The organism is Comamonas composti DSM 21721, from assembly GCF_000429845.1.
In the GTDB taxonomy this organism is placed as follows: Bacteria; Pseudomonadota; Gammaproteobacteria; order Burkholderiales; family Burkholderiaceae_C; genus Comamonas; species Comamonas composti.
In genome coordinates, this window is the sequence record NZ_AUCQ01000003.1 from 288,049 (window position 1) to 369,804 (window position 81,756).

Annotated in this window: 82 protein-coding genes and 1 tRNA gene (1 of these 83 only partly in view); 49 read left to right on the top strand and 34 right to left on the bottom strand. The window is 65.0% G+C overall.

Going from position 1 to position 81,756, the window contains the following annotated elements:
* The 9 genes from G486_RS0104625 to G486_RS0104665 all read left to right on the top strand — a co-directional run.
* Positions 1-338, top strand: partial view of a ferredoxin--NADP reductase gene (locus G486_RS0104625; RefSeq protein WP_027014478.1) — the end only. The gene continues 436 nt to the left of window position 1, outside the view; 338 of the gene's 774 nt are visible here — the last part of the coding sequence; its start codon lies off the left edge, out of view; it ends in the stop codon at positions 336-338.
* Positions 339-376: 38 nt separating this feature from the next.
* Entirely contained in the window at positions 377-1,168 is a 792-nt protein-coding gene (locus G486_RS0104630) for an IclR family transcriptional regulator (protein WP_027014479.1), read from the top strand.
* Positions 1,169-1,411: 243 nt separating this feature from the next.
* Complete coding sequence (locus tag G486_RS0104635; RefSeq protein WP_027014480.1) at positions 1,412-2,134, top strand: TorF family putative porin; 723 nt, start codon at positions 1,412-1,414, stop codon at positions 2,132-2,134.
* 28 nt (positions 2,135-2,162) lie between these two features.
* Positions 2,163-2,501 carry a P-II family nitrogen regulator gene (locus G486_RS0104640; protein WP_027014481.1) on the top strand — a complete coding sequence of 113 codons (339 nt, stop codon included), beginning with the start codon at positions 2,163-2,165 and terminating at the stop codon, positions 2,499-2,501.
* A 26-nt stretch (positions 2,502-2,527) separates the two neighbouring features.
* Complete coding sequence (locus G486_RS21555) at positions 2,528-3,910, top strand: ammonium transporter (RefSeq protein WP_084455039.1); 1,383 nt, start codon at positions 2,528-2,530, stop codon at positions 3,908-3,910.
* Between the two features lie 267 nt (positions 3,911-4,177).
* Positions 4,178-5,296, top strand: a complete 1,119-nt coding sequence (glcE, locus tag G486_RS0104650; RefSeq protein WP_027014482.1) for a glycolate oxidase subunit GlcE — start codon at positions 4,178-4,180, stop codon at positions 5,294-5,296.
* 9 nt (positions 5,297-5,305) lie between these two features.
* Positions 5,306-6,073 (top strand): YoaK family protein, encoded by a 768-nt coding sequence (locus G486_RS0104655; protein ID WP_027014483.1) that lies wholly within the window; start codon positions 5,306-5,308, stop codon positions 6,071-6,073.
* Positions 6,074-6,190: 117 nt separating this feature from the next.
* Entirely contained in the window at positions 6,191-7,438 is a 1,248-nt protein-coding gene (glcF, locus tag G486_RS0104660) for a glycolate oxidase subunit GlcF (RefSeq protein WP_027014484.1), read from the top strand.
* A 109-nt stretch (positions 7,439-7,547) separates the two neighbouring features.
* A complete protein-coding gene (locus G486_RS0104665; protein WP_051303131.1) occupies positions 7,548-8,312 on the top strand; it encodes a ProQ/FinO family protein in 765 nt (254 codons plus the stop codon).
* A 369-nt stretch (positions 8,313-8,681) separates the two neighbouring features.
* On the opposite strand, the gene G486_RS0104670 is transcribed toward G486_RS0104665, so the two are convergent.
* The 7 genes from G486_RS0104670 to lplT all read right to left on the bottom strand — a co-directional run bounded on the left by G486_RS0104670 (position 8,682) and on the right by lplT (position 15,669).
* Positions 8,682-10,232, bottom strand: a complete 1,551-nt coding sequence (locus G486_RS0104670; RefSeq protein WP_027014486.1) for an AAA family ATPase — start codon at positions 10,230-10,232, stop codon at positions 8,682-8,684.
* A 1-nt stretch (position 10,233) separates the two neighbouring features.
* Positions 10,234-10,824 (bottom strand): hypothetical protein, encoded by a 591-nt coding sequence (locus tag G486_RS0104675; protein ID WP_027014487.1) that lies wholly within the window; start codon positions 10,822-10,824, stop codon positions 10,234-10,236.
* Positions 10,825-11,016, bottom strand: a complete 192-nt coding sequence (locus G486_RS23920; protein WP_156919880.1) for a hypothetical protein — start codon at positions 11,014-11,016, stop codon at positions 10,825-10,827.
* A gap of 11 nt (positions 11,017-11,027) precedes the next feature.
* Positions 11,028-12,743: a hypothetical protein gene (locus G486_RS0104685; protein ID WP_027014488.1), complete on the bottom strand. Its 1,716-nt coding sequence runs from the start codon at positions 12,741-12,743 to the stop codon at positions 11,028-11,030.
* A 12-nt stretch (positions 12,744-12,755) separates the two neighbouring features.
* The gene (locus G486_RS0104690; RefSeq protein WP_027014489.1) at positions 12,756-13,232 is read right to left on the bottom strand and encodes a hypothetical protein; all 477 of its coding nucleotides are present in this window, start codon (positions 13,230-13,232) and stop codon (positions 12,756-12,758) included.
* 96 nt (positions 13,233-13,328) lie between these two features.
* Positions 13,329-14,243 (bottom strand): DMT family transporter, encoded by a 915-nt coding sequence (locus tag G486_RS0104695; RefSeq protein WP_027014490.1) that lies wholly within the window; start codon positions 14,241-14,243, stop codon positions 13,329-13,331.
* Between the two features lie 133 nt (positions 14,244-14,376).
* Positions 14,377-15,669 carry a lysophospholipid transporter LplT gene (gene lplT / locus G486_RS0104700; RefSeq protein WP_027014491.1) on the bottom strand — a complete coding sequence of 431 codons (1,293 nt, stop codon included), beginning with the start codon at positions 15,667-15,669 and terminating at the stop codon, positions 14,377-14,379.
* A 132-nt stretch (positions 15,670-15,801) separates the two neighbouring features.
* Between lplT and alr the strand changes: the two genes are divergently transcribed.
* Positions 15,802-16,908, top strand: a complete 1,107-nt coding sequence (alr, locus tag G486_RS0104705) for an alanine racemase (protein ID WP_027014492.1) — start codon at positions 15,802-15,804, stop codon at positions 16,906-16,908.
* A gap of 228 nt (positions 16,909-17,136) precedes the next feature.
* Here alr and G486_RS0104710 read toward each other — a convergent pair whose 3' ends face one another.
* A complete protein-coding gene (locus tag G486_RS0104710) occupies positions 17,137-17,571 on the bottom strand; it encodes a MarR family winged helix-turn-helix transcriptional regulator (RefSeq protein WP_027014493.1) in 435 nt (144 codons plus the stop codon).
* Positions 17,572-17,693: 122 nt separating this feature from the next.
* On the opposite strand from G486_RS0104710, the gene G486_RS0104715 reads away from it, so the two are divergent.
* Entirely contained in the window at positions 17,694-18,509 is an 816-nt protein-coding gene (locus tag G486_RS0104715; RefSeq protein WP_027014494.1) for a siderophore-interacting protein, read from the top strand.
* A gap of 102 nt (positions 18,510-18,611) precedes the next feature.
* Here G486_RS0104715 and G486_RS0104720 read toward each other — a convergent pair.
* Positions 18,612-18,688 (bottom strand) — tRNA-Met (locus tag G486_RS0104720).
* Between the two features lie 148 nt (positions 18,689-18,836).
* On the opposite strand from G486_RS0104720, the gene radA reads away from it, so the two are divergent.
* The 4 genes from radA to G486_RS0104740 all read left to right on the top strand — a co-directional run bounded on the left by radA (position 18,837) and on the right by G486_RS0104740 (position 22,451).
* Positions 18,837-20,222, top strand: a complete 1,386-nt coding sequence (gene radA, locus G486_RS0104725; RefSeq protein ID WP_027014495.1) for a DNA repair protein RadA — start codon at positions 18,837-18,839, stop codon at positions 20,220-20,222.
* 345 nt (positions 20,223-20,567) lie between these two features.
* On the top strand, positions 20,568-21,008 hold the full coding sequence (locus G486_RS0104730; protein WP_027014496.1) for a hypothetical protein: 441 nt from the start codon (positions 20,568-20,570) through the stop codon (positions 21,006-21,008).
* Positions 21,009-21,170: 162 nt separating this feature from the next.
* Positions 21,171-22,109, top strand: a complete 939-nt coding sequence (locus G486_RS0104735; RefSeq protein ID WP_027014497.1) for a branched-chain amino acid transaminase — start codon at positions 21,171-21,173, stop codon at positions 22,107-22,109.
* Positions 22,110-22,241: 132 nt separating this feature from the next.
* Entirely contained in the window at positions 22,242-22,451 is a 210-nt protein-coding gene (locus G486_RS0104740) for a zinc-finger domain-containing protein (protein ID WP_027014498.1), read from the top strand.
* A 73-nt stretch (positions 22,452-22,524) separates the two neighbouring features.
* On the opposite strand, the gene G486_RS0104745 is transcribed toward G486_RS0104740, so the two are convergent.
* Positions 22,525-23,484 (bottom strand): glycosyltransferase family 32 protein, encoded by a 960-nt coding sequence (locus G486_RS0104745; RefSeq protein ID WP_027014499.1) that lies wholly within the window; start codon positions 23,482-23,484, stop codon positions 22,525-22,527.
* Between the two features lie 119 nt (positions 23,485-23,603).
* On the opposite strand from G486_RS0104745, the gene G486_RS0104750 reads away from it, so the two are divergent.
* On the top strand, positions 23,604-24,701 hold the full coding sequence (locus tag G486_RS0104750; protein ID WP_027014500.1) for a glycosyltransferase: 1,098 nt from the start codon (positions 23,604-23,606) through the stop codon (positions 24,699-24,701).
* A gap of 18 nt (positions 24,702-24,719) precedes the next feature.
* Here G486_RS0104750 and G486_RS0104755 read toward each other — a convergent pair whose 3' ends face one another.
* Positions 24,720-25,481: a glycosyltransferase family 25 protein gene (locus tag G486_RS0104755; RefSeq protein WP_027014501.1), complete on the bottom strand. Its 762-nt coding sequence runs from the start codon at positions 25,479-25,481 to the stop codon at positions 24,720-24,722.
* Between the two features lie 36 nt (positions 25,482-25,517).
* Here G486_RS0104755 and G486_RS21560 point away from each other — a divergent pair, with 36 nt between their 5' ends.
* Positions 25,518-26,795 carry an O-antigen ligase family protein gene (locus tag G486_RS21560; RefSeq protein ID WP_245587241.1) on the top strand — a complete coding sequence of 426 codons (1,278 nt, stop codon included), beginning with the start codon at positions 25,518-25,520 and terminating at the stop codon, positions 26,793-26,795.
* Between the two features lie 18 nt (positions 26,796-26,813).
* On the opposite strand, the gene G486_RS0104765 is transcribed toward G486_RS21560, so the two are convergent.
* The 3 genes from G486_RS0104765 to G486_RS0104775 form a co-directional block, all read right to left on the bottom strand.
* On the bottom strand, positions 26,814-28,043 hold the full coding sequence (locus G486_RS0104765; protein ID WP_027014502.1) for an ATP-binding protein: 1,230 nt from the start codon (positions 28,041-28,043) through the stop codon (positions 26,814-26,816).
* Positions 28,044-28,052: 9 nt separating this feature from the next.
* On the bottom strand, positions 28,053-28,802 hold the full coding sequence (locus tag G486_RS0104770) for a response regulator (protein ID WP_027014503.1): 750 nt from the start codon (positions 28,800-28,802) through the stop codon (positions 28,053-28,055).
* A 137-nt stretch (positions 28,803-28,939) separates the two neighbouring features.
* On the bottom strand, positions 28,940-30,295 hold the full coding sequence (locus G486_RS0104775) for an AmpG family muropeptide MFS transporter (protein WP_051303132.1): 1,356 nt from the start codon (positions 30,293-30,295) through the stop codon (positions 28,940-28,942).
* Between the two features lie 87 nt (positions 30,296-30,382).
* On the opposite strand from G486_RS0104775, the gene G486_RS0104780 reads away from it, so the two are divergent.
* From G486_RS0104780 to G486_RS0104790, 3 genes are all read left to right on the top strand, one after another.
* The gene (locus G486_RS0104780; protein ID WP_027014505.1) at positions 30,383-31,090 is read left to right on the top strand and encodes a helix-turn-helix domain-containing protein; all 708 of its coding nucleotides are present in this window, start codon (positions 30,383-30,385) and stop codon (positions 31,088-31,090) included.
* A gap of 53 nt (positions 31,091-31,143) precedes the next feature.
* A complete protein-coding gene (locus G486_RS0104785; RefSeq protein ID WP_027014506.1) occupies positions 31,144-32,079 on the top strand; it encodes a DMT family transporter in 936 nt (311 codons plus the stop codon).
* A 75-nt stretch (positions 32,080-32,154) separates the two neighbouring features.
* Positions 32,155-33,012 (top strand): M48 family metallopeptidase, encoded by an 858-nt coding sequence (locus G486_RS0104790; protein WP_051303134.1) that lies wholly within the window; start codon positions 32,155-32,157, stop codon positions 33,010-33,012.
* 129 nt (positions 33,013-33,141) lie between these two features.
* On the opposite strand, the gene G486_RS0104795 is transcribed toward G486_RS0104790, so the two are convergent.
* Positions 33,142-33,780, bottom strand: coding sequence for an MBL fold metallo-hydrolase (locus G486_RS0104795; protein WP_027014508.1), 639 nt, complete (start codon positions 33,778-33,780; stop codon positions 33,142-33,144).
* A gap of 512 nt (positions 33,781-34,292) precedes the next feature.
* Here G486_RS0104795 and G486_RS0104800 point away from each other — a divergent pair.
* The 3 genes from G486_RS0104800 (at position 34,293) to G486_RS0104810 (ending at position 38,163) form a co-directional block, all read left to right on the top strand.
* Positions 34,293-35,900 (top strand): Re/Si-specific NAD(P)(+) transhydrogenase subunit alpha, encoded by a 1,608-nt coding sequence (locus G486_RS0104800; RefSeq protein WP_027014509.1) that lies wholly within the window; start codon positions 34,293-34,295, stop codon positions 35,898-35,900.
* A 36-nt stretch (positions 35,901-35,936) separates the two neighbouring features.
* The gene (gene pntB, locus G486_RS0104805; RefSeq protein ID WP_027014510.1) at positions 35,937-37,355 is read left to right on the top strand and encodes a Re/Si-specific NAD(P)(+) transhydrogenase subunit beta; all 1,419 of its coding nucleotides are present in this window, start codon (positions 35,937-35,939) and stop codon (positions 37,353-37,355) included.
* Between the two features lie 262 nt (positions 37,356-37,617).
* Positions 37,618-38,163 carry a hypothetical protein gene (locus G486_RS0104810; protein WP_027014511.1) on the top strand — a complete coding sequence of 182 codons (546 nt, stop codon included), beginning with the start codon at positions 37,618-37,620 and terminating at the stop codon, positions 38,161-38,163.
* Between the two features lie 118 nt (positions 38,164-38,281).
* On the opposite strand, the gene G486_RS0104815 is transcribed toward G486_RS0104810, so the two are convergent.
* Positions 38,282-39,085, bottom strand: coding sequence for an exodeoxyribonuclease III (locus G486_RS0104815; RefSeq protein WP_027014512.1), 804 nt, complete (start codon positions 39,083-39,085; stop codon positions 38,282-38,284).
* Between the two features lie 10 nt (positions 39,086-39,095).
* On the opposite strand from G486_RS0104815, the gene pyrE reads away from it, so the two are divergent.
* A complete protein-coding gene (gene pyrE / locus G486_RS0104820) occupies positions 39,096-39,791 on the top strand; it encodes an orotate phosphoribosyltransferase (RefSeq protein WP_027014513.1) in 696 nt (231 codons plus the stop codon).
* The gene (locus tag G486_RS0104825) at positions 39,784-40,461 is read left to right on the top strand and encodes a hypothetical protein (RefSeq protein ID WP_051303136.1); all 678 of its coding nucleotides are present in this window, start codon (positions 39,784-39,786) and stop codon (positions 40,459-40,461) included. Before pyrE ends, G486_RS0104825 begins: the two co-directional genes overlap by 8 nt.
* A 7-nt stretch (positions 40,462-40,468) precedes the next feature.
* On the opposite strand, the gene G486_RS0104830 is transcribed toward G486_RS0104825, so the two are convergent.
* The 3 genes from G486_RS0104830 to G486_RS0104840 form a co-directional block, all read right to left on the bottom strand.
* Positions 40,469-40,822, bottom strand: coding sequence for a hypothetical protein (locus G486_RS0104830; protein WP_027014515.1), 354 nt, complete (start codon positions 40,820-40,822; stop codon positions 40,469-40,471).
* 82 nt (positions 40,823-40,904) lie between these two features.
* Complete coding sequence (locus tag G486_RS0104835; protein WP_027014516.1) at positions 40,905-41,132, bottom strand: hypothetical protein; 228 nt, start codon at positions 41,130-41,132, stop codon at positions 40,905-40,907.
* Between the two features lie 99 nt (positions 41,133-41,231).
* Positions 41,232-42,191 carry a hypothetical protein gene (locus G486_RS0104840; protein WP_027014517.1) on the bottom strand — a complete coding sequence of 320 codons (960 nt, stop codon included), beginning with the start codon at positions 42,189-42,191 and terminating at the stop codon, positions 41,232-41,234.
* Between the two features lie 231 nt (positions 42,192-42,422).
* Between G486_RS0104840 and serA the strand changes: the two genes are divergently transcribed.
* Both serA and G486_RS23925 read left to right on the top strand, forming a co-directional pair.
* The gene (gene serA / locus G486_RS0104845; protein ID WP_027014518.1) at positions 42,423-43,652 is read left to right on the top strand and encodes a phosphoglycerate dehydrogenase; all 1,230 of its coding nucleotides are present in this window, start codon (positions 42,423-42,425) and stop codon (positions 43,650-43,652) included.
* A gap of 99 nt (positions 43,653-43,751) precedes the next feature.
* Positions 43,752-43,904: a hypothetical protein gene (locus tag G486_RS23925; RefSeq protein ID WP_156919882.1), complete on the top strand. Its 153-nt coding sequence runs from the start codon at positions 43,752-43,754 to the stop codon at positions 43,902-43,904.
* A gap of 302 nt (positions 43,905-44,206) precedes the next feature.
* On the opposite strand, the gene G486_RS0104855 is transcribed toward G486_RS23925, so the two are convergent.
* Entirely contained in the window at positions 44,207-45,460 is a 1,254-nt protein-coding gene (locus G486_RS0104855) for a serine hydrolase domain-containing protein (protein WP_034386614.1), read from the bottom strand.
* A gap of 426 nt (positions 45,461-45,886) precedes the next feature.
* On the opposite strand from G486_RS0104855, the gene G486_RS0104860 reads away from it, so the two are divergent.
* On the top strand, positions 45,887-46,312 hold the full coding sequence (locus tag G486_RS0104860) for a hypothetical protein (RefSeq protein WP_156919884.1): 426 nt from the start codon (positions 45,887-45,889) through the stop codon (positions 46,310-46,312).
* 110 nt (positions 46,313-46,422) lie between these two features.
* Here G486_RS0104860 and pdxY read toward each other — a convergent pair whose 3' ends face one another.
* From pdxY to gatC, 5 genes are all read right to left on the bottom strand, one after another.
* Positions 46,423-47,286, bottom strand: coding sequence for a pyridoxal kinase PdxY (pdxY, locus tag G486_RS0104865; RefSeq protein ID WP_027014521.1), 864 nt, complete (start codon positions 47,284-47,286; stop codon positions 46,423-46,425).
* A gap of 289 nt (positions 47,287-47,575) precedes the next feature.
* Entirely contained in the window at positions 47,576-48,178 is a 603-nt protein-coding gene (locus G486_RS23930; RefSeq protein WP_156919886.1) for a RipA family octameric membrane protein, read from the bottom strand.
* Between the two features lie 76 nt (positions 48,179-48,254).
* Positions 48,255-49,700 carry an Asp-tRNA(Asn)/Glu-tRNA(Gln) amidotransferase subunit GatB gene (gene gatB / locus G486_RS0104875; RefSeq protein WP_027014522.1) on the bottom strand — a complete coding sequence of 482 codons (1,446 nt, stop codon included), beginning with the start codon at positions 49,698-49,700 and terminating at the stop codon, positions 48,255-48,257.
* 102 nt (positions 49,701-49,802) lie between these two features.
* Positions 49,803-51,299 (bottom strand): Asp-tRNA(Asn)/Glu-tRNA(Gln) amidotransferase subunit GatA, encoded by a 1,497-nt coding sequence (gatA, locus tag G486_RS0104880; protein ID WP_027014523.1) that lies wholly within the window; start codon positions 51,297-51,299, stop codon positions 49,803-49,805.
* An 81-nt stretch (positions 51,300-51,380) separates the two neighbouring features.
* Complete coding sequence (gene gatC / locus G486_RS0104885; protein ID WP_027014524.1) at positions 51,381-51,680, bottom strand: Asp-tRNA(Asn)/Glu-tRNA(Gln) amidotransferase subunit GatC; 300 nt, start codon at positions 51,678-51,680, stop codon at positions 51,381-51,383.
* A 220-nt stretch (positions 51,681-51,900) separates the two neighbouring features.
* Between gatC and G486_RS0104890 the strand changes: the two genes are divergently transcribed.
* From G486_RS0104890 to mrdA, 4 genes are all read left to right on the top strand, one after another.
* Positions 51,901-52,944, top strand: a complete 1,044-nt coding sequence (locus G486_RS0104890) for a rod shape-determining protein (protein WP_027014525.1) — start codon at positions 51,901-51,903, stop codon at positions 52,942-52,944.
* Between the two features lie 126 nt (positions 52,945-53,070).
* On the top strand, positions 53,071-54,042 hold the full coding sequence (mreC, locus tag G486_RS21565) for a rod shape-determining protein MreC (RefSeq protein ID WP_051303138.1): 972 nt from the start codon (positions 53,071-53,073) through the stop codon (positions 54,040-54,042).
* A complete protein-coding gene (mreD, locus tag G486_RS0104900) occupies positions 54,039-54,557 on the top strand; it encodes a rod shape-determining protein MreD (protein ID WP_027014526.1) in 519 nt (172 codons plus the stop codon). Before mreC ends, mreD begins: the two co-directional genes overlap by 4 nt.
* A 16-nt stretch (positions 54,558-54,573) precedes the next feature.
* A complete protein-coding gene (gene mrdA, locus G486_RS21570; protein ID WP_084455040.1) occupies positions 54,574-56,652 on the top strand; it encodes a penicillin-binding protein 2 in 2,079 nt (692 codons plus the stop codon).
* Positions 56,653-56,766: 114 nt separating this feature from the next.
* On the opposite strand, the gene G486_RS0104910 is transcribed toward mrdA, so the two are convergent.
* From G486_RS0104910 to G486_RS0104930, 5 genes are all read right to left on the bottom strand, one after another.
* Positions 56,767-57,555, bottom strand: coding sequence for an amino acid ABC transporter ATP-binding protein (locus tag G486_RS0104910; protein ID WP_051303140.1), 789 nt, complete (start codon positions 57,553-57,555; stop codon positions 56,767-56,769).
* Positions 57,552-58,334, bottom strand: a complete 783-nt coding sequence (locus G486_RS0104915; protein ID WP_027014528.1) for an amino acid ABC transporter permease — start codon at positions 58,332-58,334, stop codon at positions 57,552-57,554. Before G486_RS0104915 ends, G486_RS0104910 begins: the two co-directional genes overlap by 4 nt.
* Positions 58,335-58,440: 106 nt before the next feature.
* The gene (locus G486_RS0104920) at positions 58,441-59,211 is read right to left on the bottom strand and encodes an ABC transporter substrate-binding protein (protein ID WP_027014529.1); all 771 of its coding nucleotides are present in this window, start codon (positions 59,209-59,211) and stop codon (positions 58,441-58,443) included.
* A 115-nt stretch (positions 59,212-59,326) separates the two neighbouring features.
* A complete protein-coding gene (locus G486_RS0104925) occupies positions 59,327-60,085 on the bottom strand; it encodes a sulfite exporter TauE/SafE family protein (protein ID WP_027014530.1) in 759 nt (252 codons plus the stop codon).
* Between the two features lie 334 nt (positions 60,086-60,419).
* On the bottom strand, positions 60,420-62,114 hold the full coding sequence (locus G486_RS0104930) for a GMC family oxidoreductase (protein ID WP_027014531.1): 1,695 nt from the start codon (positions 62,112-62,114) through the stop codon (positions 60,420-60,422).
* 408 nt (positions 62,115-62,522) lie between these two features.
* On the opposite strand from G486_RS0104930, the gene G486_RS0104935 reads away from it, so the two are divergent.
* The 7 genes from G486_RS0104935 (at position 62,523) to G486_RS0104965 (ending at position 68,172) form a co-directional block, all read left to right on the top strand.
* Positions 62,523-63,653, top strand: coding sequence for an MlaE family ABC transporter permease (locus G486_RS0104935; protein WP_027014532.1), 1,131 nt, complete (start codon positions 62,523-62,525; stop codon positions 63,651-63,653).
* A 127-nt stretch (positions 63,654-63,780) separates the two neighbouring features.
* Entirely contained in the window at positions 63,781-64,620 is an 840-nt protein-coding gene (locus tag G486_RS0104940) for an ABC transporter ATP-binding protein (protein ID WP_027014533.1), read from the top strand.
* A complete protein-coding gene (locus tag G486_RS0104945; protein WP_027014534.1) occupies positions 64,620-65,582 on the top strand; it encodes an MlaD family protein in 963 nt (320 codons plus the stop codon). The genes G486_RS0104940 and G486_RS0104945 overlap by 1 nt, the downstream gene beginning before the upstream one ends.
* Positions 65,583-65,595: 13 nt before the next feature.
* Entirely contained in the window at positions 65,596-66,255 is a 660-nt protein-coding gene (locus G486_RS0104950; RefSeq protein WP_027014535.1) for an ABC-type transport auxiliary lipoprotein family protein, read from the top strand.
* 316 nt (positions 66,256-66,571) lie between these two features.
* On the top strand, positions 66,572-66,790 hold the full coding sequence (locus G486_RS0104955; RefSeq protein ID WP_027014536.1) for a CsbD family protein: 219 nt from the start codon (positions 66,572-66,574) through the stop codon (positions 66,788-66,790).
* Between the two features lie 135 nt (positions 66,791-66,925).
* The gene (locus G486_RS0104960) at positions 66,926-67,513 is read left to right on the top strand and encodes a hypothetical protein (protein WP_027014537.1); all 588 of its coding nucleotides are present in this window, start codon (positions 66,926-66,928) and stop codon (positions 67,511-67,513) included.
* A gap of 155 nt (positions 67,514-67,668) precedes the next feature.
* A complete protein-coding gene (locus tag G486_RS0104965; RefSeq protein ID WP_027014538.1) occupies positions 67,669-68,172 on the top strand; it encodes a hemerythrin domain-containing protein in 504 nt (167 codons plus the stop codon).
* Between the two features lie 417 nt (positions 68,173-68,589).
* Here G486_RS0104965 and G486_RS0104970 read toward each other — a convergent pair whose 3' ends face one another.
* A complete protein-coding gene (locus G486_RS0104970) occupies positions 68,590-69,237 on the bottom strand; it encodes a MarC family protein (protein WP_027014539.1) in 648 nt (215 codons plus the stop codon).
* Between the two features lie 122 nt (positions 69,238-69,359).
* Between G486_RS0104970 and G486_RS0104975 the strand changes: the two genes are divergently transcribed.
* Positions 69,360-70,049, top strand: coding sequence for a dienelactone hydrolase family protein (locus tag G486_RS0104975; RefSeq protein WP_027014540.1), 690 nt, complete (start codon positions 69,360-69,362; stop codon positions 70,047-70,049).
* Between the two features lie 45 nt (positions 70,050-70,094).
* Here the strand turns inward: G486_RS0104975 and G486_RS0104980 are convergent, their stop codons facing one another.
* From G486_RS0104980 to loiP, 3 genes are all read right to left on the bottom strand, one after another.
* Complete coding sequence (locus tag G486_RS0104980) at positions 70,095-71,282, bottom strand: magnesium transporter CorA family protein (protein ID WP_027014541.1); 1,188 nt, start codon at positions 71,280-71,282, stop codon at positions 70,095-70,097.
* 100 nt (positions 71,283-71,382) lie between these two features.
* A complete protein-coding gene (gene hemB, locus G486_RS0104985; RefSeq protein ID WP_027014542.1) occupies positions 71,383-72,393 on the bottom strand; it encodes a porphobilinogen synthase in 1,011 nt (336 codons plus the stop codon).
* 120 nt (positions 72,394-72,513) lie between these two features.
* The gene (gene loiP / locus G486_RS0104990; RefSeq protein WP_027014543.1) at positions 72,514-73,281 is read right to left on the bottom strand and encodes a metalloprotease LoiP; all 768 of its coding nucleotides are present in this window, start codon (positions 73,279-73,281) and stop codon (positions 72,514-72,516) included.
* A 282-nt stretch (positions 73,282-73,563) separates the two neighbouring features.
* Between loiP and G486_RS0104995 the strand changes: the two genes are divergently transcribed.
* The 9 genes from G486_RS0104995 to G486_RS0105035 all read left to right on the top strand — a co-directional run.
* Positions 73,564-73,992, top strand: a complete 429-nt coding sequence (locus G486_RS0104995) for a CopD family protein (protein WP_027014544.1) — start codon at positions 73,564-73,566, stop codon at positions 73,990-73,992.
* A gap of 57 nt (positions 73,993-74,049) precedes the next feature.
* Entirely contained in the window at positions 74,050-75,159 is a 1,110-nt protein-coding gene (locus tag G486_RS0105000) for a VanZ family protein (RefSeq protein WP_034386619.1), read from the top strand.
* Between the two features lie 301 nt (positions 75,160-75,460).
* Positions 75,461-75,835, top strand: coding sequence for a (2Fe-2S) ferredoxin domain-containing protein (locus G486_RS0105005; protein WP_027014546.1), 375 nt, complete (start codon positions 75,461-75,463; stop codon positions 75,833-75,835).
* 102 nt (positions 75,836-75,937) lie between these two features.
* A complete protein-coding gene (locus tag G486_RS0105010; RefSeq protein WP_027014547.1) occupies positions 75,938-76,567 on the top strand; it encodes an alpha/beta hydrolase in 630 nt (209 codons plus the stop codon).
* 81 nt (positions 76,568-76,648) lie between these two features.
* Entirely contained in the window at positions 76,649-77,818 is a 1,170-nt protein-coding gene (locus G486_RS0105015; RefSeq protein ID WP_027014548.1) for a D-alanyl-D-alanine carboxypeptidase family protein, read from the top strand.
* A gap of 147 nt (positions 77,819-77,965) precedes the next feature.
* Positions 77,966-78,343 (top strand): 30S ribosomal protein S12, encoded by a 378-nt coding sequence (gene rpsL, locus G486_RS0105020; protein ID WP_012202325.1) that lies wholly within the window; start codon positions 77,966-77,968, stop codon positions 78,341-78,343.
* 168 nt (positions 78,344-78,511) lie between these two features.
* Entirely contained in the window at positions 78,512-78,985 is a 474-nt protein-coding gene (rpsG, locus tag G486_RS0105025) for a 30S ribosomal protein S7 (RefSeq protein WP_027014549.1), read from the top strand.
* Between the two features lie 150 nt (positions 78,986-79,135).
* The gene (fusA, locus tag G486_RS0105030; protein ID WP_027014550.1) at positions 79,136-81,244 is read left to right on the top strand and encodes an elongation factor G; all 2,109 of its coding nucleotides are present in this window, start codon (positions 79,136-79,138) and stop codon (positions 81,242-81,244) included.
* Positions 81,245-81,414: 170 nt separating this feature from the next.
* The coding region (locus tag G486_RS0105035; RefSeq protein WP_027014551.1) for a GTP-binding protein at positions 81,415-81,756 on the top strand (342 nt) is incomplete at its 3' end.

Consider the following 81,756-nt stretch of genomic DNA (forward strand, 5'->3'; position numbering starts at 1 on the left):
AGGTCTCCGAGCTGGCCTACCAGGAGCTGTTCGAAAAAGAACTGCCGGAGCACGAGTTCCTGGGCGAAATCGTCAAGGACAAGCTGATCTACTATCCCACGGTCACGCGCGAGCCCTTCCGCAACCAGGGTCGCATCTCCAACCAGATCAATGCCGGCACCTTCCCGCAGAACATCGGCCTGCCCGAGCTCAACCCCGAGACCGACCGCATCATGCTGTGCGGCAGCCCGGCCATGCTCGGCGAGCTCAAGGAGCTGCTCGAAGCGCGTGGCTTCAAGGAAGGCAACACCACGACGCCAGGCGACTTCGTCGTCGAGCGCGCCTTCGTGGAAAAGTAAGCCAGGCACAGCCCGCACCACAACCTGCTCAGCCGCGCATGCCGCCGCCCAGCACACCTCCAGACGACAGAAGCTTTGTCATCTCTCTTTCAAGAGGTCTGGAAGTGCTGGGCTGCTTCCGTTCGGGTGACAAATTGTTGGGCAACCAGGAAATCGCCCAGCGCTGCGGCCTGCCCAAGTCCACGGTGTCGCGCATCACGCATACGCTGACGGCGCTCGGGTATTTGATCCATGTGCCGGAGCAGTCCAAATACCGGCTGGGCACGGCCACGTTGACTCTGGGCAGCTCCATGCTCTCGCGCCTGGACGTACGCCGCATCGCCAGGCCCTGGATGCGCAAGCTGGCCACCAGCGTCGGCGCCGAGGTGGCGCTTGCGACGCGCGACCGCCAGCACATGGTGTATCTGGAGCACTGCCCCAGCCCCAGCTACACCCAGAACAAGCTCGACATGGGCTCGCGCCTGCCGCTGGCGACCTCGGCCATAGGCCGCGCCTGGCTGGCTGCGAGTCCCGCTGCCGAGCGCCAGCAGGCGCTGGACTACCTGCGCATCCATGCGCCCGACCAATGGCAGTCCGTGCAGGCCCAACTGCCGCTGTGGCCGTCTCCCGGCAATCTGCCCAAGCCCTGGCTGACCACGTCCATGGGCGAATGGATTGCTGCCACGAATGCCATTGCCCTGGCCTTTTCTCCGCGCCGGGGCCTGCCGCTCATGGCCATCAGCCTGGGCGGTCCCGAGCGCTACGTCAACGTGGAGACGCTGCGCCACCAGGGCATTCCGGCGCTGCAGCGCATGGTGCATTTTCTGCAGCAGGAGATCGACCGGGCGTGACCCGTGTCGCGTTGCGGGTCAGCGCGCATCGTTGCTGGACTTTTGTGCACCGAGAGCCGGATGCGTCATGGCGGTGCATGCTTTTCTCCCGCAGGCATGGGTGGGGTGCACGCCAATGGTGCATCTCGCGCAGATCAGGGGTGTTTTGAGGTCAGGGCAGCGCGTCGCACGGCCCTGATCTGGGCTGGCACGATCCCTGCTCTACCCGGTTGCGATTCCAACCTAGTCCAACCGGAGAACTTCATGCGCCTTGCGAGCTTTCAAACCATTGCTCTGGCAGGTCTGGCCTGCCTGCCGCTGTGGGCCCAGGCCCAGTTCACTGCCAATGTGGCCCTGACCTCGAACTACAAGTTCCGCGGGCAGGACCAGGATGCCAGCCGCGCAAGGGCCTTCAAGCCCGCTTTGCAGGGCGGTTTCGACTACAGCTTCGGCGACAGCGGCTGGTATCTGGGCAACTGGAATTCCAGCGTCGACTGGCTGGCTGGCAACTCGCTGGAAAGCGATCTCTATGGCGGCTACAAGTTCAAGGCCGGAGAGCTGAGCTTCGATGTGGGCCTGCTGCAATATCTGTATCCGGGCAACTCGGATGGCAATACCACCGAGCTGTATGGCGCGGCGAGCTACGGGCCGTTCACGGCCAAGTACTCGCATACGGTCTCCAAGGACTACTTCGGCCTGGCTGCGAGCAGCTCTGGCTCGGGGCGCAATACCGGCTACCTGCAACTGCTCTACAGCGAGGAGATCGCGCCCAAGACCACGCTCAAGGCTTCGGTCGGCTATACGCGCTTTGCGGGCGACATCCACGGCTCGGGCGTGCCCAACTACATGGATTACAGCCTGGGCGGGGCCTACGACTTCGGCAACGGGCTGTCCCTGGGCGCGGCCGTGGCCGGAGCAACCCAGAGGTCGTATTTCGGCGCAGGCAACAAGCCGCGCCTGATCCTGACCCTGGCCAAGGCGCTGTGAGCGCGCAATCTCCAAGGAGTCAAACATCATGAAACTGATGGTAGCCATCATCAAACCCTTCAAGCTCGACGAGGTACGCGAAGCCTTGTCCGAGATCGGCGTGCAGGGGATTACGGTCACCGAGGTCAAGGGCTTTGGGCGGCAAAAAGGCCATACCGAGCTCTATCGCGGCGCCGAATATGTGGTCGACTTCCTGCCCAAGGTGCGGCTGGAGGCGGCGGTTCCCGATGCCATGGTCGAGCATGTGATCGAGGCCGTGGAGCTGGCGGCACGCACGGGCAAGATCGGCGACGGCAAGATCTTCGTGCTGCCGCTGGAACAGGCGGTGCGCATACGTACCGGCGAGACCGGCGACAGCGCCCTCTAACGCTCACTCAACTCCCAAGGATTGCCATGAGAAAAAGTCTTTCAGGGCTTGCGCAAACAAGGGCGCGGGCACTTCCACTCCATGCGATCAGCGACTCGCCCCGGCCGGTCCTGCGCAAGTCGGGCCTGTTTGCCTCGGGCCTGGGCCTGCTGGCTGGCGCCGCACCGGCCCTGGCGGCCGAGAGCGTGCCCACACTCAATGCCGGCGATACCGCCTGGATGCTGACCTCGACCATGCTGGTGATCCTGATGATCATCCCGGGGCTGGCGCTGTTCTACGGTGGCCTGGTGCGCGCCAAGAACATGCTGTCCGTGCTGTGCCAGGTGTTCGTGCTGTTCGCGCTCATCACCTTGCTGTGGGCCATTTATGGCTACTCGCTGGCCTTCGGCGGTGAGGGAAGCTTCTTCGCCGGCTGGGACAAGCTGTTTCTCCAGGGCATGTCAGCGGGTTCGTTGTCGACAGCCCTGCCGACGATTCCCGAATACGTGTTCGTGGCCTTCCAGGCGACCTTTGCAGCCATTACCGTGACCCTGATCGTGGGCGCGTTTGCCGAGCGCATCAAGTTCGCCGCCGTGCTGCTGTTTGCCGTACTCTGGTTCACCTTCAGCTACATCCCCATGGCCCACATGGTCTGGGGCGGCGGCCTGCTGGCCAAGGATGGTGCACTGGACTTTGCAGGCGGCACCGTGGTGCACATCAACGCCGGTGTGGCAGGCCTGGTCGGTGCCTACATGCTGGGCAAGCGCATAGGCTTTGGCAAGGAGGCCCTGCCTCCGCACAGCCTCACGCTGACCATGGTCGGAGCCTCGCTGCTGTGGGTGGGCTGGTTCGGCTTCAATGCGGGCTCGGCCGGCGCGGCCAACGGCACGGCAGGTCTGGCCTTCATCAACACCATTGTTGCGACCAGCGCCGCGGCTCTGGCCTGGCTGGGCGCCGAGGTGCTGCACAAGGGCAAGGCCTCCATGCTGGGCGCAGCTTCGGGCGCCGTCGGCGGTCTGGTGGTGATCACGCCGGCCGCAGGCTTTGTGGGGCCCATGGGCGCCATCGTCATGGGCCTGATTGCCGGTCCCATCTGCCTGTGGGGCGTCTCCGGCCTCAAAAAGCTGCTGGGTGCGGATGATGTCTGCGATGTGTTCGGCGTGCATGGCGTGGGCGGGATCCTGGGGGCTGTGCTCACCGGTGTGTTCTGCGCCTCCAGCCTGGGCGGCGTACAGCCCGAGGGCTACCAGATGGCGCATCAGGTCTGGGTGCAGACCAAGAGCGTGCTGCTGACCATTGCATGGTCGGCCGTGGTGGCCGCCGTGGCCTACAAGCTGTGCGATCTGCTGGTCGGCCTGCGCGTGAGCGAGGAATCCGAGCGCCAGGGTCTGGACATCACTTCCCATGGGGAGGCCGCGTACTACCGTTGATCCAAGGGAGCTGCTGCTGACGCAGCGCATGGTGGGGAGCCCCGGCACCAGGTGCCGGGGCTTTTTTTATGCGCGCAACGCCCAGCGCCAAGAAATCGCCCGATTTCGCTCCAACCCTTGGAGACAGTGTCTTTGCGCGCGGTCTACAGCGTTGCGAATTCCCTCCCGCAAAGACACTGGCGCACCGTGAGGAGATCGTGAACACGCTCTGAGAAAAATCACGGCCATTGCAGCAGCTGGCTGTGGCGCAGAGGCTACGATTGGCCCATGGACATCACCCACAGCGCACTTCGACAAACCGTGGAACGCGTGCATACGGCCGTGGCCGAGCGCAGGCCTTTGCGTCTGCGCGGCGGCGGCACCAAGGACTTCTACCGGGCGGGCCCGGACGGCGAACTGCTGGATACGCGCGCGCTCGCAGGCCTGATCAGCTACGAGCCCAGCGAGCTGGTCGTGACCGCACGCGCCGGCATGGACCTGGCCGAGCTCCAGGTCTTGCTGGCCGGCCAGCGGCAGTGCCTGGCCTTCGAGCCCCCGCACTATGGGCCTGGCGCCACCGTGGGCGGCATGGTGGCCGCGGGCCTGTCGGGGCCGGCCCGCGCAAGCGCCGGGGCGGTGCGCGATTTCGTGCTCGGGCTGGAGCTGCTCAACGGCCAGGGCGAGCTGCTGCGCTATGGCGGCCAGGTCATGAAGAACGTGGCCGGCTATGACGTCTCCCGTCTCATGGTGGGTGCCTGGGGCACGCTGGGCCTGATCACCGAGGTCAGCCTCAAGGTCCTGCCCCTGGCGCCGGCCGAGGCCACGCTGCGTTTTGACTGCGATCAGCAGCAGGCACTGGACTGGCTCAACGCCTGGGGCGGCCAGCCCCTGCCCTTGAATGCGAGCCGCTGGCAGCACGAAGCGGGCCGCGGCGGGCACCTGTACCTGCGCTTGCGCGGTGCCCAGGCGGCCGTGTACGCTGCCTGCGAGCGCCTGGGCGGCGAGCGGCTCGAAGGCGTGGAGGCCGATTGGCTGGCCTGCCGCGACCAGCTCCTGCCCTGGTTTGCGCGGCGCGCGCCAGGCCATGCGCTGTGGCGCCTGTCCCTGCCCCAGACCGCGCCTGCGCTGCTTCTGCCCGAGGGCTGCGAGGGGCCGCTGATCGAATGGCATGGCGGCCTGCGCTGGGTCCAGGCACCGCCGCAGCTGGGCGGGCAACTGCGCCAGATGGCGCAGGATCTCGGTGGAAATGCTATCTGTTTCAGAGCTGCTAGCGAAGGTGCAGCAAGCGATACAGGCGGTTTTGATGCATATTCCGGCTCTGCACTGGCACTCTTGCATGCAAGACTCAAGAAGGCCTTCGACCCTCATGGGATCTTCAATCCCGGCCGCATGAGCCAGACCTGGTAGGCCAAGCCCATGAATCAACTGCACCTGTTGACCGACAGGCATAGAACCAAGGCCAGCAACCGCGCCCTGGGCCTGCTGCTGGCCTTCAATGCCGGGGCCGTGAACGCCGGGGGCTTTTTGCTCGTGGGCTCATATACCTCGCACATGACGGGCTTTGTCTCGCTGCTGGCCGACAACCTGGTGCTCGGCAATACGGCCCTGGTGCTCAGCGCCATCGGTGCCCTGCTGGCCTTCATGAGCGGCGCGGCCGTGACGGCGATGCTGGTCAACTGGGCGCGGCACCGCCAACTGCGCAGCAGCTATGCCCTGCCCTTGCTGGTCGAGGCCTTGCTGATGCTGGTGTTCGGCATGCTGGGCGCGGCCATGCTGACCTGGCCCACGCCGTTTGCCGTGCCCCTGGCCGTGCTGCTGCTGTCCTTCATCATGGGCTTGCAGAACGCGACCGTGACCAAGATGTCCTCTTCCCAGATACGCACCACCCACATGACGGGCGTGATCACCGACCTGGGCATGGAGCTGGGTCGCGCGCTCTACTGGAACCGTACGGGCGATCCGCCCGAGCACCGGGTGCGCGCCAACCTGGAACGCCTGCGGCTTTTTGCGGGCCTGCTGCTGATGTTTCTGCTCGGCGGGATTGGCGGCGCTGCGGGCTTCAAGCATCTGGGCTTTGTCTTCGTTTTGCCGCTGGCCGTGATTCTGTGCGTGCTGTCGCTGCCGCCGCTGTGGGCCGACCGGGCAAGGCTGCCCGAGAAGATCAGGCGCCATCTGCCGTCATGAAGCACTGCGTGAGCCGCTGCGCGCCAGCCTGGCGAGCAAGGCCGGTCGTGCGTGCTGTCCCTGAGCAGGGCGGCGCCGGTTTCATGCAAGATGAGGCGTCTCGCCAAGGATGATCAGATGCAGACCCAGCTTGCCCACGAATACCGCTCCCGGCCCGAAGGGCTGGAGGCCGAAGCCATTTTGCGCAAATGCGTGCATTGCGGGTTTTGCACGGCCACCTGTCCCACCTACCAGTTGCTGGGCGACGAGCGCGATGGCCCGCGCGGGCGCATCTACCTGATCAAGCAGGTGCTAGAGGGCGGGACGCCCACGCACTCGACCCAGCAGCATCTGGACCGCTGCCTGACCTGCCGCAACTGCGAGACCACCTGCCCCAGCGGCGTGGAATACGGCCATCTGGTGGACATAGGCCGCAAGATCGTCGAGGAGAAGGTACCCCGCCCCCTGGGGCAGCGACTGCAGCGCTGGGCGCTCAGGACCGGCATGAACTCCGGTCTGTTCGCGCCGGCCCTGAAGCTGGGCCAGGCCGTGCACGGCCTGCTGCCCCGGGCCCTGGCCGACAAGGTGCCTGCGCCGCAGGAGGCCGGCGCCTGGCCCGCGCGCGAGCACGGGCGCAAGGTCTTGCTGCTGGCCGGTTGCGTGCAGCCGGCCATGATGCCGCGCATCAACCACGCCACGGCGCGCGTGCTTGATGCCGCAGGCATCCAGACCCTGGTTGCACCTGGGGCAGGCTGCTGCGGCGCGATCCGGTTCCACCTCAACGACCAGGAGGGCGGCAAGGCCCAGATGCGCGCCAACATCGATGCCTGGTGGCCGCAGGTGGAGCAGGCGCAGGTCGAGGCCATCGTGATGAACGCCTCGGGCTGTGGCGTCACCGTGAAGGAATATGCCCATGTGCTCGTCAACGATCCGGCCTATGCGCACAAGGCCGCGCGCATCAGTGCGATGACGCGCGACCTGAGCGAGCTGCTGCCGGACATGCTGCCCGCGCTGGCGCCGAAGCTGCGCGGCCAGGCGGACCTGGGCCTGCTGGCCTACCACCTGCCCTGCACGCTGCAGCATGGGCAAAAGCTGCGTGGTGGGGTGGAGACGCAGATGGCAGCGCTGGGCTTCAAGCTGCGCACGGCCGCTGGCGAAGCCCATCTGTGCTGCGGTTCGGCCGGCACCTATTCGGTACTCCAGCCCGAGCTCTCGACCCGGTTGCGCGAGCGCAAGCTCAAGGCCCTGACCCAGGACCTGGGCGGCGAGCAGCCTGCGGCCATCGTCTCGGCAAACATGGGCTGCATGTTGCATCTGCAGGCCGGCACCGGGCTGCCCGTGCGCCACTGGATCGAGCTGCTCGACGAGGCCCTGTCCCAGGCCTGATGTGCGCCGCAGGGAGAAACCGAATGCCTGTCAAGGCCTTGTCGGCTTGCAGATGGCGGCAATGCTGGCATGATGCAGGGTTTTATTTTTCAAGCCCATGTGCTTAGCCATGACCGATTCCCTGTCTGAACCGCAAGAACAGAACGACGCCGTGTCCCCGCAAGGAGCCGACGGCGCCACGGGCCAGGGCCGCAAGCGCTCGCGCCGTGGAGGCCGGGGCCGCCGCGAAGCTGGCGAGGCGGGCGCAGTCCAGGCTGCGGCCCAGGCGCCCCGTGCCCAGCGCACCCAGCATCCGTTGCTGGCCCAGCTGGCCCAGTGGCATCCCCAGTTGTTTGGTGAGCAGCTTCTGCCGCTCAAGCGCGGCATCTTCGAAGATCTGCTCGCAGCCCATCCCGAGCAGATCGAGCGCGAGCAGCTCAAACTGGCCCTGGCGCAGCACACGCGCTCCAGCCGCTACCTCAGCGTGGTCGCCAGCGGCCAGCAGCGCCATGACCTCGAGGCCCAGCCCGTGGAGGACATGGCGCCAGAGCATGTGCACCATGCGCTGATCGAGGTCTTCAGGCGCCGCCAGCTGCGCTCCGCCGAGGACCTGGCGCCCAAGCTCACGAACCGCATCATTGCGGCCTATGAGGCTTCGGGCCTGGCACGCGAGGACTATGCGCAGCGCGTGCAGGTGCGCGACGAGGCCACGAATGCCCTGGTCGCCAAGGCCCTGGCCGAGGCCGACATCCGTGCCGCGCGCGACGAGGCGCTGCTGCGCTCCTTCGAGGCCAGCGGCCAGAGCGAGGCCGGCTTTGCCGAGATGTATGGCATGGGCCTGCAGCAGGTCAGCCAGCAACTGGCCCGCGCGAGAAAGCGGAAAAACACCCTCTGAGAACGTGTTTACGATCTCTACGCTGCCGCGTTGGAGCGCAATCGGGATGAGTTCAAAGCGATGGGGCGCAGCTTGCACCGGGGTGCAAGCAAGCTTTAGCGCTAGAAAATAGCCCGATTTCGCTCCAACCCTTCGGGCCAGTGGCTTTGCGGGCGGTCTGCAGCGTTGCGAATCCTCGCAATAGCACGGCTATTGCTGCGGTGTCGCGCCTTGCATCCCATCCAGCACAGACACTGGCGCGGCACCGAGGAGATCGTAAACACGTTCTGAGGCGCTGCGCGCCTTTCCCCGCTCTTTTCGGGAGGGGGACGACGCCCTCGCCGCAAGGGCGCATGGGTCGAGCGGATAACTGCCGCCTTGCGCCCAGGCCTAGCTCAACAGCTGCCGGCGCGCGCGCAACTGCGGTGAGGCGGCGCCAATGGGCTGGCCCGAGGCCGGCACGGCGCGCTCGCGGCCCCAGGCGCGAATGCTCTCGATCTGCTCGGGCGCGGTCTTGGACAGCGGCACCACGTTGCTGAAGCTGCGCTTGAACAGTTCGGGCGTGGCGGCAGCGTCGCCGCGCAGAAAGGCTTCCTTGACGACTTCGCGCACTGCGGATTCGAGGTCCGAGCCCGCAAAGCCGTCGGACAACTGCACCAGCTCCTGCATCAGGTCGGGCGCCAGCGCCTGCTTGAGGCCGCGCTGCACATAGATCTCTATGATTTCCTGGCGCTCGGCGGGCGTGGGCAGGTCCACGAAGAACAGCTCGTCAAAGCGCCCGCGGCGCAGCAGCTCGGGCGGCAGCTGGGACACATTGTTGGCCGTGGCCACCACGAAGACGCGCGCCCGCGCCTCCTGCAGCCAGTAGAGGAACTGGCCGACCAGGCGCGTGGCCGCGCCGCCGTCACCATTGCCGCCTGCACCGGCCAGGCCTTTTTCGATCTCGTCTATCCACAGCACGCAGGGCGAGACATGGTCGGCCGTGCTCAGCGCCTCCTTGAGCCTGGCCTCGCTCTGGCCCAGGTACTGGCCGTGAATGGTGGACAAATCCAGCCGGTACAGCGGCAGGCTCCAGTTGGCTGCAATCGCCTTGGCCGACAGCGACTTGCCACAGCCGGGCACGCCGACCAGCAGCACACCGCGCGGCGGGCGTATGCCGCGCTCGCGCAGATCGGCCGTGAGCAGGGGGCGCTCCTTGTCCAGCCAGGCCTTGAGGCCGCCCAGGCCGCCCACGTTGAGCTCGGTGCCGCGCACGCTCACGCGCTCTATGCCCGAGATGTCGGCAAAGATCCTGTCCTTGGCATGCATGACCTCGACCATGTCGGCCTTGGTGATGCGGCCGTTGGCGAGCAGGGTGGCGATGATGTTGTCGGCCTCGATGCGCGAGATGCCGGCCAGCGTGGCGGCCGCGCGGCGCTCGTCCTCGGCGTCCCATTCGATGGGAATGTGCTCGCGGTAGGCGTCCAGGCTCTCGCGGATGATGGCCAGCATCTCGTCCTCGGTGGGGGCCGACAGAACCAGGGACATGCCCGCGCGCTGCAGCTGGCCCCAGACGGGCTTGGTGGTGATGACCACGACCGAGCCGCTGTGCTCGGCGGCCAGCATGACCACGTCGAGCAGGTGGCGCGCCGAGGCCGTGTCGTCCTCGATGTCCGAAACCTCGGTCAGCACCACGGACAGGTTCTGGCGCTGGGCGAACTGCTGGCTCGCAAAGTCCACGGCGCCCGTGACCGAGCGGTCATCGTTGAGCGAGCGGCCCGTGGACAGCTCGCGCGTTCCCTGGGACAGCGTGTGCACCAGCAGCGGTGCCTGCAGGCTGGTGCCGACCTCGCGCAGCAGGTCGAGCACGCGGCTGCGTTCGGCGCTGCGGATCGAGATGAAGGGAATGCGCGCCTTGAGGTAGCGCGCGAGAGTGGCCTTGAATTCGGTGGTGTCGCTCATGTCAGAAAAGAATATTGCGTCGCCGCCCCGGCGCACCGATGGGTGCTGCCGCTGCGGGCGCTGAAGCGGCTGCGGGCGCGGCCGCAAGCGGCTGGTCCTGGTAGCGCGTCAAGGGGTTGTTGCGCAGCACCGAGGCCAGGCGCCCGCTGCGATCGGCGCGGGCACTGTCCAGCAGGGAGTTTTGCGAGCGCTCGGCAAAGCGCTGGACTTCATCCAGCAACTGCTCTTTCACGGGTGCCGGCAGCATGGGCAACTGGCACAGGCGCTGCAGGAAAAAGAGCTGTGCGCGCGCCTGCAGTATGGCTTTGACGACGTTCTGCTCGGACGATCCGGTGCGCAGATCCCGCGTCAGGCGGTCGGCGCACAGGCCTAGCCTGCGTTGCAGCTCCTCGCTGAGCCGCTGGGCGAACAGCGGCGCCACGCCGGCCGTCCAGACCAACTGGCCGCTGCCCATGCGCGCAAGGCATTCCTCATCGTGCAGGCCCTGGGCCAGCAGGTCCAGGCATTCGCTCCACTGCGCATAGGTTGCGGGCGCAGCCGGCTGGGCATCTGCGCATGCGTAGTGAGCGCTGCGGCGAAACAGCCCCAGCATTCAGCGCACGCGCCGCACAAAGGGCGAGGCCGGCAGCAGGTCCCATGGGGGCAGTGCGCCGGCCAGCATGTCGCGCCTGTCCTGGGGACCGGTCTGGGCTGCGGGTGCTGCAACCGGGGCCAAGGCTGCTGGCGGGTTGCTGGCGGGTGTTGGAGTGGAGGCGGAGGCGCCGGAAAGGATTTCGCGAACCATGGAACTTCTCCTCAAGCGGCGGCGGTGATCACGCGGCGCACGTTGTCATGGGCCGAGAGCAGGTGCTGCTCGGGGCTGATGGCCTGCAGCAAGGCGGTGAGCTGTCCGGCAAACGCATCGCGCTGGGCCGCATCGCGCCGCAGCTCCACGAGCTCGGCCAGGCTGGCGCGCAGCACCTGGGCCGACTGCTCCTGCAGGCGCGCGAAGTCGGCACGAATCTTGGCGCGTATCTTGTCGAGCTGGCGATAGCTGACAAAGGCCCAGGCCAGTGCGGCCAGGCCCATGGCGAGCAGCACCATATTGCCCAAGCCCATGAAGACCATGACCACGCCCAGCACGATGGCCGCCCAGTGCTTGAGGCCGAGCTTGACCTCGGCCAGCGCGGCCTCCTCGCGTTGTCTGAGGTGGCCTGCCAGCGCCGTCAGCAGCTCGCTTTCGTTGCTGCCGTCGCTGGTCTCGCCGCTCCAGTCTTCGAGGTTGATGGTGATCTTCTGGGGCACGTTCTGGCGCGCCTTGGCCGTGACGTCGGCATGTGCGTCCAGCACCCAGTCGCGCGAGTGCGCAATCGCAAAGCGTTGGGTAGCGCGCGTCACATGCGAGGTTTCGGGGTGCATGGCCGCATTCGTGAGCAACTGCGTGAAGTCCACCTGCTCGTCCAGGGACTTGCTCTGCAGCTCATAGCGCTGCTGGGCCGTGCGCTTGTCGCCGTCCTCTTCGATGATGAGGCGGCACAGCTCCTCCTGGCGGCGCAGCGGCAGCTCCTCGTCGTCGAAGCGCGTGACCAGTTTGGCGAGCAAATCGTCCACGGCGATGAGTACGCTGCTCGCGGGCTTGATCTGGCCTTCGAAGATGGCCTGGAAATGCTGGAGCACGGCTTCGTGCATAGCCAGGCCGTTGAGCGCGCTGTCGAGCGCGGCCCAGTCGGGGCTGAGCTTGGCCAGGTGGCTGTAGCGCTGGGCGTGGTTGAGCTTGGGCGTCTTGGAAAGCAGGGCCCGGCTCCACTGGGAGCGCTGGGCTTCGGCAAAGCCGGCCTGCTCGGACAGCTCGTCGATCCAGGCGGCGATGCGCTTGGAGCACATCTGCGTGGCATCGGCATTGAACACGCCGTTGGCCAGCGCATCGATCATGACCACGGTCTGGCGGTCGAGCTGGTAGGGATTCTGCAGGCCGAAGTAGCGGTCCAGCCAGGTGCGGTGGGCCTCGGTGCGGCTGGCGCGGCGCGCTATCAGTGCAAAGAACAGCGAAGTCTTTTCGTCATCGCGACGGATGGCCTCGGCCAGCGCGCGCTGGGCCAGGTCGCGGTTGTCGTCCAGCCAGGCACCCAGGGCCACCAGGGCCGGTGCCAGCCAGTAGCGCGGCGTGGAGAGCATCAGTTCCTCGGTGACGCCGCGCAGCGTCTCGCGGCGCACCAGCTGGATGTCCGAGGCCTGCAAAATGCCCGTGGCCTGGCGCCGCACCACGGCGTTCTGGCCGAAGCGGTTGTCTATCTCCTGGCGGATCTTGACCTGGCGCGTCTCGGCCAGCGACAGCTCCTTGGCCTTGAGGTCGGCCTCGACGAAGTCGGCAAAGGCCTGCTCCAGCCGCGACAGCTCGGAGCGGGTCTGCGACAGATCGCGGCTCACGGTATCCACCTGGCCCGAAACCGTGCCTATGTCGCCCTGCAGGCTGCGCAGCGAGCCCAGGATCAGGGAAAGATCGGCGACCTGGATGATGCGTTCAGTGCTCATGGTGAGAAGTCTTTAAAGATCGATGAGCGCCGTCTGGCCGGATTCGCCGACGGCAATGAGTCGGGTGCTGTAGACCTCGATGAAGGCATAGCCCGGATGCAGGGCCAGGCCGCGTGCGCGCTCCAGCAGCGCGGGCAGGCCTTGATGAGTCTTGTAGTGCTGGATGATGCTGCCGCTGCAGTCCAGCGTATGCACCTCGTAGGGCGCACCCAGGTAGCAGCGCGAGACGATGCCCAGGGGCAGGGACTCGATGTCGACTTCGGGCAGTTCGTTCCTGATGGCCTCCACCAGCGCCTGGGTGGTGACAGGGCTGTGCACGTGGCCGCCCGCGTCCAGCTGCGTCATGGCCTGGACATAGGCGCTGGAGCGCTTTTGCCTCAGCCTGGCCTGCAGGGCAGGGCCGCTCAAGGCGGTGGACACGGTGCTGCGCGAGAGTGCAGGAGCCAGCGTCTCGGTGGTGGGCTTGAGCCCCAGAATGGAACGGGCCATGGGCAGGCAGGGCCGCGTGCTGGCTGGTGGATCGCGCAGGCGCGTGAAACCAGCCAGAGCCGACGGCGCAAGAATGTGAAACTTCGCAAGTCTACGTCAGCTGGATGCGGGCTTGCCGATTTTTCGGCGCCGCGGCCGGGCATGGGACAGGGCCGACAGCAGGGCGGCCAGCATGATGCAGGCACCGCCGAGCAAGGTCCGCCCGGACAGGGATTCATTGGCGATCAGCACCGAGGAGAGGCTGGCGAAAACCACCTCGGAGAGCATGACCACGGCCGTGACGCCCGCAGGCAGGCGCGTGGCGCCGAACTGCAGGGCCCAGTTGCCGATCATGAGCAGCAGCGACAGCCCCAGCGCAATCGCGGCCCAGCGGAAGTCGAACGCGGGCAGGCCGGGGACCAGGCCCAGCGAGCCCGCACTCAGCGCGCTGATGGCGCCCATGAGCGTGCAGCCGCCGAACATGGCCAGCATGCGCGCCTGGGCGGGCACGGCCTGGAGCCGGCGCAGCAGCACATTCGTGAGCGCGAACATGAAGCCGCCCAGCAGGGCCAGCGCGTCGGCCAGACTCAGGCCGGCCAGCAGCCTGCCCGGGCCCGCGTTCTGCGGCAGCAGCACCAGGGCCACGCCCGCAAAGGCCAGCAGCAGGCGCAGCAGGGCTGCGGGCGCGGGCTTTTCGCCCAGCATCTTCCAGGCCAGCAGCACCGACCAGGCGGGCATCAGATAGAACAGCAGGATGACGCGCACCACATCGCCCACGGTCATGGCCCAGTTGAAGGCCACATTGTTCAGCCCCGAGCTTGCGGCCAGCAGCACCAGGGCCGGATATTGCAGCGCCTGGCGCAGGCTTGTGGGGCGCAGCGTGACCAGGCTCAGGGCAACCAGGCCGTACATGAGGGCCGTGGCCCACAGCGGATGCAGGCCGGCCTGGTTCATGGCGCGGAAAGGCCACCATGAAAGCCCCCAGATGAAGGCGTTGAACAGCAGGGCGAGAACGGGTAGCGGGCTGTGCATGGCAAGAGCCTGCCGGACTGCGGGCAGGCGGGATGTCGGGTGGTTCATGGTGCAGGCCGGCGTGCTCCAGCGCCTGGCCTGCGGTCAAGGGCTGGCGCCCGTCAGCGGGAAGCGGGGGGGGCTGCGCAGGGCCTCAGTTCCCGCGCGCAATCGACAGCAGGCGCGCAACTTCCTGCGGGTGGTGGCGGCAATTGTGGCGGTGCCACAGGCCGATGCAGACCATGATCGCGGCCACGCTGAGCCCGAACACCGTGATCGCGCCAAAGGCCGAGAGCCCGAACTTGGTGGACAGTGCGTACAGCGCGCCCAGGGCCAGGATGCAGGCCTGCTCGTTGAAGTTCTGCACGGCGATGGAGCGGCCCGCGCCCATGAGGTTGTGGCCGCGGTGCTGCAGCAGCGCATTCATGGGCACGACCATGAAGCCGCCGATGCCGCCGAGCACGATGAGCAGGGGAATCGCGAGCCGCACATCGCTGACGGCGTTCATGCAGATCAGCAGCAGGCCCATGGCCACGCCCAGGGGAATCACGCGCGTGGCATTGTCCAGGCGCATGCGCATGGAGGCGAGGATGGCGCCGGCAGCCGTGCCTATGGCCACCACGCCCACCAGGGACGAGGCCTGGGAGGTGTCGTAGGACAGGGCGGCCGCGCCCCAGGCCAGGACGATGTAGCGCAGATTGCCCGAGGCGCCCCAGAACAAGGTGGTGGTGGACAGCGAGATCTGGCCCAGCTTGTCGGCCCACAGCCGCTGGCTGCAGACCCAGAAGTCGGGCAGCAGGCTCAGGATGTTGGAGGCCAGGCTGCGGCCCGGGTCCTGGCGCAGAGGGCGCATGGCCACGCCGGTCAGCGGGATGTGCAGGTTGAACCAGGCGGCCAGCGCATAGATCAGCACCAGGATCGTGATCGCGACCTCGGCCGCCGAATGCACGCCTATGTAGCTCCAGGGCAGGCTGTCCAGCACCCAGGAGGACACATCGGGGCGCAGCAGCAGGCCGCCCACGACCACGCCCAGGATGATGGAGGTGATCGTCAGCCCCTCCACCCAGCCATTGGCCTTGACCAGCTGGGAGGCGGGCAGCAGCTCGGTGAGGATGCCGTACTTGGCCGGCGAGTAGGCCGCAGCGCCCAGGCCGGCCACGGCGTAGGCCAGCAGCGGGTGGCCGCCCAGCAGCATCATCAGGCAGCCCACGATCTTGATGGCATTGCTGATGAGCATGACGCGCCCCTTGGGCAAGGCATCGGCGAACGCGCCCACGAAGGGCGCAAGAATCACGTAGAACAGCGCGAACATGGGCACCAGGGCGGCGCGCTGCCATTCGGGGCCCCCCTGGGTGCGCAGGAGTTCGACAGCGGTCACGAACAAGGCGTTGTCTGCCAGCGAGCTGAAAAACTGCGCCGACATGATGGTGTAGAAACCGCGCTTCATGGATGGAGGGATGGCAGAACCGGTTGAGCTGGCGTCGGAAAAGTAGACCCCAAGGCAAGTGACTGGCGGTTATATCACGCAGGGTTTGGCCGGGAGTGCCAGAATCCCAGGCTTCTGATCGAGACAACTACTATGCCGCGTCCCATTCTCGCCACCATTCATGCTTCGGCGCTGCGTCATAACCTGGAGCGGGTGCGTCAGTGCGTGCCCGACGCCAAGCTGTGGGCCGTCGTCAAGGCCAATGCCTACGGACATGGGGTCGAGCATGTGTTCGAGTCCCTGCGCGCGGCCGACGGCTTTGCGCTGCTCGACCTCGACGAAGCCCGGCGCCTGCGCGAGCTCGGCTGGCGCGGCCCCATTTTGCTGCTCGAAGGCGTGTTCGAGCCGCGCGACCTGGAGATCTGCTCCCGGCTCTCGCTCTGGCATTCGGTGCACTGCGATGAGCAGATCGACTGGCTGGCCGCGCACAAGACCCAGGTCGGGCATCGGGTTTTTCTCAAGATGAACTCGGGCATGAACCGCCTGGGCTTTACGCCCGGGCGCTTTCGCGCGGCCTGGGCCAGGCTCAATGCCCTGCCCCAGGTCGAGGAAATCTCGTTCATGACCCATTTCAGCGACGCCGATGCGCATGAGAGCGTGCCCAGCATGGATTTGCAGCTGGCGCAGTTCCACGAGGCCACGCGCGATCTGCCCGGCGAGCGCAGCGTGGGCAACAGCGCCGCTCTCTTGCGCCGTGGCGGCGAGGCCGGTGTGCGCTGCGACTGGATGCGGCCCGGCATCGTGCTCTATGGCAGCTCGCCCGACTTTCCCCGGCACTCGTCCGCGCAATGGGATCTGGAGCCCACGATGACGCTGAGCTCGCGCATCATCGGCGTGCAGGAGCTGGCCCCGGGCCAGACCGTGGGCTATGGCTCGCTGTTCCGCGCCGAGACTCCCATGCGCCTGGGCACCGTGGCCTGCGGCTATGCGGACGGCTATCCGCGCCACTGCGGCACGGACACGCCGGTGCTGGTCGACGGCCAGCGCACGCGCACCCTGGGCCGGGTCAGCATGGACATGCTGGCCGTGGACCTCACGCCCGTGCCCGGCGCAGGCCTGGGCAGCGAGGTCACGCTCTGGGGCCGGGCCGGCAATGGCGCAGTCCTGCCCATAGACGAGGTGGCCCAGGCTGGCGGCACGCTGGGCTATGAGCTCATGTGCGCGGTGGCGCCCAGGGTGAAGAAGGTGGTTGCCCTCTGAGAGCGTGAACACGCTCTGAGTCGCTTTGCGCCTTCCCCCGGGAAGGGCGACAGCCTGGCTGCGGGGGCGGCTCTGGCCGGGAATTTGGAGGATGCAATCGCCCTGACGGTTTCAGGCGCTGATCATCAAAAGGCTAGCTGCTAGCGCATGTCCTGTATGGATTTCAATATAAAAAATAGCTGAAATGGCCTGGTGATAGGCGCTACCAGCTCTCTTATCCGTAGTGGATCAGGAAAGCAGGCTGCTTCTGGCCTGCTCCAGCAACTGCATCAGCTGCTGCAGATCGGAAGGCTTCCAGTCCTTGAGCAGGTGTGCGGAGAGCTCCTGACGCGAGCGGTGCAGGCCGTCGGCCAGGGCCTGGCCCTGGGCGCTGAGCCGCAGGCAGCGCACGCGCCTGTCCCTGGGGTCGGGCTCGCGCTGCAGCCAGCCCTGGGTTTCGAGCTCGGCCAGCATGCGCGCAAGCTGGGCCTTGTCCATGTGGCTGTGGTCCACCAGCTCTTTTTGCGTGAGGCCTGGACGGTGGCCCACGGTCATCAGCACCCGAACCTCATTGGGCGTGAGCTCGGTCTCCATGGTCTCCATGTCTTTGCGTATGCGATCACGAAGCAGATGCAGCAATTCGTGCATAACTTCAAAGATGTCGACGGGCTGAGGGGAATTCATGGTGTCAATGGTGTGGGTATCAGTTGACAAAGTCAATTAATTGGGAAGAATGGCTTTTAGTGGACTTTGTCAACTTTATCACGACAGCCTTCCCTGCCCCTCTATTCACATACGCCATGACTATGAATTCACCTTCTCTTGCATCTCGCACCAGGCCCGCCTCGGTGGTGGAGCGTGTGCGCCATCCCTTTCGGGCCCGCCATGTGAAGCTGCTCGAGCGCGAGCAATCCAGCCCGGGCTTTGTGCGGCTCACGCTGGGCGGCCCCGAGCTCGAAGGCTTTGTGAGCGCGGGCTTTGACGATCACGTCAAGCTCATCCTGCCGCAGACCGGGCGCGAGCAGCCCGCGCTGCCGGTGCTGGTCAACGGCCGCCCGACCTTTGTCGAGGAAGAGCCGCGCCCCACCCTGCGTGACTACACGCCCCTGCATTACGACGCCGGCAAGCAGACCCTGACCGTGGACTTTGCCCTGCATGACGCAGGCCCGGCGACCGAATGGGCTTTGCTTGCGCCTCTGGGCCAGTGGGTCGGCCTGGCCGGCCCGCGCGGCAGCCTGGTGATCGACTCCGGCCTGCGCTGGCACTGGCTGTTCGGCGACGAGACCGCCATGCCCGCCATCGAGCGCCGCCTGGCCGAGCTGCCGGCCGGCAGCCACGCGCTGGTGCGCGTGCAATTGCGCAATCCTGCCGATCAGCGCGCCTGGAGCAGTGCGGCGCAGCTGGACTGCGCCTGGGTGGACTCGCTGACCGAAGCCGTGCAGACACTGGAGTTGCCCAGCGGCGAAGGCTATGTCTGGGCTGCGGGCGAGCACAGCAGCATGGCCGAGCTGCGCCGCCTGCTGCTGGCCAAGGGCGCATCGCCCAAGCACATGCGCGTGGCCAGCTACTGGAAACTGGGCACGGCCGACCACCACGAGGAGCTAGGCGAAACGCCGGCCTGAATCTGCCGGCGTATGGCATGAACGCTGCCCCAAGGGGCAGCTCCTCAAGACTTCAAGAGCGCCGCACGCAAAAAAGCCCACGATTGTGGGCTTTTTCATTTTTGGTTGCGCGAGAAGGATTTGAACCTCCGACCTTTGGGTTATGAGCCCAACGAGCTACCAGACTGCTCCATCGCGCGGTAATTTTTTGTGTGCACAGCCCCGTGAAATTCAAGACCGCCGTGCAGCGAAGAATTGAAGTATAGCCGATTTGCAAGGGTCCTGCAAATGCGTGCGGGGCACGGCCCGGGATTGGGCAGCCCGCGCGCTCGGTATAGTGCCAACCCCATGGCCAAAGACAAAACCCAGTTCACCTGCAATGCCTGCGGCGGCACCAGCCCGCGCTGGCTGGGCAAATGCCCGGCCTGCGGCGCCTGGAACACGCTGGTGGAGACCGTGTCCGAATCGGCTTCGGGCGGCAAGAACCGGCTCAGCCAGCGCGAGGGCTATGCGGGCCTGGCGAATGCCCAGCCGGTGACGCCGCTGGCGGCCATCGAGGCCCAGGACGTGGCGCGCACGCCCAGCGGCATCGAGGAGCTGGACCGCGTGCTCGGCGGCGGCGTGGTCGAGGGCGGCGTGGTGCTGATCGGGGGCGACCCCGGCATAGGCAAGTCCACCCTGCTGCTGCAGGCCATGGATGCCCTGCACCGTCTGGGCCTGCCCACGCTGTATGTGACGGGCGAGGAAAGCGGCGCCCAGGTGGCCTTGCGCTCGCGCCGCCTGGGGCTGGAGGCCAGCCAGGTGAATGTACTGGCCGAGATCCAGCTGGAGAAAATCCTGGCCACCATGGAGGCCACGCAGCCGGCCGTGGTGGTCATCGACTCGATACAGACGGTGTATTCGGACCAGCTCTCGTCGGCGCCGGGCTCGGTGGCCCAGGTGCGCGAGTGCGCGGCCCACCTGACGCGCGCGGCCAAGACCACGGGCATCACCGTCATCCTCGTCGGCCATGTGACCAAGGAGGGCGCGCTCGCCGGCCCGCGCGTGCTCGAACACATGGTGGACACGGTGCTGTACTTCGAGGGCGATACGCACAGCAACTTCCGCCTGGTGCGTGCCATCAAGAACCGCTTTGGCGCGGTCAACGAGATCGGCGTGTTCGCGATGACGGAAAAAGGCCTCAAGGGCGTGTCCAACCCCAGCGCCATTTTCCTGAGCCAGCACAGCGAGCCCGTGCCCGGCTCCTGCGTGCTGGTCACGCTGGAGGGCACGCGCCCGCTGCTCGTGGAGATTCAGGCCCTGGTCGACCAGGGCGGGCCGGCTGCGCGCCGCCTGTCCGTGGGCCTGGACCGCGACCGCCTGGCCATGCTGCTGGCCGTGCTCAACCGCCATGCGGGCGTGGCCTGCGCCGATCAGGACGTGTTCGTCAACGCCGTGGGCGGCGTGCGCATCAGCGAACCTGCGGCCGATCTGGCGGTGATGCTGTCTATCACCTCCAGCCTGCGCGGCAAGGCCTTGCCCAAGGGCTTCATCGCCTTTGGCGAAGTCGGCCTGGCCGGCGAAGTGCGGCCCGCGCCGCGCGGCCAGGAGCGCCTCAAGGAAGCCGCCAAGCTGGGTTTCACCATGGCCGTGGTGCCCAAGGCGAACGCGCCCAAGAAGCCGATTGCCGGCCTCACCATCCACGCGGTGGAGCGGGTGGACGAGGCCATGAACATCGTGAGAGCGATAGGCTGATCCCCCGCGCGGCTAGGCCGCGAGGCGGCTCTTGCCCTCCATCCCCGGTGTCGGGCCGCCGGGATGGCCTCTTGGGTTCGGAATGCTTTTTTCAGGAGAAAGCGTGGCCTGCATTCCTGGTCTTGAGGGGGCCAGCTCCATGGGGGTGGCGTGTTGATCTTCAATAAAGTGAGCTGGTAGCGCTTGGTATATAAAGATTTCAGACTGAAAACTATCTGAAATCTATTGCTGTAGAGCGCTAGCAGCTTCTAAATTAATAGTCCTTCAGACTTTGTCCAGCAGGGTGCAGGGCCATACGCGTTCGCCGCAGCGGGCGGGGTGCGTGTGCATATGACAATCGTGCCCATGAATTTGCGCAATATCCTGATTCCTCTTGGTCTGTTGGTGCTGTTGATCGGGGCTTACCAGTCCTATGGCTGGCTCGGGGTGGTGGCCGTGGGCGGCGGCATCGTGATGTGGCTGCTGCTGCACTTCACGCGCCTGATGACGGTGATGAGGCGCGCCTCCCAGCGCCCGATTGGCTATGTGGGCAGCGCCGTCATGCTCAACGTCAAGCTCAAGCCTCGCCAGCCGCTGGTGCATGTGGTCGCCATGACACGCTCCCTGGGCGAGCGCCTGTCCGGGGACGATGAGCAGCCCGAGATCTACCGCTGGACCGATGGCACGCAATCCCATGTGACCTGCGAGTTCGTGGGCGGTCGGCTCATGAAGTGGGCGCTGCAGCGTCCGCAGCAGCCCGAATCCGGGGCCGAGATCGAGGCCGGTGCACCGTCTGCAGCGCCCTGAAAAAAAGCGTTTGCGGGCCAATCCCCGCGTATCTCTGCCACGGCCGGGCCTTGGCTGCGGCCGGCGCTTGTCAGGCCTTGATTGCAGTCGGTGGGCGGAGCAACGCAGCCCCGGCGCAGGACACTAGAATAAAAGGCTGTTGATTCACCCAAGGACGCATGTATGAGCCCCGCAACCCCCTCCATGGCCGACCGCGACGGCAAGATCTGGATGGATGGTCAGCTCGTGGACTGGCGCGATGCCAAGATCCATGTGCTCAGCCATACGCTGCATTACGGCTGCGGGGCATTCGAGGGCGTCAGGGCCTACAAGACCGAGCAGGGCACGGCCATCTTCCGGCTCGAGGACCATACCAAGCGCCTGTTCAACAGCGCCAAGATCTTGCGCATGCAGATTCCGTTCACCCAGGAGCAGGCCAACCAGGCCCAGATCGACGTGGTGCGTGCCAACCAGCTCGAATCCTGCTATCTGCGCCCGCTGACCTGGATTGGCGACAGGAAGCTGGGCGTCTCGCCCAAGGGCAACACCATTCACCTGATGGTCGCAGCCTGGGCCTGGGGCGCCTACCTGGGCGAGGATGGCATGGAGCGCGGCATACGCGTCAAGGTCTCGAGCTTCACGCGCCACCATGTGAACATCACCATGAGCCAGGCCAAGGCCGTGAGCAACTACACCAACTCCATCCTGGCCAATACCGAGGCGCTGGATGACGGCTACGACGAAGCCATCTTGCTGGACGCGGCAGGCTTCGTCTCCGAAGGCTCGGGCGAGAACATCTTCGTGGTCAAGGACGGCGAGGTCTGCACGCCCGACCTCTCGGCCGGCGCCTTGAACGGCATCACGCGCAACACCGTCATGCACATCTGCGCGGACCTGGGCCTGAACGTGGTGCAAAGGCGCATCACGCGCGACGAGCTGTATATCGCCGATGAAGTGTTCTTCACGGGCACGGCCGCCGAAGTCACGCCCATACGCGAAGTCGACCGCATCCAGATCGGCGAGGGCCGGCGCGGCCCGATCACCGAGAAAATTCAGAAGGCCTTCTTCGATATCGTCAACGGCCGCAACCCGAAGTACGCGCACTGGCTGACCAAGGTTTGAAAATCACCCCCTGAGCGTGAGCGGCTGCGCCGCCACCGCCTTCAAGAGGCGGCGGCGTCCCCGCTGCGCGGCGGGCATGGCCCCATGCTGGCGGCTCTGCCCGCACCCACCCCTTACGAAAGAGACCACGAAATGACCACGAATGCCATCGTTGAACTGGCCGCCAAGGATCTGAACCAGCAAGGCGGTGTTTTCTGTCCCAGCCCCAAGGCCGACATGAAGCTCTGGAACAACCATCCCCGGGTCTACCTGGACGTGGGCCACACGGGCGAGGCCAAGTGCCCCTACTGCGGCACGCAATACCGGCTCAAGGCCGGCGAGGTGTTTGCGGGCGGGCATTGAGCGCTGCCTGGCCTGAGAACGTGTTCACGTTCTCAGGACTGCTGCAAGCAAGGCCCTCAGCGGGCCTTGTTCCTTATGGGTTGAGCGCGCGGTGCCAGATGCTTCCGGGCACGGCGCCGCCGTGGCGGGCCAGCATCTCGCTGAAGTGGCGGCGCTCGCCGCCGCGCAGCTTGACCACGGGAGCCAAGGCGGCGGGCGCCTGGCTCAGGCAGAGCCGGGGATAGAGCAAATACCATTTCCAGCGCAGGCCGTGGTGGTAGTAATAAGCCGTGTCCTCGGCCTTGAACAAGACCATGCAGGAGAACTCCTGGCGCTGCAGCACCCGCTGGGCCGCAATGTGGATCAGCAGATAGCACGGGTCCTTGATGCCTTGCTGAAGCGCAGCCCACCCGGGCTGCTGCTGCAGGCGCCGCAAATAGACCTCGGCGCCTTCCTCGATCAGCGCCTGATGGAACTCCTCTTGCCAGGCCGCCATGAAGCGCGAGCCGGGCGGAGCGCCAAAGGCCCAGCTCTCGACCACGGGAAAAGCCGGCAGCCGGGTGAATTTTTCCAGATAAAAGCCCACAAACTCCCTGGTGGCTGCGTCAGACGCCTGCATCCAGTCCATGGAGCTGGTGAGCAGGCTGCTCGCATCGAGCCAGAAGCCGCCATGGCGGGCCACGAGGTACAGACGCAGCCAGTCCGACTGCTTGGTCGGGTGCAGCCCGGCAAACTGCCCGGGGAGCTCGCCGGCCTGCACATAGTCGGCAAGATTGCCGGGGTGGACCAGCCGCACTTCATAATCCGGGCATTGCAGGCGCCAGCTCTGAAGACATTCGCAGACAAACACATCGGGATGGGGCTGGCTCCAGTACGTCCACAATATCTTGGGTATGGTCGCAGGCAGCGGTTGGCCGCTGCGATTGACGGCGCCCGCATGCGAGCCCTTGAGCACACAGGGTGCGGGGATTTGATAGCCGGCAGAGCTTTTGAGGTTGGGGAGCTGAACCAACTGCAAGGCGCCTTTGAAGAGGCAGGCAGGAATCCTGGTCATGGCGGGCTGATGAAGCGGGAGCTCGGTTGAATACACAAATTTCTATGCAAGCGGATTGTGCTTCAGAACCTGTGACAGGCTTTGTGACAGCGGCTGCCCAGCCCGGCATGCGACGGCCCATGCGGGTGCTGCATTTCGTGACCGGAGGTTTTTCGGGGGCGACCCAGGTTGCCGTGGATCTGTGCCTGGCCGCCAGGGACACGCCGGACATGCAGACCCTGCTGGTCCTGCGGCGCAAACGCAATACCTCCGAAGCCCGGGTCCAGGCCTTGCGCGACCAGGGCCTGCAGGTGCGTGTGGTCTCCAACTGGCTGCATGTGCTGACCGTGCGCGAGCTGCGCAAGATCATGCGTGAATGGAAGCCCGACGTGGTCTTTGCCCACGGCTTTAGCGACCACATCTGGGGCCGGCAGGCCGCCGTGGCCGAAGGTGTGGCGCAGATCTTTCATGTAGAGCACAACTCGCGCGAGCGCTATACGCGGCGCAGGCTCCAGCAGGCGCTGGCGCTGGCGCCTTTCACCCAGGCCAGCATAGGTGTGTCCGAAGGCGTGCGCACCAGCCTGGTGGAGCGCGGCTTTCCTCCGGAGCGCTGTGTGGCGATCTGCAACGGCATCGATCTGGAGCGCTTTGCACCAGGCCTGCTGCCCGGGCACTGGGCCGAGCGTGAACCGGCGATTCTCATGGCCTCGCGCTTTGCCCGGCAAAAAGACCAGGCCACGCTGATCCAGGCCCTGGGCCTGCTGCACGGGCAAGGGCTGAAACCACGCCTGTATCTGGCTGGTGGCGGACGCAAGCGTCAGCTGGCCCAGGCGCACAAGCTGGTGCAGCAACTGGGCCTGCAGGAGCAGGTGCGCTTTCTCGGCAATGTGTCGGATCTGCCGCAAAGGCTGGTGCAGACGCAGATCTTCGTGCTTGCCACTCATTGGGAGGGCATGCCTCTGGCCCTGGTGGAGGCCATGGCGGCAGGCTGTGCCTGCGTCGGCTCCGAGGTGCTGGGCGTGCGCGAGCTCATCGAGCACGGCAGCAATGGCCTGCTCGTGCCCGAGTCGGATGCGCGGGCCCTCGCAGAGGCTCTGAAGCGGCTGCTGCAGGACCCGGCCCTGTGCCAGCGTCTGGGCGAGGCGGCGAGGCACCAGGCGTTTGACTCCTATGGGCGCCAGCATATGTGGCAGGCCTACCGGCAACTGCTGCTGGGCACCTCAGGCCGCCAGGCCTAGACCTCTGCGGGGCTTGCCTTACAGGATATGGCTGGCCTTTGGTGTCTTGGCGCGATGCAGGGCATTGCCCCAGCCCAGCTCCAGCTTCATCCTGAGCTTGCGCAGCCGTTGGGGCAGAGCGGGGGGCGGCTCTTTTTCCATCCATATGCTGCTCACTTCACTGGTATCGTCCAGCGCGATCACCGAGGGCTGGATGCCGAAGACCTGCAGGTCGTTCTCGAACCAGAAGCGCAGGTCCACATCAATGGGGCGGCCAAAAGGCAGACGCGAAGCCAGCAGCTTGTGTGCGCCTGCACGGCTGACAACATAGCCGGTCGCAAAACTGGGAATACGGCTGTAACTTATTAATTCAAGAGATGAATCTGACAAATATTTACGACTAGCGATTTTCTCTTTGGGGCGTCCAAACAGTTTGATCATGTCCCAGCGATCTGCGGGCAGGGCTGCAATGGATTGCAGCGCCTGGGGCAGTGTGGGCAGCAGGCGCACATCGTCCTCAAAGACCGCCAGGGCCGGCGCATCCCCGTCCAGCAACTGGCGCCAGGCCGTGATGTGGCTGCAATAGCAGCCTTTCTCTCCGTTGCCCATGGGCTTGAAATACTGCCGGGAGTTGAGTTGGGAGCTGAAATAATAGGCCTTGGCTTCTTCGTCAAGATCATTCCACCAAACGGCAGGCAGGCGGGAAGCTGCCAATCCCAGATTCGAGAATTGAGCCTGCATGCGCTGCTTGCGCTCTGCATCCTTGGCAAGATTGATATAGACAATGGGAATACTGGGCATGCTGGAGCTTGGCAGGTGTTCTATCAGGAACTCTTTGTGATTTCTTATCAAAATTTTTTGAATACGGGCTTTGGGCTCGCGGTATTTTCGTTTTTTGCCTTGAGCCTGGCCGTGCCCTCGGGGTATTCATATGGCAGCTCGGCCATGGCCTTGCTGGCGCTCGCAAGTCTGCTGCACAAGCCCAGGCAGCAAGCCGGCATGCGGGAGACAGGAATTTTGCTGGCAAGCCTTGCTGCTATCGGTCTGATATGGGCCATGGGCTATGGTAGCTCCACGTCTGCTGGCCTGGACTATGGGGCCAAATATGCGCTGGCTGGCCTGAGCCTCTGGGTGCTGAGCCGTAGCGGCCTGTGTCCCAGGGCCGTGGTGTGGGGCCTGGCCGCAGGCTCGGTCGGCGCGCTGGGCGTTGCGGCCTACCAGTATCTGGTGCTGCACCTGACCAAGGCCAGCGGATTCACGAATGCCATCCAGTACGGCGGCATTGCCATGTACATGGGCATTGCCTGCTGGGCCCTGGCGGTGCTGGGGCGCTGGCGCGGGTGGCAGATCGGCCTGCTTGCGCTGTGTGGAGGGGCGGGGGTTCTGGCCTCGCTGCTGTCCGAGTCGCGCGGCTCCTGGGTGACCGTGCCCCTGCTGCTGGCCGCGATCTGGATCATGGCCTGGCGCAATGGCCACAGGCGCAGCGCCTTTGTCGCGGTTGTGGTGATACTTGCGGGCTGCGTGGCCCTGGCCTTGCCCGCCTACCAGAAGCTCGAGAAGCGCGCGGCCCTCGCGGTGCAGGAGGCGCGCAACTACCAGCTGAATCCTGCGCAATATGCGCAGACCTCGATAGGCCAGCGCCTGGAGCAGTGGCGGCTGGCGCTGCGCCTGATTGAGGAAAAGCCGCTCGCCGGCTGGGGGCTGCAAGGGTATGTGCGAGCCAAGCAGGAGTTGGTGGATCAGGGCCTGGCCCATCCTTCGGTCATGGATTACGGCCATGCCCACAATGAGATTCTCGATATGTGGGCCAAGCGCGGGCTGGCCGGCCTGCTGGTGCTGTTGTTCTTCTATGCCGCGCCGCTGTATGTGTTCTGGCCGAATGCGCGGCGGCTCGCAGCCGTGGCGGCCGAGCTAAGACCCAGGGCCTTGGCGCTGAGGGCTGCAGCCGCACTGCTGCCGCTGGCGTATTTCGGCTTTGGCTGGACCCAGGTCTTTTTTGCCCACAACAGCGGTCACCTGTTCTATACCTTCTCGCTGGCCGCCTTCTGGGGCGCGATCTGCTTTCTGGAAAGACCGCCAAAAGACTGCCGCCTGGGTGCGGCCCTGGCCGGCTGAGGCCTGGCGCGCAGAGGCTTATCGGGGGGCCACGGGCAGGCTCAGCACAAAGCAGGCTCCGTCCTCGCCGTCGGCGCGCGCCGCGCAGTGCACGCTGCCGCCATGGCGCTGAGCGATGGAGCGCACCAGGGACAGGCCCAGGCCTACGCCGCCAGAGCGTTCGCTGGCCCCGGGCAGGCGGTAGAACTTCTCGAAAATGCGCTCGCGCTGTTCTTCGGGAACACCGGGGCCATGGTCCTCGATGAGGACTAGAGCCAGGTTGGCCTGGGTGCGCAGGGTCAGCGTGACGTCCCCATGGCTGTAGCGGCGTGCATTTTCCAGCAGGTTGCGCACGGCACGGCGCAGCAGCTTGGCGATGCCGGGCACTTCTAGCGATCCGTCGGTCTGCACATCAAGCTCGGCATCCACACGCGCACACTCCTCGGCGGCAAGACCGATCAGGTCCACGCATTCCATGGTGCCGACATCGGCCTCGTGGGATTCGAGCCGGCTGGCCAGCAGGATCTCGTCCACCAGCTGGTCGAGCTCTTCGATATTGCGCTGTATCTCGGCGCCAGCGCGCGCGCTGGCCGGATCGCTGCCCATGAATTCCAGGCCCATGCGGATGCGTGTGAGCGGCGAGCGCAGCTCATGCGAGGCATTCGCGAGCAGGGTCTTGTGCGAGGTGACCAGAGTTTCCACGCGCGCAGCGGCTGCATTGAACTGGCGCGCGAGGTCGGCCACCTCGTCCTGGCCTTGCTCGGCCACGCGCACCGACAGGTCGCCCTCGCCGAAGCGCTGCACGCCACGCTGCAGGGTCTCCAGGCGCTGCAGCAGGCGGCGGATCACGGGGAATACGCCCAGGGTGACGGCAATGCTGACCAGGGCCAGCAGCCAGAGAAAGTCGAACGAAGGGCGCAGCCAGAACGGTCCATGGCGGCCGCCACCGCCACTCGGTGGTCCGGAGCTGCGCTTGCGTGGCGACATCTGCAGGCTCAGGACCTCGCCCTCCACAGTGTCCACCCTGAACTCCAGGCCTTCATCGGGATTGCCGGGCAGGCGGGTGACCAGGCCCTTGATCATGGGCTGCCCCTGGGCATCGGTGATCACGAACTCGCGCGGGGGCGGGCTGTTGACGGTTTGCGCATTGCGCTCTGCGGCCACGCGCCACGCATAGCCTATGACCAGGGTGAACAAGGCCAGGCCGCAGGCCACGGCCAGCCAGATGCGCAGATAAAGGCGGCGCGAGAACGGGCTGAATATGGACACCGCTGGCACTCAATCCTGCTGTTTGGCGAAGACATAGCCCACGCCGCGCACCGTGAGGATGCGCTTGGGTGTCTTGGGGTCGGACTCGATGGCTGCGCGTATGCGGCCCATGTGCACGTCAATGGAGCGGTCGAAGGCTTCCAGCTCGCGCCCGCGCACGGCCTCCATGATCTGGTCGCGCGTGAGTACGCGGCCTGCGCGTTCGGCCAGGGTGACCAGCAGGTCGAACTGGTAGGAGGTCAGCTCGCGCAACTGGCCGGCCACGGTGATGGTGCGCGCGTCGCGGTCTATCTCCAGGCTGCCGAAGCGCATGCAGGCCGAGCTGGCCGGCTCGGAGTCGCCGCTGCCGCGCCGGCGCAGGATGGCGCGGATGCGCGCCAGCAGCTCGCGCGGCTCGAAGGGCTTGGGCAGGTAGTCGTCGGCACCGATCTCCAGGCCGATGATGCGGTCCATGGGGTCGCCCTTGGCCGTGAGCATGAGCACGGGTACCTGGCCTGCGGGGCCGGGCAGGGAGCGTATGCGCCTGCAGACTTCGAGCCCGTCCATGTCGGGCAGCATCAGATCGAGAATCACCAGCTCCGGCGGATCGCTGGCGGGCAGGCCGTCACCTGGCAACAGCTGCTCCAGCCCGCTGCGCGCATCGCCCGCATGGCTGACCTGCAGGCCGTTGTTGGCGAGGTATTCGCTGACCATTTGCGCAAGACGGGCATCGTCTTCGATCATCAGCAACTGATGCATTTGGGGTGGCTGTGTGCTCATGCTGTGGCTTGGTATCTTGCTTTTGCTCATGCTGCTATGCCTCGGTCATGCAGGCTTGTCGCTTGCGTAAAGTTGGGTAAACCGCCAGATTGCGAAAACCGGGTGCTATCGAACATGTAGCTTTGACGGCCTGTGCATCAAGCACCGCGTGCTTTGACGCGTGCTGCGAACACGATGAGCACCAGCACGGGCAGGCCCAGCAGGGCCGTGGTGTGGAAAAAGGCCTCGTAGCCGAAGCGGTCGACAAAGACCCCGGAAAAGCCCGCAATCCACTTGGGTGCGAGCATCATCATGGAGCTGAACAGCGCATATTGCGTGGCCGAGTAGCGCACATTGGTGAGGCTGGACAGGTAGGCGATGAAGGCCGCCGAGGCGATGCCGCCGGCCAGGTTGTCGGCGCTGATGACCCAGATCAGCCCCGTGAAATCATGGCCGCGCGTGGCCAGCCAGGCGAACAATATGTTCGTCGACGCGGACAGCACCGCGCCCAGCATGAGCACGCGCATCACGCCCCAGCGTATCGCCATGGAGCCGCCCACAAAGCCGCCGACCAGGGTCATGATCAGGCCGAAGATCTTGCTCACGGCGGCGACCTCGTCCTTGGTATAGCCCATGTCCACGTAAAAGCTGTTGGCCATCACGCCCATGACGACATCGCTGATGCGGTACACGCCGATCAGGGCCAGCAGCAACAGCGCATGCCAGCGGTAGCGGCCTATGAAGTCGGCGAACGGGTCGACCAGCGTGCTCTCCAGCCATTCGCGCAGATTGCGTGCCTTGGCCATGGACGGGGGCGTGGGCTCGGGTGACAGCAGCACGGTGAGTGCGCCCACCAGCATGCTCGCTGCCATGGCGGCATAGGCCACGGACCAGGCGTCGGCCGCATAGCCCTGGGCCTGACCCTGGACGCGGGCCGCAATCCACAGCGCGCCCGCGCCGGCCCAGATCATGGCCAGGCGGTAGCCGGTCTGGTAGGTGGCGGCCAGCGCGGCCTGGCGGTCGGCATCGGCGGATTCGATGCGGTAGGCGTCCAGCGCAATATCCTGGGTGGCCGAGCCAAAGGCCACGGCCAGCGCGCACCAGACCAGGGGCTGCAGCGCCTGGCGCGGATCGAAGAAGGCCATGCCCAGCAGGCCGGCAGCGATCAGCGCCTGGGAAAACAGCAGCCAGCTGCGCCGGCGGCCCAGCCTGCGTGTGAGCCAGGGCAGGGGCAGGCGGTCCACCAGCGGCGACCAGGCCCACTTGAAGGCATAGACCAGGCCCACCCAGCTCAGATAGCCGATGGTGGCACGGTTGACCCCGGCTTCGCGCAGCCAGAACGACAGCGTGCCCAGCACCAGCAGCAGCGGCAGGCCCGCCGAGAAGCCCAGGGCCAGCATGCGCAGGCTCGTGGGTTCGGCGTAGACGCGCAGGCTGTCCATCCAGCTGCGAGGCGCGGGAGCGGGGTGTGGGTCTGGGTGCAATTCGGAGTCCGGGGAGTAGGGCTTGGTCATGGTCTGGTGCAGGAGGCTCCGGGCAATTATCTGTGCCGCAGCGATTCACCCGGGCAAGCGCTACCATGGCGGGCACAAAACACAGCCATGGCCTACAACGACTCCATCCATGCCCGCCTGTCCCAGGCCGGGCCCCAGTGCTCGGTGCGCAGCTACAGCGGCGAGCACCAATCGCATGCGCACGGCCATGTGCAAATCCTGTTTGCGCTGCAGGGCCGCATGGAGCTGGAGGTCGGCGGGCGCAGTGCCTTTGTGGATGCGGCCAGCGGCATGCTGATTCCTCCGGGCCTGGAGCATGGCTATCTTGCGGACCGGCGCGCGCAGGTATTCGTCATCGATGCGCCTGCCGGGCCGGGCCTGGACAGGTGGCGCCGCTTTGCGGTACCGCCGGTTTTGCGCAGTGCCGCGGCCCAGATGCCCGTGGCCGAGCAGATCGCGCTGGTGCTGGAGGCGCCGGCGCTTCTTGCGCGCCGCAGCCTCGATCTTGCGGCCCTGCAGGCCTGCGTTGAGGCTGCGCTGCACGAGGACTGGAGCACGGCGCGCCTGGCGCGGCTATGCCATATGAGCAGCCAGCGCTTTCATGCACGCTTCGTGGAACTCGCAGGCCGCCCGCCCCAGGCCTGGCTGCGCGCGCTGCGGCTGGATGCGGCCCAGCATGCGCTGGCGCGGGGCCTGACGCTGGAGGCCACGGCGCTGCGCACCGGCTATGGCTCGGCCAGTGCCCTGGCCTACGCGCTGCGGCGCGACAAGGGCCTGGGCGCAAGACAGTTGCGCCGGCCAAGGCGCTGCGCCTGACTTCGAGAGCTGCTCTACAAATGCGGCGCCCAGGCCGGCGCACCATGGCGGGCATGACGGGTCTGTTCACCTCCTCCTCTTCTGCGGGCGGCATTGCCCTGGTCGCCGTGGCCGGCGTGCTCTGGGGTACATCGGGCACGGCCCAGAGCCTGGGCGCGGGCACGCTCTCGCCCTTCTGGGTCGGAGCGGCCCAGCTGGGCGTGGCCAGCCTGTTCCTGGCGCTGTTGCTGCTGCTCTCGCATGCGCGGGCCTCGGCCAGCGGCGTGGCCAGGCCCTTGCTGCCCAGCCCGGCCAGCGCCGGCCTGCGGCCCCTGTGGTTTGTGCTGGCCAGCCTGGGCATTGGCGGCTACAGCGTTTTTTTCTATGAGGGCCTGCGGCTCGCGGGCGTGGCCGTGGGCACGGCCGTGGCCATTGGCAGCGGCCCGATCTGGGCCGGCCTGCTGCAGGCCCTGGTGCTGCGCTCACCCCTGTCCGCGCTGTGGTGGGGCGGTACGCTGATCAGCGTGGCCGGCGGCGCCATGATGGTCGCGGGCAATGGCGGGCCCGGGCAGACACCGTCCTGGACGGGGCTGGGCCTGTGCCTGCTGGCCGGCCTGTCTTATGCAGGTTATGCGTTGATCAACAAGCGCCTGGTTGCGCAGCTGTCGCCGCGCGTGGTGAATTGCTATGTGTTCACGGGCGCGGCCCTGTTCGCCCTGCCCGTGGCCTGGTGGTATGCGGGCGCGCCGCAGTGGAGCGCGTCCGCCATCCTGGTCGTGGTCTATCTGGGACTGGTGGTTTCGGGCCTGGCCCACATGCTGTTCTCCATGGGCCTGCGCAGCATCTCCGGCCCGACGGGCGTGGCGCTGAGCCTGATCGAGCCTGCCGCCGCCTTTGTGCTGGCCGTGGTGGTCGTGGGCGAGGCGCAGGCCCTGCCGTCCTGGCTGGGCCTGGCGGCCTTGCTCGTGGGCTTGCTGGTGGTGGTGCGGGCCGAGACCAGGGCCTTGTGAGCGGCCGGGCGCCAGCCCGAATTTCGGCCCGCAGCCTACAGCCGGGCCCGAGAGCGGCGCGCTACCATGCGGGCCATGAATTCGCCGACCCCTGCCTCTTTTTTCCATCACCCGGGCTGTGCCTGCCACGGCACGCGCCGCGGCTTTCTGTTCGCGGGCACGGCGGCTGCGCTGGGCCTGGCAGGCGCTCCCGTGGCGGCCCAGGTCAATGTGGGCAGCTCTTCCAGGCTGCGCAAGCTGGTGCCGGCCGAGGCGCTGGAGAGCGCGGCCGTGGAGCAATACCGCGAGATGCTGGACAAGGCCCGCGCCCAGGGCGCTCTGGCCCCGGACGGCCATGCCCAGCTGCAGCGCCTGAGGGCGATTGCGCAACGACTCATTCCCCATACCTACCAGTGGAACTCCAGGGCGGCCCAATGGCGCTGGGAGGTCAATCTCATTGGCAGCAAGGAGATCAACGCGTTTTGCATGCCCGGCGGCAAGATTGCGTTCTATACGGCCATCATCGACCAGCTCAGGCTCACGGACGACGAGATCGCGATGATCATGGGTCATGAAATGGCGCATGCGCTGCGCGAGCATTCGCGCGAGCAGCTGGCCAAGGGCCAGGCCACGGGCATAGGCCTGAGCCTGGGTGCGCAGCTGCTGGGCCTCGGCGATCTGGGGAATATGGCGGCCAGGGTCGGCACGCAGCTGCTCACGCTCAAGTTCAGCCGCAGCGATGAAAGCGATGCCGACCTCGTCGGCCTGGAGCTGGCCGCGCGCGCGGGCTACAACCCCCAGGCCTCGGTCTCGCTATGGCGCAAGATGGGCGAGGCCACGGGCTCGGGCGGGCTGGAGTTCTTGTCCACCCACCCTTCGGGCCCGGAGCGCATACGCGAGCTGGAGCGCAATGTGCCCCGCGTGCAGGCGCTGTATGAGGCCGCGCGGCGCTGATGTATTCAAAAACATAGCTGGTAGCACTTGCCATATAACGATTTCAGATCGATTCATCGTTGAAATCGTTACACAGCAAGTGCTACCAGCTCACTTTATGAGAGTCTTCGGCGGGAGGCTGGAGAGGGCTCAGGTTCCGCCCACATAGGGGTTGCTCTGGCGCTCGCGGCCGAAGCTGCTCTCGGGGCCGTGGCCGGGGATGAAGACCGTGTCGTCGCCCATGGGCCACAGCCGCTGGACAATGCTGTCCACGAGCTGCTGGTGATTGCCCTGGGGGAAGTCGGTGCGGCCTATGCTGCCCGCGAACAGCACATCGCCCACGAAGCAGCGCTGGATCTGGGGCGCATGGAACACCACATGGCCGGGCGTATGGCCGGGGCAGTGGCGCACGGCCAGCGTCTCCCGGCCGATCTGTACGCTGTCACCGTCCTGCAGCCAGCGCGTGGGCGTGAACGGCTGGGAGGGTGGAAAGCCGAACATGGCGCCCTGCTGGGGCAGGAGATCGATCCAGAACTGGTCGCCCGTATGCGGGCCGATGATGGGCAGGCCCTGCTGCTCGGCGAGCTCGGCCGTGCCGCCCGCATGGTCGATGTGTGCATGGGTGAGCCAGATGGCCTTGAGCGCGAGGCCCAGGCGCTCGACCTCCCAGCCGATCTGCTCCAGATCGCCGCCCGGGTCGATGACGGCGGCCTCCATGGTCTGATCGCACCAGACCAGAGAGCAGTTTTGTTGAAAAGCGGTGACGGGGACGGTGTGATAGCAAAGCATGGGGCGGTGTCATTGTTAACGGCAGGGCCGGGGACTGCACCGAGCATGCCATAGCCGGGCGCGGCTGTTCTGTGCAGGCCTGCCGGGCTGTCGCGGGCTTGTCCCTGTGGCCGTGCGGGGTGTGCCATGATAAAAAGCACGACTTGTTACCGTCAAACCCGCATGGACGCGCGGTTTGCACTTCGAGTGGCATTGCACCGGGCCCTGGCCCGCAGGAGAGACTTCGTATGTGGATCCGTGTTTCTGCCGGGCTGGAAAAGGGAACTGCGGCCGCGGCATGGCCGCGATCGCCAGTCTTGGCGAAGCGGTTGCGGCAATGCGCCGTGCTGCCCCACTTTTAGCTTTCGAGCGCCTGCCTGCACGCTTGCCCCCAATGGCGGCTGCCCGCCCCTTCAATTCCCCCATATTCTCGCGTGTGCCCGTCCGGGCGCGCGCATGCCGCGTGGACCGCATCCGGATGAGCGGCCCCGTGCGCCACGGAGTCGATGATTCAAAACTCAAGGAGATATCCGATGTCAGCCAACCCCAGCGAGCCGGTACAGCGCATAGGCGTGCCGCGCGAAATCTTTCCCGGCGAAAAGCGCGTGGCCACCGTGCCCGATGCCGTGGAAAAGCTCATCAAGCTCGGCTTTGTGGTCGCCGTGGAGTCGGGCGCCGGCGAGGCCGCCAACTTCAGCGATGACGCCTATCGCGCGGCCGGCGCCGAGATCATCGAGGGCGCGGCCGCGCTGTGGGCTGCGGCCGACATCGTGCTCAAGGTGCGCCCGCCCAGCAGCGACGAGGTGGCGCTGCTGCGCGAAGGTGGCACGCTGATCGGCTTTGTCTGGCCTGCGCAAAACCCTGAGCTCATGCAGCAGCTCGCGGACAGAAAGGCCACGGTGCTGGCCATAGACTGCCTGCCGCGCACGCTCTCGCGCGCGCAGAAGATGGATGCGCTGACCTCCATGGCCGGCGTCTCCGGCTATCGCGCGGTGATCGAGGCCGCCAACGCCTTCGGCCGCTATTTCAACGGCCAGATCACGGCTGCGGGCAAGGTGCCGCCGGCCAAGGTGTTCATTGCGGGCGCGGGCGTGGCGGGCCTGGCGGCGATCGGCACGGCGGCCAATCTGGGCGCCATCGTGCGCGCCAACGACACGCGCGCCGAGGTCGCCGATCAGGTCAAGTCTCTGGGCGGCGAGTTCGTCAAGGTCGACTATGAGGAAGAGGGCTCGGGCGGCGGCGGCTATGCCAAGGTCATGAGCGAAGGCTTTCAGGCCGCGCAGCGCCAGATGTATGCGCAGCAGGCCAGGGAGGCCGACATCATCATCACCACGGCGCTGATCCCCGGCAAGCCCGCACCCAAGCTGATCACGGCCGAGATGGTGCAGAGCATGAAGCCCGGCAGCGTGATCGTGGACATGGCGGCCGAGCAGGGCGGCAACTGCGAGCTGACCGTGCCCGGCGAGGCCGTGGTGCGCCATGGCGTGACCATCGTCGGCTACACCGACCTGGCCTCGCGCCTGTCCAAGCAGTCGTCCACGCTGTATGCGACCAATCTGCTGCGCCTGACCGAGGAGCTGTGCAAGGCCAAGAACGGCCAGGCCCTGGTGAACATGGAGGACGACGCGATCCGCGGCCTGACCGTGGTCAAGAACGGCGAGATCACCTGGCCCGCGCCGCCGCTCAAGGCCGCGCCCGTGCCGGCGCCCAAGCCCGCAGCCGCGCCCGTGGAGCAGAAAAAGAGCGGCCACGGCCATGGCAGCGGTGCGCCCATGTCGGGCAAGTCCCTGGCCGTGATCTTTGCGGTGGCTGCCGTGCTGTTCTGGTTCATCGGCGCCTATGCGCCTGCGGCCTTCCTCGGCCACTTCACGGTCTTCGTGCTGGCCTGCTTCATCGGCTACATGGTGGTCTGGAACGTCACGCCGGCGCTGCACACGCCGCTGATGAGCGTGACGAATGCGATCTCCAGCATCATCGCCATCGGCGCGCTGGTGCAGATCGCGCCGCCCAATGCGGGCATCAACGGCCGCCCCGACAGCCTGATCCTGTGGCTGGCCTTCGCCGCCCTGGTGCTCACGGCCGTCAACATGTTCGGCGGCTTTGCGGTCACGCGCCGCATGCTGGCCATGTTCCGCAAATAAGACTCCCACAGAACTAGAACAGGAAGACACAGCATCATGTCCCAAAGTCTCGCAACGGTCGCCTATCTGGGCGCGGCCATCCTTTTCGTCCTCAGTCTGGGAGGACTGTCCAACCCCGAAACCTCGCGCCGGGGCAATCTGTTCGGCATGCTGGGCATGGCCCTGGCCGTGCTGGCCACGGTGTTCGGCCCCAGCGTCAGCGCCTCCGGCATGGCCTGGATCGTCATGGCCCTGGTCATCGGCGGGGGCATTGGCCTGTACGCGGCCAAGGTCGTGAAGATGACGCAGATGCCCGAGCTGGTCGCGCTCATGCACAGCCTGGTCGGCCTGGCCGCCTGCCTGGTGGGCTTTGCCAGTTATGTGGATACCTCGCTGCAGCTCGCGGGCGCGGAAAAAGCCATCCACGAGGTCGAGATCTACGTGGGCATTCTGATCGGCGCCGTGACCTTCTCGGGCTCGCTCATCGCCTTCGGCAAGCTCAACGGCAAGATCGGCGGCAAGCCGCTGCTGCTGCCCGCGCGCCACTGGCTGAACCTCGTGGCGCTGCTGGTCGTGGTCTGGTTCGGCAAGCAGTTTCTCGATGCACCGGATGTGCAGTCCGGCATGCTGCCGCTGATCGTGATGACCGTGATCGCGCTGCTGTTCGGCGTGCACATGGTCATGGCCATCGGCGGCGCCGACATGCCCGTGGTCGTGTCCATGCTCAACAGCTACTCGGGCTGGGCTGCGGCCGCCACGGGCTTCATGCTCAGCAACGACCTGCTGATCGTGACCGGCGCGCTGGTCGGCTCCTCAGGCGCCATCCTCTCCTACATCATGTGCCAGGCCATGAACCGCAACTTCATCAGCGTGATCGCGGGCGGCTTCGGCTCGGGCGCGCCCGCCAAGAAGCCTGCGGGTGACGGCGCGGCCGCCGAGCCCCAGGGCGAGGCCGTGCCCGTGAGCGCGGCCGAGACCGCCGAGATGCTGCGCGATGCCAAGAGCGTGATCATCGTGCCCGGCTACGGCATGGCCGTGGCCCAGGCCCAGCACACGGTGTACGAGATCACCAAGACGCTGCGCGAAAAGGGCGTGGACGTGCGCTTTGCGATCCACCCCGTGGCCGGCCGCATGCCCGGCCACATGAACGTGCTGCTGGCCGAGGCCAAGGTGCCCTACGACATCGTGATGGAGATGGACGAGATCAACGAGGACTTCCCCGACACCGATGTGGCCATGGTCATAGGCGCCAACGACATCGTGAACCCCAGCGCGCTCGAAGACCCGGCCAGCCCGATCGCGGGCATGCCCGTGCTCGAAGTCTGGAAGGCCAGGACCTCGATCGTCATGAAGCGCTCCATGGCCTCGGGCTATGCGGGCGTGGACAACCCGCTGTTCTACAAGGACAACAACCGCATGCTGTTCGGCGATGCCAAGAAGATGCTCGACGAGGTGCTGATGGTGCTCAAGGCCTGAGCGAACGCCTGCTCCTGAAATAAAAGCGGCCAGCGCTGGTGTCTCAACGGATTTGGATGAATACCATCTGAATCCGGGATGCGCCGGGCGCTGGCCGCTCTTTTTTCATGAGCGCGGCGGGACGGATGCGGCTGCGGCCCGAATGGATTGTTGACGGATATGCCGGGATTGCCCCCCTACAATCGCGCTGGCCTGAAACCGGGCCGCAAGTGCCTGCACGGCGCCTGCCATCAGCCATCCCTTGATAACAAGCGAAAACCATATGGGCATCCTCCTAGAGATACTGGGCCTGATCATCACCTTCACCATGCTCATGGAGGCGCTGCAGCGCCTGGGCATCAACGTGGGCTGGCTCAACCCCCTGAGCTTTTTCCGCCGCCGCGCCTGGAAAAAGAAAATCAGCACGCCGCCGCTCTACACGCTGGAGCATCCGGTGGACGTGGTCGCCGTGCTGGCCCTGGCCACGGTGCAGACGGCGGGCGTGGTCACGGTGCAGCAAAAGACCGGCGTGCAGGCCCTGCTGAGCCAGCACCTGTCGCTGAGCGAGACCGAGGCCGGCAACCTGCTCGTGGCCAGCGCCCACATGCTGCGCAACCGCGCGCTCGACGTGGGCGAGCTGCCCGCCGTGCTCGGGCCCAGCGCGGCCCGCTTCACCGACTACCACCAGCAGACGCTCAGAACCATCATGCGTGCGGCCGCTACCCTGGAGCCGCCCATGAACCGCGCCCAGAAGGAGCTGATCGATGGCGTGGCCGCATTCTTCGAGAAGAAAAAGGCCGCCGACAGCCCCTGGTCCTCGGCTACCTGAACCGGCGTTGCACGCCAGGGCGCTCGCTACTTGATAGCTGGTAGCGCTGGCCTGTTCTGTTTTTTGCTATGAAACAGGCTTGAAATCAGCCAGCAGAGCGTGCTGGATGCTTCTTTTTTCAGAGCGTGAAGTCGTAGCCTATGGTGATGGGCGCGTGGTCGGAAAACTTCTCGCCCTTGTAGATGGACTCGCTGCGCGCCAGGGCCGCCATGGCCGGCGTGGCCAGGTGGTAGTCCAGACGCCAGCCCACGTTGTTCGCATAGGCCTGGCCGCGGTTGCTCCACCAGGTGTAGCAAGCGTCCGTCGCATCGGGCTGGAGCTGACGGTAGACGTCAACAATGCCGCCGCCGGGCTCGGTTTTGTGCAACAACTTTGTCATCCAGGCGCGTTCCTCGGGCGTGAAGCCGCTGTTCTTCTGGTTGCTGCGCCAGTTCTTGAGGTCGATGTTCTGGTGGGCGATGTTGATGTCGCCGCACAGGATGAACTCGCGTTCGGCCTTCATGGCCATCAGATGGGCATGCATTTCGGCGAGAAAGCGGAACTTGGCCTCCTGGCGCAGATCGCCCGAGCTGCCGCTGGGGAAATAGGCGCTGATGATGGACAGCTTGCGCGCCGGCGTGTCAAAGCGCGCCTCCACATAGCGGCCCTCGGCGTCGAACTCGTGCGAGCCAAAGCCTATGACCACGTCGCTGGGCTCGGCGCGGCTGTAGATGCCCACACCCGAATAGCCCTTTTTCTGCGCGTAGTGGAAATGGCCGCGCAGGCCGGCCAGCTCTTCGAAGCGCCCGGCCATATCGGCGGCCTGGGCTTTGATTTCCTGCACGCAAATACAATCCGGCGCAGTGGCCGCTATCCAGGTCTGTACGCCCTTGGTCGTGGCCGAGCGTATGCCGTTGAGGTTGAGGCTGGTTAATTTGAACAAGGATGAATCCATGGTGGTAAGTGAGAAGTCCAACGGCGATGCAGGCCGTCTGGCACAGGAGTTTGTGCAGTTTGCCGTCGACGCAGGCGTGCTGCGCTTTGGCGAGTTCAAGACCAAGGCTGGCCGTCTGAGCCCGTACTTCTTCAATGCAGGCCTGTTCGACGACGGCGCCAAGATGGGGCGGTTGGCCGAATTCTATGCAAAAGCCATTGTCGCCAGCGGCATGGAGTTCGACATGGTCTTCGGCCCGGCCTACAAAGGCATTCCCCTGGCCGCCACCGTGGCCGTGGAACTGGCCCGCCTGGGCAGGAACGTGCCCTTTGCCTACAACCGCAAGGAAGCCAAGGACCATGGCGAAGGCGGCTCGCTGGTGGGCGCGCCGCTCAAGGGCCGGGTGCTCATCGTGGACGACGTGATGAGCGCGGGCACGGCTGCACGCGAGTCGATTGCCATCATCCAGGCCGCAGGCGCCACGCCGCATGCCGTGGCGATTGCCCTGGACCGCCAGGAGATGGCCACCGAAAACGGCCAGGACGTGGCCTACAGCGCCGTGCAGTATGTGCGCAGCCGCCTGGGCATGCAGGTCTGCACGATTGCCAAACTGGCAGACTTATTGCTATACCTTGCCGAGCAAGGAGGGGATGGCGGACGCGAGCACCATGAGCGCGTACTGGCCTATCGCCAGCGTTATGGAGTCAATGACTAAACATCTTCTGCCGATCAGGCCTGCGCTGCTGGCGCTATGCGCCATGGCCTGGGTCGGTGCGGCCGCCGCCCAGAGCGGGGCGTCGGGCGGAATCTACTCCTGCATCGATGCCAAGGGCCGGCGCATCACCGCAGACCGGCCGATTGCCGAGTGCCTGGATCGCGACCAGCGCGTGCTGGGCAGCACCGGCGTGGAGCTGCGCCGCGTAGGGCCCACGCTGACCGAGAGCGAGCGTGCCGAGCTGGAGAACCAGCGCCGCCAGCAACAGGCCGAGCAAAGGCGCATGCGCGAAGAGCGCGCGCGCGAAAAGGCGCTGCTGGCGCGCTATCCCAACCAGGAAGCCCATGGCGCTGCCCTGGCCGCAGCCCTGGAGCAGGCCGGACAGGCCACGGAGGTGGCCCAGCAGCGCCTGCAGGAGCTGGCCAAGCGCCGCGCCGCGCTGGACACGGAGATGGAGTTCTACGCGGGCGACCCGGCCAAGGCTCCGGCCGTCCTGCGCCGCCAGGTCGAGGACAACCGCTCCAGCCAGGAGGAGCAGCAGCGCTTCATCCAGCAGCAGGAGCACGAAAAGCTGCGCATACGCAAGCGCTTCAACGACGAGCTGGTCCAGTTGCGCCCGCTGTGGGCGGCGCAGGCAGCCCAGGCCGCGCAGCCGGGAGCGGGGCGCTAAGAGCTTCCTATCGCCCGACGCTCGCGGAGGCGGCCAGCAGCCGGAACACCCGCCCCAGCATCAGGGCCGCGACCCAGGCCAGACCGCCTATGAGAAAAGGCAGGCCCAGCAAGGCATTTTGCTGGGCAAAGATCAGAAATGCATCGGCCTGCCAGAGACGGGCATAGCCTGCATGGAGCGCATAGGCCAGCCAGGCCAGGGCGCCCAGCGCAAACAGCCATGCCATGCGCCTGGCCGTGGCTGCATCGCGCGTGCCGGGCGTGAGCCGCCGCGCACTGCGCCACACCCAGGCCATGGCGGTCAGCACCAGGGCCGCGCTGGCCAAGGCCGACAGCCAGGGCCAGATTTCAATCGCGAACATCGGAGGAAAAGGGGGTGTATCGGCTGGTTGGAGAGGGGGCGAAGGGCGAGTTGCCGGGGTTGGCGCCTCGCTGTTTCAGGGCCTAGGCCATCTCCCAGACCGTGACACTGCCCTGGGCGTGGCTGACCGCATGGATGCCGAGCACGGTGGCATGGCGGTTGAGCCAGGATTCGAGCTGGGCCGTGGCCTCGGCGTTGGCCGGGCCGTCCTCGTATTCGCTGGCCACCTGGGCCGTGGTGAAGGAGTGCGGGCCGAATCTCTGGACGATGTTGCGCAGCTTGTCGAGATTGGGGCTGGATGACTGGTTCATGGCGACTCCTTTCACATCAGGGCCTGCGATGCCGCAGGCTTGTTCCCAAGTGTAGCCATGCTCGCAGGAATGACCAGCGCCCAATCCCTGAACACGTTCTTAGCGGGGCTTGTGCTCGCTGATGACGCGCAGATGGCGCTCCATGCGGATCAGGGCCAGAACCATGACCACCAGCACCAGAAAGGACATCAGCATGCTCCAGATCGCGGCCTCGAAACCGTCGAAGCGGCTCTTCCAGCTGCTGCTCTCGGCTGGGGCGTCGCCGCGCAGCTCGGCGGCTGCGGTGTCGAAGCTCAGCGTGTAATTGAGCAGCACCGTGGACAGAATCTGCTGCGCGCCTTGCTCCTGCAGCTTGCGCGCCACGGCCGGGTTGGCAAAGACCTTCTCCAGTGCGGCAGGGGCGCCCAGCACATAGGCTTCGTAGGCGCCCTTGCCATGCTCGATCTCGGCCATCTGGGCGCGTTCGTGGATGGAGCCGCTGGTGTCGGCATGGCTCCACCAGGAGCGATCTTCTTCATCCTCGTCATCGGCGGCTGCGGCGGCCTCGGCTGCCGCGTCTTCCGTGGCTGCCGAGGCGTGGGGCGCGGAATCACCGCCCTGCTCGCGCAGGCGGATGGCCTTTTTCACGGCCTCGGCCGTGGGCAGGGCATTGCCTTGCAGCAGGGCCGGCACGGGCGCCAGGCCCAGGGACTGGTTGTCGCGCTCCAGGCGCGCGCGCTCCTCGGGTTTCTGGCTCACGAAGGCGCGCACCAGTGCATCGGCCTTCTGGAAGCTGGGGCGCAGGGCCGGGTCGGCGAGGCGCTTTTCGAGCACGATCTCATCGGCGGAAACGCTGAGGTCGCGGCTGGTCTCGTTGACCACGAAGTCCAGATCCGGCCTGGCACTGTGCCAGTCCAGCGGCGCCTGGGCACTGGCCTCCACGGGCGCCTTGGCGGGCTTGAAGCCGTCCCACAGCCACAGACCCATGATGATCAGCACGAACAGCGAAAAGACCAGCAGCACCAGGCGCACGACCTGAACCAGCAGGTCTTCGAGCCTGCGAAAAATAGTGAAAGCCATTCAAAGCCTTTGATTTCTTGAACTACAGCGATATGCGGCGTGTCCGCCAGCCCCTGGGGCCGGAGCACGCGCGGCAGCGGATTCTAGTGCCCCTAGCCGGAGGCTCCGACTCGCAAATGGCCGGATTGCGGGCCCGGAAAGAGCGGCTGGCCTATCGTTTTCACCTACATCTCGCGGCGGCATCGCGAATCCGCTCTAATGCTCGTTTTGTTGGACTCGGAGAGCTTTCGCATGGCCAAGACCTCGCTGGATAAATCGAAAATCAAGTTTTTGTTGCTCGAAGGCATACATGCCTCCGCCCTGCAGGTGCTCAAGCAGGCCGGCTACACCAATGTGGAGGCGCTCACGGGCGCACTGGACGGCGAGGAACTCAAGCGCAAGATTGCCGACGTGCACTTTGTGGGCATACGCTCGCGCACCCAGCTCACGGCCGAGGTGTTTGCCGCGGCCAACAAGCTCGTGGCCGTGGGCTGCTTTTGCATAGGCACGAACCAGGTGGACCTCGAGGCCGCACGCGAGCGCGGCATTGCCGTCTTCAACGCCCCTTACTCGAACACCCGCTCCGTGGCCGAGCTGGTGCTGGGCGAAGCCATCCTGCTGCTGCGCGGCATCCCCGCGAGAAACGCGGCCGCCCACCGTGGCGGCTGGCTCAAGAGTGCGGACAACTCCTTCGAGATCCGCGGCAAGACCCTGGGCATCGTGGGCTATGGCTCGATCGGCACCCAGCTGTCGGTGCTGGCCGAGTCCCTGGGCATGCATGTGCTGTTCCACGACGTGGTCACCAAGCTGCCGCTGGGCAATGCGCGCCAGGCCGCATCGCTGGAAGAGCTGCTGGCGGCCAGCGACATCGTGACCCTGCATGTGCCCGAGCTGCCCTCCACGCAGTGGATGGTGGGGGCGGCCGAGATCGCGGCCATGAAGCCCGGCAGCATTCTGATCAATGCCTCGCGCGGCACCGTGGTCGAGATCGACCCCCTGGCCGAGGCCATCAAGGCCGGCAAGCTGCTCGGGGCCGCCGTGGACGTGTTCCCTACTGAGCCCAAGAGCAACAAGGACGAGTTCGTCTCGCCGCTGCGCGGCCTGGACAACGTCATCCTCACGCCGCATATCGGCGGCTCGACCATGGAGGCCCAGGCCAACATCGGCCTGGAGGTCGCGGAAAAGCTCGTGAAGTACAGCGACAACGGCACGACCACCTCGGCCGTCAACTTCCCCGAAGTCGCCCTGCCTGCCCACCCGGGCCAGAACCGCATCCTGCATGTGCACCACAACCGGCCCGGCGTGCTCTCGGCCATCAACCAGATGTTTGCAGAGAACGGCATCAACATCGCCGGCCAGTATCTGCGCACCGATGAAAAGCTCGGCTATGTGGTGATCGACGTGGGCGTGCAATCCTCGGCCCTGGCCGTGGAGAAGCTGTCCCAGATTCCGGGCACCATACGCTGCCGGGTCCTGTTTTGATAGCTGACAGCGCTTGCTGGGCGGGCGCTGCAGGCCTTCTTGGCTGATTTTCATGCTTGCTGACCTGCTCTGTCAGGGCTGGTCGGGAGCGAGAGTCTCATGGGCCTGCTGCTGGCAGCCCTGATCGGCTTCAGCGGGCAGAACGCGCCGCTGTCCATCGTCGGCGAGAACTTCGCTCTCGCACCCTGGCTGGGCCTGGCAGGCTTTGCGGGGCTGTGCATGTTCTTCTGCCAACGGGTGCTGAAGCGATGAGCGAAGGTGTGTGACGAATCCCGTCCCCTTCGCGCCATCAAAGACTGCATGCGTGGCTCAAGTCAAAATTGACTTGCATCCAGGAAGGTGAACATTGTTTAAAAGTAAGTAAATGAACTAGGCTTATTGATAGCTTCTGTCCACAATCACCCCCACTGTGGGGGGAAGAAGCCAGTAAGAAGAAAAAGTTAGTAAAAAAGAAAATTTGAAGCCCGGTCAGCAGCCTTGGCGGCCATGCCAGGATTGCCGACCGGGCTTCAAGTTTTCAAGGGCTGCTTTTCACTGCGCCCGAGGCCATGGCATCAATCCATCAAGGCCTGGTAGACGGCCTGGCGCATGGCCATGCGATAGGGAATGCGCTGGCTCATGGACTGCATCATCAGGATGGCGAACAAGTCCTCCTGCGGGTCCACCCAGAAGAAGGTGCCGTAAATCCCGCTCCACGAATAATCGCCCACGCTGCCCGGCAGGGGGTTCAGGCCCGTCGCCGTGCGCACCGCAAAGCCCAGGCCGAAGCCCGTGCCCATCTCGGGCGACGGCAACTGGCTGCCGAACTGGGCCATGTCCGGCCCCATGCGCGTGCCGGGCGGCAGATGATTGGCCGTCATGAGCTCCACGGTCTTGCGCGAGACCAGGCGTGTGCCGTCGAGCTGGCCGCCGTTGCGCCAGAAAAGGCATAGACGCGCATAGTCGGCGATGGTGGAGACCATGCCGCCGCCGCCGGACTTGAAGGCCAGCGCCTGGGTCACGGGCGGTATGGGCGGCATCTGCAACTGCGGCCCTTCGGGCTGGGCCCAGGCTGCGCGCCCGGCCTCGGTTTCGGGCGCCTCGAAACCCGTGTCCCGCAGGCCCAGCGGCTCGCAGATGCGCGAGCGCACGAACTCGTCCAGCCCCAGGCCGCTGACCACCTCGACCACGCGGCCCAGCACATCGGTGGACATGCCGTATTCCCAGCTGGTGCCGGGCTGATCCAGCAGGGCCAGCCCGGACAGCTTGGTGATGAAGACCGCATTGCTGTCATTCTTGTGGCCCAGCCTGGCATCGATATAGGCCTGCTTGAGCGGATTGCTGCTGCCTGGAACGCCATAGGTCACGCCTGCCGTGTGGCGCAGCAGATCCTGCAGGGTGATGGCGCGCACCAGCGGCTCCAGCACGATGCGGCTGGCGCCATCGGCCCCGGTCTGCACACGTCCGACCTGCATGTTGGAGAGCTCGGGCAGGTACTTGACCACGGGGTCCAGAATGCAAAGCTGCCCTTCCTCGGCCAGCATCATGATGGCCAGCGAGGTAATGGGCTTGCTCATGGAGGCGATGCGGAAAATGGCATCGCAGCGCATGGGCAGGTTCTGGGCCGGGTTGAGCAGGCCAAAGCTCTGCAGATAGGCCAGCTGGCCGCGCCTGGCGACCAGGGCCAGGGCGCCGGGAATCTCCCTGTCGGCCACGCCGCGCGAAAGCCGCTCCGACAGGCGCTCAAGACGCTGGCTGCAAAGGCCCTGGGATTCGGGGGTGGCGGCCCAGGGCAGACCGGGGATTTGCAGACGCTCGGTAGTGGACATGTCTCTTCCTTGATGCTTGTGATGTCATGGCGGATTCTGGGCGCGCGCAGAAGCCAGCGCTGTTGGGCGCGGGACATGGGTGTCGCCGCAGATGCGTTTGAGGCTAGCACGGGCGCCCGGACTGCGGCGCTCTTTGCGCGAGGCGTCGGCCTGCAGGCCGGATTGCAGGTTTTGGGCGCTGCTCCGAGGCATGAGCGGCCTGGTCTGCGAATCGGAAAATTCCCAAGAAAACCCTGTGAGCCCTGACCCAGAATCTGGATATGGCTGATGACAACCATAAAAAATGATGCCGTGAAAATCATGGGCCCAGCATTCTTGCGAGGCCTCGGTTTCCCCGGGCTTGGAAAAAAGGCTCAGGCAGGGGGGCTTTGATTATCGCCAAGCTCGAATATCCGGCCATAGGCCCGGATCTGGGAAAAGATTCAAGTGCAAATATCTCAAAAAATGCTGGCAAGCCTGGCGGCCTGTGCCATGGCCGGCCTGGGAATGGCGGCGGAAACGCCATTCACCGGTATTTTTGGCGGTGCAGGTGGTTTCTGCCTGGGGGCATTGCATATACACGCCCAGGCGGTGGAATGGAATACCTCTTACAGCGTTTGCGAGACTTCAAATTATGAAGTTCTTGAAGAAAAGATCTGGAAGAAGAAAAGCCATCTGGTCTGGCTCTTGAAAAATCCGGGTGAAAAATGCCGCTTCGAGATTATCGAAGCCCAGCATGTCAAGAATCAGGGCTGGAATATCACCGGATATCCGTCACGCGAGGCCTTTGAGAAAAAAGGCCAGCCCGGCTGGGTGGATTCCGCCTTGCCTGGGCGGCAGATTCTGAGCTGCAGCATGGTCAAGGTGGATTGACACTCCGGTTTCTATAGCTGCAAGCGTTTGATGGACGGGCGCTAGAGGCAGATTTTCCTTTGATTTTCTGATTCTGTGCAGGCTCTGCGGGGCCCGGCCCCGATCTGCATTCAGCGAATCTGGCGGGCTGCAAAGTGGGCTGCGGGGCGCACATAGCTTTCCTGGGCCTGTACCAGCTGCAGCTCGCGCTGGCCACTCGCATGGGTGCGCTGCAGCAGCTCGAACATGCTGGCCGTGGTGCGCTCCAGCGCGTTTCTGGCCGAACCCGTCTGGCCGAAGTGCTGGCTGTAATGCGCGGTGAACAGGGCAGCGGTCACATCGCCCGAGCCATTGGCCTTGAAAGGCAGATGGGGCGTGTTCACCAGCCAGGCGCCGGTGGCGTCCACGGCCAGCATTTCTATGCTGCCGGGCTCGGCATCGGGGCAGTGCACGCTGGTCACTAGCACGGCACGCGGGCCCGTGGCCATGACGGCATCCACGGCGGCCAGGGTGCTGTCCAGCGTGCTCGCCTCCATGCCTGCGAGATAGCCGAGCTCGAACTGGTTGGGCGTCACCAGATCGGCTGCAGGCACCACGCGCTCGCGCAGCAACTGGGGAATGGCGGGGTCCACAAAGCAGCCCGACCTAGCATTGCCCATGACCGGGTCGCAGGTGTAGGTGGCCTGGGGGTTGAGCGCCTTCACGCGGGCCACGGTGGCCAGAATGGCATCGGCAATATCGGCGCCGCCCTGGTAGCCGCTGAGCACCACATCCACCAGCGCCAGCGCGCCGCGCTGGTCCATGCCATCCACAATGGCCGCGACCTCGCTGGCCGCAATGGCCGAGCCACCCCATTGCCCATAACCCGTGTGGTTGGAGAAGTTGACGGTGTACACCGGCCACACCTCATGCCCCAGACGCTGCAACGGAAACACCGCAGCCGAGTTGCCGACATGGCCGTAGGAGACATGGGATTGGATGGAGAGGATGTTCATGGCTTGGCCGGGTTGGCGTGATGAGGCTTTGACAAGGTGCTGCGGCCTTGGCAGCGAGCATGGCCGATTATGCGGTTTTGATAGCTGCTGGCGCTTGATATATAGGCGTTTGAAGCCGAAATCATTTAAAAACTAGGCTTTGTGCACAGCTCCCACAGGCTCCCCGAATTTGCACCCGTTTGTCGTAGCGCAGCGAAGGGCCGTGAGCATAGGACCGCCGTTCGAGGCGAGACCCGGCCTCGATCTGGAGTTTGCTAAATGTGATGTCAATTTTTTGCCAATAAGCTATTCATTTAATCTGCATGCAATTTATTATTTTCTCAATAAAATTGAAATTTTTATTCAAAAAAAATAAAAAAATCATGATCCAAGAGATAGTGAATGTGATACCAAGCGAAATTGGAGTGCTACTGACGGAGTATTTTTTTAAAATTAAACTGTAATGAATTGATAGGCATGTTTTTTTATTGGATATTCTGTTTTTTACTTGTTCCAATTGTTGTTGGAGATCTTTGTGAAAGAGTCTAGGAAATTTTTTCCTATTTGGGTGATTCTTTTCCAGCTCTTCTAGCAAAGAAGCTTCAATTTTTGTGAGTTCCTCTTCCCAGTACTCTTGCCAGAACTTAGCGCCAGAAGCCATCTTGGTTTGATACCACGATATTGCGATGCCAGCTGCTGATAAAATTAAGCTAAGGAAGATATAGTGGTGAGATGATTGAATTGTTCCAGCAAAAAACACACCTTGAAATATCATGAAGAAATTATTTCTTTGGAGAAGCTGATTAATCTCTAGATTTCTTGTTTCAATCGCTATTTCATAAATTCTTTTAAGTGCTTCGGCATCGTTATATTCTTGTTTGTTAGAGAGAATTTTTTTAATGAAGGAAATCATGTTTGACACGGATAAAAAGCCTCCGAAAGGAAGCTTTTTATTCGACAAACGGTAAAGCGAGCAATTACTCAGCGATTCACGCCAATTTCGCCTTCAACACTTCATTCACCTGCGCAGGATTCGCCTTCCCCTTGGAGGCTTTCATCACCTGGCCGACCAGGGCATTGAATGCCTTGTCCTTGCCTGCGCGGTATTGCTCCACATTGCCGGGGTTGGCGGCAATCACCTCGTCGATGATCTTTTCCAGCGCGCCGGTGTCGTTCATTTGCTTGAGGCCCTTGGCCTCGATGACGGCGTCCACGTCCGAGCCTTCACCGCTCCACAGCGCCTCAAACACGGTGCGGGCCGCATTGTTGGAGATGGTGCCGTCCGAAATGCGGGCAATCATGGCGGCCAGTTGCTGGCTGCTCACCTTCACCGCGTCCATGCCGATTTCTTCGGTGTTCAGGCGGCGGGAGATTTCGCCCATCACCCAGTTAGAGGCCAGCTTGGGCTGGCCGCAGGTCCTGGCGGCGTCTTCAAAGTAGGCGGCCATGGCTTGGGATTGCGTCAGCGTGGTGGCGTCGTATTCGGGCAGGGCGTACTGCTCGACAAAGCGGGCGGCCATGGCACGGGGCAGTTCGGGCATGTCGGCCTTGACGCGCTCCACCCACTCAGCTGCCACGACCAGGGGCGGCAGGTCGGGGTCGGGGAAGTAGCGGTAGTCGGCCGCGTCTTCCTTGGTGCGCATGGCACGGGTTTCGCCGGTGTCGGGGTCGAACAGCACGGTGGCCTGCTGGATGCTGCGGCCGTCTTCAATCTCCTCGATCTGCCAGCGGATCTCGTAGTCGATGGCGATCTGCATGTTGCGAAACGAGTTCAGGTTCTTGATTTCGCGGCGCGTGCCCAAAGCGGCGCCGGGCTTGCGCACGGAGACGTTGGCGTCGCAGCGGAAAGAGCCTTCCTGCATGTTGCCGTCGCAGATGCCGATCCAGGTGACGATCTTGTGCAGCTCCTTGGCGTAGGCCACGGCTTCCTCGGTGCTGCGGATGTCGGGCTCGGTGACGATTTCCAGCAGCGGCGTGCCGGCGCGGTTGAGGTCGATGCCCGACTGGCCGATGAAGTCCTCGTGCAGCGATTTGCCCGCGTCCTCTTCGAGGTGGGCACGCACCAGGCGCACGGTCTTTTTCTCGTCGCCCAGAAAGAACGAGACTTCGCCGCCCTGCACCACGGGAATCTCGAACTGCGAGATCTGGTAGCCCTTGGGCAGATCGGGGTAGAAGTAGTTCTTGCGCGCGAAGATGCTGCGCGGGGCAATCGTGGAGCCCAGGGCCAGGCCCAGGCGGATCGCGTGCTCCACGGCTTTTTGGTTCATGACCGGCAGGGTGCCGGGCAGGGCCAGGTCCACGGCGCAGGCCTGGGTGTTGGGCTCGGCGCCAAAGGCCGTGCTGGCGCGGCTGAAGATCTTGCTGTTGGTGGCCAACTGGGCGTGGGTCTCGAACCCTATGACGACCTCGTAGCCGTTGATGAGTTTCGCAGTCATGTTCTGTGCTTAAAAAGTGAGCTGCTTGCGCTTGATGTACATGGATTTCATGGTGTTTTATGCTTGAAATCGTTGAGGGGCAGGCGCTAGCAGCTATTTATTTCAAAGTGCCGTGGGTTTGCGCAGATGCCAGTCCGTGGCCTGCTGGAAGCGGTGGGCCGCGTTCAGCAGCCGGGCTTCGCCGAAGTAGTTGCCGATCAGCTGTAGGCCCACGGGCATGTGGCCGTCGCCAAAGCCTGCGGGCAGCGAGAGGCCGGGCAGGCCGGCCAGCGATGCGGGCAGGGTGTAGATGTCGGCCAGATAGTTGCTCACCGGGTCGGCCTTGGCGCCAATGGCCCAGGCGGTGGTGGGGGCTGCGGGACCGGCGATGAGGTCGCAGTCCTTGAAGGCGGCCTGGAAGTCGTCGGCAATCATGCGGCGGATTTTTTGCGCCTGCAGATAGTAGGCGTCGTAATAGCCTTCGCTGAGCACATAGGCGCCGATCATGATGCGGCGCTTGACCTCGTCGCCAAAGCCCTGGGCGCGGGTCTTTTTGTACATGTCGTTGAGGTCGGCATAGTCCTTGGCACGGTGGCCGAACTTGACGCCGTCAAAACGCGAGAGGTTGGACGAAGCCTCGGCCGGCGCCAGGATGTAGTACACGGGCACGGACAGCTCGGTGCGCGGCAGCGTGACGGGCACCAGCTTGGCGCCCAGCTTTTCGTATTCCTTGAGCGCGGCGTCCACGGCGGCGCGCACATCGGCGGACAGGCCTTCACCAAAGAATTCGGCGGGCACGCCAATGCGCAGGCCCTCGATGCTGTCGTTCAACTTGGCGCTGAAGTCTTCGGCCGGGTGGTCCAGGCTGGTGGAGTCGCGGTCCAGGTCGGGGCCGCACATCTCGGAGAGCAAGAGCGCGCAGTCCTCGGCCGAGCGGGCCATGGGGCCGGCCTGGTCCAGGCTGGAGGCAAAGGCAATCATGCCGTAGCGGCTGGCGCGGCCGTAGGTGGGCTTGATGCCGGTGATGCCGCAAAACGAGGCGGGCTGGCGGATCGAGCCGCCGGTGTCGGTGCCGGTCACGGCCGGGGCCAGGCCGGCGGCCACGGCGGCGGCGGAGCCGCCGGAGGAGCCACCGGGCACGCGCTCGGTGTTCCAGGGGTTGCGCACGGGCTGGGCCGTGTCAAAGCCCACGGGGGCGACGGCCGAGTTCTCGTTGGCGCCGCCCATGGCGAATTCGTCACAGTTGAGCTTGCCCAGGGTGACCATGCCGGCATCGGCCAGCTTGGTGACCACGGTGGCGTCAAAGGGCGAGCGGTAGCCCTCCAGCATCTTGCTGGCGGCGGTGCTGGGGAAGTCGCGGGTGACGAAGATGTCCTTGTGCGCAATCGGCACGCCGGTCAGTTTGCCGCCCTTGCCGGCGGCGATCAGGGCGTCCGCCACCCGGGCCTGGGCTAGGGTGGCTTCTTCATTAATAGCCACAAATGCACCAAGGTTTTTATGGGCCTGGGCGCGCGTCAGAAAGTGCCGGGCGGCTTCGACGGCGGAGATCTTGCGCTCGCGCAACTGGGCTGCAAGGGCGGCGACGCCAAGCTCGTGCAGTTCGGTGGAGTTCTGGGTCATGGACAAATATCCGGGCGATATACCGGGCCGCAAAGGGCGCGGATGACAAGGCAAAAAGGCGGGGGCGTGCTTTCGGGAGATTTATTCAATCACCTTGGGCACGAGAAAAAGGCCGCGCTCGACAGCGGGTGCGCTTTGCTGATTGGCCTCGCGCTGATTGGGCTCGCTGGCAATGTCTTTGCGCAGGCGCAGCGCAATATCCTCGATTGCTGCAACAGGATGTGACAGTGGTGTGATGCCCGAAGTATCCACAGCCTGCATTTTCTCGACGATGCCGAAAAAGCCGTTGAGTTGAGCTAGCATGCGCTCACTTTCCTGGGGCGAGAGCTCCAGGCGAGCGAGGTTTGCGATGCGCGCTATGTCGTGTGCGTTCAGTGCCATAGGAATCTTGAATGGGGCCGTGGCTTGTAAAGCAGTCTTCCCAAGCCCGACAGTAGAAGTTATTCACAGGGGATACGGTATTATCTCGGCTTTGCCGCAATACCCTCTTGCAGCCGGTCATTGTGCGAAAAAAGCCAAGCCACACAGCCCCCTATCTTTCTCAATTACATCCTGGCGACGGTAGGCCGAAGAGCAAGCCGTGCCTGAGAGGACTCTCGTAATGTTCGGTGCTTTCCGTCGGTACTTCTCCACCGACCTCGCCATAGACCTTGGCACAGCCAATACCCTGATTTTTGCCCGTGACAAGGGCATTGTTCTGGACGAGCCTTCGGTGGTCGCGATCCGCCACGAAGGCGGCCAGCACGGCAAGAAGGTGATCCAGGCCGTGGGCCGCGAGGCCAAGGCCATGCTGGGCAAGGTGCCCGGCAATATCGAGGCCATCCGGCCCATGAAGGATGGCGTGATCGCCGACTTCGTGATCACCGAGCAGATGATCAAGCAGTTCATCAAGATGGTGCATCCGCGCACGGTGCTCACGCCCAGCCCGCGCATCATCATCTGCGTGCCCTGCGGCTCGACCCAGGTCGAGCGCCGCGCCATCAAGGACGCGGCCGAGGCTGCGGGCGCGCGCGCCGTGGAGCTCATCGAGGAGCCCATGGCGGCCGGCATCGGTGCGGGCCTGCCCGTGTCCGAGGCCTCGGGCTCGATGGTGGTGGACATCGGCGGCGGCACCACCGAGGTCGGCGTGATCTCGCTGGGCGGCATGGTCTACAAGGGCAGCGTGCGCGTGGGCGGCGACAAGTTCGACGAGGCCATCATCAGCTACATCCGCCGCAACTACGGCATGCTGATCGGCGAGCCCACGGCCGAGGCCATCAAGAAGAGCATCGGCTCGGCCTTCCCGGGCTCGGAAGTCAAGGAGATGGAGGTCAAGGGCCGCAACCTCTCCGAAGGCGTGCCGCGCAGCTTCACGATCTCCAGCAACGAGGTGCTGGAGGCGCTGACCGATCCGCTCAACCAGATCGTCTCCGCCGTGAAGAACGCGCTGGAGCAGACCCCGCCCGAGCTGGGCGCCGACATTGCCGAGCGCGGCATGATGCTCACGGGCGGCGGTGCGCTGTTGCGCGATCTGGACCGCCTGCTGGCCGAGGAAACCGGCCTGCCCGTGCTCGTGGCCGAAGAGCCGCTGACCTGCGTGGTGCGCGGCTGCGGCATGGCCCTGGACATTCTGGGTCGTCAGGGCAGCATCTTCACCAGCGACTGATCTTTCCCCTTCCCTGGGCCGGGCGCCGGGCTGCGGTGCCGGCCCTGAACCCCTTGTTTCTCTTCCCGCAATGCACATGCTTGCTGTGCCTTCTCTCACGCCGGGCCGTGCAGGCCGGGGGTGGGCATGACCTTCAACACCCTGGAGAGTGGACCGCCTTCGCTGTTCAAGCGCCGGCCTTCGCGGGTGTCCCAGCTGGCGATCTACAGCGCCCTGGCCCTGCTGCTCATGGTGGCCGATGCGCGCTTTCAGATCACCGAGCCCGCGCGCGCGGTCGTGGCCACGCTGCTGTATCCCGTGCAATGGCTGATGCTCAAGCCCGTGCAGGGCGTGCAGGAGGCCAGTGACTACCTCGGGGCTCTTGAAGCCGCCCAGGGCAGCGAGAAGCAGGCGCGCAGCGAGCTGGTGCAGGTTGCCAGGCGGGCTGCCGAGGCCGAGGAGCTGCTGGCGGAAAACCGCGACCTGCGTGCCCTGCTGGGCCTGCGCGAGCGCCTGAGCACGCCGGGCACGACCGCCGAGGTCGTGTACGACAGCCCCGACCTCTACACGCGCCGCGTGGTCATAGACCGGGGGCAGGTGGACGGCATCGTCCAGGGCTCGCCGGTGCTCGACGACAAGGGCGTGATCGGCCAGGTCACGCGCGTCTATCCGCTGCGCGCCGAGGTCACCCTGCTCATAGACCGCGACCAGGCGATTCCGGTCTTCAACCCGCGCACGGGTGCGCGCTCCGTGGCCTATGGCGACCCCTCGCCGCTGCGCGCGGGCGGCATGGAGCTGCGTTTCATGCCCAGCAATGCCGATGTGCAGGAGGGCGATCTGCTGACCACCAGCGGCGTGGACGGCCTCTATCCGCTGGGCCTGCCCGTGGCCCGCGTGGTGACCGTGGAGCGGCGCGCCGACTCGGCCTTCTCGCGCATCTACTGCGAGCCCGTGGGCCGCGTGCAGGGCGTGCGCCATGTGATGGTGCTCCAGCCCATGACCTTTGCGAGCCAGCCCGAGACGACCGAGGCCGCCCAGGCCCTCAAGCCCAGCCGCGCATCCTCCGAGTCCGCGCGGCGCGAGCCCCGGGGCAGCACCAGCAGGAGAGCCCAGCCATGATCATGCCGCGCGGCCAGCAGCTGTTGCTGCCGGTCAATCCCTTGTTCATCGTGCTCAGCCTGCTGGCCGCCCTGGCCCTGAACATGCTGCCGCTGGGCCGTGTGGCCTGGCTGCCCGATCCGCTGCTGCTGCTGCTGGGCTTCTGGGCCATGCACCAGCCCCAGCGCATAGGCCTGGGCCTGGGCTTCATGCTGGGCCTGTGCATGGACGTTGCGCATTACGCGCTGCTGGGCCAGCATGCGCTGGCCTATGCGCTGGTGGTGTTTGGCGCGGGGGCCATGGCCAGGCGGCTGTCCTGGTTTTCCTCGCCGGTCCAGGCCTTGCACATGCTGCCGCTGTTTGCGCTGGCCCATGGCCTGCAGGTGCTGCTGCGCGTGGTGGGCGGCGGCATTCTGCCCGGGCCCGAGCTGCTGGCCGCGCCCGTGATCGAGGCCTTGCTGTGGCCTCTGGTCAGCGGCATCTTGCTCGCGCCCCAGCGCCGCTCGCCCACGGGCGAGGAAAACCGGCCCCTGTAGACCGGTTGCGCCGACGATGGAGATCCGCAATACCGAAGCCGAGCTGCAGCGCTTTCGCCTGCGTGCCTGGGTCATGGGCCTGGTGGTGCTGCTGGCCTTTTGCCTGCTGGTGGGGCGGCTGTGGGTGCTGCAGGTGCAGCGCCACGAGGCATTTGCCGAACGTGCGGAGAGCAACCGCACGGCCGTGGTGCCCATCGTGCCCAATCGCGGCCAGATCCTGGACCGCAACGGCGTGGTGCTGGCCACGAATTACTCGGCCTATACGCTGGAGATCATGCCTTCGCGCGCCGGCAATCTCGAAGAGACCATCGACGGCCTGAGCGAGATCGTGGAGATCTCGCAGCGCGACCGGCGCAAGTTCAAGCGTCTGGTCGAGGACTCCAGGAGCTTCGACTCCCTGCCCATACGCACGCGCCTGACGGACGAGGAGGTCGCGCGCTTCACGGTGCAGCGCTACCGCTTTCCCGGCGTGGATATCAAGGCGCGGCTGTTCCGCTCCTATCCGCTGCAGGAAACGGCCAGCCACATCATCGGCTACATAGGTCGCATCAACCAGCGCGAGAAGGAGGCTCTCGACGATTCCGAGGATGCGGCCAACTACCGCGGCACGGATGTGATCGGCAAGCTGGGCGTGGAGCAAAGCTACGAGCACGACCTGCACGGCCAGACCGGCTGGGAGGAGATGGAGACCTCGGCCGGAGGCCATGCCGTGCGCAAGCTGGGCAGCCGCCCGGCCACGCCCGGCGACAGCCTGGTGCTGTCGCTGGACATCAAGCTGCAGCGCATGGTCGAGGAGCTCTACGGCGAGCGCCGGGGCGCGCTGGTGGCCATCGATCCGCGCAGCGGCGAGGTGCTGGCCATGGTCAGCAAGCCCAGCTTCGACCTCAATCTCTTCGTGGACGGCATAGACCACGAGAGCTGGACTGCGCTCAACGAATCCATCAACCGGCCCATGGTGAACCGCGCGCTGCGCGGCACCTATCCGCCGGGCTCGACCTACAAGCCCTTCATGGCGATTGCGGCGCTGGAGTCGGGCAAGCGTCGCCCCGAGACCACGATCCAGGACAACGGCAGCTGGAGCCTGGGCGGCCACACCTTCCGCTCGGGCCACCCCAACGGGCCCACGAACCTGCGCCGCTCCATCATCAAGTCCTCCAACGTCTACTACTACATGCTGGCCAACGACATGGGCGTGGACCTGATCCACGACTACATGAAGCCCCTGGGCTTCGGCCAGCTCACGGGCATAGACCTGCGCGGCGAGGCGCGCGGCGTGCTGCCCAGCACCGAGTGGAAGCGCAACACCTACAAGCGTCCCGAGCAGAAGAAGTGGTATGCGGGCGAGACCATCTCCCTGGGGATCGGCCAGGGCTACAACAACTTCACCATCCTGCAGCTGGCGAACGCCACGGCCACGCTTGCGGCCGGGGGCATCAAGCACCGGCCGCACCTGGCCGTGGGCCGTGTGGATGCGGTGAGCCAGCAGTTCTCGTCCATCAACAAGGACCCGGGCACCAGCCTGGGCTACAAGAGCGAGAACGTGGAGGCCGTGCGCAGCGCCGTGGCCGCGGTCACGGTGGAGGGCACGTCGCGCGGCGTGTTCGCGGGCGCGCCCTATGCGTCGGCGGGCAAGACCGGCACGGCCCAGGCCGTGGGCGTGCGCCAGAACGAGCGCTACAACGCGGCGCGCCTGTCGGAATTCCAGCGCGATCACTCGCTCTACATCGCCTATGCGCCGGCCGACAACCCCACGGTGGCCGTGGCCGTGATCGTGGAGAACGCGGGCTTTGGCGCGGCCGCGGCCGCACCGCTGGCGCGCCGCGTCTTCGACTACTGGCTGCTGGGCCGCTATCCCAGCGAGGAAGACATGGCCGCCATGCGCCGGGGCCAGGCGACGATGCCGATTGGCCGCCCGCGCCGTGTGGCCGATATCGTGCTGGACTCGGAAACCCTGGACCTGCCCGGTCTGCCGCGCCATGTGCCGCCCGACACCCTGGCCAGGCCCGAGGACGGAGCAGAGGCACCTCGCGCTGCGCCGGGCGCGGCCGGCTCGCGTGCGACGCCGACTTCTGCGCCGGCCGAGGAAGAGGACTGAGGACTGAAGTCGCTCTTTTTATAAGAGCTGTCAGCGCTTGCCATATGGCGGTTTCAGCATGATTTCTATTTGAAATCATTGTGCAGCAAGCGCTTGCAGCTATGAATTCAGCGGTTACGGGAAGGCCGGGCCTTGCCTGGTCATGCGTCCGATGAAGGCTGCGATGCGCTCGTTGGCCGGGTGATCGAAGAACTCGGCCGGCGCGGCCTCGTGGGCGATGCGGCCCTGGTCGAAGAACATCACGCGGTCCGCGACCTCGCGTGCAAAGCCCATCTCGTGCGTGACCACGATCATGGTCATGCAGGCGCGCGCGAGCTCGCGCATCACGTCCAGCACCTCCTGCACCATCTCGGGGTCGAGCGCGCTCGTGGGTTCGTCGAACAGCATCACCTGGGGCTCCATGGCCAGTGCGCGCGCAATCGCCACGCGCTGCTGCTGGCCGCCCGAGAGCTGCCACGGATACTTGTGCGCATGTGCGGCCATGCCCACGCGCTCCAGCAGGGTCATGGCCCGGGCATTGGCCTGGCTGCGCGGTGTCTTGCGTATGCGGCGCGGCGCCAGCGTCACGTTGTCCAGCACCGTCATGTGGCCGAACAGGTTGAACTGCTGGAACACCATGCCGACCTCGCAGCGCTGCCGCTGCAGCGTGGCCTCGTGGTCGGTGACGGGCACGCCGTCGATGCTGATGCGTCCGCCGTCATGGGGTTCGAGCCGGTTGATGGCGCGCAGCAGGGTGGACTTGCCCGAGCCCGAGGCGCCGATGATGGCCGTCACCTCGCCCGTGCAAAAGCGGGTGGACACGCCCTTGAGCACCTGGTGCTCGCCAAAGGACTTGGTCACGTCCTCGACCACGATATACGGCAGGCCGCGGGCCATTTCGCGGTTTTTCAGCTGCGAGCTCATTGCTGGCGGCCCTCCACGTCGAAGCGGTACTCCACGGCCGCCGTGACCTGGGTCACCAGCGTGGTCAGCACCAGATAGGTCAGGCCCACGGTGAGCAGGGTGGCCACGGGCTGGAAGGTCGTGGACTGGATGCGGTTGCCCACGTTGGTGAGCTCGACCACGCCGATCGCATAGGCCAGGGACGAGTCCTTGAGCAAGGCCACGAAGTTGTTCACCAGGGCCGGCAGCGAGATCTTGAAGGCCTGGGGAAAGACCACGTCGCAGAACACCCAGCTGCGCGGCAGCCCCAGGGCGCGCGCGGCCTCGGCCTGACCGCGCGGCACGGCCTGCAGGCCCGCGCGCACGGCTTCGGCGTTATAGGCGCCCACGTTGAGTGCCAGGGCGATCGCGGCGGCCGCGAAGTCGGGCAGGTTCAGCGAGGGGATGAGCGCGGGCAGCGCGAAATACATGAACAGGATCTGCACCAGCAGCGGCGTGCCGCGTATCACCCAGATGAAAAAGCCCGCCGCCCAGCGCAGCGCGGCCAGGCGCGAGGTGCGCGCCAGCGCCGCAAGCACGCCCAGCAGCAGGCCTGCCGATCCGCTGGCCAGGGTCAGGTACAGCGTGGTGCGCGCGCCCTCGGCAAAGGTGGCTGCGTTCTCGCCGATGGGGTCGGGAAACAGGGACAGCAACTGGCCCAGCAGCGAGACGATGAGGACCATGAGCAGCAAGGCCGTGACCAGGGTCGCGTTGCTGCGTTGCGTGCGGCCCCAGTGGGAGGGCCAGAGAGCGGTGAGCATAGGGCGGGCAGTGGAAAAGCAAGAAGCGCCCCGGGATCAGGGCGCTGGGTGATCTACGCCGAGCGCGCGGGCCTGCGGTGGCGGGCTCGCGCAGCGGGCTGCAGCATCAATCGGGGCAGCGTATGTCCTCTTGGAACCATTTTTGCGAGAGCTTGGCATAGCTGCCGTCCCTGAGCAGCTCCTGCAAGGCCTTGTTCCAGGCATCGGCCAGGGGCTGGTTGTCCTTGGTCACGGCCGCCGCAATGCGCTCCACGTACAGCATGTCGCCCTGGTGGAAGCGGATCTTGGGGTTCTTGCGCAGCATCTCCTTGGCCAGGAAGCGCTCGGTGACCCAGGCATCCACGCGCTTGGTCATGAGGGCGTTGAGCGCGGCCTCGTTGGTCGGGAAGTTGACCAGGCGCTTCACGCCGTGCACGTTCTTTTGCACGTAATCGAGATAGGTGGTGCCGGTCTGGGCGGCCACGGTCTTGCCTTCGAGATCCTTGGCGCCCTGGATGGCATTGGTGAGCGCGATCACCTGGGCGCCCGAGCAGTAGTGGGGCTGGGTGAAGCTCACGGCCTTTTCTCGCTCGGGGGTGATGGCATGCGAGGAGATCACGAGGTCCCAGCGGTCCTGCTTGAGGCCGGTGAGCAGGGCATCGAAGCTGATCGTCTTCCACTCGAACTTGAGGCCCAGCTTCTGGGCGATGAGCTGCGCCAGATCGACTTCGAAGCCCGTCAGGTTCTTGCCCTCGAAATAGGCGAACGGCGTGTAATAGCCTTCGGTGGCGAGGCGTATCGTGCCGTCCTTCTGAATGGCTTGCAGGGAACGGGCGTGGGCGCCGGTGGCGGCCACAACGGTCAGTGCCGCAGCGGCGATGAAGGTCAAAGGTTTCATGAGGGCTCCTGAATGGCCGCCCGGGCACGCAGGAGCGGGAAACTGGGTGCGAGAGCGGAGCGCCATTATAGAAGTGAGGGTTTGCCTGCCGGGGCGGCCAGGCTTTGCGGCCCCGTCAGGCCATGAAGGCGTCGTAGCCGGTCTTGACGATCAGCAGGCTCACCACGCCGATGAAGATGATGCGCACAAAGCCCGTGCCGTGGCGCAGGGCCATGTGCGTGCCCAGCGCGGCGCCCAGCACATTGGCCACGGCCATGGGCACGGCCAGGTGCCACCAGATGTGGCCCTTGAGCGCGAACAGCGCCAGGGCCGAGACATTCGTGGCCAGATTCAGCAGCTTGGCCGAGGCCGAGGCGTTGAGAAAGTCGTAGCCCATGAGGCGCACGAACAGAAACACGAAGAAGCTGCCCGTGCCCGGGCCGAAGAAGCCGTCGTAAAAGCCGATGGTCAGACCGATGGCGCAGGCAATCCAGGTCTCGGTGCGGCCGCTGTAGCGCGGCGCATGGTGGCGGCCCATGTCCTTGCGCGCGAGGGTGTAGGCGAGCACGCCCAGCAGCACCAGGGGCAGCAGCTTGCGCAGAAAGTCGGGGGCGATCTGGGTCACGGTCCAGGCGCCGAGAAAGGCGCCGAGCATGCCGACCAGGGCCGCAGGCATCATCGCGCGCCAGGGCAGTTGCACCTTGCGCCCGTACTGCCAGGTGGACATGGCCGTGCCCCAGACGGCCGCGCTTTTGTTGGTGCCCAGGAGCGTGGCCGGCACGGTGGAGGGGTAGGTGGCAAACAGGGCGGGCAGCAGGATCAGGCCGCCGCCGCCCACGATGGCGTCCACGAAACCGGCCAGCATCGAGGCCAGCGAGACGATGATCCATTCCATAGGGGCGCGATTCTCGCACGGGCCGGAAATGGCCGCTCACGGGCCCAGGCAAAAAAAAGCGCCGGTAAAGGCGCTTTGGGGAATGCATCTTGGATGCTTTTATGAATATTGGTCTGGTTGTGAACGAGTTAGTCTCCTCGATCCCCCCGGGCAGTACCAAGGCACTGCGAGAGTGGGGGGAATGTACTTTGCGCACTAGGCTGGTGCATCGGGGATTTCCCCTGGTTTGCCGCCCCGGTCTTTTCCTCCCTCTGACGGCGGCTGGAATCGCTCCTAAACCATGCTGCAGACTCAGGATTGCGGGTCCCTGTTTCGGGCCGCAAACCGGTGCATCTCAGGGGGCCGAGGCCTTGTCTTCGCGAATCCAGGCTGCGGCCTTCTCGGCCATCATCAGCGTGGGGCTGTTGGTATTGCCGCTGGTGATGCGCGGCATGGCACCTGCGTCCACCACGCGCAGGCCCGCGACCAGGCCGCCCTGGCCGTCGCGCACGCGCATGCGGCTGTCGAGCACGGCGAGCTGGTCGCCGTCGCGGCCCATGCGCGTCGTGCCCACGGGGTGGAAGATGGTGGTGGCGATGTCGCCTGCCAGGCGTGCCAGATCCTCGTCGCTCTCGTACTGGGGGCCGGGCTTGAACTCCTCGGGCTGGTAGCGCGCTAGCGCGGGCTGGGCCACGATGCGCCGCGTCACGCGCAGGCTGTCGGCCGCGACCTGGCGGTCCTCGGGTGTGGACAGGTAGTTGGGCGCGATGGCGGGCGCATCCTCGAAGCGCGCGCTGCGCAGTCCCACGCTGCCACGGCTTGTGGGCCGGAGATTGCAGACGCTGGCCGTGAATGCGGGAAAGCCGTGCAGGGGCTCGCCAAAGGCCTCCAGCGACAGGGGCTGCACATGGTATTGAAGATTCGGCCTGTCGTGGGCGGCGTTGCTGCGCGTGAACGCGCCCAGCTGCGAGGGCGCCATGCTCATCGGGCCGCTGCGGCGCAGCAGGTATTCAAGCCCGATCGCGGCCTTGCCCCACAAGGAGCCGGCCATGGTGTTGAGCGTGCGCACGCCGCTGACCTTGTAGACCGAGCGGATCTGCAGGTGGTCCTGCAGGTTGGCCCCCACGCCGGGCAGGTCGCGGCGCACGGCGATGCCATGGCTTTGCAGCATCTGCGCCGGCCCCAGACCCGAGAGCTGCAGGATTTGCGGCGAGTTGACGGCGCCCGCGCACAGCAGCACCTCGCGGCGCGCCTGTACGCTCACCATCTCGCTGCCGGTCCAGACCTGGGCGCCGGTGCAGCGCAGCCCGCCATCGGGCAGGTCTTGCAACTGCAGGCGGCTGACCTGGGCATGAGTCCACATCTCGAAGTTGGGGCGGCCATAGCAGGTGGGGCGCAAAAAGGCCTTGGCCGTGTTCCAGCGCAGCCCGTTTTTCTGGTTGACCTCGAAATAGCCCACGCCTTCGTTGCTGCCGCCGTTGAAGTCCTCGGTGGCCGCGATGCCGGCCTGCTGCGCGGCCTGGGCGAAGGCGTCGAGCACGTCCCAGCGCAGGCGCTGGCGCTCCACGCGCCACTCGCCGCCACCGCCCGTGCCCTTGCCGCCATGCAGGGCGCGAAAGCGCTCGTCGGCCGCGCCTTCCTGGCCCAGGCGCCAGTGGTCTTCGTGGGCGCGAAAGGCGGGCAGCACCTGCTCCCAGCGCCAGGTGTCGTCGCCCGTGAGGTGGGCCCAGTCCTCGTAGTCCTCCATCTGGCCGCGCATGTAGATCATGCCGTTGATGCTGGAGCAGCCCCCCAGGGCCTTGCCGCGCGGGTAGCGCAGGCTGCGGCCGTTGAGGCCTGCATCCGGCTCGGTCTGGTAGAGCCAGTCGGTACGCGGATTGCCTATGCAATACAGGTAGCCGACGGGGATGTGAATCCAGTGGTAGTCGTCCTTGCGGCCGGCCTCGATCAAAAGCACGCTGCAGTCGCGCTCGCGCGAAAGCCGGTTGCATAACAGGGCGCCGGCCGTGCCGCCGCCTATGACGATGTAGTCGAATTGGGTGTTGCTCATGGAGGAAATGCAGGCTGCGCCGGGGACGTCCCAAAGCCTTTGCTGCAGGCGGCCCATTGTGCGAAGCCCGGACTGCATGTCGATAGGGAAAGCGCTGTGAACTCCTTTTTTGATAGCTTTAAGCGCTTCATGCATAAGGGTTTCAGGCGTTTTTTGATAAAAAATACAAGCTGGGGAGGTGCATGGCGGAGTCGGGATGTGTTATTGGATGTAACCTCTCTGGCCATGGGGCAAAGCAGGACAGCTCGCCACATCAAGCAGATACGATCGCATCGGAGTCGGGCATGGGGATACTTTTTTCGAGCCGACAAATCATCGGGTTATCCTGGGGGGCTATGCCCGTGCCGCAATGCCTGCTGGCCTGTCGGCCGCAGATCGCAGCCTCCCGCTTTTGAATGGACTCTTCACTTGGCATCTCCTAGCAATCCTCCCCAATGCAGCCTGAGCCGCGGAGATGACGGCGCCTGGGCGGAGCTCTCGGGCTCCTGGAGTGCGGCCGAGCTGGGCGACCGAGCCCAGTGGCGCCGCCTCAAGGCCGGGCTGGCTGCGGCTTCGGGGCGCGACCTGGGCTGGAATCTGCAATCCATGGACTGGCTGGACCATGTGGGCGCCCAACTGCTGTGGAACCACTGGCAGCAGGCATGGCCCGAGAGGCTGGTCGCCAGCGATGCCCAGCGCTCCATGCTGGAGCGCGTGGCGCACTTCAGCGATGTGCCCAAGCCCAGGCAGCCAGCCTGGAGCCTGCAGGCGCAGATCGACAGCCTGGGCAGCCAGGTGCTCAATGCCTGTGCCCACTTCTCGGGGCTGATCCAGCTCGTGGGCCAGTTGCTCATAGACAGCCTGCGCTTTGTGCGTGCGCCGCTGCGCGGTCCCTGGCGCGATATTTCCGGCCACCTGTATTCCATGGGCGCAACGGCCCTGCCGATCACGGCCCTGGTGGGCTTTCTGATCGGCGTGGTGCTCGCCTATCTGATGGCGCTGCAGCTGCGCCAGTTCGGGGCCGAGTCCTTCATCGTCAACATCCTCGGCATCTCCCTGATCCGCGAGCTCGGCCCCTTGCTGGGCGCGATCCTGGTAGCAGGGCGCAGCGGCTCGGCGATCACCGCCCAGATCGGCGTGATGCGCGTGACCGAGGAGCTCGATGCGATGCAGGTCATGGGCATACCCCATGGCTTTCGCCTGGTTTTTCCGCGTGCGCTGGCGCTGGCGATTGCCATGCCCCTGATCGCGATCTGGACCACGCTGGCGGCGCTGGCCGGCGGCATGCTGGCCGCCGACCTGACCATGGGCGTGACTGCGGCCTACTTCGCGCAGGCCCTGCCTGCGGCCGTGAAGATCGGCAATCTGTGGATTTCCGTGGGCAAGTCGGCCGTGTTCGGCGTGCTCATCGCCCTGATCGGCTGTCACTGGGGGCTGCGCGTCAAGCCCAACACCCAGAGCCTGGGCCAGGGCACGACGGCTTCCGTGGTCTCGGCCATCACCATGGTCATCGTGGTGGACGCGATCTTCGCCATCTTGTTCAAGGATGTGGGGATATGAGTGGATACCCCCTGAGCGGCTTTGCCGCTTCCTCCTGGAAGGGGGACGACAGCATCGCTGCGGGACGGCCCTTGCTCGGTGTCTCCCATTTTTGGGGCGTGCCGGTTTCATGCCATGGGAGCCTGAGATGACGAACAGCGTGAACCAGCAGAGCACGGCTGCAGCGCCAGCCGCTGATGAACCCATTGTGCGCATCGCCGGGCTGTGGAGCGTGTTCGGCCAGGGCGAGAACGCGTTTGCCGTGCACCAGGATCTGGACCTCGACGTGCAGCGCGGGGAGATGCTGTCCATCGTCGGCGGCTCGGGCACGGGCAAGACCGTGCTTTTGCGCCAGATGCTGGGTCTGCTTGCGCCCTCCAAGGGCCGGGTCGAGGTCCTGGGCCGCCCGGCCAGCGAGATGGGGCGCGAGGGCGCGGCCAGCCGCGTGGGCATGCTGTTCCAGCACGGGGCCTTGTATTCGGCCTTCAGCGTGCTCGACAACATCGCGTTTGCGCTGCGCGAGCAGGGCACCTTGCCCGACGACGTGGTGCGCGATGCGGCCATGGTCAAGCTGCAGATGGTGGGCCTCAAGCCCGAACATGCCCTGCGCATGCCCGCAAACCTGTCGGGCGGCATGATCAAGCGCGTGGCGCTGGCGCGTGCGCTGATCATGGATCCGCCGCTGCTGCTGCTGGACGAGCCCACGGCCGGGCTGGACCCCACGAGTTCGGACGAGTTCTGTGCACTGCTGCACGAAATGCGCGCCGAGCTGGGCCTGACCGTCATCATGGTCACCCATGACCTGGACACGCTGTTCGCGCTGTCCTCGCGCGTGGCCGTGATTGCGGAAAAGAAGGTGCTGGTCAGCGGCACGCCGCACGAGGTGGCGGGCTTCTCACATCCCTTTATCGAACACTTCTTCCAGGGCGAGCGCGGGCGACGCGCGATGACACCCGTGCAAGGCGGCAAGGCCGCGGAGGCAAACTGATGGAAAACAAATCCCATGCCATGGCAGCCGGCATCTTCGTGCTGCTGGTGGCGGCCCTGCTGGCCGGCCTGGCCGTGTGGCTCACGCGCGATACGCGTCAGTACGACGAGTACGAGCTCTCCACCAAGGACGGTATCAGCGGGCTGCAGCCCCAGGCCACGGTGCGCTACAAGGGCGTGGCCGTGGGCAAGGTCACGCGCATAGGGTTCGATCCCGGCATCAATGGCAATGTGCTGATCCGCATTGCCGTGGGGGTGGACACGCCCATCACCAAGAACACTTTTGCGGTGCTCGGCTACCAGGGCGTGACCGGCCTGGCCCATGTGCAGCTCGACGACTCGGACAAGCCGCTGGAGGCGCTGGCCACAGGGCCCAGCGGCATACCGCGCCTGCCGCTGCGCTCCTCGCCTTTGAGCATGCTGGCCGATCAGGGGCCTATCCTGCTCGACCGCGTGGACCAGATCTCGCGCCGCCTGAATGCCATGCTCGATACCGACAACCAGCAGCGCGTGAGCCAGGCGCTGGAGAACATTGCGGGTGCGGCGGCGGGCGTGCAGCAGCTGACGCAGAACATGGACCGTGCGCTGAGCACCCAGATGCCTCAGCTCGCCGCAGACGCCCACAGCACCTTGCAGTCGCTGGAGAAGGCCAGCAATGGAGCGGCTGCCGTGGCTTCGGAGTTGCAGCAGACCGTGGTGCGCATCAACGCTGAGGACGGCCCGCTGGAGCAGATCGCGCAAAGCACGCGGGCGCTGAATCGCGTGGCCGACTCCCTGGGCCGCAGCACGCTGCCGAATGTCAGCCGCGCCGCCGATGATGTCTCGCGCGCCGCACGCCAGATGGGCACGGCAGCCAGCCGCTTCAGCGACAACCCGCAGTCGGTGATCTACGGTCCCGGCGCGGCGCGCCCAGGACCGGGCGAGCCGGGGTTCGCTCTACCGTCCGCCGTGCTCCAGCCCTGACAGAGGTATTTTCATGATCCACTTTTCCAAGACCGCCGTCGCCAGCACCGCACTGGCAGCCGCCCTGGCCTTGCTTGCAGGATGCTCGGCCCTGCCCCGGCCGCCTGCGCAGCCGGCACGCTATGACTTCGGCCCGGTGCCACTGGCCGCATCCGCTTCCGTGGAGCAGGCCGCAGCGCGCGCGCCACTGGCCCTGGCCGAGGTCGAGGCACCGGCCCTGCCCGACGGCAGCACGGTCATGCTCTACCGTCTGTCCTATGCGAATGCCCAGGAGCTGCGTCCCTACCAGCAGGCCCGCTGGAGCCAGCCTCCGGCGCAGTTGCTGCAGCAGCGCCTGCGCACCCAGCTGGGCGCGCAGCGTCCCATCCTGGCCAGCAGCGAAAGCCTGGCCCAGTCGCGTGTGCAAGGCGCGGTGCCCACGCTGCTGCGTGTGGACCTGGAGGAGTTCAGTCAGGTCTTTGACGCCCCGGCCGCCAGCGCCGGTGTGGTGCGCCTGCGCGCTACCCTGATCGAGCAAGGCGGGGCCGCGGACCGCCTGCTGGGCCAGAAGCTGTTCGAGGTGCGCAGCCCCGCTGCCTCGGCCGATGCGGCCGGCGGAGCCCGGGCGCTGGCCTCGGCCACGGATGCGGCGATTGCCCAGATCGACGCCTGGCTGGGCCAGCAGGGTCACTGACCTGCCACGGCTGAGAGCGTGAACACGCTCTGACAGAGCGCCGCAAAAGCGCTTTGCACGACCTCGGAAAACAGCCGGCATTGCCCGGCTGTTTTTGTTTTTGTCCGACCCGGCACTTCCTCGCTGTCCGTCAGCGGGCGTAGTCCCGATCCCACCGCCGAGGCAGGACCTGGGCCGACCGGCAACGCTAGGCACAGACTACGGCGCAGGGCTTTCAGGTTTTTTAAAGTGAAACCGTCGCTGATGCAGATCACGGCTTTGAAAGCCAAACCCTGATCGCACGGTGCCGTATCACCATCATTGAAAGGACCAAGCCATGAATGAAGATCGCATCAAGGGTAACTGGAAGCAGTTCACCGGCAAGATCCGTGAGCAATGGGGCAAGCTCACCGACGACGACCTGGATGTCATCGCCGGCAAGCGTGAGCAGTTTCTGGGCAAGCTGCAGGAACGCCAGGGTCTGGCCCGTGAGGCCGCTGAAAAGCAGCTGGACGACTGGCAAAAGCGCAATCCCGGTTTCCGTTTCGAAGACTGATGAGGCAGGGCTGCGGATGGCCAGGTGCCTGACCGGTGCCCCATCCGCCTTGCCCGGCGTGCCAGCAGGCACGCATTCCAGGAGCGGATTGCCTCGCCAATCCGCAGACCTCAGCACAAATCCAAGGAGTTGATCATGCAAACACCGCAATGTATGCGCCACCTGTTGTCCGCCGCCATTCTGGGTCTCATGGCCTCGGGGGCCATGGCCATGACGAATGCCGAACACAGTGCTGCCAAAAAGCAGATCGAGACCGAATACAAGGCTGCCAAGGAACAGTGCAAGCAGCTGAAGAGCAACGCCAAGAATGTCTGCAAGAAGCAGGCCAGCGGTCAGGAAAAGGTGGCCAAGGCCGAGCTGCAGGCGCGCCACGAGCCTTCGGCCAAGAATGCGGAAAAGGCGCGCCTGGCCAAGGCTGATGCCGACTTCGACATCGCCAAGGAAAAATGCGATGCCCTCAATGGCGATGCCAAGCGGGTCTGCGTGAAGGACGCGAAGGCGGCCCATGTGCACGCCGTGGAAGCCGCCAAGGTCGCCAAGGCGCAGGCCGAGCCTGCCTCCAACGCGAATGACAAGGCCGCCAGCGTGGCCGAGGCCCGCAAGGACGCGGCTGCCGAAACCCGCGAAGCCGACTTCAAGGCCGCCAAGGCCCGTTGCGACACCATGAGCGGCACGGCCAAGGATGCCTGTGTGGCCGATGCCCAGCGCAAGTACGCGCAATAACAACGGCTGGGCCTGCGCCTGAGGGCGCTCCGGCTGGAGGGTCTTGCCCCGCATCTGCGGGGCTTTTCTCTTTTCCGGGTTGGCTGATGTGGGTCAAAGGGCTGGGGCAGGGCAGTTCCTAAGCTCAGGTCTTCTTTGACAAGGCGGAGATGCACATGGCTGGGCTGGAATGGACGCAGGCACTGGTGTTGAATTTGCCGGCCATGGACGCCGTGCATGAAGAGTTCGTGGAACTGCTGGCCAGGACTGCGGCGGCACCCGACGAGCAACTGTGCGCGCTGTGGGACGAGCTGATCGAGCACACCCAGCAGCACTTCGATCAGGAGGACCGCTGGATGCAGGCTGCGCGCTTTGCGAGCGGCAACTGCCACAGCACGCAGCACAAGGTGGTGCTGCAAGTCATGCGCGAAGGCGCTGAACGCGGCGCCCTGGGTGAGCTGAGCGTGATCCGTGCCATGGCCGACGAGCTCGGCCCCTGGTTCGTGAATCATGCGCAGAACATGGATGCGGCCCTGGCCTTGCATCTGCGCTCCATAGGCTTTGATGTGGAGTCGGGCTCCATGGCCTTTCCCGAGGTCTTGCCCCAGGAGCTCATCACCGGCTGCGGCGGCGCCTGCGACAGCCGCGCCAAGCCCAGGGCCGAGGCCGAAGCGGCATGAGGCAGGCCAGTGCCTGCAGGATTTGTGCAGGCATCAGGCGTGGGCAGCCGCTTGGAACGTGCTCTCAGAACGTGTTTACGATCTCTACGCTGCCGCGTTGGAGCGCAATCGGGATGAGTTCAAAGCGATGGGGCGCAGCTTGCACCGGGGTGCAAGCAAGCCACAGCGCGAAGAAATCGCCCGATTTCGCTCCAACCCTTTGGGCCAGTGCCTTTGCGGGCGGTCTACAGCGTTGCGAATCCTCGCAATAGCACGGCTATTGCTGCGGTATCGCGCCTTGTATTCCATCCCGCACAGACACTGGCGCGGCACCGAGGAGATCGTAAACACGTTCTCAGGGGGGGCGCGAGCAAGAGCTACTCCTTTGCTGAGGCTGTCGTCCCCTTCCTGGGGGAAGCGGCGCAGCCGCTCAGGGGGTCATGGATAAATCGCTGGCGAGGCCAGGATGGGAAAGATCTTGATCAGGCCTCCGGCCATGACCTCCACGGCCAGGGCTGCGAGTATCAGGCCCATGAGCCGGGTCATGACGTTGATGCCGGTCTTGCCCAGAAATCGCGCAATCGGGTCGGCCAGCGAAAAGCAGAGCATGACCGCCAGGGACACGACCACGCCATAGCCGACCAGGGCCAGGTGCTGCCAGAAGCTGCGCGCCTGGTCCGCATAAATCACCACCGTGGACATGGCCGCCGGCCCGGTGAGCAGGGGAATGGTCAGCGGCACCACGGCAATGCTGTTGCCCATGGCGGCTTTCTCGGCGCCGGCTTCCATGGTGGAGTTGCTCGGCCGCTCTTCGGCCGGGCGTGCGTTGAGCATGTTCATGGCGCTGATCAGCAGCAGCATGCCGCCGCCGACCTGAAAGCTTTGCAGCGAAATATTGAAAAAGCTCAGCACCTGCAGACCCAGCAGCGCACAGGCCGAGATCACGCAGAACGCGGCCAGCGCCGCCGTGCGTATGGTCTGGCGTCGCTGCGCCTGATCCAGCCCCTCGGTGTAGTGGATGAAGAACGGCACGATGGCCAAGGGGTTGATGATGGCGATCAGCGTGATCAGCGGCTTGAGATCCACGACGGTTTCCTTTGAGAAAGCAGGCCTGCGGGCTCGCACTATGAAAGAATCACGCCGCCGACGCGGCTGGGACTATTAGAACGTAAACAGATGTGCTGCAAAGCAAGAGAAGGAGTTTGGAGATGAGCCGTTTTGTATCGCTGCCCATGGCAGATGGCGCCGTGGTGCCGGCCTGGGTGGCCAGGCCCGAAGGGGAGCCGCGTGGCGCAATCGTCGTGCTGCAGGAAATCTTCGGGGTCAACGCCCATATCCGTGCCGTTGCCGACGGTCTGGCCGAGCAAGGCTATCTGAGCGTGGCTCCAGCCCTGTTCGAGCGTGTGGAGCCGGGTGTGGACCTGGGTTATGAGCAGGCCGACCGCGTCCGGGGCATGGCGCTCAAGAACGCGGCCGAGGCTCTGCCCGGGCTTGGGGTGCAGCAGGAGATCCGGGCCGCGCTCGACCATGCATCCGCCCTGGCGCCGGGCGTGGGGCTGGGCCTCATGGGTTTTTGCTGGGGCGGATTGCTGGCCTGGCGTGCGGCCTGCACCATGCCCGGGGTGGCGGCGGCCGTCTGCTATTACGGCGGCGGCATGACCCGGCCCGAGGAGGCGCAGCGCAGCCCCCAATGCCCGGTGATGGCGCACTTCGGCCGCCATGACGACCATATTCCCCTGGCGGGTGTCGAGGCCTTTGCCCGGGCGCAGCAGCAGGTGCAACTGCATTTGTATGACGCAGGTCACGGCTTCCATTGCGATGCCCGTGGCTCCTACGACGCAGCGAGTGCACGGCTGGCGCAGGAGCGCAGCCTGGCGTTCTTCGAGAAGAATCTATGAAAATGTGAGCATGCAGCGCTTGTCTGGCAAGCGCTGCAGCCTGATTCATTCATCATCCTCGCGCTCCAGATAGCGCTTGCGCCAGAAGTAGGCGATCAGCACCAGGCTGATGAGGCCCATGGTGGCCATGGCCCACCAGAAGCCTTCGCGCAGATGCACAAAGGGGATGAACTCGAAGTTCATGCCGAAGATGCCTGCGATCAGGTTCAGTGGCAGAAACACCGCCGTGACCGTGGTCAGCGTGCGCATGATGTCGTTGGCGCGGTTGCTCTGGGCCGAGAAGTGCATCTGCACCGCGCTTTCCGCGCTTTGCTCCATGCGGCGTATGTGGTGGAGAACGCGCTCAATGTGCTCCAGCAGGTCGCGCGAGCGCACCTTGAGCAGTTCGTGCTCGCGTTGCTGGACCTGGTTGTCCTCCAGCGGCCAGCCGTCGAGCGCCTCCAGCCAGTCCTGCATGGCCGCGCGCTGGTCCTCGCAGATCTCGTCGAGCTGGTGCAGGGCCAGGCGCGCATCGAGCACACCGCTCCAGTTGCTGAAGCGCCCCTTGGGGTGGAGCAGGGCCAGCTGCCAGTGGTCGAGCTGGCGCGTAAGCACGCGGCGCAGGTCCAGATAGCCGTCGACCATGGTGTTGACCATGCGCAGCATGAGGTCGGCCGGGCTGGTGGGCAGCTTGGCCACGGCGGTGCGCACATCGCCGCGCAGGTCGGTGCGTGCCTCGCCATGGGCTTCGGCGCCGGGGCGCGACAGCAGGCGCTGCAGATAGGTATCGCGTGTGGGGCAGTGGTCGGGGTGTATGGACAGCAGCAGATGATCGAACAGCGCAAAGCCCACGGGCCGGGTCTCTATGCGTTGCAGCACGGGCAGATCCTCGCGCTGCAAGGCCTGGGCCGGGCGGTGCGAGGCCTGGGTGGACGAGCGTGGCTGCGCGCCCGGCTGGGCCGGAGGCGGCGGCAAGGCGTGCTGCGATGCCAGGCGCTGGAACACCAGGATGTCGTAGGCCGAGGTGTAGTCGTAGTTCGAGGGCAGTTGCGCGTTCAGCAGGTCCGACACATGCAGGTCCACCAGGGGCGTGCCGCACAGCGCGGCCAGCATGCGTTGCAGTTCGGGCAGCTGGGACTCGAATTCGGAGCGTGAGCACGACAGCCAGTAAAAGCCACTGGCCGGCAGGGCTGCGGGCAGGCCGTCCAGTGGCTGTGCAGCGGGCGTGCCAGGGGCAATGTGCAAGACCTGCATGGGCGGCGTAGCCTTTCGATCAAGCGCGGGGGCGCATAGGGTGATATGGCCTGCAGCGCACGGCTGGCGTGCGCTTTGTGCTATCAAATAAGTGGTGCGCCTATTTGCCGCGCAGCAGGCGTGCAGCTTCGATGGCGAAGTAGGTGAGGATGCCGTCGGCGCCGGCGCGCTTGAAGGCCAGCAGGGACTCCATCATCACCGCGTCGTGATCCAGCCAGCCGTTTTGCGCGGCGGCCTTGAGCATGGCGTATTCGCCCGACACCTGGTAGGCGAAGGTGGGCACCTTGAACTCGTCCCTCACGCGGCGCACCACGTCCAGATACGGCATGCCGGGCTTGACCATGACCATGTCCGCGCCTTCGGCCAGGTCCAGGGCCACTTCGCGCAAGGCCTCGTCGGTGTTGGCGGGGTCCATCTGGTAGACGTTCTTGTCGGCCTTGCCCAGGGCGCCGCGCGTGCCCACGGCGTCGCGAAAGGGGCCGTAGAAGCTGCTCGCGTACTTGGCGCTGTAAGCCATGATGCGGGTGTGGATGTGGCCGTGGGTTTCCAGGGCCTCGCGGATGGCGGCGATGCGCCCGTCCATCATGTCGCTGGGGGCGACCATGTCCACGCCGGCCTCGGCATGGGTCAGGGCCTGGCCGACCAGGACTTCCACGGTTTCGTCATTCAGGATGTAGCCGCTCTCGTCCAGGATGCCGTCCTGGCCGTGGCTGGTATAGGGGTCCAGGGCCACGTCGGTCATGATGCCCAGCCCGGGGAATTCCTTTTTGAGCGCGCGCACCACATTCGGGATCAGGCCTTGGGGGTTGAGCGCCTCCTTGCCGTCCGGGGCCTTGAGCGAGGCGTCGATCGCCGGGAACAGGGCCAGATAGGGGATTTCAAGCTCCACGCACTGGCGCGCCACGGGCAGCAGCAGGTCCAGGCTCAGGCGCTCCACGCCGGGCATGGAGGCAATGGCCTCGCGGCGGTTCGTGCCTTCGTGCACGAACACCGGGTAGATGAAGTCATGGGCGCTGAGCCGGTTTTCACGCACCAGATTGCGCGTAAAAGCATCACGGCGCAGGCGGCGGGGACGGTTGGCGGGAAAGGGGGTAGGGCTGGACAAATGCATGACCAAATTGTGCGACACATTCAAATGTGGCGGGCATTGGTCGCGCATCATCCAGGCCCGGGATCGGGTGCCGGCGCAAAAAACGCCCCCGTGCAGGACGGGGGCGCCGGTTTTTTGCGCTTACTTCTTGCCGTCGAGGCGCTCCTGCATGTGCTTGGCGCGCGCATCGGACGGGGGGTGGGAGCTCAGCATGGAGCTGCCACCACCGCCGCCCAGCTTGGCCAGCTTCTGAAAGGCCGTGACCAGGCCCTTGCGGTTCATCTTCTTTTCGCTGAGCAGGTCGAACGAGTAATCGTCGGCTGCAGATTCCTGCTTTTGCGAGAACTGGGCGTTGATGAACTTCTCGCCCACAGCACCGGCCTGCGAGCGCGACAGGCCGGACACCACGGCGTTACCGCTGCTGGCCGCTGCCTGGCGTACGGCCGAGGCAGCGTAGGCGGTCTGCATGCGAGACTTGCTGTGACCCAGGGCCACGTGGCCGATTTCATGGCCTATGACGCCGCGCAGCTCGTCGTCGTTCATGAGGTCCATGAGGCCGCTGTACACACGAATGCAGCCGTTGGCCATGGCCCAGGCGTTCACGTCCTCGGTCAGATAGACCTTGTAGACGGCCTTCTTGCCGTTGATGTTCTGAGGCATGTTGGCCACGACCTGGTTCAGGCGCTTGGTGTACTTGCTGCCGGGCGCAGCAATCTTGCTTTCGGCGTCCAGCGCTTCGCAGGACTCGTTGGACAGGGCGACGACGTCGTCGTCGGACAGGGTCAAGGCCTTCATGGCCGTGGAGCCCGAGCCCATCAGACCATCGACGCTGGCCGTGTCCATGGTCTTGCAACCCGTCATCGCCATGCTGCCGGCCAGTGCGGCCAAGGCCATCCAATATGTTTTCATGAGTTTCCCTCTCTGTTGATTGCTTGGAGTCAGTGTCCTGAGGTCGCGGTTCATTGCAAAGCAGACCACCCGGGATCATCGCTAGGCAAGACGTCATGGCGAAGATATTCGGGTGATGGATTCAGTGAACCTCTCTCGGGGCAGGGGCATCTTAGGAAGAAGTCTTGCCGACTCAATGTCAAGAATTGCCCGAAGTGTGTTTCTTGTCCGAATGCAATGCTCCGCTGCTGCAGAGCCGGGGTGTGGTGAAAGGCTGATGGCGGCTGGCTTAAACTGCGGCAAATGCTATGGGTTAAAGCCTTTCACATCATTTTTGTGGCCAGCTGGTTTGCGGGCCTGTTCTATCTGCCCCGGATTTTCGTGAATCTGGCCATGGTCACGCCGGGCTCGGTGGCCGAACGCGAGCGCCTGCTGCTCATGGCACGCAAGCTCCTGCGCTTTACCACGCTGCTGGCCGTGCCTGCCCTGGGGCTGGGCCTTTGGCTGTGGCTGGGCTATGGCATAGGGCGTGGCCCGGGCAATGGCTGGATGCATGGCAAGCTGGCCGTGGTTCTGCTGGCCGTGGCCTATCACCATGTCTGCGCGCGGCTGCTGCGCAACCTGGGGCAAGATCGTGACCGGCATAGCCATCGCTGGTTCCGCTGGTTCAACGAGATTCCCGTGTTGCTGTTGATGGCGGCCGTGGTGCTGGTCGTGGTCAAGCCGTTCTAGGGCTGCACAGAGGCCGTACGGCACGGGAACTGGCAACTGCTTTTTGCAAAGGAAGGCATTGTGTTCAAGACTTCGGCCTGGCCGCTGGCGCTGGTCTATGTCGTGCTCATCGTGTTCGCCAGCCTTTTCCCGTTCGAGGGCTGGCGCGCCCAGGGCATCAATCCCCTGGTGTTTCTGACAGCCCCCGTGCCACCGCCCTACTGGACCTGGTTCGACGTCAATACCAATATTGCAGGTTATGCGCCACTGGGCTTTCTGCTGGCCCTGGCGCTGGTGCGCTCGGGGCGGCAGCGCATGGCCGTGCCGGCTGCGGCGCTGATGGGCAGCCTGCTGTCGCTGAGCATGGAGTTTTTGCAGATCTACCTGCCCCAGCGCGTGCCCTCGAACCTCGATTTTCTGCTCAATGCGGCGGGCAGCCTGATCGGAGCCCTGCTGGCCTTGCTGCTGGAAAAGCTCGGCGCGCTGGCGCGCTGGAGCTCGCTGCGCAATCAATGGGTGGGCGATGACGGAGGCGGCGCACTGGCCCTGCTCGTCCTGTGGCCCTGGGCCCTGCTGTTTCCGGCCGCTGTTCCTTTCGGTCTGGGTCAGGTGCTGGAGCGGCTGGAGTTGGCCCTGCTGGTCTTGCTTGAGGGCACGCCGTTTCTGATGTGGCTGCCGCTGCGCGAATCCCCGATGCTGCCCTTGTCGCCCATGACCGAGATGCTTTGCGTGAGCCTGGGCCTGTGGATTCCCTGCCTGCTGACCTATAGCGTGATCCGGCATATGGGGCGCCGCCTGGCCCTGGGGTTTGCGGCCATTGCCGTGGGTGTTGGTGTGACGGCGCTTTCGGCTGCGCTGAGCTGGGGGCCGGTGCATGCCTGGGAGTGGGTGGGGCTGCCCGTGCGCCTGGGGGTCTGGGGCGCGCTGGGCCTTTGCGTGATCGCTCTAGCCCTGTCGCGCCGCGCTTGTGCGGCCTTGCTGCTGCTGGCCCTGGTGGTGCACCTGAGCATTCTCAATCAGGCGCCGACCAGTGCCTACTTTTCTCAGACCCTGCAGGCTTGGGAGCAGGGGCGCTTTCTGCGCTTTTACGGGCTGGGCCAGTGGCTGGGCTGGCTGTGGCCGTATGCGACCCTGATCTATGTGATGGTGCGGGTGTCGCGGCGCGAACAAGCGGTTGCCATTCCCTGAACTGCGTGCGCGCAGCCCCGGTCTCGGGCCGCAGACATGCCGCGCGGCTTCTATACGCTCTTAGAACGTGTTTACGATCTCTACGCTGCCGCGTTGGAGCGCAATCGGGATGAGTTCAAAGCGGTGGGGCGCAGCTTGCACCGGGGTGCAAGCAAGCTTTAGCGCTAGAAAATAGCCCGATTTCGCTCCAACCCTTGGGGACACTGGCGCGCCGCGAGGAGATCGTAAACACTCTCTTAGGAGTCAGGGTGTCTTTGCAGGCCGCAGGTAAATCCTGGCAGACCTCTAGAATGGCTGGCCTATGAGCGAACTCCATCCTGCGGCAGACCAGGCCCGTACACCGGAAGCGCACGGCTACTATGCGCGCCATATCTTCTTTTGCCTCAATGAGCGTCCCAATGGCGAGGACTGCTGCGCCTTGCATGGTGCCAAGGCCGGCTTTGATCACTGCAAGCAGCGTGTCAAGCAGGAGGGCCTGGCGGGCAAGGGCCAGGTGCGTGTGAACAAGGCCGGCTGCCTCGACCGCTGCGCGGGCGCGCCCGTGGCCGTGGTCTATCCCGAAGGCAGCTGGTACACCTTTGTGGATGAGGCCGATATCGATGAAATCGTCGAATCCCATCTGAAAAACGGCCTGCCCGTGCAGCGCCTGCTGTTGCCGGATGATGTGGGGCGCTGAAAAAGCCGGAACTTCGCAGGCCGGCTCGCATCAGTCCCTGCTGATGCAAGCCTTGACGAATGCTGGACCAAGGCTTGCATTGATACGACGAGGACAGCCATTGTGAATGCTCAGACCGAACGCTTGATCCTGACCGGGGGCGCAGGTGCCATCGAGGCCTTGCGCGACGGCCCCGACTCCACGCCGCGCGGCGTAGTCGTGATTGCCCACCCGCATCCGCTCTTCGGCGGCACCATGGACAACAAGGTGGTGCAGACCCTGGCGCGTGCCTTTGTGCAATGCGGCTATGCAGCCGTGCGCTTCAATTTTCGCGGCGTGGGGCAAAGCGCTGGCGAGCACGATGCGGGTCGCGCCGAGGCCGAGGACATGCTGGCCGTGGTTGACCAGGTTGCCCCTGAAGGCCCGATAGCGCTGGCTGGCTTTTCCTTCGGAGCCTTTGTGGCAAGCCATGCTCTGGCTGCGCTATGGCCTTCTGGGCGGGTGCAGCAGGCCGTGCTGGTCGGTACGGCGGCCAGTCGCTTTGAGGTCGCTCCCGTGCCGGCCGAAGCCCATGACTGCACCCTGGTCATTCATGGTGAAGCCGATGACACCGTGCCCCTGGCTTCGGTCATGGACTGGGCCAGGCCGCAGATACTTCCAGTTACTGTTGTGCCCGGGGGAGGCCATTTCTTCCACGGACAATTACCCTTGCTCAAAAATCTGGTGACTCGTCACCTGCGCGCGTTTGACTGAGGCTGTGCTCGCTGCCGCCCGGTCTGCTCCTGACGGAGCTGTCTTTCTCTTGTTCCGATGTTTCTGAATCCGCATTCCCCCATGAAGCCACTTTTCTCCACGCTGCGCGTGCTGGCCCTGGCCACTGCCATGGCCCCGGTTCTTTCCATGGCCCAGGTTTCCCAGCCTGTGCCTCCAGAAATCGCAGCCCGCAATTACCTGCTGATCGATGTCACGGCCAACCAGGTTCTGGGCTCCAAGGACATGGACGCTCCCATAGAGCAGGCCTCGCTGACCAAGCTCATGACCGGCTATCTGGTGTTCGATGCACTGCGCTCCAAGAAGGTCTCGCTGGAGCAGAAGCTGCCTGTGAGCGAGCGCGCCTGGAAGATGCCCGGTTCGCGCATGTTCATCGACCCCAAGATGCAGGTGCCGGTGGACGACCTGCTCAAGGGCATGATCGTGCAGTCCGGCAATGACGCCACCGTGGCCCTGGCCGAAGGCGTGGGCGGTTCGGTGGAGAACTTCGTGCGCCTCATGAACGAGCAGGCCAAGGCCTTGGGCATGACGGGCACGAGCTACAAGAATCCCGAGGGCCTGACCGAGCCCGGTCACCTGACCACGGCGCGCGATCTGTCCATCCTGGCCCAGCGCCTGATGCAGGACTTCCCCGAGTACCTGCATTACTACTCGACCAAGCATTACTACTATCCGGGAACGCCAGCCTCCAACGGCAACAACCGCAATACCCTGTTGTTTCGCGACCCCTCGGTGGACGGTCTCAAGACCGGGCATACCGCAGCCGCAGGCTATTGCCTGGTGGCGACGGCCAAGCGCGACTTGCCCAATGTGGGGCCGCGCCGTCTGATCTCCATCGTGCTGGGCACAGCCAGCGAGAATGCGCGCGCCAACGAAAGTCAGAAGCTGCTCAACTGGGGCTATGCGGCCTTCGACGCCGTCAAGCTGTTCGATGCCGAGCAGCCTGTGGCCACGCCCGCCGTCTGGAAGGGCGCGGCCAGCACCCTCAAGATAGGCCGGACCACGCCCATCGTGGTGACCGTGCCTTCGGGCAGCGCAGGCAAGCTCAGTACCGAGGTCGTGCGGCAGGACCCGCTGATTGCGCCGTTCGCCAAGGGGCAGGCCGTGGGGACGCTCAAGGTCAAGCTGGGCGCGGAAACCGTGGCCGAGGTGCCGTTGGTTGCGCTGGAAGCCGTCGAGCAAGCGGGCTTCTTCGGCCGTATCTGGGACTCGATCCGGCTCTGGATCAAGTAAGGCATCCGGCCCGTTGAGCGCGTGATTCAACGGGCACTGTTGTGCAGTCTTTGTCAAACTGGTACAGTCGAGGGCTTTTCGGAATTTCCGAAGGGTTTCACGTTTTCGCTTTTTGTAGAGCAATTCACGTTTAGGGACGTTTATTTAATGCCAACCATTAACCAACTCGTGCGTCAGGGCCGCACGGTCGAAGTTGTCAAATCCAAGAGCCCTGCCATGGAAAACTGCCCCCAGCGCCGTGGCGTGTGCACCCGTGTGTACACCACCACGCCCAAGAAGCCTAACTCGGCTTTGCGTAAGGTGGCCAAGGTGCGTCTGACCAACGGTTTCGAAGTCATTTCGTACATCGGCGGTGAAGGCCACAACCTGCAAGAGCACAGCGTGGTGCTGGTGCGCGGCGGTCGTGTGAAGGACTTGCCCGGTGTGCGTTACCACATCGTGCGCGGTTCGCTGGACCTGCAAGGTGTGAAGGACCGCAAGCAGTCGCGCTCCAAGTACGGTGCCAAGAAGCCCAAGGCCAAGTAAGCCCTGCGCTTTTCGTCATTCATTCAAGGTGCTGTATCCCGCGTGGCGCGAGATTGCAGCGTAGTGACCCCAAACGCAAGTATTTTGCGCGGGTCGAGTAAGTGGGAGTCCTAGATTGGCTCTCGCGGTGCCTGAGAAGGTGCCAACTGAAGCAAGATAGAGGTAAAAATGCCACGTCGTCGCGAAGTCCCCAAACGTGAAATTCTGCCGGATCCCAAGTTCGGCAATGTAGAGCTGTCCAAGTTCATGAACGTGATCATGGAAGGCGGCAAGAAGGCGGTTGCTGAACGCATCATCTACGGTGCCCTGGATCTGATCCAGAAGAAGCATCCCGATAAGGATCCCCTGGAGGCCTTCATCGTTGCCATCAACAACATCAAGCCCATGGTTGAAGTGAAGTCCCGCCGTGTCGGTGGTGCAAACTACCAGGTGCCCGTGGAAGTGCGCCCCGTGCGTCGCCTGGCCCTGTCCATGCGCTGGCTCAAGGAAGCTGCCCGCAAGCGCGGCGAGAAGTCCATGGCCCAGCGCCTGGCCAACGAACTGCTCGAGGCCACCGAAGGCCGTGGTGGCGCCATGAAGCGCCGTGACGAAGTGCACCGTATGGCAGAAGCCAACCGCGCCTTCAGCCACTTCCGCTTCTAAGTCGCCTTCGCGCTTGGACCAGACAGGCCGCATGCAGTTCTTGCCTGCGGCCTTGTCTCGATTAAGAGCATCCCCAAATACGACCGGGCCCGTCTGTCATCCGTTGAGGTGCAGGCGGTCCCTCTCCATACGATCAATCAAGGATCCATCATGGCTCGCAAGACTCCCATCGAGCGCTACCGCAATATCGGTATCTCGGCCCACATCGACGCAGGCAAGACCACCACTTCCGAACGTATCCTGTTCTACACAGGCGTGACCCACAAGCTGGGTGAAGTGCACGACGGCGCTGCGACCACCGACTGGATGGAGCAAGAGCAAGAGCGCGGCATCACGATCACTTCGTCGGCCGTGACCTGCTTCTGGAAGGGTATGGACCTTTCGCGCCCCGATCACCGCATCAACATCATCGACACCCCCGGCCACGTGGACTTCACCATCGAGGTGGAGCGTTCCATGCGCGTGCTGGACGGCGCCGTGATGGTGTATTGCGCCGTGGGTGGCGTGCAGCCCCAGTCCGAAACCGTGTGGCGTCAGGCCAATAAGCACAAGGTGCCGCGTCTGGCCTTTGTGAACAAGATGGACCGTACCGGTGCCAACTTCTTCAAGGTCGTCGAGGGCATGAAGCTGCGCCTCAAGGCCAATCCTGTGCCCATCGTCGTGCCCATCGGTGCCGAGGACAAGTTCGAGGGCGTGGTGGATCTGATCAAGATGAAGGCCATCTTCTGGGACGAGGCTTCCCAGGGCATGAAGTTCGAATACCGCGACATCCCCGCCGACCTGGTTGATACCTGCAACGAGTGGCGCGAGAAGATGGTCGAGTCGGCTGCCGAAGCTTCGGAAGAGCTGATGAACAAGTACCTCGAAGAGGGCGAGCTGTCCGAAGCCGAGATCATGGCTGGCCTGCGTCAGCGCACCATTGCCACCGAGATCCAGCCCATGCTGTGCGGCTCGGCCTTCAAGAACAAGGGTGTGCAGCGCATGCTGGACGCGGTGCTCGACTTCCTGCCTTCGCCCGTGGACATCCCCGATGTTTCGGGTACTGATCCCGATGACGAAGAAAAGAAGCTGAGCCGCAAGGCCGACGACGCCGAGAAGTTCTCGGCCCTGGCTTTCAAGCTCATGACCGATCCGTTCGTGGGCCAGCTGACCTTTGTGCGCGTGTACTCCGGTGTTCTGACCAAGGGTGACAGCGTGCTCAACGCCACCAAGGGCAAGAAGGAGCGTATCGGCCGTATCGTGCAGATGCACGCCAACGAGCGTCAGGAAATCGAAGAAATCCGCGCCGGCGACATCGCTGCATGCGTGGGCCTGAAGGATGTGACCACGGGTGAGACCCTGTGCGATCTCGACAGCCCCATCGTGCTCGAAAAAATGGTCTTCCCCGAGCCCGTGATTGCACAGGCTGTGGAGCCCAAGTCCAAGGCCGACCAGGAAAAGATGGGCATTGCCCTGTCGCGCCTGGCTGCTGAAGATCCTTCCTTCCGCGTGCGTACCGATGAAGAGTCCGGTCAGACCATCATCGCCGGCATGGGCGAGCTGCACCTGGAAATCATCGTGGACCGCATGAAGCGCGAGTTCAACGTGGAAGCCAACGTGGGCAAGCCCCAGGTGGCCTACCGCGAAACCGTACGCAAGACCGTGGCCGATGTGGACGGCAAGTTCGTGCGTCAGTCCGGTGGCAAGGGCCAGTACGGTCACGTGGTGTTCACGCTGGAGCCCCAGGAAGCCGGCAAGGGCTTTGAGTTCGTCGACGAAATCAAGGGCGGTGTGGTGCCTCGCGAGTACATCCCCGCAGTGGAAAAGGGCGTGATCGAAGCCCTGACCTCCGGTGTGCTGGCTGGCTACCCTGTGGTGGACGTCAAGGTGCGCCTGACCTTCGGTTCCTACCACGACGTGGACTCGTCCGAGCAGGCCTTCAAGATGGCCGCCATCTTCGGCTTCAAGGAAGCTGCTCGCAAGGCCAACCCCGTCATCCTCGAGCCCATGATGGCCGTGGAAGTGGAGACGCCTGAAGAGTACGCCGGTACCGTGATGGGTGACCTGTCCTCGCGTCGCGGCATGGTGCAAGGCATGGATGACATGGTTGGCGGCGGCAAGGCCATCAAGGCCGAAGTGCCTCTGTCCGAGATGTTCGGCTACGCCACTTCGCTGCGCTCGCAGACCCAGGGTCGTGCCACCTACACCATGGAGTTCAAGCACTACAGCGAAGCTCCCCGCAACGTGGCCGAAGCCATTGTGGCTGCGCGTGCCAAGTAAGCCTCATCGTATAATCGAAGGCTTTTGATTCGGATCGCGGCGCTCTCTTTGAGGGTGCCGCGATTTTTGCCGGTCTGCGATCCCATGCCGCCCTGTCACCTGTGCGGGGCGACTCAGCAATGAGATGCAGACCTTAAACATCACACAGGTTTTGCTCTTTCGGAGAAATCATGGCAAAGGAAAAATTCGAGCGGACCAAGCCGCACGTCAACGTTGGCACCATCGGTCACGTGGACCACGGCAAGACCACCTTGACGGCTGCTATCGCTACCGTTCTGTCCAAGGCCTTCGGCGGTGAAGCCAAGGGTTACGACCAGATCGACAACGCGCCTGAAGAGAAGGCCCGCGGCATCACCATCAACACCTCGCACGTCGAGTACGAAACGGCTACCCGCCACTACGCTCACGTGGACTGCCCCGGTCACGCCGACTATGTGAAGAACATGATCACCGGTGCTGCCCAGATGGACGGTGCCATCCTGGTGTGCTCGGCCGCTGACGGCCCCATGCCC

Excerpts from the sequence above, each read along its gene's own strand:
- G486_RS0104630 (WP_027014479.1), top strand. The coding sequence starts at position 377 with ATGCCGCCGCCCAGCACACCTCCAGACGACAGAAGCTTTGTCATCTCT.
- G486_RS0104635 (WP_027014480.1), top strand. The coding sequence starts at position 1,412 with ATGCGCCTTGCGAGCTTTCAAACCATTGCTCTGGCAGGTCTGGCCTGC.
- G486_RS0104640 (WP_027014481.1), top strand. The coding sequence starts at position 2,163 with ATGAAACTGATGGTAGCCATCATCAAACCCTTCAAGCTCGACGAGGTA.
- G486_RS21555 (WP_084455039.1), top strand. The coding sequence starts at position 2,528 with ATGAGAAAAAGTCTTTCAGGGCTTGCGCAAACAAGGGCGCGGGCACTT.
- glcE (WP_027014482.1), top strand. The coding sequence starts at position 4,178 with ATGGACATCACCCACAGCGCACTTCGACAAACCGTGGAACGCGTGCAT.
- G486_RS0104655 (WP_027014483.1), top strand. The coding sequence starts at position 5,306 with ATGAATCAACTGCACCTGTTGACCGACAGGCATAGAACCAAGGCCAGC.
- glcF (WP_027014484.1), top strand. The coding sequence starts at position 6,191 with ATGCAGACCCAGCTTGCCCACGAATACCGCTCCCGGCCCGAAGGGCTG.
- G486_RS0104665 (WP_051303131.1), top strand. The coding sequence starts at position 7,548 with ATGACCGATTCCCTGTCTGAACCGCAAGAACAGAACGACGCCGTGTCC.
- G486_RS0104670 (WP_027014486.1), bottom strand. The coding sequence starts at position 10,232 with ATGAGCGACACCACCGAATTCAAGGCCACTCTCGCGCGCTACCTCAAG.
- G486_RS0104675 (WP_027014487.1), bottom strand. The coding sequence starts at position 10,824 with ATGCTGGGGCTGTTTCGCCGCAGCGCTCACTACGCATGCGCAGATGCC.
- G486_RS23920 (WP_156919880.1), bottom strand. The coding sequence starts at position 11,016 with ATGGTTCGCGAAATCCTTTCCGGCGCCTCCGCCTCCACTCCAACACCC.
- G486_RS0104685 (WP_027014488.1), bottom strand. The coding sequence starts at position 12,743 with ATGAGCACTGAACGCATCATCCAGGTCGCCGATCTTTCCCTGATCCTG.
- G486_RS0104690 (WP_027014489.1), bottom strand. The coding sequence starts at position 13,232 with ATGGCCCGTTCCATTCTGGGGCTCAAGCCCACCACCGAGACGCTGGCT.
- G486_RS0104695 (WP_027014490.1), bottom strand. The coding sequence starts at position 14,243 with ATGCACAGCCCGCTACCCGTTCTCGCCCTGCTGTTCAACGCCTTCATC.
- lplT (WP_027014491.1), bottom strand. The coding sequence starts at position 15,669 with ATGAAGCGCGGTTTCTACACCATCATGTCGGCGCAGTTTTTCAGCTCG.
- alr (WP_027014492.1), top strand. The coding sequence starts at position 15,802 with ATGCCGCGTCCCATTCTCGCCACCATTCATGCTTCGGCGCTGCGTCAT.
- G486_RS0104710 (WP_027014493.1), bottom strand. The coding sequence starts at position 17,571 with ATGAATTCCCCTCAGCCCGTCGACATCTTTGAAGTTATGCACGAATTG.
- G486_RS0104715 (WP_027014494.1), top strand. The coding sequence starts at position 17,694 with ATGAATTCACCTTCTCTTGCATCTCGCACCAGGCCCGCCTCGGTGGTG.
- radA (WP_027014495.1), top strand. The coding sequence starts at position 18,837 with ATGGCCAAAGACAAAACCCAGTTCACCTGCAATGCCTGCGGCGGCACC.
- G486_RS0104730 (WP_027014496.1), top strand. The coding sequence starts at position 20,568 with ATGAATTTGCGCAATATCCTGATTCCTCTTGGTCTGTTGGTGCTGTTG.
- G486_RS0104735 (WP_027014497.1), top strand. The coding sequence starts at position 21,171 with ATGAGCCCCGCAACCCCCTCCATGGCCGACCGCGACGGCAAGATCTGG.
- G486_RS0104740 (WP_027014498.1), top strand. The coding sequence starts at position 22,242 with ATGACCACGAATGCCATCGTTGAACTGGCCGCCAAGGATCTGAACCAG.
- G486_RS0104745 (WP_027014499.1), bottom strand. The coding sequence starts at position 23,484 with ATGACCAGGATTCCTGCCTGCCTCTTCAAAGGCGCCTTGCAGTTGGTT.
- G486_RS0104750 (WP_027014500.1), top strand. The coding sequence starts at position 23,604 with ATGCGGGTGCTGCATTTCGTGACCGGAGGTTTTTCGGGGGCGACCCAG.
- G486_RS0104755 (WP_027014501.1), bottom strand. The coding sequence starts at position 25,481 with ATGCCCAGTATTCCCATTGTCTATATCAATCTTGCCAAGGATGCAGAG.
- G486_RS0104770 (WP_027014503.1), bottom strand. The coding sequence starts at position 28,802 with ATGAGCACACAGCCACCCCAAATGCATCAGTTGCTGATGATCGAAGAC.
- G486_RS0104775 (WP_051303132.1), bottom strand. The coding sequence starts at position 30,295 with ATGACCAAGCCCTACTCCCCGGACTCCGAATTGCACCCAGACCCACAC.
- G486_RS0104780 (WP_027014505.1), top strand. The coding sequence starts at position 30,383 with ATGGCCTACAACGACTCCATCCATGCCCGCCTGTCCCAGGCCGGGCCC.
- G486_RS0104785 (WP_027014506.1), top strand. The coding sequence starts at position 31,144 with ATGACGGGTCTGTTCACCTCCTCCTCTTCTGCGGGCGGCATTGCCCTG.
- G486_RS0104790 (WP_051303134.1), top strand. The coding sequence starts at position 32,155 with ATGAATTCGCCGACCCCTGCCTCTTTTTTCCATCACCCGGGCTGTGCC.
- G486_RS0104795 (WP_027014508.1), bottom strand. The coding sequence starts at position 33,780 with ATGCTTTGCTATCACACCGTCCCCGTCACCGCTTTTCAACAAAACTGC.
- G486_RS0104800 (WP_027014509.1), top strand. The coding sequence starts at position 34,293 with ATGTCAGCCAACCCCAGCGAGCCGGTACAGCGCATAGGCGTGCCGCGC.
- pntB (WP_027014510.1), top strand. The coding sequence starts at position 35,937 with ATGTCCCAAAGTCTCGCAACGGTCGCCTATCTGGGCGCGGCCATCCTT.
- G486_RS0104810 (WP_027014511.1), top strand. The coding sequence starts at position 37,618 with ATGGGCATCCTCCTAGAGATACTGGGCCTGATCATCACCTTCACCATG.
- pyrE (WP_027014513.1), top strand. The coding sequence starts at position 39,096 with ATGGTGGTAAGTGAGAAGTCCAACGGCGATGCAGGCCGTCTGGCACAG.
- G486_RS0104825 (WP_051303136.1), top strand. The coding sequence starts at position 39,784 with ATGACTAAACATCTTCTGCCGATCAGGCCTGCGCTGCTGGCGCTATGC.
- G486_RS0104830 (WP_027014515.1), bottom strand. The coding sequence starts at position 40,822 with ATGTTCGCGATTGAAATCTGGCCCTGGCTGTCGGCCTTGGCCAGCGCG.
- G486_RS0104835 (WP_027014516.1), bottom strand. The coding sequence starts at position 41,132 with ATGAACCAGTCATCCAGCCCCAATCTCGACAAGCTGCGCAACATCGTC.
- G486_RS0104840 (WP_027014517.1), bottom strand. The coding sequence starts at position 42,191 with ATGGCTTTCACTATTTTTCGCAGGCTCGAAGACCTGCTGGTTCAGGTC.
- serA (WP_027014518.1), top strand. The coding sequence starts at position 42,423 with ATGGCCAAGACCTCGCTGGATAAATCGAAAATCAAGTTTTTGTTGCTC.
- G486_RS23925 (WP_156919882.1), top strand. The coding sequence starts at position 43,752 with ATGGGCCTGCTGCTGGCAGCCCTGATCGGCTTCAGCGGGCAGAACGCG.
- G486_RS0104855 (WP_034386614.1), bottom strand. The coding sequence starts at position 45,460 with ATGTCCACTACCGAGCGTCTGCAAATCCCCGGTCTGCCCTGGGCCGCC.
- pdxY (WP_027014521.1), bottom strand. The coding sequence starts at position 47,286 with ATGAACATCCTCTCCATCCAATCCCATGTCTCCTACGGCCATGTCGGC.
- G486_RS23930 (WP_156919886.1), bottom strand. The coding sequence starts at position 48,178 with ATGATTTCCTTCATTAAAAAAATTCTCTCTAACAAACAAGAATATAAC.
- gatB (WP_027014522.1), bottom strand. The coding sequence starts at position 49,700 with ATGACTGCGAAACTCATCAACGGCTACGAGGTCGTCATAGGGTTCGAG.
- gatA (WP_027014523.1), bottom strand. The coding sequence starts at position 51,299 with ATGACCCAGAACTCCACCGAACTGCACGAGCTTGGCGTCGCCGCCCTT.
- gatC (WP_027014524.1), bottom strand. The coding sequence starts at position 51,680 with ATGGCACTGAACGCACACGACATAGCGCGCATCGCAAACCTCGCTCGC.
- G486_RS0104890 (WP_027014525.1), top strand. The coding sequence starts at position 51,901 with ATGTTCGGTGCTTTCCGTCGGTACTTCTCCACCGACCTCGCCATAGAC.
- mreC (WP_051303138.1), top strand. The coding sequence starts at position 53,071 with ATGACCTTCAACACCCTGGAGAGTGGACCGCCTTCGCTGTTCAAGCGC.
- mreD (WP_027014526.1), top strand. The coding sequence starts at position 54,039 with ATGATCATGCCGCGCGGCCAGCAGCTGTTGCTGCCGGTCAATCCCTTG.
- mrdA (WP_084455040.1), top strand. The coding sequence starts at position 54,574 with ATGGAGATCCGCAATACCGAAGCCGAGCTGCAGCGCTTTCGCCTGCGT.
- G486_RS0104910 (WP_051303140.1), bottom strand. The coding sequence starts at position 57,555 with ATGAGCTCGCAGCTGAAAAACCGCGAAATGGCCCGCGGCCTGCCGTAT.
- G486_RS0104915 (WP_027014528.1), bottom strand. The coding sequence starts at position 58,334 with ATGCTCACCGCTCTCTGGCCCTCCCACTGGGGCCGCACGCAACGCAGC.
- G486_RS0104920 (WP_027014529.1), bottom strand. The coding sequence starts at position 59,211 with ATGAAACCTTTGACCTTCATCGCCGCTGCGGCACTGACCGTTGTGGCC.
- G486_RS0104925 (WP_027014530.1), bottom strand. The coding sequence starts at position 60,085 with ATGGAATGGATCATCGTCTCGCTGGCCTCGATGCTGGCCGGTTTCGTG.
- G486_RS0104930 (WP_027014531.1), bottom strand. The coding sequence starts at position 62,114 with ATGAGCAACACCCAATTCGACTACATCGTCATAGGCGGCGGCACGGCC.
- G486_RS0104940 (WP_027014533.1), top strand. The coding sequence starts at position 63,781 with ATGACGAACAGCGTGAACCAGCAGAGCACGGCTGCAGCGCCAGCCGCT.
- G486_RS0104945 (WP_027014534.1), top strand. The coding sequence starts at position 64,620 with ATGGAAAACAAATCCCATGCCATGGCAGCCGGCATCTTCGTGCTGCTG.
- G486_RS0104950 (WP_027014535.1), top strand. The coding sequence starts at position 65,596 with ATGATCCACTTTTCCAAGACCGCCGTCGCCAGCACCGCACTGGCAGCC.
- G486_RS0104955 (WP_027014536.1), top strand. The coding sequence starts at position 66,572 with ATGAATGAAGATCGCATCAAGGGTAACTGGAAGCAGTTCACCGGCAAG.
- G486_RS0104960 (WP_027014537.1), top strand. The coding sequence starts at position 66,926 with ATGCAAACACCGCAATGTATGCGCCACCTGTTGTCCGCCGCCATTCTG.
- G486_RS0104965 (WP_027014538.1), top strand. The coding sequence starts at position 67,669 with ATGGCTGGGCTGGAATGGACGCAGGCACTGGTGTTGAATTTGCCGGCC.
- G486_RS0104975 (WP_027014540.1), top strand. The coding sequence starts at position 69,360 with ATGAGCCGTTTTGTATCGCTGCCCATGGCAGATGGCGCCGTGGTGCCG.
- G486_RS0104980 (WP_027014541.1), bottom strand. The coding sequence starts at position 71,282 with ATGCAGGTCTTGCACATTGCCCCTGGCACGCCCGCTGCACAGCCACTG.
- hemB (WP_027014542.1), bottom strand. The coding sequence starts at position 72,393 with ATGCATTTGTCCAGCCCTACCCCCTTTCCCGCCAACCGTCCCCGCCGC.
- loiP (WP_027014543.1), bottom strand. The coding sequence starts at position 73,281 with ATGAAAACATATTGGATGGCCTTGGCCGCACTGGCCGGCAGCATGGCG.
- G486_RS0104995 (WP_027014544.1), top strand. The coding sequence starts at position 73,564 with ATGCTATGGGTTAAAGCCTTTCACATCATTTTTGTGGCCAGCTGGTTT.
- G486_RS0105005 (WP_027014546.1), top strand. The coding sequence starts at position 75,461 with ATGAGCGAACTCCATCCTGCGGCAGACCAGGCCCGTACACCGGAAGCG.
- G486_RS0105015 (WP_027014548.1), top strand. The coding sequence starts at position 76,649 with ATGAAGCCACTTTTCTCCACGCTGCGCGTGCTGGCCCTGGCCACTGCC.
- rpsL (WP_012202325.1), top strand. The coding sequence starts at position 77,966 with ATGCCAACCATTAACCAACTCGTGCGTCAGGGCCGCACGGTCGAAGTT.
- rpsG (WP_027014549.1), top strand. The coding sequence starts at position 78,512 with ATGCCACGTCGTCGCGAAGTCCCCAAACGTGAAATTCTGCCGGATCCC.
- fusA (WP_027014550.1), top strand. The coding sequence starts at position 79,136 with ATGGCTCGCAAGACTCCCATCGAGCGCTACCGCAATATCGGTATCTCG.